A 114,856-nucleotide genomic window follows, 5' to 3' on the forward strand; every position below is an offset into this window, starting at 1 on the left:
CAACCGTCGATCTTCCACTGGCCGTTGAGCGGGGCCTCCAGCCGCATGGCCGGGTCCGGCAGGTCCACGCCGACGACCACGAGCACACCGCGCGGCAGCACGATCACCGCGTCCAGCTCGCGCGGGCTGTCCGGCGGTCGCACGCCGAGCAGCGCGACACCGCCGAGCACGGCGTCGCCGTTGCCCCACGTGCTCAACGCGGCGCGCACGTCGGCGCCCACCGCGGAAGGCTCGGTCCCGAGTCGGATCAGCCGCACGGGATCACCACGAGATCGCGCCGTTCGGCGGTCCACGCGTCGGCGTGCCACACGGTCTGACGTTCGGCGTTCCACACGGTCGGACACGGTAGCGCCGTAGGGTGACGGCCGGTCGGGCGCATCGCTGGAGATGACGTTGCGTGACAGTCATCACCTGGACAGCGCGTTTGGCGCGGTAGTTGCGCAACCCCGACGTGGAGGTCGGTGGAAGTTGGTGGCGGTCGTCGCGGCGAAGTGGCGGCGATGAGGTGGTGACGACCCGCCAAGATCACGTGAACGTGGTCGGGTGATCCCGGAAAGTCACCCCTCGCGGCGTGGTCTCCGCGGGTGAGGTCGCCGATTTGGGGTCGAAAGTCCTGTATCTGACCCGCCCGGGTGAGGAACGCGATGGTTCTTATGGCGGACTGCTGCCGTAGCGGGCAGAATGACCAAGTCGGGAATTCGCAAGATCGTCCGCATCCTCGAGAGGTCGTAGGGGAAGACGTCCCTCGTCGAGTAGCGGAGGTCAGCTGTGAGCACCCGTGGCAGCAGCAGTGGCGTGGTCTACGTCCACTCGTCGCCGTCTGCGGTCTGTCCGCACGTCGAGTGGGCGATCTCGGGCACCCTCGGTGAGCGAGCGGACCTCAAGTGGGCGGCGCAACCCGCGGCGCCTGGTCAGTTGCGCGCCGAATGCAACTGGACCGGCGACGCCGGCACCGGTGCCCGACTCGTGTCCGCGCTCAGGGCGTGGCCGATGCTCAGGTTCGAGGTGACGGAAGACCCGAGTCCGGGAGTGGACGGCGTGAGGTACTGCTTCGCGCCCGTGCTGGGGTTGTGGCACGCGCGCACGAGCGCGAACGGCGACATAGTTGTTTCAGAGGACCAACTCCGGGCACTGGCCGCGCGCAGCAGAGGCGGCGAGTCGTTCGCGCACGGGGTGGACGAGATCCTGGGCGCGGCTTGGGACGACGCCCTGGAACCGTTCCGGCGGGCGGGCGACGGTGCGCCGGTGACGTGGTTGCACCGGGTGGGATGAGCGCGTGCGGTTGTTCGGCTAGGTGGTCGGGTCGGGGGCGGTGTCTTCGCTCAAGTCCGGCTCGATTTGACATGGGGCCCGTACGGGCACTCCAGGCAGGCCAAAGCCGGCAGGCCCGGCGGGGAAGAGCGTCCCGCCAGGCCTGCCGGCTTCGACCAGCCTAAAGCACCCGAACCCATGTCAAATCGGGCCTTTGTGGGTGGTTGCGGGGCTGTGGTGGGTGGGTCGTGTCAGGTGCCCACACCGCCGCCAACGGTCGGGATCATTCCTCCGATCCGTCACCGCGTAGGCGTTCGGCTTCGCCAGGTCGGGGTGAGATCGCGCGGCGGGCTCGGGGGGTCTGCTAGGGCGCGATCGGGGTGGGTTGCCAGGCGGCCATGAGGTCCCGGTAGAGGGGTGAGTCGGCCAGGAGGTCCTGGTGGCTGCCGAGCAGTGGCGGGCCGCCGTCCATGAGGAGGACCAGGTCGGCTCGCAGCGCCGAGGAGAGCCGGTGGGCGATCACGATCAGGGTGCCGCCCCTGGCGGCGAATGCCTGCTCCACCACGGCTTCGGCGGAGGGGTCGAGGGCTGAGGCGGCCTCGTCCAGGATCACCACGTCGGCCGGTGAGGCGTGGACGCGGGCGGCGGCCAGGAGTTGGGCCTCGCCGGCGGAGAGACCGCCCCCCGCGTGGCCCACGGAGCCGGCCAGGCCGCCCAGCCTGGTGATCACGTCGGTCGCGCCGACGGCCTCGGCGGCGGACAGCAGCGCGGCGTCCGGGGCGGCCGGGGCGAACAAGGCCAGGTTCTCGCGGACGGTGCCGGTGAACAGGTAGGTCTCCTGGGGGACCAGGGCGATCCGCTCGTGGCGCACCCCCGGCGCGACGGAGCGCACCGGGACACCGCCGAAGCGCACGACACCGGCCTGCGGTTCCACCATGCCCGTGATCAGACCGGCCAACGTGGACTTGCCGATGCCGCTCGGGCCGATCACCGCCAGGTGGGCGCCCTCGGGCAGGACGAGGTCCAAGGAGCGCACGACGGGTTCGGCCGTGGCGCTCCAGCCGAACGTCACGCCGCTCAGCTCGATCTCGCGGCCCTCGGGCACGGCGTCGCCGCCGGGCACGTCGACCGGTGGCGCGGCCTCCGCCAGCCGGCGCAGGGCCACGACCAGCCGCAGCACGATGGTGCTCGTCGTGTCCGCCAGCCGGCGCAGGGCGGGCTGCACGCTGGTGCTCAGGTAGACCACGGCACCCAGGACCTCGCCGACCGACAACGTGCCGGCCCGAACCATCCCCGGCGCCACGAGCAGCAGCAGCACGAGTGGCGCGAAGCCGCCCAGCGCGATGACCACGCCGCGCAACGCCGTGGCGCACGCCATCCGCACGGTCGCCGACGCTTGCCGGTTCACCTGCTCCATCACGTCGTGCAGTGCCTGCTCCGAACCGCCGACGGCCACCACGTCCCGCATGCCGAGCAACACCGTGCCGGCCACCGCCGCCGACTCCTCGTCGGCCAGCACCAGCCGCCGCTGGCCGCGCGCCAACGACGGCAGCAGCAGACCGAACAGCACGAGTGCCGCCACCACCGGCAGGATCACCAGCCACGCCAACGACGACACCGTGACCGCCAGCCCGACCAGCGCCGCCGCCGTCGTCACGAGCAGTGCCCGCGCCTGCACCAGCACACCGGCGGTGGCGTCGCGCACCACCTCGACGTGCCGGGTGATCCGGGCGACCGCGCTCGCGTCCGGCTGCCGGGTCTGCGAACCACCGTGCAGCACACCGCGCACGACCTGGCGCACCAGGGCGTCCCGCAACGGCTCGACCACCGCACCGAGCCGCATGAACACCTGCCGCAGCCCGAACCCGCCGAGCACCGCGACCGCGGCGAACAGCAGCAGCCACCCGACGCCGACCCAGGGCCTGCCGGCCCCGAAACCCCGGTCCACCGCCAACCCGACCAACCGGCCGGACAGCAGCGCGGGCACCCCTTCCAACACCGACCAGCCGAGCAGCACGACGATGCCGCGCCGTTGTTCGCGCAACGCCCGCAGGTACGTCATCAGCCGAACACCGCCCGGTACTCGTCGTCGTCCCACAGCTCGGAGTGCGGCCCCACCGCGCGCACCCGGCCCCCGTCCAACCACACCACGACGTCCGCCCTCCGCGCGGTGGCCGCGCGATGCGTCACCACGACCCGCGTCCGACCGGGCAACGCCGACTCGACCGCACGTTCGACGGTGGACTCCGTCACCATGTCGAGGCTCGCCGTGGCGTCGTCCAGCACCAGCACCGCCGGGTCGCGCACGAACGCGCGCGCCAATCCGAGCCGCTGCGCCTCACCACCGGACATCGGCGCCGCCGACATCGGGGTGTCGTAGCCCTCGGGCAGCCGCACCACCACGTCGTGCACCTGCGCGGCACGGCAGGCGGCCTCCACCTCGTCGTGATCACGGGACGTGCCGTAGCGCACCGCGTCGCCGACAGTCGTGCCGACGAGGGAGGGTCGCTCGAACGCGTAGCCGACGGACCCGCCGCGCCGCACCCGTCCGGTGGACGGCCGGGTCAGCCCGCCGATCACCGACGCGAGCGCGGACTTGCCCGACCCGGACCGGCCGACCACGGCCACGAACGTCCCGGCGGCCACGGTCAGCTCGACGTCGTGCAGCGCGCCGGGCACGTTCACGCCGGTCAGCACCAGTTCACCGGTCGCCGCGCCGCCCGGAGCGTCTTCGGCGGGCACGGGTGTCGACAGCACTTCGTCCAGCCGTTGCGCAGACGCCCGTGCGCGCTGGATGGCGGTCAACAGGGTGGCCTGGCCGACCACGGTCATCCCGAGCGCCACGTACCCGAGGGTGGCCAGCACGTCACCGACGCTCAACCGGCCCGCGACCACGCCGAAACCGGCGGCGGTCAGGACGGCGAGCTCCACGGCGGGCAGCAGGAGACCGGCCCGCCAGATCATCCGCGCCTGCGTGCTCCACATGCCGACACCGGCGGCGGCCAGGCGGGGGAGCGGGCGCAGGACGCGTTCGGCTTCTTGGTCGGCACGTCCGGAGGCGGCGATGGTGCGCAGGCCGCCGACGGCGTCCACCAGTCGTGCGGACAACTCGCCGGACACCTCCTGGTAAGTGGCCACGTCCGCGGCCGTCAGCCGCAGGTGCGAGCGGACCAGCAAGGCCGCCAGGGGGACGCTCAGCAGGAACACGACCGCGAGCCGCCAGTCCAGCAGCGCCAACGCGGTGATCGCGCCGGCGGCGGTGACCACCGAGATGCCCAGGTTCACCGCCAGCACCGAGACACCGCCCGCGATCGCGCTGTCACCGGTCAGCCGGCTCACCGCGTCACCGGGCTCGAACCGCGTCGGGTGGCCCAACGCCACCAGGTGGGCGGTCAACCGGCGCCGCAGCCACGTCGCGCCGCTCGCGGTGATCGCCGCGGCCAGCACCACGCCGATCGCGTCGCCGAGGACTTCCACGCCCGCGAGCCCCACCAGCCACAACACCGTGCCGCGGTCCAGCCGCCCGGCCAGCGCCATGTCCACGGCCGAGGCCAGCGCGGTGGGCAGGAGGAGTCCGGCGGTCGTGGCCGGCAGCGCGTTCAGCGCCAGCAGCAGCCAGCGGGGATCTCGCCGCACGACAGAAGAGAGCACCATGCTTTGGGACTCCTATGACGGTTGCCGCGGTCGGGCGCATCATGTGTCGGGGGTCCGACGGCATGCCGTCGGACCCCCGATGACCGGGTGAGCGGCGCACTTCGACTGCGCCGCTCACCCGGGGTGCAGCTGAGCTGCGAGTCGGACTAGCAGATCACGAGGCTCACGGTGGAGTGGGCGCCGCAGCCCAGCAGGGACAGGCCCGAGGCGGACGTGCTGCCGCCGCCGCCGCTGCTGCTGCCACCCGACGCCATCGCGTTGGAAGCGGCCTCGGGGGTCTCCATGTCCTGCAGGTCGAGGATGAAGTCCATGGTGGTGACTCCTTATTCGGGGGATTGGATTCGGGGTACTGCTACCGACCCGCGAGGGTCGGGGCTTTGAGGAACGGCAGCATCGGGGTGCCGTTCGCGAGGGTGCCGAGCGCCAGGAGCACGCCCGCCCCGCCGGTGTTCAGGTCCATCGACAACCGCCGCAGCTGGATGCCGGGGAACGCCAGTCCGCCCTGGTAGGGGATGGCGTGCCAGGCGAGCGAGGCCAGGTGCCGGTCGATCGCGTGCCCGGGTCCACCGGTGTGCACGAGCGTGGCCAGCAGACCGGCCCGGCCCAGCATCAGCGCGGGCTGGATGACGAACTCGCCGGTCGTGGCGCTGAGCAGCTCCGGCAGCTTGTCCAGCACCGGCAGGTCCGGTTCCACCAGGCGGAACTCGTTGAGCACCAGGGCGATTCCCGCGCTGCCGGTGCCGACGTAGGGCAGGGTGCGGGCGCTGCCGTCCCGGACCTGCGTCGAACCGTCCAGCGCGATCATCGTCTCGGCCAGGTCGCGCTCCAGCGCCTTGACGCCCACGTCCAGCCAGCGCCGGTCGCCGGTGCGCTCGAACAGGCGCAGGAACAGCAGCGCGGGACCGGACCAGCCGTGCTCCAGGCCCGCGCGGGCTTTGTCGCCGGGCGGCTCGACGTTCGCCAGCGCGGTGTCCAGGCGCTCGGCGAGCTCCAGCGCCTGCTCGGCGTAGGTCTCGTCGTCGCGCGTGCCGGCGAAGTGCAGCAGGTTGAGCGCGATGCCCGCGAGGCCGGAGCCGAGGCCGTGGTCCTCGGTGTCGGGCACCATCGCGGCGTAGGAGCGGACCAGCTCGCCCGCGAGGTCGTGGTGGCCGAACTCCTCCAGCACGTACGCGATGCCGTGGGCGCCGCTGAAGAAGCCGGGCTCCTTCGGCGGGTCGCGGCGCACGGCCTCCAGCAGCCACCGCTCGTGGTCGGGGAACCGGCCCTGACCCGTGACGTCCAGCGCGTGCAGCACACCCGCCGCGCCGTAGCCGAAGGTGGCGCCGCCGGTCTCGAACTGCTCCACGTCACCGGGGAACAGCCGGTCGTCGCGCTGCGGGGTGGCGCTGGCCAGGATCGCGGCCGCGACCATCTTGAGCACCGCCGGCAGCTCCGGCTCCGGCGCGTCCAGCGCGGTCGTGGGCGACTCGGTCGGCGGGTCGACGCGGCGCTCCAGGCCGGCGAGGATCTTCGCGCAGTACTCCTCGGACAGGCCGAACCGGCGCCGGATGAAGTCGACGTGGGACTGCAGCTTCACCGGCGCGAGTTCGAGCATGGTGATGAGCGGCAGGAAGACGTACAGGCGCAGCGCGGCGAGGGCGTGCTCGTCGATCTCGAAGCCGCTGCGGTCCGGCGGCGCCTGGAAGCCCGGCGAGCCGAGCGTGGGCTTCTTGTCCTCCTCGACCCGGAACGCCAGCTCGAAGTCGATCAGCGAGATCGAGTCGTCGTCGTCCACCAGGATGTTGAGCGGGTGGAGGTCGCAGAACACCAGGCCGCGGGCGTGCACGTCGCCGATGATCCGCTCGACCGCGGCGATGACCTTCAGCGCGCGCTCGGTGTAGGCGGCGACCGCCTCGTCGGAGATCTCGTGGTGGGTGAGCGGGTAGTGCTGCCCGAGCCACTGGCCGAGCGGGCGGCCCGGTACCTCGGACATGGCCATGAACTCGTGCTCCCACGCGCTGAAGCGCTCGAACACCTCGGGCACGCCCGGGACGCCCGCGACCTTCTCCAGCATCTCGTGCTCGCGGTGCAACCGGGCGACCGCGTCGACGTTCAGCCGGTCCAGGCCCGAGTGCGGTCTGGCCTCCTTGAGCACCACCCGCTGGTCGTCGGACTTGCGGATCGCCTCGTACACGCCGCCGCCGTTGGAGAAGTGCAGTGAGCGGAGCACCCGGTACGGGAACTCGTCCGCGCTGCCCGCCCGGCGCACGGCCAGGTGCTCCTCCAGGCACGCCGGGATCTTCACCCACTCGGGCGTCCAGAAAGTCGGCTTGCGCTGGTCGGGCACGAGTGCGCCGTCCGGGCCCTCGATGGCCAGCACGCGCTTGCCGTCCTTCTCCAGCCACTGCTCGACGAACCCGCCGTAGCGGACGAACAACGGGCCGGCGCCGTAGCGGAGGTCGCTCAGGATGTAGGCGCCCGACTGGCCCTTGAGGATTTCGGACAACTCGCGGAGCGTCGACTCCAGCTCGGAATCGTCGGCCGGGTAGATCGTGATGAGCTTGCCGCTGCCCTCGCGAGGCGCGTACTTCGAGTTGCGGGCCAGCACGATGGACCGGGTGCGCAGGTACTTGAACGGGATCCGGCGGGCGACCAGGTACTCGTAGGACTTCAGCAGTACCTCGCCGGCGTTCAGCACGGTCGCCGACACGTGGATCTTCCAGCCCTGCTTCGGCAGGGGAACGCCCTGCGGGTAGGTGTGCCGCCAGATGTTGCGGTCACCCTGGGCCCATCCTTCCGGCAACGCGGGGAGAACTTGCGAGAAATCGTCTTCGGAGGTTTCCGTGCTGCTTTGCACGTCATAGAACAGACGATCCGCGAAGCAGTAGGCCTCATAGCGGAGGTCCACGGGATTTCGCCTCCTTGCGATTTGTTCGACCGGGTTATTCCCGCACGTCCACGGTGGAGAAGCCAATCCACCATTTCGGGGGGTGTTGACGTCCATTCGTGCGAGCGAGGATCCCTCGGATTTGCACTGCTGGTACGTATAGGGGCCTGCAGAGTCACCCGATCGCGATGTTTGGCCGCACCGTAGAGGGGACAGCGACTACCGGAGGAGCCTAAACGAAACGCGATCGTTCTTCGCGTTCGACCGTGCTCACCTGCGGGTTCGCAGGTTTCCCGCTGAATTGCGGGTTCGGTCACGGACGGTGTCGAAAAGCCTGGTGAGCGGCGGTCCCGACGTTTCGGGACCGCTTCGGGCCCGGTATTGCGGAAAAGGATGCCGGCCATCCTTGATGGCCATTGTGGGTAGTCGGATCGGCCTGCGGAAACCGCATGGTGCGGGTCAACCGCTGGGCCGTCCGGGTGATTATCGGTCCGTATGGGCGCTGTGGCACGCTCCTGGGGTGTCCGCACGCCTGCTGCTGCCCGCCGTGCTCCTGGTCGCCGCCGCGACGGCCGGGGTCGGCGTGCTGGCGCGTGAGGCCTACCAACGACCCGTCGTGCCGCCGGGCGGCCAGGTCGCGGCGCCCGGTTCCGGGCAGTCCGGTTCGGTGCCGCGCAGCGCCCAGCCGGGCAGCGGCGCGGTGCAGCTGAGCGTCGACGCGGCGCAGCACCCGGACGGCCAACGCGTGCGCGAGGTGCTCCAGCAGTTCTTCGACGCGATCAACGACCACGACTACGAGCAGTGGGCCAAGACCGTGACCGCGCACCGGGTCGGCCAGACGCCGAGGTCGCGGTGGCTGTCGGACTACGAGAGCTCGCGGGACGGGTCGATCCTGGTGCACCGGATCGAGTCGGTGTCGGAGAGCAGGCTGCGGGTGCTGATGACGTTCACCAGCACCCAGGACGTCGTCAAGGCGCCGGCGGAGCTGCAGGCCGACTGCATCCACTGGCGCGTGGTCTATCCGTTGCAGGTGGACCGCGGCACGCTCCGCGTCGACCTGGGCACCGAGGGCTCGACCTCCCAGTTCACCGCCTGCTGACGCACCCGACGGCCCACTTCACCCGGCCCCGGACGCGGCGGTGGGGTCGCCCCCCGACTCCAGCGACCCCACCGGGGAACCCGCCTACAGCGGGATGTTGCCGTGCGCGCCCCGGCCCGCCGGCGCCGCCGCGAGGGCCTGCGCCAGCTTCCGCCGCGTCCGGGTCGGCTCGATGACCTCGTCCACCACGCCGATCGCGACCGCCCGCTCCACGCCGCCCGCGATCCGCTCGTGCTCCTCGACGAGCTGGGCGTGCAACGCCTCGCGCTCCTCGTCCGGCACGGCGGCCAGCTTCTTGCGGTGCAGGATGCCGACCGCGGCCTTGGCGCCCATCACGGCCACCTCGGCGATCGGCCACGCGAACACCGCCGTCGCGCCCAACGACCGCGAGTTCATCGCGATGTACGCGCCGCCGTACGACTTGCGCGTCACCAACGTCACCCGCGGCACGACCGCCTCGCCGAACGCGTGCAGCAGCTTCGCGCCGCGCCGCACCACGCCGTCCCACTCCTGGCCGACGCCCGGCAGGTACCCCGGCACGTCCACCAGCACCAGCAGCGGCACGCCGAACGCGTCGCACATCCGCACGAACCGCGCCGCCTTCTCCGCCGACAGCGAGTCGAGGCACCCGCCCTTGCGGATCGGGTTGTTCGCGATCACGCCGACCGTGCGCCCGCCGAGCCGGCCGAGGCCGACCACGACGTTCGGCGCCCACTTGGCCTGAAGCTCCTCGAACGAGTCGTCGTCCAGGATCGCCCGCACCAGCGGCTTGACGTCGTAGGCCCGCTGCGGCTGCTCCGGCAGCAACGCCCGCAGGTCGTCGCCGTCGGGCACCGAGTGCAGGTCGAACACACCGGGCTGGGCGAACAGCCCGGTGATCCGCCGCGCCCGCTCGTAGGCGTCCGGCTCGTCGTCCGCGACCACGTGCACGACACCGGACTTGCGCCCGTGCGCCTCCGCGCCGCCGAGCCCGTCCATGTCGATCTGCTCGCCGGTCACCGACCGGACCACGTCCGGCCCGGTCACGAAGACCTTGCCGGCCGGAGCCATGATCACCACGTCGGTCAGCGCCGGGCCGTACGCGCCGCCGCCGGCCGCCGGGCCGACCACCACGGAGATCTGCGGCACCCGGCCGGACGCCCGGATCATCGCGGCGAACATCTGGCCCATGCCGTCCAGCGACTCCACGCCCTCCGGCAGCCGCGCGCCGCCGGAGTGCCAGACGCCGATCACCGGTGTGCGCTCGCGCACCGCGACGTCGATCGCCTCGACGATGTGCCGGCACCCCTCCGAGCCCAGCGCGCCGCCCATCCGCGTGGCGTCGCTGCAGTACGCGACGACCTTCGCGCCGTTGATCCGGCCGCGCACGGCGAACATGCCGCTCCCGTCGCGGGGTCGCAGCGGCGCGACGGACCCCGGGTCGAGCAGCTGCGCGAGCCGGACCTCCGGGTCGCGCGGGTCGGGTTCGCCGTCCGCGGCCGGGTTCACCGGTCGGGACGCAAGGACGGTCATCGGGGTGCTCCTCGTGGGACGGTCCGGTCCGGGATGATCAGGCTCCGGTGAAGACGAGCGAGACGTTGTGCCCGCCGAACCCGAACGAGTTGTTCACCGCGGCGGTCAGCTCGATCTTGCGCGGCTCACCGGTCACGACCTCCAGCTGCACCCTCGGGTCCTGGTCGTCCAGGTTCAGCGTCGGCGGCACGATGCCGTCGCGGACCGACAGCAGCGTGGTGATCGCCTCCACCGCGCCCGAGGCGCCGAGCAGGTGGCCGTGGTTGCCCTTGGGCGCGGTCAGCACCGGGTGGTCGCCGATCGCCCGGCGCACGGCCTGCGGCTCGATCACGTCGCCCACCGGGGTGGACGTCGCGTGGCAGTTGACGTGGCCGACGTCGGCCGGGTCCACGTCCGCGCTGCGCAGCGCCTTGGTGATGGCCCGGGACTGGCCGAGGCCCTCCGGGTCCGCCGCGGTGATGTGGTAGCCGTCGGACGTGGTGCCGATGCCCGCGAGCTTGCCGTAGATCCGCGCGCCGCGGGCGCGGGCGAAGTCCTCGCGCTCCAGCACCAGGATCCCGGCGCCCTCGCCGAGCACGAACCCGTCCCGGTTGACGTCGAACGGGCGCGACGCGCGTTCCGGGTCGTCGTTGCGGGTGCTCATGGTCCGGGCCTGGATGAAGCCCGCCATGGTGATGGTGGTGATGCACGCTTCCGCGCCACCGGCCACGACCACGTCCGCCTCGCCGGTCTTGATCATCCGCCAGGCCCAGGCCAGCGCCTCGGCGCCGGACGCGCAGGCCGACACCGGCGCGTGCACGCCCGCGCGTGCCTTCAGGTCCAGGCCGACGTGCGCGGCCGGGCCGTTGGGCATGAGCATCGGCACGGTCAGCGGCGAGACCTTGCGCAGGCCGGACGCCTCGATCAGGTCGTCCTGGTCCAGCAGCGTCATGGCGCCGCCGATGCCGGTGCCGATCACGACACCCAGCCGCTCCAGGTCCACGTCGTCCTCGCCGAGCCCCGAGTCCGCCCAGGCCTGGCGGGCGGCGACCACCGCGACCTGCTCGCAGCGGTCCAACCGGCGCGCCTCGACGCGCGGCAGCACCTCGGTCGGCTCGACCGCGAGCCGCGCGGCGATCCGCACGGGCAGCTCGAACCGCTCCGCGAAGCCGCCGACCAGCGGCGTCACGCCGCTGCGGCCGGCCAGGAGCGCATCCCAGGTGGAGGCGACATCGCCACCGAGCGGGGTGGTGGCACCCAGCCCGGTGACGACGACGTCGTTGTTACTGGTCATGCGTTGCTGGCGATGTAGTTGACCGCATCGCCCACGGTCTTGAGGTTGGCCAGCTCGTCGTCCGGGATCTTCACGCCGAACTTGTCCTCGGCCTGCACGGCGATCTCCACCATGGACAGCGAGTCGATGTCCAGGTCGTCCACAAAGGACTTGTCAGCCGTCACGTCGGCCGCCTCGACACCGGCGACCTCCTCGACGATCTCGGCGAGCCCCTTCTGGATGTCCTCGTTGCTCACTGAAAATCCCTTCCCTCTTGCTTCGCCGGCCGGGTGGTCCCGCCGGAGTCTGGAATTGCGGTCACGGCAGCCGGACGACCTGTCCCGCGTAGGACAGGCCCGCCCCGAAGCCGACGAGCAGCGCCACGTCGCCGCTGCGCACCTCTCCCGCCGCGCGCATGTGGTCCAGCGCGAGGGGGATCGAAGCGGACGAGGTGTTGCCGGAGTCCACGATGTCACGGGCGATCACGAGGTCTTCACGCGCACCCTTGGCGCGCAACCGCTTCGCGATGGCCTCGATGATGCGCAGGTTCGCCTGGTGCGGCACGAAGACGTCCACATCGGACACCTCGATGCCGGCCAGCTCGATCGCCTTGAGCGCGATCGGCGCGATCTGCGTGGTCGCCCAGCGGAAGACCGACTGGCCCTCCTGGAAGATGGACGACGCCCGGTCCTTGATGTGGATCATGTCCACGAGGTCGCCCGCGCTGCCCCACGACACCGGGCCGATGCCGGGCTCGTCGGACTGCCCCACGACCGCCGCGCCCGCGCCGTCGGCGAAGATGATCGCGGTGGACCGGTCGTCGGGGTCGACCCAGTCGGTCAGCTTCTCCGCGCCGATGACCAGCACGTTCTTCGCCGTGCCCGCCCGGACCAGGTCCGAGGCGGTGCCCAGGGCGTAGCAGAAGCCGGCGCACGCGGCGTTCATGTCGAACGCGGCCGCGCCCGTGATCCCGATCCGGTGGGCGACCTGCGCCGCCGCGTTGGGGATCTGGGACGGCATGGTGCAGGTGGCCACGATGACCGCGCCGATGTCCGACGGGGTCAGCCCGGCGTCGGCCACGGCCTTGAGGCCCGCTTCGATCGCCATGTCCACCAGCAGCTCGTCCGGCTTGGCCACGCGGCGGTTGGCGATGCCCACCCGGTCGCGGATCCACTCGTCCGAGGTGTCCATGCGCAGGCTCAGGTCGTGGTTGCTGACGATCGTCTCGGGCTGGTAGCTGCCCATGCCCAGGATGCGGGTGCCGGCCGGGCCGGCCGGCGTCGAGAAGGTGGTCACTCGGCCACCTCCGACGGTGTCGCGGTGATCATCTCGACGACCTGGTCGAGCTGGTCGGGGGTCTTGAGGCCCAAGGTGGGTGTGCCCTTCAGTTCGCGCTTGGCCAAGCCGGTCAGCGCGCCCGCCGGCGGCAGTTCGACCACCGCGGTCACGCCGTGCCCGGCCAGGGTTGCCTGGCAGGCGTCCCACCGCACCGGGCGGGTCACCTGGGAGATCAGTCGGCTCAGCACCTCGTCGCCGTCGGACACCAGCGCGCCGTCGGCGTTGGACAGCAGCGGCAGCGCGGCGTCCTTCACCACGATCCCGGCGGCACGGGCGCGCAACGCGTCCTCGGCGGGGGCCATGAACCGGGTGTGGAACGCGCCCGCGACCTTCAGCGTGCGGATCTTCGCCCGGGTGGGCGGCTGCTCGACCAGGGCGGCCAGGGCGTCCACCGGGCCCGCGGCCACGATCTGGCCCGCGCCGTTGCGGTTCGCGCCGACCAGGCCGAGCTCGTCGAGCCGGGCCAGCACCTCGTCCTCCTCGCCGCCGAGCACCGCGGCCATGCCGGTCGGCGCCAAGGCGCACGCGGCGGCCATCTCGGCGCCGCGCACGGCGGCGAGCGACACGGCGTCGTCCGCGCTCAGCACACCGGCGATCGCGGCGGCGGCCAGTTCGCCGACCGAGTGGCCGCCGACGACCGTGTCCGCGGGCAGCTCCACCCGGCGGCGCAGCTCCTCGTAGGCCAGCAGGGCAAGCGCGACCACCAGCGGCTGGGTGACGGCGGTGTCCTTGATCTCGTCCGCGTCCGCCGTGGTGCCCAGCCGGGCCAGGTCGAGACCGGTCGCCTCGGACCACGCGGCCACGCGCTCGGCGGCCCCCTCGACCTCGAGCCAGGGGGTGAGCATGCCGGGTGTCTGGGACCCCTGTCCGGGGGCGAGGAGCGCGATCACCCGCTCACTGAACACGGTCGCGGCCGTTCGCGGTGATGTCGCCACTGACGAAACCGGGGACGCTGGCTTGTAGGGTTCCTACAAATGTGACTCGTAGATGAACGTAGAACGACGGCGCGTGTTGTCGATGCCGACCCAATCGGACATGCGTTGTCCGTCACACTCGGTCGAGGGTCGTCCACTCAGGTCACCACAGACCGCGGGCGCGGGCCAGCCTCCCCACGGAGAGCGCCACCCGCAGTACCAGAGCGTCACGGGGGTCGTTGGCGTTGCGCCCGGTCAACTCCGTGGCGCGCTTGAGCCGGTAGCGGACCGTGTTCGGGTGCACGAACAGCTTGCGCGCGCACGCCTCCAGCACCCCGCCGACTTCCAGGAACGCGTCCACGGTTTCCAGCAGCGAGCCGCTCGCCTCCTCCAGTGGCCGGGCCACCCGGTCCACCAGCTGCCACTCGGCCTCCGGGTCGCCCGCCAGCGCCCGTTCCGGCAGCAGGTCGAGCGACCGCACGGGCCGCGGCGCGGCGGGCCACCCCACGACCGCCCGCAGCCCGGACAGCGCGTCGCTGGCGCTGCGGTGGGCTTCGGCCAGGCTCGTCACGGTCGGACCGGCGACCACCGGGCCGGGCCCGAACGCGTCGGACAGCCGGACCAGCGACTCGCTGCGGTCGGTCTCCCCGCCGAGCACCACCACCAGCCGCGAGCCCTGCACGCTCAGCAGCACCGGCCGGCCGACCCGGGCGGCCCGGCTGCGCACCTCGAAGACCACCGCCGGCGGGTCGTCCGACGGCGGGTTGCCCACCAGCACGGTCGCCTCCGCGGCGGGGTCCCAGCCCAGCGCGGTGGCCCGCGACAGCAACGACTCCTCCGCATCACCACGCACGATGCCGTCCACGACCAGCGCCTCCAGCCGGGCGTCCCACGCGCCGCGCGCCTCGGCCGCCGCCGCGTACGACGTGGCGGCGGAGAACGCGATCTCCCGCCCGTACCGCAGCACGCCCTCGGTCAGCAACGCCCGCTCGGCCTCGTTCTCGGCCAGCTTGGGCAGCAGCTGCTCGAACAGCTCCAGCGCGATCCGCACCAGCTCCACGGTCTGCCGCAGGCTCACCCACCGCGAGATGTCCTTGGGCGCGGAGCGGAACGCCTCGGCGGTCAGCCGGATCGCCTGCTGCGGGTCGTGCAGCCAGGACACGAACCCGGACACCCCGTTCTGGATCAGCAGCAGCACCCCGGCCCGCTGGTCGGCGGGCATCCGCCGGAACCACGGCAGGCGCTCCTCCATCTCGGCCACGCTCGCCGCGGCCAGGTCGCCCGACGCCCGACGCAGCGTTCGCAAGGTGGCCCGCGACAACGCGGTTGAGCTGGTCATACCCCCACGATCGCACGGGCCCTCAGGCGCGCCACCAACGAGTGACACGCACTGACGCTCCGCGCCGATCCGCTTACCGTCGGTGGCATTCTGACCGGCTCGCCTGGGAGGGTCTCGTGCGCAGGTTCATGTCAGTCGGCCTGGTGGTCACCGCGGTGCTGGCGACGGCGGTCGCCCCGTCGTTCGGAACGGCGCGCAGCGATCCGCTGGCCGAGTTCCACACGCAGCAGCTCACCTGGTCGCCGTGCAAGCAGCTGCTGGAGTGCGCCGAACTGGTGCTCCCGCTGGACTACCGCAGGCCCGGCGCCGACCGGATATCCCTGGTCATCAGCCGGAAGAAGGCCACGGACACCGCTCGGCGGCGCGGCGTCCTCGTGCTCAACCCGGGCGGTCCGGGCGGCTCGGGCCTCGGCATGCCGTCGTTCCTGGCCGGCAGCGAGCTGGCGAAGGTGTACGACCTGATCGGGTTCGACCCGCGCGGCGTCGGCGGGTCGACCGCGCTGAACTGCCGCACGGTCCCCGAACTGGCCACCCTGGACACCCGACCGGCTGATTCCGAGTTCCCGAAGTGGGCCGCGGAGGCGCAGGCCGCCGAGGACGCCTGCCACCGCTCCGCCGGCGGCATCCGGCCGTTCGTCAACACCGCCAACACCGCGCGCGACCTCGACGTGGTGCGGGCCGCGCTGCACGAGGAGAAGATCAACTACCTGGGCTACTCCTACGGCACCTACCTGGGCGCGGTGTACGGCAGCCTGTTCCCGGCCCACCTCGACCGCAGCGTGCTCGACTCGGCCGTGCACCCGGAGTGGATCTGGCGCGAGCAGTTCCGGGCGCAGGCGGTGGCCTACCGGCGCAACGTCGAGGCGTGGTCCACCTGGGTCGCCGAGCACCACGACCGGTTCGCGCTCGGCACGACCGCCGAGGCGGTGGTCGGCACGATCGAGACGGTCGCGACGACCCTCGGCCAGGCGCCGGTCGGCGAGCAGGACCGGACCCGCTTCGACGCGGCCGTCGGCGTGGGCGCCCGGTACCGTCCACTGTGGTCGGAGCTCGCGGTGCTGGTGGCCGGGCTGAAGACGGGCTCGTCGTCCGAGTCCGGCGCGCTGATGGCCGGCGAGGCGCGGGAAGAGCTGGTCTCCGGCGTGTTCCACACGGTGACGTGCGAGGTCGACTGGCCGACCGACCTGGAGACGTACTACGAGGACATGAGGATCTTCCGCGACCGCTACCCGTACGGCTTCGGCGTCATGCGCGCGGCGCCGACGACGTGCGCGTTCCGCAGCTTCACGCCGCCGGAGCCCGCCGTCACGCTCAAGCGGGAGGGGTACCCCGTCGGGGTGGTCGTGCAGGCGGAGGGCGACACCCAGACCCAGTACGAGAGCGGGCCGGCCATGGCGGAACGGCTCGGGCACAACCTGGTCACCGTGCGGGACGAGGGCAAGCACGGCATCTACGGCAGCGGCAACGCGTGCGTGGACCGGGCCGTCAACCGGTACTTCGTCGACGGCGTGCTGCCGCCCAGCAGCTCCACCTGCCCCGGCGACCCGAGGCCGGACGTGAACCAGGTGACCTCGGCGCAGCACGTGCAGGCCTACCTCGCGGGCCGGGGCCTGTCCGCCCGGTTCTGACTTCCGGGGCACCACGCGAAAACGCCCGGCGCGGATTCCTCCGCGCCGGGCGTTTCCCTCTCCCCGGTCCCCACCGGTGATTCCACTCTGGACTGCCGACGCGAGAACCGCCACGTCAGTCACCCTTTCGTGCCACGACTTCAGGTTGCCGGGTGATGCGGGCTGAGAAACGATCCCGACCACAAGCGAACTGCGAAGGAGGGTCGTCGTGGGTACCCAGATCACCGAAGGACTCGGACAGGCGTGGGCGATGGTGGCCACGTTCGTGCCGAAACTCCTCGGCTTCCTCGTCGTGCTGCTCATCGGTTGGCTGATCGCGAAGGCGTTGGCCAAGGCGGTCGGTTTCCTGCTCAAGCGGGTCGGTTTCGACCGGCTCGTCGAGCGCTCCGGCCTGGGCGGCGCGATGTCGAAGTCCCCGATCGACGCCTCCAACCTGATCGTCAAGCTGGTGTACTACTTCGTGCTGCTGATCGCCCTGCAGCTCGCGTTCGGCGTGTTCGGCACCGGGAACGCGGTGAGCACCCTGCTCAACGACGTCATCGCGTACCTGCCGCGCATCGTGGTCGCCATCGTGCTGGTGCTCGTCGCCGCCGCGATCGGCAAGGCGCTCAAGGGCCTGGTGACCGGCGCGCTGGGCAACCGCCCGTACACGCGGGTCCTGGGCAACATCACCTACGGCTTCATCGTCGCGCTCGGCGTCATCGCCGCGCTCAACCAGCTCGGCATCGCCGTCGCGGTCACCCTGCCGGTCCTCATCACCGTGCTGGCCACGGTCGCCGGCGTGATCGTGATCGGCGTCGGCGGCGGTCTGGTCCGCCCGATGCAGCAGCGCTGGGAGGGCTGGCTCAACCGCATCCAGGAGGAGTCGGCGCACATCGCGCCCGCGCCGCGCCAGTCCCAGGACCCGATGACGAGCCGGGCGCAGGAGCCGGTGACGGCCGCCGCCCGGTCGGCCCGGCAGGCGCAGGCGGACCCGCCGACCCCGCCGGCGGGCTTCCAGCTGCCGCCGCACACCGAAGGGCGCTGACCCGCCGCGACGCCCTCGCGCACCGCCGACAGACCCCCACCCGGCACCTCGGGCGGGGGTCTGTCGGCGTTCACGGCCGGTCCGGCGCCTCAGTCCAGCTCGTCCAGCACGTCCGCCCAGCTCACGTACGCGAAACCGGTCGTCGGCAGGCCGCCCTCGGCCGGGGTGCGCTCGCCGTCGTGCAGGACGAGCAGGCCTTCCGGGTAGGCCGGGCCCAGGTCGGCGGTCACCAGGTGCGCGCCGTCGGAGTGCTCGACCGAGTCGTTGCCCCGGCCCGCGCCGACCACGAACCCTCCGACGTAGGCGTTGCGGCCGGTCCGCTCGTAGGCCACGAACCGCGAGTCGCCCTGGCTGGAGGCGATCAGGTAGTCGTCCCCGACGGTCAGCCCCTCGGCGTCGGCGGTGAGGCGCCTGCCGCCGAAGCCGGGGTCCGCGCCCGACACCGAGCACTCCTCGGTCTCCGGGTCGTAGCTCTGCGGGACCCCGAACGAGCGAACCCGGTCGATCAGCGCGGGCTCGCCGAACCCGGTGGCCCGCAGCGGCACGCGCCAGATGCCGACGTCCTCCTGCGCCGCGTACAGCACGCCGTGCTCGGAGTCGACCACCATGCCCTCCAGCTGGGGCCCTTCACCCGGCTCGCCGCACGGCGTCCAGGTCGTGCCGTCGGGCAGCGGGAACGACGACGGCAGGTCGAGCGCGGACACCACCGCCGTGCCGACCGAGCCGGCCGGGCCCGCCGTCACGCGCAGCAGCGCGACCCTGGTCTCGTTGCGCCGGTTCGTCACGACCACCGGCGTGCGGCCGACGAACCCGGCCGCCAGGCCGTAGGCGGTGTGCTGGTCGTCCACTTCCTCCTCCGACGACGAGAACACCGGCCGGGCGCCCGGGTCGGTCACGTCCCGCACGACGTCCGACCCCGCCGCCGCGCCGCGGCCGTCGATCTCGTAGACCCGGATCCGGTCCCGGCCGCGGTCGCTGACGAACGCCAGGTCCCGCGTCCGCCCGCCGACCCGGACCGCGCCGAGCACGTCGACGTTGTTGAACCGGCCCGGCTTGGCCTCCGGCGTCGGCGCCGCCGGCGCGGGGTAGGTGCCCAGGGTGCGGCCGGCCAGGTCGAACGCGGCCAGGCCGCCTTCCTTCAAGGTGCCCAGCACGACGCTCTGCCGCTTCGCGCGCGGGTGCACCCAGATCGCGGGGTCGTCGGCGTCGGCGTTCGCGGGCCGCCCGGACGCGTCGTCGACGAACGCGCGGGTCTGGGCGACCGGCACGACCACGTCCGGCCCGGGTGAGGAGGCGATGAGCAGCGGCACCACCGCGGCCATGAGCAGGATTCGCATTCGCCGGAAGCTACTGGTCACCGGTGTACCGGGGCTGAAGTCGAGGTGACGACCTCGGGTGGGCGCGTTCTCGGATCTTGCGCACTGTGCCGTCGATCACCCCAGGAACAGTTCCGCGCGCGATGATGTTCCGACGCAATGAGAGACATGCGCTCCGGGGCTCGGTGGAAATCCGAACCGGCGGTGACAGCCCGCGACCCGCCCACCAGGGCGGTTGATCCGGTGGAATTCCGGGGCCGACGGTGAAAGTCCGGATGGGAGGCGCGCGTGCCGTGGTTCTGCCATGCCCCGGGAACGCCTGTCGGGATGGAGGACGCGGTGCACGTCTTGATGGAGCAGGGCTTCACGGTGTTGGGGCAGAAGGTGTCCTGGGCCGAGTTCATCGGGCAGGTCTTCGCGCTGGTGGTGGTGTACCTCGCGCAGAAGCGCTCGCTCTGGACGTGGCCCGTGCAGCTGGTCTCGGTCTCGCTGCTGTTCGTGGTGTACGTGTCCGCGCACCTCGGCGGCACGGCCGCGCGCCAGGTGGTGATCGCGCTGATCACCCTCTACGGCTGGTGGGCGTGGACGCGCCGGCGTGACCCGGTGTTCGGCGTGGTGGTCCGCAAGGGCACGGTGAAGGAACGCCTGGCCGTGGCGGTCGCGTTCGTGCTCGGCACGGTCGGGTTCGCGCTGCTGCTGGACGCGCTGGACGCCTCGTGGGCGCCGTGGCCGGACGCCGCGATCTTCGTCGGCACCGTGCTCGCGTTCACCCTCCAGGGCTTCGGCCTGGTCGAGTTCTGGCTGGTGTGGCTGGTGGTGGACGCGATCGGCGTGCCGCTGCAGATCCAGTCCGGGCTGTACTTCAGCGCCGCGGTCTACACGGTCTTCGCCGTCCTGGTGATCCGCGGCTGGATCGACTGGAACCGCGCCGCGAAGCAGACCACCGCCCGCGTCGAGGCCGCCAAGCCCTAGCGGCCCTGCTCGGCCCGGGTCAGGTCCTCCGCGAGCTGGTCCATGGACTCGTCGACCGAGTCCGGTTCCTCCAGCACGTGGTGCAGGCTCTCCTGCATCGCGCTGGTCAGCGCGTCGTAGTGCGGGGACGGCCGCCGGGCCCGGGCGCCGAGCACGCTCTCGTGCAGCTCGGGCGGCACCAGGCCCGGTTCGTCGTAGAGGAACTCGATGGTGGGCGCGAACCCGGCGCGCTCGGCCAGCCGCCGCTGGTTCTCCACGCCGGTGGCGAACTGGATGAACCGTCGGGCGGTGGCCTGGTGGGCCGAGCACCGGGACACCGCCAGGTTCCAGCCGCCCAGCGCGCTGGGGCCCGGCAGCGGGACCGCGGCCCAGTTGCCCGCCACCTTCGACCTCTCCGGGTCGGCGAGCCGCGGGCCCGCGAACGGCCAGTTGCGCATGAACAGCGCCCGGCCGTCCATGAACTCCGTGAGGGACGTGTTCTCGTTGTACTCGAGGGCCTCACGCGGGATCCAGCCCTGCGCGACGCCGTCAACCAGGGCGCGCACGCCCTCCTTCGCCTGGGGCGAGTCCGGGTGTCGCAGGTCGCCCTCGTGCGCCCAGATGGCCTCGGCGGCGTTGACGGTCAGGCCCTCGTAGCGCCCGAGCTGGGCCACGTAGCCCTTAAGGTCGTAGCGCTCGGCGATGGTGCTCGCCTGCCACCTCAGCTCGGCCCACGTGGTCGGTGGCTCCACCTGCGCGTCGTCGAGCACGTCCTCGCGGTAGAAGAGCAGCCCGGCGTCGCTGCGCCACGGCACCGCCCACAGGTGCTCCCCGTCCGGGGTCTTCGCCGTCTCCACCGCCTGCGGCAGCATCCGGTCCGCCCCGAACTCGTCGGGGTCCAGCTCCACCAGGTGGCCCGCCGCGGCGAACGGGGCCGTCCACACCACGTCCACGGCCATCACGTCGTAGCAGTCGGGACCGCCGCGCACGTCCTCCAGGTCCTGGGCGCGGGCGGTCAACTGCGCGCGGTGGCCGTCGGTGGTGTCCGGCATCTCCACGAACACCACCTTCTCGCGCCGGTCGGCCTGCGCGTTCCAGCGCTCCACCAGCTCGCGCACCTGCCCGTTCGCCGTGGTGTCGGGGCCGTCCACGAACGTGATCGGTCCGGTGCCGTCCGCCGCGTCGTCCTCCACCAGGGGCGTGCACGCCGTCAACAGCACGAGAAGTGGCACAAGGACGCGGATCATGTCAGTCTCCCCACGCGGCGCGCGCTATGTCGCCCAAGGCGCCTTCCTGGCGCTCAGACGGCCCAGAGCCGTTCTTGTCGACGATCTCGTGGCAGGACCCGCCGTGATCGTCAGCGGCGGCGTAGAGGGCCGTTGAGGGCGTGCACGCCCCCTCCTCGAACCCGACGGCCACCACCTCGACCGCGCCACCGAGGGTCGTCCCGACCTCCGGGGCCGGGGACCGCGTCGCCAGCACCACGACGTCCACCTTCCGCTTGACGGCTTCCTCGGCCAGGTGCTCCGACAGCGGCAGGGCGATCACCACGTCCGCCGGACCGCCCAGCAGCCGCACCTGGTCGAGGAACCGGGTCGCGTCGGGGGAGCCGTCACCGGCCACGCCGATCACCCGCGGCCGGCTCGCGGCCTTCCACGCGGCGCGGATCGCCTTCGCGTCCGGCTCGATCGGCAGCGACTGCGGCCGGTCGGCCCGCACCCCCGGCCCCGGGTCGGAGCCGACGTTCCAGTCCACGTCCCGGAACCCCGCCCGCCGGAACGCGTCCTGGGCGGGCGGCGCGAGCAGGTGCTCGTGGAACCGGTCCACGATGTGCCGCCGCCGCTCGTTGGGCGGCCGGGTCGGTCGCTCGACCTCCACGAACGGGTGGTCCAGCACCGGCACGCGGTCCCGCGGGTAGACCACCCGGCACCCCGTCGTGCCGGCCACCGCCTTCTCCGACCCGACCAGCAGCACGTCGCCGACGCACGCGGGCCCGGCGGTCGCGGCGCGGGTGATCTCGTGGAGCTGCCGCGGCACCTCCCGCGTCCGCAGGTACAGCCCGCCCAGCTTGGCGTGCGCCAGCGCGGCGGCGGCGACCACGCCGACACCCGACGAGGTGTCCACGGCGACCGTCCGCACCGCGTGCTCCCACCGGAACCCGCCGTCCAGCGCCACGGCCAGCTCCTCCGCCGCGCCCACGACCACCGGCGACACCGCCACGCTCCCGCGTGGGCTCAGCACGGTGTCCGTGCGCGTCCGCAGCGTCGCCTGGGTGGGCCGGACCTCCGCGGTGCTGTCGGGCAGCCACACGTGCGGTTCGGGGCCCACCGCGGTGAGGTCGGCCGTCGACCAACCCCGGCCCAGCGCCGCCGCGGCCTCCTCGTCGGAAGGGCCGCTGAACACGAGCGCGTCCACCTCCCGGCAGCCCAGGTCGTTGCGCCGCCGCGCCTCCTCCTCGAACTCCAGCGCGATCGAGCGGACGACCCCCTCCAGCTCGGTCGACGTCAGCACGTTGAGCTGGACCGGTGGCGGGCAGGGCGGCACGGCGGGCGGTGAGGCGCCGGCCGCGTTCGTCACGGCGACGAACAGCAGCACCGGCACCAGCGAGGCCGGCAGCCGGCGACGCCGGGCGGGCGGCGGTCCGGGCGTGGGCACCACCGGCTCCGCGGCGACCGGCTCCGCCACGGGGGCTTCCTCGACCGGACCGCTGTGCGGCACGTGCAGCCAGGCGTGGCCGCGGACCTCCTTGACCTCGACGCCGACCCGGCGGAACGACTCCGGGTCCATCGCCGGGTTCGGCCCGACCACGTCGTCGTAGAACCGGTCGGAGACGATCAGCGCGAACAGCGCCGCCGAGCGTTCCACCGCCTCCCGCAGCGGTCGGGAGTCGAGCAGCCGGAACGCCAGCGTCACCTCGCCGCCGAGCACGCCGTGCTCGTCGTGCCGCACCTCGCCCGCCGTGATCGCCATCCGAAGCCTGATCCGGGCGTCCTCGGTGCGGGTCGCGTTGTAGCGGCGCAGCTCGCCGAGCAGCGCGTGCGGCAGCCCGCCGACCACCCGGCTCTTGGGCACGTCGGGCGGCACGAGCACGAGCACACCGTCGCCGCGGTCCTCGTGGTCGATCGCCGACCAGTCCAGCCCGCTGCCCTCGAACGCCGCCTCCAGCGCCGCGTAGAGGCCGCGTCGGATCTCCGCCTGCGGGGCGGGCGAGCGCCGGCTGAAGGCGACCACGTCCACGACCACGACCGTGCGGTGCACCGCGTGCAGTGGTTGCGTCCCCATCCGACCCCTTGTTGGAACGCCGGGTTGTGGGGCAAGTCTATGGTGCGGATCACAATCCGCAGCGGCAGAACGAAGATTTGCGCTGGTCGGCCGCATTACTGCGGAAACGGCTCGGGGGCGGACGCAGGTTCGCGTCCGCCCCCGAGCCGGTCAGCCGATCACGCCAGGCCGGCGTCCGAGGTGGACGGGCCCGCCGCGCTCACGTCGTCGATCTTGTACTTCCGGGCCGCCTGCACGACCAGCGACTGCTGGATCTCGCCGCGCTTGGCCAGCGCCGCCAGCGTGGCCACCACGACCGACTCGGCGTCGACCAGGAAGTGCCGCCGCGCCGCGGGCCGGGTGTCGGAGAAGCCGAACCCGTCGGTGCCCAGGGTCGTCATGTCCGTCGGCACGTACGGCCGGATCAGGTCCGGCACCGCGCGCATCCAGTCGGACACCGCGACCACCGGGCCGGCCGCGTCCGCCAACGCCTGCGTGACGTACGGCACACGCGGCTCCTGGTCGGGGTGCAGCAGGTTGTGCCGGTCCACCTCGACCGCCTCGCGCCGCAGCTCCGAGTACGACGTCGCCGACCACACGTCGGCCTGCACGCCCCACTCCTCGGCCAGCATCCGCTGCGCCTTGACCGCCCACGGCATGGCCACGCCGGAGGCCAGCAGCTGCGCCCGCGGACCGCTCTGCGCCGCCGCCGCCTGGTAGCGGTACAGGCCCTTGAGCAGGCCGTCCACGTCCAGGCCCTCGGGCTCGGCCGGCTGCTGGTACGGCTCGTTGTAGACGGTCATGTAGTAGAAGACGTTCTCGGCGTTCTCGCCGTACATCCGCCGCAGACCGTCCTTGACGATGTGCGCCACCTCGAACGACCACGCCGGGTCGTACGCCACCACGGCCGGGTTGGTGTGCGCCAGCAGCAACGAGTGCCCGTCGGCGTGCTGCAGGCCCTCACCGGTCAGCGTGGTGCGGCCGGCCGTCGCGCCCAGCACGAAACCGCGCGCCATCTGGTCCGCCGCCGCCCACAGGCCGTCGCCGGTGCGCTGGAACCCGAACATCGAGTAGAAGATGTAGATCGGGATCATCGGCTCGCCGTGCGTGGCGTACGACGTGCCCGCCGCGGTGAACGACGAGGTCGAACCGGCCTCGTTGATGCCCTCGTGCAGGATCTGGCCCTGCTCGCTCTCCTTGTACGCCAGCATCAGCTGGGCGTCCACGGAGGTGTACATCTGCCCGTTCGGGTTGTAGATCTTCTGCGCCGGGAACATCGAGTCCATGCCGAACGTGCGCGCCTCGTCCGGGATGATCGGCACGATCCGGCCGCCGATCTCCGGGTCCTTGGCCAGGTCGCGGACCAGCCGGACGAACGCCATCGTGGTGGCGACCTCCTGCTTGCCCGAGCCCCGCTTGATCACGTCGTAGACCTTGTCGCCGGGCAGCACCAGCGCCTTGGACTTGGTCCGCCGCTCCGGCACGAACCCGCCGAGCTGCTTGCGCCGCTCCAGCAGGTACTGGATCTCCGGGGAGTCCTTGCCGGGGTGGTAGTACGGCGGCAGGTACGGGTCCAGGTCCTTGTCCTCGATCGGGATGCGCAGGCTGTCCCGGAAGAGCTTCAGGTCCTCGTGGGTCATCTTCTTCATCTGGTGCGTGGCGTTGCGCGCCGCGAAGTGCGGGCCCAGGCCGTAGCCCTTGATGGTCTTGGCGAGGATGACCGTCGGCTGGCCGTGGTGCTCCACCGCCGCCTTGTACGCCGCGTACACCTTGCGGTAGTCGTGCCCGCCGCGCTTGAGGTTCCACACCTCGTCGTCGGACATGGGCGTGACCAGGTCCTTCGTCCGCGGGTCACGGCCGAAGAAGTGCTCGCGGACGTAGGCGCCGTCGTTGGCCTTGTACGTCTGGTAGTCGCCGTCCGGCGTGGTGTTCATCAGGTTCACCAGCGCGCCGTCGCGGTCGGCGTGCAGCAGGGCGTCCCACTCGCGGCCCCAGATGACCTTGATGACGTTCCAGCCCGCGCCGCGGAAGAACGCCTCCAGCTCCTGGATGATCTTGCCGTTGCCGCGGACCGGGCCGTCGAGGCGCTGCAGGTTGCAGTTCACCACGAAGGTCAGGTTGTCCAGCTGCTCGTTCGCCGCGACCTGGAGCAGGCCGCGCGACTCCGGCTCGTCCATCTCGCCGTCGCCGAGGAACGCCCAGACGTGCTGGTCCGACGTGTCCTTGATACCGCGGTCGCGCAGGTAGCGGTTGAACCGCGCCTGGTAGATCGCGTTCATCGGGCCGAGGCCCATGGACACGGTCGGGAACTCCCAGAAGTCCGGCATCAGCCGCGGGTGCGGGTACGACGGCAGGCCGCCGCCCGGTCCCGCGTGCGAGAACTCCTGGCGGAAGCCGTCGAGCTGCTCGGCGGACAACCTGCCCTCGAGGAACGCGCGGGCGTACACGCCGGGAGAGGCGTGGCCCTGCATGAAGACGTGGTCACCGCCGCCGGGGTGGTCCTTGCCCCGGAAGAAGTGGTTGAAGCCGACCTCGTAGAGGCTCGCCGACGACGCGTAGGTCGAGATGTGACCGCCGACACCGACGCCGGGTCGCTGCGCGCGGTGCACGGTCATCGCCGCGTTCCACCGGATCCAGGCCCGGTAGCGGCGCTCCACCTCCTCGTCGCCGGGGAACCACGGCTCGCGCTCGGTGGGGATGGTGTTGACGTAATCAGTGCTGGTCAGCGAAGGGACGCCGACGTGGCTCTCCCTGGCCCGCTCGAGCAGCCGCAGCATCAGGTAGCGGGCGCGCTGCTGCCCGCCGCCCTTGAGCGCGGCGTCGAACGACTCCAGCCACTCCGCGGTCTCCTCCGGGTCGATGTCGGGGAGGTGGGCGGCCAGACCGTCACGGATGACGCGTACCCGCTCGGGGGGGTTCTGCGGGGCCAAGGGATCTCCTCGTTCCGGGGTCTTCTCAGCTCCATCGTCGCCCGACAGTCACGGTCCCGTCACCTCTACCGGTGAGTAACTCTGGATCGTTTCTCTCGCGCGCGCGAATAGGAGGTGTGTAGAGCGTGCCTCATGAGGTCTGAGCGCCTCACTCGGGGGTACCCGATGCGGCGTGTCTTGGCCCTTACGGTTGCGCGTGGCGGGGCTGACAGTGTTCGCTAGCCGCGACTGGTAGTGACATCGCGGCAGTCGTACCCGGCTGCCGCTCTTGTGTACTTGGAGGAGTGGAAGCCGTGGTCGCCGCGGAAGACGCCGGCAAGATCGGTGTCGCCGACAGGCTCGGGATCGAACCGGGCAGCGTGGTCCAGGAGATCGGCTGGGACGAGGACGTCGACGACGACCTCCGTGCCGCGATCGAGGAGCGGGTGGGCGGTGATCTGCTCGATGAGGACTCCGACGAGGTCATGGACGTGGTCCTGCTCTGGTGGCGCGAGGAGGACGGCGACCTCGCCGACGCCTTGATCAACGCCACCACGGCCCTGGCCGACGACGGCGTGATCTGGGTGTTGACGCCCAAGACAGGTCGGGCCGGTCACGTCGAGCCGAGTGACATCGCCGAGGCCGTGTCCACCGCGGGACTCGCCCAGACCTCCAACATCACGGTGAGCGGTGACTGGTCCGCGACCAGGCTCGTCTCGCCGAAGTCGGCCAAGACGAAGCGCTAACCGCGGAGAAGGCACGCCGACCGCCATGCCCTAGGCTCGACGGCGGGCTCCCCGATCGGGTGGAGCCCGTTCTTCGGGTTGCACGGTTTCCTGTGGAGGGTCGCATGGTCGAGGTAGGCGCGCAGGCCCCTGACTTCACGCTCGACGACTACAACAAGCAGCCCGTGACGCTGTCCTCGTTCCGCGGGGAGCGCAACGTGCTGCTGGTGTTCTACCCGTTCGCGTTCAGCGGCATCTGCACCGGCGAGCTGTGCCAGGTGCGCGACGAACTGGCCGCCTACGAGGACGAGAACGTGCAGGTCATCGGCGTGTCCGTGGACACACCGTTCAGCCTGAAGGCGTGGGCCGCCCAGGAGGGCTACCAGTTCCCGCTGCTGTCGGACTTCTGGCCGCACGGGCAGGTGGCGCAGGCCTACGGCGTGTTCAACGAGCAGGCGGGTCTCGCGAACCGGGGCACGTTCCTCATCGACCTCGCCGGCGTGGTCCGCTACGCCGAGGTGAACGGCCCCGGCGAACCACGCGACCAGGAGGCGTGGAAGAAGGCCGTGGCCGCCCTGTCCTGATATCTTCCGGCGCCGGCCGCGGGCCGGTCGGCGCTTCGGGGGCGCGTAGCTCAGCGGAAGAGCACTCGGTTTACACCCGAGCGGTCGCAGGTTCGAATCCTGCCGCGCCCACCACGTAGGCCTCATTCACACCACGCACCGAAAGAAAATCACGGTGCGTTGTTACTGTATTACTCTCTGTTGTCGGGGCGTCGTCCCCGGACGACGCCCCGACAACGCTGGAGGGAGTATCTCGCCGGACGAGCCAAGAGCCTTCTCGTCGGCCGTGATCGTCTCATCGAGAGCCTCGGCACCTTCCTACGGCCGCCTCTCGCCCGAGGTCCAGACGTGCAGCCTGCTCGACCGCGCTCCGGTCCTCACGACGTGCTTACCAAGCTGCCGGTCCCGACGTGAATGTTCTGAACGAACCCCCACTCATGTCGGTGCTCGACCAGACGCGGCTGTTGGTTGACCAAACGCTCTCCACCAGGCTGGCCTCCGCCACACCTTGTCCTCCACCGAGGAACGGGGCACCGAGCACGTTACGAGCTACACCCTACGGCGCCGGTGGCAGTGCTTCAGAGTGTTGTGCCCAACCTCATCGAGGTGCAGACGTTGGCGGCCAAGCGGCAACCGGCAGGTGTCCAGGCCCGGCCCGAGGCGACTGCAGTCCTCGTGCTCCTTAGCGCCGACGCTTTGATGAAGCTCGGGGAGATCAGCCGGGCGCGGTACTAGTACGGCACGGGCAGACTGGCCGCCGACGACACGGCGAACCGCAACTGCAAGCTCAGGTGCACGACCAGCAAGCGATGCTTCCCTACTACTACTACTACTACTACTACTATTCGCCCATCGGAAGGCCGAGGTCCGCACCTGGTGCACCGACCATAGGGTCAAGCTGGTGTTCACCCCGACCAATGCGTCCAGGCTGAGCTGGATCGAGTGCAAGTTCACCGCGTTGCGTTACTTCAACCTTCGAGGGCAACGACTACCGCACCCACTCCGCCCAGGAACAGGCTATCGCCCGCTACATCTGCTAGGCCAAAATCACGCCAGACCCAAACAGCGCTTCGCCGTCGACTCCATCATCCGCAGACCCGATCGCCTAGACAATGTTGCGGGATGCTGTACTAGCTGTGGCGACCGGGGTCGCCAGAAAAATACGTTGGAGTCAGAAGGGCACCTGGCCACCGCTGCACGAAAACGTGGGCGGATGTTGTCCAGGCCATGACCGGACTCGCCCGCCACATCGCCCAGCCAGTGCCCGGCACTGCCGAATCCGGCTCTATGTGATCAAGGGCCGGCGCAAGCACTCGCCAGCGGCGCATGTTCTCTCCACGGTCCGGGCGGCGTCGCGCTCGAGCTTTCAGAAGGCGGTCGAGTCGGTCAGCCTCAGTCAATCGATGTGTAAGCGCGTTCTATCGATAGCACGCGCAGCCTTGCGCGTGGTTTCTGCTCCAGTACTGCATACGCCCTTCCGTCGTACTGCAAACTGCAGGCGTGGTTGAGATCCATGTCTCGCACTCGGTAAGTCGCCCAGCTGAAGGGCGGGCCCACCACATCGAGTCCACGTAGCGCCATCCCCCTCGCGTGGTTTCAACCAAGTAGGCGATGCTGGCCCCGGATTGACTGTTCTCTGACAGTAGGCGCCCAGGTCGATGCCGCCGAGGCCGGCGGGGCCATGACGGCCAATCCGGACGTGACTACGACCGTGACGGCCGTTGCGCCCAATCAATCCCGTACACCCATGTCAGCCTCTCCTGTCGCTCAACGTCCCGTCCCTTCGCGCACCGAGAGCAAGTCTGCCCCTCGCTGGGCACGAACTGGACGAAGAACACCGGATTTGTCCTACAACTGGTCGACACGGTGCCCAAACTGGGCTTTGACGGCCCACCTCGTCTGATCCACGGCGACCCTCACACCGGAACACGCTGTGGGAAGAGAAGGAAACAGGCGGTGTCGTGCGACTGGGACAGCCCCGCGATCGGACCGGTGAAGTGGGATCTGGTAACCATCGAAGTGCACTGCCGACCTTTTGGTTTCCCCGAGCAAGAGTACCAGGAATTCTGCGTCCGCTATGGACGAGATACCCGCGAGCGGGATGGCTTCGCCGTCATACGTGACCTATGCGAGTTGCGGATGGTGACGACGAACGCTCGGAAGTCGGCGGGCTGGGGCGCCACAGGCTGCGAGGCTACTGATTGCTGCGCTGGAGGCCCGGGAAGACGTGCGGTGGTCGATCTTGTAGATGCTTTGACGACTTGAGACTAGAAAACAAGCCTAAATGGCAAGTGGATGGTTGCTTCGCCAGTGGGCCGGGCTGCCAAGTCCCATCACATCATGACTGTGCGTTATGTGAACGCAGCAACTCAGTGCGCATTATTGCGGAATAGCGATCCAAATTCGTAGTTCCGGCTTCCAGTAGCCCTTGACGCCCAGAAGTCCACACGTGTGGCGCAATAGCGACCAATTGGACCTGATGTCGCTAGGTCAATCAAACTAATTCCAGCATGCTTCTGGATCGCTGATGGAGAAATATTCTCCTTGAGGTGTACGAGCACTACGCCATATAGGTAGAAAACAAGTATTTGCATATGTGAACTAAGTGCAACAACCGGTTGAGATGGCCGCATGGTGACAAGAGACTGACCCCCCGTAACAACTGCATCGTCCAACGGAGTGGGGATCACACGGTGGAGCACGGCCGCGTACTGACCTGGTTGCTGACGGTAGTTATGATCTTTGCCGCCGTCACTGCATCGGTCGATGATCTAAATGTTTCGCCGTGGGCGCGGTGGACGCTGGGTATACTTAGCTTTGCCTGCTTCATAGCTTACATCTGGTGGCGGCACCGGCTCGACTCGGATATCACAGATCTCGGACCTCCGATACCCGAGCTCGTTTCGCTTGAGGAGGTGCAGTTGAGCGCTTCATATGTGATGAGCCATCACGATGCTGACGCTATCCAGTACCTCACGGATGCGCTAACGAACCTTCCTGCCTACTTGACCCGAGTAAACGAACAGATGGAATTGTCCGGTCGCTCAATTCTTTCTCGAACATCGCTCGTATTTAGTGGTTTTGCTCGCGTGCCTGAAGGGGTCGACTCGTCGGTTGCCACTCCACCTGTAGTGGGTAGTCGAGGGCAGCGAGTATTGATTCCGCTGATATCCGCGCGCAAAGGGCGTCTGTTTCACAAGTCAACGGCGTGGGATGCAAGTGGTGCGACGCTCTCCCCACTCTCGCAACGGGAAACCCGTGGGTTGATCTTCGTTGTTGTGCGTTCGATGTTGGAACGAGCGATCAAGGAGGGCGGCCCAAGTCTTACTGAACTTGAGGAAATCAAGCTCATTCGCATTATGCGGCAAACGGTGTTTCGAGTTGGTAAGCTTGATGGAAGTAGTAATAAGCAGGCGCGGCATTCATCGATCGAAGAGTTGCGACGATTTGGTGATCGTTTTGATCCCAAGTGGCGTGCCAAGGCCGCTGAGCTCTGCGACTCTCTTGTGTCGAACTACGTCATCGTCGTGGATATCGAGCGGCCGACAGTAGATAGCGTGACATTGGGTTACGATCACATACTTCCATCGGTTCAGGACAACCTCCGACAAAGCGAAATAACGCGCGCGAAGCACGGCCTTAGCGCGCACGTGATGGATATCACCATGACGTGGCCGCTTCAAGCTGAGAGTTTTCACTTCCAATTCACGGCACCCGCCGGCACCTACATCTTCAGCCACCATCTCGAAGAAGTTCGCACCAACACCATCGTCGAACAGTCGCAGATGTTACGACAAGGCGTGCAACAGTACGCGCGCATCGCCCGAAATCGCAGTGAAAACATTGCTCACCTCTACATTCGCCGTCAACGGCCCGATCCGCCGCCTAACCACTCAGACGATTCAAGCCATGACCGCAAACCCGTACGGCGGGATCTCGAAGATATCAAATCTGTTGTGAAGCTTCGCGAGATACCACCTGGATCTCTTGGAAACGCCACGACCATCGCACTCGTCACGGCCATTATATTAGTATATTTTACCCTTTTCAGGGTCGGCTTGGACCCTAGTCTGGACAAGGAGGGTGCCAATACGAACCAGGACGTTCCAGCTCTCATCCTCACATTTCCCGCGTTTCTCGCAGCTGTACTCGGTCGAGGTATGAATCAGGAGACGCTCGGCAAGTCGACAGTGAGTGCCTTCTATGGGCTTTGGCTGTCGGTATTCCTAGGCCTCATGGGCGTACTGCTCTACCTTTATGGTGCCAATCGGAAGATGCCGCTGGATGTTGAGCTGACAGTTTTTGGAATAAAGCAGCATTACAGCTTGCCCTGGTTGGCTATAAGCTTTTTGGCGGTAGGCAACTACCTAATTTTACGCAAATATAAGAGCGAGCGCCGCCGCCATTATCTAGATTCGCTTCGCAGACTTGTAAGCTAATTGACCATGTGTAAAAACGGGGAGGAATGCACATGTCATCCGAAGCGGTGAACCCTAATTATTTACACGGAGGAGATATTGCTATCGAACGTAGTAGAAGAAGTGGGAAGCAGGATTTTAGCGCAAACGACGAACCGGACCCTAAGCGTAATCACGGCCGGTTAGTAGTCGTGCGGCCCGAGACGCCCAACTCGGAGCTCGCTAAGCGCAACGTTATCCACACCGATGAAGAGCGAGACAGTCTGGCGGAAGCCGTCGAAGCTGCAGTCAAAAGAGAGCGGGCATTAACACCGGAACAGAAGATGGCCAGAATTGCAGCGCTCAAAGCTCTCGACGCTGCTACTCCACCGTACGACTTCGAGAAATGATTGTTATAGTTGACTGCAGGGTTCGCCTCGCAATCTGCAACCCCTACATGTTAAGTGACGCAAGGTGAGCCACGTATCTTTATGTTGCAGGTAACCCGCGAGCGCGATGGATTACCGAGTTCTGCGCCCGGCTGGGGATCGAGTGCACGGTCCTGTATGGCTTGTCGTGTTCGGTCTGGGCACGACCGGGTTCGACCTGTCGTTCAACCATCTCGAGACCGTCACCGCGGACGTCTACCGCGAACGGGCACGGTGACTCTACGGCGACCGGCAGGTCTCCGGGGTCGGCTGGGATTTCGGGGCGCAGTCCATGGCGCCCGACAAGTACCGCGAGCTGTTTTGGCTGGAAGCACGTGCGCACGGCTTGCCGGACAGCCCGGAGTTCTCCTTCGCTCACGAACCGGCCGACCTCGCCGTGCTGGCGCGTGAGTCAGCCGCGATCGGCGACGCGTTCGACGTGTCCTGAGAGCGCCGCCAACGCCGCACGGACCACGTGGTCGACGTGGGCGGTCGCGTCCAACTCGACGTAGGGCCACCGCTCGGCGAAGGCCGTCGCGATGTCGGCGGAACGCCAGGCGTGCGTGGTCAACCGCTTCTAAGCCTCACGCGCGGTGTCATCGGCGCGCTCGTTGCGGCGGCGGATCCGGTCGATCAACACCGCGACCCGCACGTGCAGACCCAAGCCGATGACGTCCGCGCCCGGCATCCCGTCGGCGTCGAGCAAGGCGGGGATGACCAGGCACTGCTCCAGCGTTCGGGAAACCCGTCGAAGACGGGGCCTGCGCGCCACCCCAGCCCACTTCGCGCCGCACGATCCGGCAGTACAGCGCCACCGGCATCGTCTCATCACGGGATAGCCGGTCTGCGACGGCACGCCCGATCTCGGTGTCCTCCTCTGCGGTGCGCCGCAGCACGTCGCCCCTCAGGAACTCCACGCACCGCGGGTGTTCGGCGAGACGCCGAACCACCGTGCTCTTGCCCGCTCCGGGCGCTCCGACGACGAACACGACAAGCGGCACGGGGCCGGCTGATCGCACGATCCCATCGAACCACCGGCAGCCGACGAGGTCCGTCGCCTGGTCAGGTGGCTGCGATCAACGTCAGAGTCGAACCACACCTACGACATGGCTTTCGCCGTCGGTGCGCAGGCGGGGGAGCTCCAGATCACCTTGCAGCCCGATTTCGGCTCCGACAAGGCCGTGTTCGTGGGGATCGCCTGACCCACGTCGTGCCAGCGGCCTTCGTGGAGGCGGTAGGTGCGGTCCGCGATGGTGGTTTCGAAGGTGACCCAGTGGTCCATCGGGATGGGTGGGGTGAGCAGTTCTTCCAGTTCCCGGTCGGCGCAGGGGATCAAGCGGGACTGTCTGAGCTCGTCGGTCCTGGCGAATTCCGGGATCTTGGCGAAACGGGTGGTGACGGTGGCGGTGTCCAGCGTCCGGTCGAGGGGGATCGGGCCGTAGCCGCCCACGTCGTTGGTGCGGAACGCGACCGTGTCCGCGGCTCGTCGCGCCGCGGCGGCGGGCCAGTGGAGGCCCAAACGGCCGAATCGGGTGCTGCCGCCCAACGCGGCGGCCAGTCGGCGTTCCAAAGCGGTTACCAGGGTGTGGTCGTCGACGCTGTGCACGGTGGTCGGGGCTCCTTCAGCGGGCGGCGGAATGACTGGCGGAGTTCGATGCGGTGCATTCACCGTGACGCCTGATCGGGCGAAATGGGCGGCTCGGTCGGCGAGCGGTGAGCGGATTGAGCCGAGCGGCGACAGGTCCCGAGTGGCCGGAGATGTACGCTGAGGTGCGGAGTTGGGCGTATTGAGTGGCGTCACCAGAGCGCAAGTCACTCGATCGAGTGATTATCGTTTACTGCCCGGTTCACGGCCTGAAGAGTTCCTGAAACTATCCCGCGCGGTGAATGGTTCGACTGATCGGCCCGGCCACGCGGGGACCGTTCGGCGCACCGGGACACCCGCTCGTCCTGACGGGCTGGACAGCCCGTCGGAGTGAATGCGAGCCGCTCTCGAGTTGCTGTCAACCGGCGGTCACCGCAATGGTGCGGTGACCGCCGGTTGGCCTCGTGGATACCGTCTTCGGTCACGATCAGTCGTGATCGTCTTGCCGCGGTCCGCGACCACGACGGATTGCGGCGGTGACGGTCAAGGTCGCCACGGCGGCCTGCAGCACTGCTGTGATGAGCTCCAGCCACAACTTCACGGTGTCTCCTCACCTGCTCGCGGTTACGTGAGGACGACGGTTCCGGCATGACGTCGGTGTAGGCCCCGATTGCGGACGACACCGGAGAACGGCTCGGGCTTCGGACGGTTCGGCCTGGTAGGACCAGGTGTGAGGATGGCTGGCACCGGATGGTGCCGGAGGGGGAGAACACCGGATGGCCGCAGTTCCCATCACTGGGGTCGGCGAGTTCTGCGCCGGACTGAGGCAGTTGTGGATCGAGTCGGGCGAGCCGCCGCTCAAGAGCCTCGAGGCATCTTGCGGAGTCTCCGACAGCCAGCTCTCGGCGATCTTGAACGGCAAGGTGAAGAGACCGCCGGCGTGGTCGATCGTCTCCGCTTTGGTGAACGCATGCGCCGACTACGCGAAGCGCCACCGGCGGTTTCCGTCACTGACGACGGACCAGGCCTTCTGGCGCGAACGTCACGCCACTCTGGAGCGGCCCGTGACCGGCCGTGCCGTCGCGCGGCCGAATCCGCCACGCGATGCGTGGGCGGCGCTCGCCGAGGGGCACGTGGTGTGGGATCGCGTCAACGACCCGGACCGCGTTCGATCACAGGTCGTGGCGGTCGCCGAGCACCTGTCCGGGCACTACGCCGCAGCCACCCGGGTCTGTGCCGGTGACCCGTGGCTCGATCCCGCGTTCGTGGAGCGCATGACCTCCCGCGTGTCCGGACTGATCACCGTCGGTCTCTCCGGCGACGAGTTGAGGTTCTCCGCGGTGGAAGCGGCGCTGCTCGTGCTGACCCCGATGCTGCACGAGGTCCAGTCCGCGCGGTCCGCGGCGGAGATGATCCACGTATCGCCGACCAGCCTCGGCGTCGAGCCGGAACCGGATGCGGACCGTGCGCAGTTCGAGAGGTACTTGTCCGGCCAGCAACAGCGGAGGTTGGTGGCGAGGACGGAGCACCGCGACGTCCTCGACCGCACCGGTGTCTCCGAGCAGATCGGCTGGTGGCTGTTCCACCGCTGGATCGACAGCAGGTCCGGTCGTCCGGAAGGGGCGTCGACGAAGGTCGTGCTGCAGGACATGCCGGTCCAGGACCGGGCGCTGTCCAAGGTGCTCGTCACGACCCTCGACCGGCTGGTGCGCCTGTTCCGGCTGTCGCCCGACGACCTGCGCAACCCCGATCGTCTCGGCTTGGTGGCCTCGGCCTCTCACCTGGGGGTGAGCGTCGCCCAGCAGGTCGTGCGCGAGAGGCTGGTCGGCCTGCTTCTCGTGGTGGCGCACGCGCTGGCCATCGAGACGACGACGTTGCCGGCGACCCTGGCCGAACACCTCGGCATCCCGGAGCCGGTGGATCTGGAGCGGTTGCGCGCGACGCTCGACGAGGCCGAGTGGACGCCGGTGACGATCGGCCTCGGCTTGGTCGCGGAATGCCACCACGAGGCCGTGCTGGAGGCTCTCCGCGAACACGTCGCCCGCACCGATGTCGTGCTTGGCGCGGTGCACGCCACCGCCGACAACGACGTCACTCTCCAGCCGCTGCTCCGGCTGCCCGCCCGCGCCTCCGCAGACCGGGTGGAACCCGCTCTGCGGCCGGACGGCAAGCCGGTCTTCGCCGTTCCCGTGGCTCGCTTCCGCTTGGACGAGACGAGGGTGCGCGAGCTGTTGATGGGCGAACAGCTCTACGGCGACCGGTCGATCGCCATCCGGGAGCTGTACCAGAACGCCCTCGACGCCTGCCGATACCGCCAGGCACGCCACGAGTTCCGCGCGGAGGCCGGATGGCGGTCGGACTGGTCCGGGTCCATCGAGTTCGACCAAGGTGTCGACGAGAACGGTCGGCACTACCTGCGCTGTGCCGACAACGGCATCGGGATGGGTGAGCCCGAACTCCGGGAAGTCTTCTCGCAAGCCGGAATACGCTTCGCCGACCGTCCCGAGTTCATCGAGGAGCAAGCGGAGTGGGCTGAACGCGGTGTGCGCCTGTTCCCCAACAGTCGTTTCGGCATCGGCGTGATGAGTTACTTCATGCTCGCCGACGAGATCGAAGTGACGACATGTCGCATGAGCCGGCACGGCGACAGTCCTGGCGCCTTGCTGAAAGTAGCCATCGCCGGGCCCGGCCACCTGTTCCGCATCAAGCACTTGGCGGACAGGGGCGATCGGCCGGGAACCGAGGTGAAGCTCTACCTCCGTGAGGGCGAAGACGCCCCTTCGTGCGTCGAAGTGCTCCAGCGACTGTTGGCGATCACCGACTTCACCACCCGTGCGGAACACGATGGCCTGGTCGCGGAGTGGGAACCGCAGCGCTTCCACGCCCGGTCCCGGCGACCGGGCGAGACGGACGGCATCGAGGTGTCGGGTCGGCTGGTGCCGGCACGGCCCGCGGACAACGGCCAGGTCATCTGGTGCGAGCGAGGTGGCGCTCTCCTCGCCGACGGGCTGTACGTCCGGCCTGCCGATCGCCAGGGGGTTCTCACGACTCTTGACGACTCGCCGGACATCCGCGGTGCGGTCGTCAACCTGACCAAGCAGTGGACACCCCGGTTGACCGTCGATCGCCAGTGGGTCTTGGACGACGTATCTGGTCACGTGGAGGAGTTGCTGCGCGGTGCGGTTCCCGACCTGCTGGAAGACCAGGCGCCGTTGTTGAGCTTCGACTGGCTGTACGGCGTGGCCGGCACCAGCACGCGTGTCGCTGACGTGATCACCGCAGTAGCCGCCGACCGCACTCATCGAATGGACTTCAACGGTAAGTCCGTTGACCTTGCGGTGACTGGCTGCTTCCCAACAGATTCCACTCTGACTGACAGTGATTGGGAAAGTGGACAATCCGGGTTCTGGGATCGTTTCGTGCCGAGAAATATGCCCGACCACCTGGTGCTGTGGCGACTGATCGCACACCGTCGTGACGTGGTGTCGGACGTTGCGGAGTTGTCGGCTTTGGAACTGCTGCCGGCGATGCCTTCCGACGCAGTTCTGATTGGCGCTGGCAGCATCGGCATCACCGGTATTGGAGGTAATCGTCGAGTGCCGCCGGGTTATGTTGTCGCAAAGGCTTCCAGTCTTGGGTTGACGCCCCGCGCGGCCAGTTCACGTATGGCCGTCCTCGGATACGAGGTAGATCCCGATCGGTTTCCGAACCGTCCCGCGTCACCTATCGACGCATTGCTGCTCAGCGGTGGTCTGAACGGCAAGCCACCGTGGTTGAGCGATTCGAATCCCGTTCCACTTGGTCACCTCATTGCGGCTCAGCTTCGCACGAAGGTACCGACTTCGGAAGTCCTCCGGCGGCTCGCCGCGTACTCGTTCGAGACCAACCAGCTGTCCGGTGCTGTGCAGCGGTTCAGTGAAACTGATCTCATCCTGGTCAGCATCAAGTTGAACGCGCAAAGCCCTTGGCTCCAGCCTGACCAGCCGGTGCGCAAGCGACACCTCTACCTGGCTGCCCACAAACTTGGTTGGACGTTGCCCGCAGTTGCATCGCGACTGGAGCGTCTGGGGTTCGACGTGCCGACTGTCGACGGCCTCGTAGACTGGTCGGCTCAGCTACCGCAAGCCGCAGCTGAGCTGCTGATTGCCGCGGCAGACCCCATCGGTGACAGTGTGCCGGCAAGCGTCATCCTTCTGTTGGCCGTGTCCTGGGAACTTGCTCCGAGTCAAGTCATGGACAAGCTCGTGGATCTCGGGCAGGCGCCCGAAGTCGGAGTGGAACTGCCGGACCGGCTCGACGACTTCGACACGAACTTGGTGACTGCGGTCGTGGGATCACCCGTTTCCGCTTATTACACGCGAACCGTGTCGATCGAGACCGTGGTGACCCTTGCGTCGAAGGTCGGCTCGACACCGGCTGTGGTGACGGCCCGCCTCCGCGAATTGGGCTTCGAGGTACCGCCGCGTCAGGCGGTCGAGCAGGAATTCGACGAAATCGACCTGCACCTGCTGGGTGGTGGGACGAGTGGACGGGCAATCAGCTGGCACGACTTGAGTCCTCATCTCTACCTGCGTCAACTCGTTGACCGGTCGAGGGGGGCGGCCGTGCCGCTGTCGGAGGCGATGGGCCGCCTCAAACGCATGGGTCTCGCCGAACCGGAGTTGAGCTGGTTGCCCCAGGATGCAACAGAACTCGATTTCGTGCTGTTCAGGCATGATATGGGCCGCATTGCGCAACTGGTCCAGCAGGGTGGAGTGCCGATCGGGCACCTTCTCTTGGCGATTCGTGACTCGCCTCACCCTCTTCAAGGCGCGGTGGAGAGGATGGAGGAACTGGGCATTCCGGTGCTGTCGGATCGGCACCAAGTGCCCGACGTCGGACGGGACCTGGGCTTGTTGAGAAGATCTGACTGGGGTGTGTGGCTGGACTGCGGCGAGCGGGTGCCGATCCGGCAGTTGATCGGTAAGGCGTTGCAGCATTCGCTGTCGGTCACCGAGGTGGCGAGGCGGTTGGAGTCGCTCGGGTTGACGGTCGCAGATCCGGCGGTCGAGGTGCAGGCACTCCTCGCACGGGTGCCGACCGCGCGCCCGTAGGCTGGATGGCCCATTAGGGGCTGCTAACCCGATCCCCCTATGTGACATCCCCCTACCTCGCGGCGTGGCGAAGACGTAACTTCCTCACATGTCGCCCAGGGTCGTCACCGCGGTGGTCGGTGTTGCGTTCTTCCTGGCCGGGTTGCTGATCATGCTCCTGCCGCTGTCCACCGACACGCCGGAAGGCGTCTCGGTCGCCTGCGGGAACAGCGTGGGCATGGGGTTCGACGCCGTGGCGGTCGAAGCGGAAGGCGCGGCGTTCGTCGAGATCTGCGGCCGGTTGCGGATGGAGCGGTTGGCCTGGGCGGCGCCGGTCGTGGTGCTGGGCGCGTTGTTGGTGGTCGGGGGCGTCGTGGTGCGGCGCAGGTCGTCCACCTAGCTACCTGCGAGTAGCTTCTAGCGCATGACGTGGATGGTTTACGGCGCTTACGGGTTCACCGGCACGCTCGTCGCCGAGCTGGCCGTGCGACGGGGCTTGCGGCCGGTGCTGGCGGGGCGGGACGCGGCGAAGCTCCGCCCCCTCGCCGAACGGCTGGGCCTGGAGCACCGGGTCTTCGGGCTCGACCAGGCGGCAGGGGCGCTGCAGGACGTGGACGCGGTGGCGCACTGCGCCGGGCCGTTCTCGGCGACCTCGGGGCCGATGGTGGACGCCTGCCTGGAGTCGAGGACGCACTACCTCGACATCACCGGCGAGATCGACGTGTTCGAGGCCGTCAGCCGGCGTGACGAGGAAGCGAAGCGGGCCGGTGTGGTGCTGCTGCCCGGCGCCGGGTTCGACGTCGTGCCGACCGACTGCATCGCCGCCATGCTGCACGACGCCCTGCCCACGGCCACGCACCTCGACCTCGCGTTCGTGGTCCAGGGCGGCGCCAGCACGGGCACGGCGATGACCGCCGTCGAAGGCTCGGGCGGTGGGGGACGGGCGCGGGTGGGCGGTGAGATCCGCGGCGTGCCGCTCGGCCACCGCCGCCGCACGGCGCAGTTCCGCGACCGGCCGAGGGAGGTCGGCGCCATCCCGTGGGGTGACGTCAGCACGGCCTACCGGTCCACCGGCATCCCGAACATCACCACGTTCACCACGATCCCCGGCGTGCTGGGCAAGCTCCAGCCGCTCACCGCGCCGCTGCTGCGCACCGACCTGGCGCAACGCCTCGGCCGGGCGCTGGCCAAGCGCATCGGCGGCCCGAGCGGCCCGACGAGGGCCAGGACCCGCTGCGAGGTGTTCGGCGAGGTCTGGGACGGCGACGGGCGCCGGGTGCGGGCCGCGCTCACCGGGCCGAACGCCTACGACCTCACCGCGGACTCGGTGGTCGAGGCGGTCCGGCGCCTGGCCGGGACGGCTCCCGGTGCGCACACGCCGTCCAGCGCGTTCGGTTCCGACTACGTCCGAGCGCTGGACGGCGTGGTGGTCAGCGAGCCGACAACAGTGAGGTGATCTCCTGCGCCGCGCCGCCTGCCTCGAGCAGGTGGCGCAGGTTCTCCGGCAGCACGTCGCCGCGCTTCTGCACGGCCTGCGCGTACAGCCGGCCGGCGCGGTAGGACGAGCGGACCAGGGGACCGGCCATGACGCCGGAGAACCCGATGCCCTCGGCGGTCTCCTTGTGCGTCACGAACTCCTCCGGCTTCACCCACCGCTCCACCGGGTGGTGCCGGGGCGAGGGCCGCAGGTACTGCGTGATGGTGATGATCTCGCAGCCCGCGTCGTGCAGGTCGCTCAACGCCTCGGTGACCTCGTCCGGCGTCTCGCCCATGCCCAGGATCAGGTTGGACTTGGTCACCAGGCCCGCTTCCCGGGCCGCGGTGATGACCTCCAGCGACCGCTCGTAGCGGAACGCCGGCCGGATGCGCTTGAAGATGCGCGGCACGGTCTCCAGGTTGTGCGCCAGCACCTCGGGCCGCGACGAGAACACCTCGGCCAGCTGCTCCGGCACCGCGTTGAAGTCCGGGATCAGCAGCTCCACGCCGGTGCCGGGGTTCATCGCGTGGATCTGGCGGACGGTCTCGGCGTACAGCCACGCGCCGCCGTCCTCCAGGTCGTCGCGCGCCACGCCGGTCACGGTCGAGTAGCGCAGACCCATGGCCTGCACCGACTCCGCCACCCGCCGCGGTTCATCGCGGTCGAGGTCGGCGGGCTTGCCGGTGTCGATCTGGCAGAAGTCGCAGCGACGGGTGCACTGCTCGCCACCGATCAGGAAGGTGGCCTCCCGGTCTTCCCAGCACTCGTAGATGTTGGGACAACCGGCCTCTTCGCACACCGTGTGCAGGCCCTCGCGTTTGACCAAGCCCTTGAGCTCCCGGTACTCGGGGCCCATCTTCGCCTTGGTCTTGATCCACGAGGGCTTCTTCTCGATGGGCGTTTGGCTGTTGCGGACTTCCAGCCGCAGCAGCTTCCGACCTTCAGGTACGACGGTCACGGCTTCAACCCTACGTCACGAGGGGTCGGGCGCGACGCCCGTGAGCTTGGCCGTCAGGTCCCACAACCGGCTGGCCGCGAGGTCGTCGCGGGCGGCCGTCGTCGACCCCGCCGGCGCCGGGTGGCCGCGCATGCCCCGGAACCCGTCCGGCCCGTAGTAGCCGCCCCGCTCGACGTTCGGCGACGTCGCCGCGTAGAGCTGCGGCAACGCCCCCACCTCGACCGGTTGCGAGAAGAAGTCGCTGATCTTGGCGCCGATGCCCACCAGCGGGTTTCCCTGGGCGCGGGCCATGGTGGAGCTCAGCTCGGTGGCCGTGACGCCGGGGTGCGCCGCGACGGACGTCACGTCCAGGTTCGCCGCCCGGGTGCGCCGGTCCAGCTCCCGCATGAACAGCAGGTTCGCCAGCTTCGACTGGCCGTAGGCGCGCCACGCCGCGTATCGGCGCACCTCGTAGTTCGGGTCGGCCAGGTCGAGCCTGCCCGTCTGGTGGGCCAGGCTGGACACGGTGACCACGCGCGCGCCCGGCCGCGTGCGCAACGCGGGCATCAGCAGCCACGTCAGCGCGGCGTGGCCGAGGTGGTTGGTGCCGAACTGGCGCTCGAAGCCGTCGGCCGTGCGCCCCAGCGGCACGGCCATCACGCCCGCGTTGTTCACCAGCACGTCGAGCGCGTCACCGGTGCGGTCGCGCACCAGTGCCGCGGCCGTGCGGACCGAGGACAGGTCGGCCAGGTCCAACGGCACCAGCTCGGCCTTGCCACCGGTGGCGAGCACGCGTCGCAGGGCCCGCTCCCCGCGTTCGGGGGACCGGCAGGCCAGCAGGACGTGCGCCCCCTTGCCCGCCAGCACCTCGGCGGTGCGCAGGCCGAGGCCCGAGTTCGCCCCGGTGACCAGCGCGGTGCGCCCGCTCTGGTCCGGGATGTCCGCGGTGTCCCATTTCCGGGCGTTCCACTTCGGCATGGGTCAATACCTACCAGGGGGTCAGGCGCTCTTGGCGAGCCCGCGGTGCCCGCCCGCCACGACGGCCGGCCGGCTGCGCAGCAGGCGCGCGAACGCCGCGCCGACGCGGGCGATCTCCGCGCGGGGCTCGGACAGCTCCGCCAGGCCCGCCGTGAGGGCCAGCATGCGCTGCTCGCGCTCGACCGCCTCGGTGGACGTCAGGTGCGCGTCCAGCACCGCGCGCAACACCGGCTGCTCGGCGGCCAGTGCGCGCCACGTGCGGGCGACGGTTTCTACGCGGTCGTCGTCGCTGTCCTCCAGCGCCGCGCCGAGCCGCCCGGTGAGCTGCTGCATCCAGCGGTAGTGCAACGCCAGGAGCAGCTCGTCCTCGGTGGCGAACAGGTCGTGGTCGACCGCCAGGGGCGCCGCGGGGTCCCCCGCCGCGGCGCGGAGCACGGCGTCCAGAGCGTCGCGCCGTCGGTAGAAGTCGGACCAACTCATGATCACGCCCTCCTCTCGTGGTGACCGGCGTCATACCTCAGGTCTGTGGCATACCGTCGGTATGGCCGATGAGGCGAACATACCACGAGTACGTACCGGCGGTATGTCGTACCGTTGTGAACGTGGTGACAGTGCGGTCTAGGCGGTTGGACTACTCGGAGTCGACGAGGCAGGCCCTCGTGGACAGTGCCGTCGAGCTGTTCACCAAACGGGGGTACGCGGGCACTTCGCTCGACGAGGTGGCGAAACGGGCACGCCTCACCAAGGGCGCGCTCTACCACCACTTCAGCGGCAAGCAGGCGTTGTTCGAGGCCGCCTTCGACTCGGTGGAGACCAAGTTCATCGAGAAGCTCGGCGAGATCGTCAGCGCGCCCGGCGACCCGTGGGAGACCGCCATCGCGGGCCTGCGCGCGTACGTGCGGGTCTGCCTGGAGCCCGCCTACCAGCGGATCGTGATCCACGAGGCGCCGGTGGTGATGGGCTGGGAGCGCTGGCGCGAGGCCGAGGAGCACTTCAGCTACGGCTTGCTGCGCTCCACGATCGAGGTCTTGGTCACGTCCGGCGAGCTGGTGCAGCTGCCGGTGGAGACGATGAGCCGCCTGCTGTTCGGGGCGCTCTCGGCGGGCGCCAGCACCATCGCCGGCGCCTCGGACCCGCGCAAGGCCAGCGCCGAGGTGGAGCGCACCATCGTCCGCGTCGTCGAAGGCCTGCGGGTCACGCCCGTCCCGGCCGGCGTCGACGCCCCGCCGGTCGAGGAGAAGCGCTCGCGGTCACGCCGCCGGTGAAGACGCTCGGATCGCGGCCCTCCGGCACGGCCGACTAGCGTCGTCGCGGTGGACCTCCGCATCTTCACCGAGCCCCAGCAAGGGGCCTCCTACGACCAGTTGCTGGCGGTGGCGCGCACCGCCGAGGCGGCCGGCTACAGCGCGTTCTTCCGCTCCGACCACTACCTCAAGATGGGTGACGGCGACGGCCTGCCCGGCCCCACCGACGCCTGGATCACGCTCGCCGGCCTCGCCCGCGACACCAGCACGATCCGACTCGGCACGCTGATGACCGCGGCCACCTTCCGCCACCCCGGCCCGCTGGCCATCTCCGTGGCGCAGGTGGACCAGATGTCCGGCGGCCGGGTCGAGTTCGGCTTCGGCGCGGGGTGGTTCGAGGCCGAGCACACCGCCTACGGCCTGCCGTTCCCGTCCACGGTCGAGCGCTTCGAGCGGTACGAGGAGCAGCTGGAGGTCATCACCGGCCTCTGGCGCACACCGGTCGGCCAGACCTACGACTTCGCCGGCAAGCACTACACCCTGGCGGACTCGCCGGCGCTGCCCAAGCCCGTGGACCGGATCCCGGTGCTGGTCGGCGGCACGGGCCGCAAGCGCACCCCGGCGCTCGCGGCGCGGTTCGCCGACGAGTTCAACCTGCCGTTCCAGCCGGTGGACAACGCCGTCGAGGTGCTGGCCCGGGTGGACGCGGCGTGCGCGGACATCGGCCGCGACCCGAAGGAGATCACCCGCTCCGCGGCCCTGGTGGTGTGCGTGGGCCGGGACGACGCCGAGGTCGCCCGCCGGGCCGCCGCGATCGGCCGCGAGGTGGCCGAACTGCGCGAGAACGGCCTGGCCGGCACGCCGGACGAGGTGGTCGACAAGCTCGGCGCGTGGCGCGGGCGCACCGGCATCAGCCGGGCCTACCTCCAGGTCCTCGACCTGGCCGACCTCGACCACGTCGAGCTGATCGCGGAGGCCGTCGCGCCTCAGCTGCGCAGCTGACCCGCCACGTCCGAGGCGGCGGTGAGCAGGACGAGCACGGGCACGGTCGCGGCGGACCGCAGCCGGTAGGTCCCGCGCTTGTCCTGCTCCACCAGGCCGGACCCGGTCAACGCCTTCAGGTGGTGGTAGAGCTGGCCGGTCGACCCGAGCCGGGCGGCCTCCTGCAACGCCGTCGCGGGCTGGGCGCCCCGGGCGAGCAGCGTGCGCACGATCTCCACCCGAACCGGGTGCGCCAACGCGGACAGCACTTCGATCCGCGGCCGGTCGGGCAACGACAGCGCGCGCTCCGGCGTCACGTCGATCTGCCACGAGACCTGGCCGTCGCCCAGCGCGACCTGCCCGCCGTAGCCGAACGCGCCGCCGTCGGTCCCGTCCGACGGACGCGCCTCCCGCTCGTCGCCCTCCAGCGCGGCCACGCGCTGCTCCAGCTCGGCAAGTCGCTGCACCAGGTCCATCGCGGTGATCCTACGAGAGGCTCACGTGGAATTCCCGCAGGACAGCGGGCTCCAGCAGGGCCGTCCGGACCAGCCCCGCGAGCTCGCCGGCCCGCGCGGACCACGCCTCGTCGACCTCCCTGGTCAGCACCGCCGCGCTGCCCATCCGGCCGTCGTCCCACCGCACGCCGACGCCGACCGTGACGATCCCCGGCAGCGACCCGACCATCACGCCGCGGGCCGCCTCCCGGCAGCTCCGGTGCACGTCCGCGGCCGTGCCCGCCCACGTCTCCCGGGCCCACGGGCGTCGCCCCTCGTACGTCCGGGGCACGTCGGACAGCTTCCCGAGCACTTCGAGCCGCAGCCGCGGATCGCCCAGGTACCGCTCGACCTCCACCGGCCGCCCGAGCACGAACCGCACCACCTCGGCCGCGAACGCCGGCACCGCCACGCCCAGCCGACCGCGCAGCCAGTCCCCGGCCGCGTAGTCGCCGTGCCGGACGACCACCGACACCAGGTCGCCCACGGTCACGAACCGCTGCGGGTCGTCCGCCGTGACGCCGTTCGTGCACCGGAGGCCCAACTCCCGCAACGCCGCCCGGTGCGCGCCACCGTCGAGACCCACGTAGTACTGCTCCCAGTCCGCGACGCGCACCCGCTCGTCCGGGTCGACGGAGCCCTTCGCGTACTCGGCGAGGTGCGCGACCATCCGCACCGCCGCCAACGGCTGCGGCTCGTGCGGCCGGTGCGAGACCCGACCGCCACGCCCGTCGTCCAGCACCAGCGCCACGTGCCGCCGGTTGGCGCGCAACCAGCCCAGCCAGTCGTCCGGCGCCGCCGCCGCGCCGGCCGTGGGCAGCACCGTGGCGGCGCCGGCCACCCCGCATGCCCGGAACAGAGTGCGTCGAGTCAGGGGCACGACGAATCTCCCTCCAATAATCCGTAATTACGGAATACTAAGGAGGGATGCTCGCCTTGTCAGCCCGTCTGGACGGCGAACGTCACCCCGGCCGCCACCGGCTGCTCCCGCGCCAGCGTGCGCTCGGTCAACGGCAGGTCGCCGTTCAGCGCGTCGATCACGGCCTGGCGCGCCAGCGGCAGCACCTCGGCCACGGTCACCTCGCGCCCCAGCTCCCGCGACAGCGACGCCACGCCCGCGTCCCGGATGCCACACGGGATGATGTCGCCGAACGCGGCCAGGTCGGCGTCGCAGTTGATCTCGAATCCGTGCATGGTGACGCCCCGCTGCACCCGGATGCCGATCGCCGCGACCTTGCGCTCCCCGCCCCGCTCGTCGGCCGGGATCCACACGCCGCTGCGGCCTTCGACCCGGCCCGTGCGCACGCCCAGCTGATCGCACACGTGGATCAACGCCTGTTCCAACCGCCGCACGTACTGCACCACGTCCAACGGTTCGGCCAACCCCACGATCGGGTAGCCGACCAGCTGCCCCGGACCGTGCCAGGTGATCTTGCCGCCCCGGTCCACGTCGATGACCGGGACGTCGCCGCCCTTCGGTCGCTCCTCGGGTTCGGTGCGCCGGCCGCACGTGTAGACGGGCGGGTGCTCCAGCAGCAACACCGTGTCGCCGATCGCGCCGTCCGCGCGGGCCTCGGCGAGCTCCCGTTGCAGCTCCCACGCGGCCAGGTAGTCGATGGTGCCCAGCTCGCGCACCTCGATCGGGTCCGTCGAGGTGCGGCAGGAAAGGTCAGGACTGCTCACGTCTCGACACTACGCCCACGGGCACCAACCCCAGGGCACGGGAGACGACCAGCCCGACCCCGACCACCGCCAGCACCGCGCCCACCGTGTCGGTGAACCAGTGCATCTCCAGCACCACCCGGCTGGCCGCCGTCACGAGCACCGCCGCGCACCCCGCCACCACCGCCAGCCTCAGGTGCCGGCGGGCCAGCCACGCGCACAGCACCACGGCCGTGAACGCGACCGCCGTGACCGCCGTGACGTGCCCGCTCGGGTAGGCCCACTTCGGGAACTCGATCGGCCGGACCCGCTGGTACCAGTACCGGGCGAACACCGTCGACCAGCACACCGCCAACAGGACGGCGCACCGCGCCAGCAGCAGGTCTTTCGCCAGGAACGCGCGCAACGCCAGCGAGACCAGCGCGATCGTCGCCAACCCGGGGCTGAGCACGAAGCTCACCACCGTCGACGCGTGCACGAACCCGGCGCCCAACTCCACCGCGTCCTGCCGCAGCCCTTCGTCGAGCGCCGGCGGCGCGTGCCGGACGGTGAGGCCCAGCACCACCGAGGCGAGTGCCAGCACGAGGCCGATCAGCGTGCCGATCACCTCTCGACGGCCGCCGCCACGGCCGCACCGAGCGCGGGGTGCAGGAACTGGAAGCCGCGCTGCTCCAACACCCTGGGCACGGCCCGCTGACCGGCCAGCAGCCCTTCCTCGGCCACCTCGCCCAGCACCGCCTTCAACGCGAACGCCGGCGCCACCCACGGTGTCGGCCGGTGCAGCGCATGACCCACCGTCCGGGTGAACTCGGCATTGGTCACCGGACTGGGCGCGGTGACGTTCACCGGCCCCGACACGTCGTTCTCCACCAGGAACCGGATGGCCGCGACGGCGTCGTCCAACGAGATCCACGGCATGTACTGCCGCCCGTCACCGAGCCGCCCACCCAGGAAGACCGTGAACAACGGCTTGATCTTCCCGAACAACCCGCCGGCGGGACTGATGACCAACCCCGTGCGCATCCTCACCACCCGCGCGTGATCATCCGCGGCCTCGGTCGCCGCCTCCCACTGGCGGCACAACTCCGCCAGGAACCCAGTGCCCGAGGGACTGGTCTCGTCCACGACCTCGTCACCGGTGTCGCCGTAGTACCCGATCGCACTGGCGTTGACCAGCACCGGAACCCCGTGCCCCGCCACCGCTGCCGCCAACACCTCGGTCGGCACCGTGCGGCTGTCCAGCAACACCTGCTTGCGCGCGTCACTCCACCGCTTGTCCGCGACCCCCGCCCCGCAGAGGTTGACCACCGCGTCCACACCGTCCAGCGCACCCACGTCGATCCGCCCGGCCGGCGGGTCCCAACCACGCTCATCGGGCGCCGAGGGCCGCCGCCGAACCAACCGCAGGACCTCGTGCCCGGCACCGCGCAACGCGGCAACCACACTGGTGCCGATCAAGCCCGACGATCCCGCGACCACAACACGCATGCCTTGATCGTCTCGCAGCACGCGCCCAGTTGCACAGCGGCGAACGTGTCACCCACACCACCCAGGTGATCACCCTTCGCACCGAGGGCCCACCACACCCTCCTTCCCCATGGAAGGGCTTCGTGTCATCCCGCCGACCTGGCTCCGCCCTACCGCGCGTGTCAAGGGGGCTTGTCCAGCACTACCCGCGGCATTCACCGATGCCGCCCCCTTGATACGTGTGGTAGCCCGTAGGGAGGTCGGTGGGATGACACGAACCCCGACCCACAACGGACCCGGCGCATCACCACCCAGTCCCTGTCATCCTGCTGATCTGCCCGTCCGGCGAGGACTCTTCCAGTTTTTGGTTCTTGATCTTCGACTTCAGCTCTTCGAGCTGCTCCACACCGAAGGCCGCCCTCGGCGAACCGGGAGCGGCCTTCAGCGAACTTCTCGAACAAACCCCGACGGGGAACTCAGAGACCGAGGTCCGCCTCGAACGAGCCCTCTTCGAGCCGGTTCTTCACGGTCGTGAGGAACCGACCGGCGTCGGCGCCGTCGACCAGCCGGTGGTCGTAGGTCAGCGCCAGGTACGCCATGGACCGGATGGCGATGGTGTCGTCGCCGTTCTCGTCCGTGATCACCACCGGGCGCTTCTTGACCACGCCCACACCCAGGATGCCGACCTGCGGCTGCTGGATGATCGGCGTGTCGAACAGCGCGCCGTTGCTGCCCAGGTTGGTCAGCGAGAACGTGCCGCCGGTCAGCTCGTCGGGCGTGAGCTTGTTGCCCCGGGCCCGCGCCGCCAGGTCGCCGATCTTGTGCGACAGGCCGGCCAGGTTCAGGTCGCCCGCGTTCGCGATGACCGCGTTCAGCAGGCCACGCTCGGTGTCGATCGCGATGCCCAGGTGCTCGGCGCCGTGGTAGACGATCTCCTTCTTCTCTTCGTCGATCGACGCGTTCAGCACCGGGTGCTGCTTGAGCGCCTCGACCGCCGCCTTGGCGAAGAAGGGCAGGAACGTCAGCTTCGTGCCCTCGCGCTGCTCGAACGCGGCCTTGGCCTTGTTGCGCAGCCGGGCGATCTTGGTGACGTCCACCTCGAACACCTGGGTGAGCTGCGCCGAGACCTGCAGCGACTCACGCGTGCGCTGGGCGACGATCTGCCGCAGCCGGGGCAGCTTCTGCACCGTGCCGCGCTTGCCGCTGGTGTCCGCCGGGGCGGACGCGACCCGCTGGGCGGGCGCGGAGGTCGACGCCGCAGCCGGCTTCGGCTCTTCCTTCGGGGCCTTCTTGGCCTCGACCGCCGCCAGCACGTCCTGCTTGCGGATCCGGCCGCCGACGCCGGTGCCCTTGAGCGTGGCGAGGTCGATGCCGTTCTCCGACGCGAGCTTGCGCACCAGCGGCGTCACGTAGGGCGCGCCGTTGGCCGAGGAGTCCTCAGCCTCCTGCTTCGGCGCGGGCGCTTCCTGCTTGGGCGCTTCCTGCTTGGGTGCCGGCGCCTCCTGCTTGGGCGCTTCCTGCTTCGGAGCCGGCGCCTCCTGCTTCGGCGCCTCCTGCTGCGGGGCTTCCTGCTGCGGAGCGGGCGCGGGCTTGGGCGCTTCCTTCGCGGCGGGCGCGGGGGAGCCCGAGCCGACCACCGCGAGCTGACCGCCGACCTCGACGGTCTCGTCCTCGCCGGCGGTGATCTCCAGCAGGGTGCCCGCCACCGGCGACGGGATCTCGGTGTCGACCTTGTCGGTCGACACCTCCAGCAGCGGCTCGTCGACCTCGACCGAGTCGCCGACGGCCTTGAGCCAGCGGGTCACGGTGCCTTCGGTGACGCTCTCGCCCAACGCGGGCATGGTCACCGGGGTGCCCTCGGCCTGGGACGAGGCCTGCGGCTCGGGCTGCGCTTCGGCCTGCGGCTCGGCCTGCGCTTCAGGCTGGGCCTGCGGCTCCGGCTCGGACTGCGGTTCGGGCTGCGCCTCCTCGGCCGGCGCGACCGCTTCACCAGCGGACGAGTCGGAGGACGAGGACGAGGCACCGGAGTCGGCACCGTCACCGATGACGGCGAGCTCGGCGCCGACCTCGACGGTCTCGTCCTCCTGGGCGACGATCTTCTGGAGCACACCCGCCGCGGGGGACGGGATCTCGGTGTCGACCTTGTCGGTCGACACCTCCAGCAAGGGCTCGTCGACCTCGACGCGGTCACCCTCCTGCTTCAACCAGCGGGTGACCGTGCCCTCGGTGACGCTCTCGCCGAGTGCGGGCATTTGGACGGAGAAGGCCATCGTTCGCTGACTCCTCGTGCGTGGGTCGGGGATCGGCTGACTGGGGTGCGACGGTCAGCCGTGCACGTGCAGCGGCTTGCCGGCCAAGGCGAGGAAAGCCTCGCCGAGGGCTTCTGTCTGGGTCGGGTGGGCGTGGATCAGCGGAGCCACGTCCTCGGGGTAGGCCTCCCAGCTGTAGATGAGCTGGGCCTCACCGATCAGCTCGCCGACCCGCTCGCCGACCATGGTGACACCGACCACCGGGCCGTCGGGCGCCTTGACGAGCTTGACACCGCCGGCGGTCTTCAGGATCTGGCTCTTGCCGTTGCCCGCGAGGTCGTAGACGAACGTCTCGACCGAACCGTACTTCTCCTTGGCCGCCGCCTCGGAGAGGCCGACCGACGCGACCTCGGGCTTGCAGTAGGTGACGCGCGGGATGCCCGCCTCGTCGATGACCTTCGGGTTCTGCCCGGCGATGTCCTCGGCGACGAAGATGCCCTGCTGGAAGCCGCGGTGCGCGAGCTGCAGGCCGGGCACGATGTCGCCGACGGCGTACACGCCCGGGACGCTCGTGCGCAGCCGCTCGTCGGTGGTGACGAAACCGCGCTCCATCCGCACGCCGGCTTCCTCGTAGCCGTGGCCGGCGGTGTTGGGGCCGCGGCCGACGGCCACCAGCAGCAGGTCGGCGTCGAGCACGTCGCCGGACTCGAGCGTGACCGCCACGCCCGACTCGTTCTGCGTCGCGCCGGTGAACTTCACGCCGGTCTTGAACTTGATGCCGCGACGGCGGAAGGCGCGCTCGAGCTGCTTGGACGCGTACTCGTCCTCGGCCGGGACCAGGCGGGGCAGCGCCTCGACGATGGTCACGTCCGCGCCGAAGGAGGCCCACACGCTGGCGAACTCGACGCCGATCACGCCGCCGCCGAGCACGACGACCTTCTCCGGGATGAAGTCCAGGTTGAGCGCCTGGTCGCTCGTGACGACCCGGCCGCCGATCTCCAGACCGGGCAGGCTGCGGGCGTACGAACCGGTCGCCAGCACGACGTTCTTGCCGGTGTAGCGCTGACCGTCCACCTCGACGGTGTTCGGGCCGACGAACCTGCCCGCGCCCTCGACCAGGGTCACCTTGTTGGCCTTGACCAGGCCCTGGAGTCCCTTGTAGAGCCGGCTGACGACGCCGTCCTTGTAGGAGTTGACGCCCGCGATGTCGATGCCCTCCAGGGAGGACTTCACGCCGAACTGGTCACCCTCGCGCGCGTTGTCCGCGACCTCCGCCGCGTGCAGCAGCGCCTTGGTCGGGATGCAGCCGCGGTGCAGGCACGTGCCCCCCAGCTTGTCCTTCTCGACCAGGATGACGGACAGGCCGAGCTCGGCCGCGCGGAACGCGCAGGCGTAGCCGCCCGAGCCGCCACCGAGGATCACAAGGTCGGCGGAGGTGTCGGTCACGGGTTCTCCCTGGAGAGCTTGATGCCTTACTCCGCGCGGGTGCGCGCGTGTAGTTGCCATCTTGTCACTACCGCGCGAACGCCCGCGACGCGGTGTCGGTCTTCGGGCGATTTGCCCCCACCTTCACACCCGCGCCGGCACCATGGTCGACAGAAGTCCTTGCAGGAGGTGGCCCGGTGGGGCTGTTCGACCGTTTTCGCAGGAAGCAGCGCCCCGGCGTGCTGCGATCGGCCACGTCCACGGACACCGGCCACTTGGAGCAGTGGGCCGCCGCGCGCCGCGGCGTGGAGGCGTACGTCGAGCCCAAGACGACCGTGACGGAAACCACGATCGTGCTCGTCGCGCACGACGGAGAGTGGACGCGTCGCCGGATCGACGGCACCGAGGGCGCCAAGCGGTTGGCCAAGAAGCTGGAGATCCCGATCTACGACGCGGGCATCGTCGGCTACCCGAAGCGGATGCGGGAGTACTCGCGACGCAAGAACCAGGGCTGACCGCCACCCGCTCTCAACCGCACCTGTTCACATCCGACATCTCGGTCCTGCCGATCGGTCCGGGCCGCCGCACCCTGCCGCGCCGCACCCCGCCGCGCCGCACCCCGCCGCGCGGGCGCTAAGCCCTCCCCACCCCGTCCCACAGCGTCCTGACCAGCGCCTCCGCGTCCACCGGCCGGTCAGAGAAGAACCCCAGGAACGCCTGGTAGTGGCAGGCGCCCAGAAGCAGGTCGGCCGCCGCGCCCGGGTCGACCCCGGCGGGCAGCCGCCCCAGCGCCCGCTCCGCCGCCAAGTACCGCGCGAGCGTCTCGGACACCGTCGCCGGGCCCGCCCCGTGCGCCTTCAGGGCTTCGCGGTGCGCGGCGAGCAACGCGGGTTCGGAGAAGATCGACGCGGCGATCGGGAACGTCTCGACGTAGAACGCGACCGCGGCCCGCGCGATGCCGGCCAACGTCTCCCGCACGTCGCCGCGCCCGGCTTCCAGCCCTGCCAGCAGCCCGGCCAGGTCGCTGGGCGCGCGTTCCCTCAGCACGGCGAGGAACAGCTCGGTCTTGTCCGCGAAGTGCTTGTAGAGCGCCGCTTCCGAGAAGCCCGCCGCCTTGGCGATCTCCTTGGTGGTCGTCCGCGCGAGCCCTTTGGTGCGCATGACGTGGGCCGCCGCGTCGAGCATGCGGTCGCGTGTGCTCATGGGGCTACCCTAATGGTTAGTGAGCACTCACCAACCGATAGGGGTGGAGCATGAAGATCACCGTTCTGGGTGCCAGTGGCGGCACCGGCACCAAGGTCGTGGAGCTGGCGAGGGAAGCGGGGCACGAGGTCACCGCCATCGTGCGCACGCGCAACGGCCGCGACACCGTGGCCGACGTGATGGACCCCGACTCGATCGGGCCGCACCTGGCCGGCGCGGACGCCGTCGTCTCGGCGATCGGCACGCGCGCGGCGCGCAAGCCGACGTCCGTGCAGACCGACAGCACCAAGTCGGTGATCACGGCGATGAGGGCGCACGACGTGCGCCGGCTGGTCGTGGTGAGCAACAGCGGCATGGTGACCGACGGTGACGGCCCGTTCAGCCGTTACCTGGTCAAGCCGATCCTGCGCCAGGTGCTCAAGCACCCGTGGGGCGACATGGCGCGGATGGAGGAGGTCGTGCGCGCGAGCGGTCTGGAGTGGACGATCGTCCGCCCGCCGCAGCTGACCGACGGGCCGCGCACGGACGCGTTCCGGACCGCGGTGGACACGAACGTGCGCGGGGGCATGCGGGTGTCCCGGGCCGACCTGGCGTCGCTGGTGGTGCGGTGCCTGGTCGACCCGGGATCCGTGGGCAGGACGATCAGCGTGGCCGACTGAAGGTCGGCCCGGCCGGAGGTCGGTGCCGCTACCCGTTCGCCGCGATGTCCGCCAGCACCGCCGCCATGGTGCGCACCGGGACGCCGGTGCCACCCTTGGTGGTGTACCCGTACGGGCCGCCGGTGTGGAACGACGGGCCGGCCACGTCGATGTGCGCCCAGGTCACGCCCTCGGCCACGAACTCGCGCAGGAACAGGCCCGCGGCGAGCATCCCGCCGAACCGGTGCCCGGCCACGTTCGCGAGGTCGGCCACCTTCGAGTCGAGGTCGCCGCGCAGCTCGTCCGGCAGCGGCATGGCCCACGCCTGCTCGCCGACCGCGCGCCCGATCGCCGCCACCCGGTCGCGGAACTCCTCGGTGCCCATGACGCCGGCGGTCCGCTTGCCGAGCGCCACGACCTGCGCGCCGGTCAGCGTGGACGTCTCGATCAGGTAGTCCGGCGCGTCCTCGCAGGCGCGCACGATCGCGTCGGACAGGATCAGCCTGCCCTCGGCGTCGGTGTTGAGCACCTCGACGGTCTTGCCGCCGTACATGGTGAGCACGTCGCCGGGCCGGTAGGCGGTGCCCGACGGCATGTTCTCCGCCATCGGGGCCCAGGCGGTGACCTCCAGCGGGTACTTCAGCTTCGCGGCCAGCACGACGGTGGCGATCACGGCCGCCGCGCCGCCCATGTCCGAGGTCATCTCGTCCATGCCCGCGGCGGGCTTGATCGAGATGCCGCCGGTGTCGAAGGTGATGCCCTTGCCGACCAGCGCGACCTTCTTGCCCGCCTTCGGGCCGCGGTAGGTGATGCGGACCAGGCGCGGCGGACGGCTGGAGCCGCCGCCGACGCCGAGGATGCCGCCGAAGCCCTGCTTGCGCAGCGCCTTCTCGTCCAGGATCTCCACCTCGAGGCCCTCGGCCTTGGCCAGGGCGGCGGCCCGGTCGGCGAACGACGCCGGGAACAGGTCGTTCGGCGGGGTGTTGACGAGGTCGCGGGTCGCGGTGACGGCCTCGGCGATCGCGGTGGACGCCTTGAGCGTCGCGCGGTGCGCCCGGATGTTGCCCTCGGCGGGCGCGACGAGGTCGACGCGCGCGACCGGGCCGTCGCCCTTGTTCGACTTGTAGGCGGTGAACGAGTACGAGCCCAGCACGGTGCCCTCGACGGCGGGGCCGAGGTGCAGGGCCGACAGCGTGGTGACGGCGCGCTTGCGGCCGGACAGCGCGCGGGCGGCGGCGCCGGACGCGCGGCGCACCTGGTCCTCGGTGACCGAGCCGTCGTCGGCGGGCTTGCCCAGGCCGACGGCGAGCACGACGCGGGCGGCGAGCTTGCCGAGCGCCGGCACGGTCACGACCTCTTCGGCCTTGCCGCTCGCGCCGACGGCGTCGAGCACGTCCAGCAATGCGCCGTCGAACGCGGCGTTCACCGCCTCCGACCCGGCCGCGAGGGCGAGACCGTCCGGTCCCTGGACTGTGCCCACCACAACGGCGTCGGCGGTGGTGCTGCTCGGGTCACTGTCGGTGATGGCCAGCTTCGGCGCGGTCACTGCGGCTCCTTGACGGGGTCCTCCCGGCACTTTCTGGTCGTGCGGCGGGATGGGGGTGGATGGTGACGAATGCTAAAGGTCTCGTTCACACTCATGACCGCCGCACCTTCGATTGCAATGAGTAACAATTAACACGAACGGGGGTCAGCCGGGCGGGCGTTAGCGGTCACTCGGTTGATCTGGGACTGTGTACCGGTGACAATCACGCCCCGTGCCGGGGCCGTGGCGCTCGCTCTCGGCGCGACGCTGGGGGCCGGTGTCTTCACCGGATTCGCCCCCGCCGCGGCCGTCGCGGGCCCCTGGTTCCTCCCCGGCCTGGTTTTAGCCGCCGTCGCCGCGCTGTGCTGCGCCTTCTCGACCGCCGACCAGCACCGGGCCTACCCGGACGCGCCCGGCGGGTACGCCTACATCCGCAACCAGCTCGGGCCTTGGCCCGCGCGCATCGGCGCCGGCGCGCACCTCGTCGGCAGAGCGGGGATGGCGGCGGCGTTGGCCGGGATGTTCGGGGCGTACGTGGTCCCCGAGCATCGGCTGACGGCGGCCGTGGGGCTGATCGCGGTGACCGCGGGGTTGGGTGCGGCCGGGGTCCGGTGGAGCACCAGGCTGAGCGTGGCGGCGGTGGCGGTCGTGCTCGGCGTGCTGACCCTCGTGGTGCTGGTGTGCTTCTCGGTCGCGCCGCCGGAGAACCCCGTGACGCCGCCGGTCGGCGTCGAGGGGGCGGTAGGTGCCGGGGGAGCGCCCGGGTTCGACGGTGTGATGGGCGCGGCGCTGCTGCTGTTCGCGGTGTTCGTCGGGTTCGAGCGGGTGACCGCCCCCCGACGTGGTGACCAGGAGTTCTCCGCCCGGGTGCTGCACGTCGCGGTGCCGGTGGCGATCGGGGTGGCGCTGCTGGTGGCCGGCGCGGTCGGCGCGGCGGTGCTGCGGCAGCTCGGACCGGCGCGGCTGGCGTTGTCGCCGGCGCCGCTGCGGGACGCGCTGATCGTGGCCGACGGGCGGTGGCTGCTGCCCGTGCTCTCGGTCGGCGCGGCGGTGGCGGCCTTGTCGTCGCTGTTCTTCGTGCTCGCGTCGGCGCGGCGGACGCTGGTCGGGATGACCGAGACGGGCGATCTGCCGGCGATCCGGGCGGCCTGGCCGCTGGACGTGGTGAGCGCGGCGCCGGCGATCGGCGCGGTCGTGGCGTTGCCACCGGCCACGGCGCTGGCGGTGGGCGCGTGCGGCACGGCGTTCTACTACGGCTTCACGAACGCCTCGGCCCGGGTGTTGCTGCAAGAGGACCGGACGTGGCCGATGCGCACCGCGTGCCTGGGGTTGGGGCTGTCGGTGCTGCTGGCGATGAGCGCGCCCGCCGACGCGTTGGTGATCACCGGGGTGGCGCTCGCGCTCGGTACCGGGTTGCTCGCGCTGGGTCGTGCCCGGCAAGCGGTGGTGGTGAAGGCGGGCAGGCGGTAGTCCGGGGTCGGCAGGCCGGGTCGGACAGCGCCCGGTCGGGTGCATTTGGATGGTCGGATGTCCGAGCGTCGGGACAGCGATTTTCTGACGTAGAAGTGGCGGCTATCGTGCTGTCATGACGACCGCGTTGCCTTTCACCCGGACCCCCAACCCGCAGCCGGCGACCCCGGAGCGCGTTGCGGAGGTACTCGCCGAGCCGGGCTTCGGGCAGCACTTCACCGACCACATGGTGACGATCCGCTGGAACCAGGAGCAGGGCTGGCACGACGCCGTCGTCGAGCCCTACCACTCGCTGGAGCTGGACCCGGCGGCCATGGTGCTGCACTACGGCCAGGCGATCTTCGAAGGGCTCAAGGCCTACCGCCAGCCCGACGGATCGATCGCGTCCTTCCGCCCCTCGGCCAACGCCGAGCGCTTCCGCGCGTCCGCGCGCCGGTTGGCGATGCCCGAGCTGCCCGACGAGCTGTTCCTGGAGTCGATCCGGGAACTGCTGGCCGTGGACGACCGGTGGGTGCCCGCCATCCCCGAGGAGTCGCTGTACCTGCGGCCGTTCATGTTCTCGACGGAGAAGGGCCTCGGCGTGCGGCCGGCGAAGGAGTACGTGTACGTGCTCATCGCGTCGCCCGCCGGGTCGTACTTCGCGGGCGGGTTGAAGCCCGTGACGGTGTGGTTGTCGACGGAGTACGTGCGCGCGGCGCCCGGCGGGACCGGTGCGGCCAAGTTCGCGGGCAACTACGCGGCGTCGTTGGTGGCGCAGGCGCAGGCCGCCGAGCAGGGGTGCGACCAGGTCGTGTGGCTCGACGCGGTGGAGCGGCGGTGGGTCGAGGAGATGGGCGGGATGAACCTGTTCTTCGTCCTCGGCACCGGCGAGGACGCGCGGGTCGTGACGCCGGAGCTGTCCGGCGCGCTGCTGCCGGGGATCACGCGTGACTCGTTGCTGCGGTTGGCGGCTGACTTCGGTCACGCGGTGGAGGAGCGCCGGATCTCCACCGAGGAGTGGGAGAAGAAGGCCGAGTCCGGCGAGCTGACCGAGGTGTTCGCCTGCGGCACGGCCGCGGTGATCACGCCGGTGGGTCACGTGAAGCACGCGGCTGGTGAGTTCGCCGTCTCCGGTGGGGTGACGGGGGATGTGACGATGAAGCTGCGCAACCACCTGACCGGCATCCAGCAGGGCTTGGTGGCGGATCCGCACGGGTGGATGGTCAAGATCAACTAGTGTTCCCGCTTGACTTCCGGCTCGATCGAGTTCGATCGGTTCGCTCAAGCCCGGCTCGATTTGACATGGGGCCCTTACGGGCACTCCAGGCAGGCCAAAGCCGGCAGGCCCAGCGGGGTAAAGCGTCCCGCCGGGCCTGCCGGCTTAGTCCAGCCTAAAGCACCCGAACCCATGTCAAATCGGGCCTCCGCGGGTATTCAGAGCGAGTTGATGACGAGGACGGTCAAGGTGGCCGTTTCGCAGGCCGCGCCCAGGACGTCGCCGGTGATCCCGCCGAATCGCTTTCGGGTGTGGTGGATCAGGACGAGGGTCAGGGTGGCGGCGAGGGCGATGGAGAGCGGGCCTTGCCAGGGGTGGACGAAGTAGGCCGCGACGGTCAGGGCGGTCCACCACGTGATGGCCACCCACGGTGGTTGGGTGCCGGCGACCAGTGCGCCGAGGCCTTGCGGGCGGGCGGCGGGGACGCCGCGCAGGCAGCAGAGGATGAACGCGGCGCGGCCGGTGGTCAGGGCCAGGAGGACGACTCCCCGGTCGACGCTGGGGAAGGCGGCGGCTTCCGCTCCCAGCACCACGATCAGCGCCACCACCGCGAACGGGCCGGCGCCGCCGTCCTTCATGACGGCCAGGGCGCGTTCGGGTGGGCCGTAGCAGCCCAGGCCGTCGGCGGTGTCGGCGAGGCCGTCCAGGTGCATGCCGCGGGTGGCCAGGGCCAGGAAGCCGACGACCAGGAAACCCGCGACGAGGCCCGGTAGCGGCAGGAGGAGCAGGGCTGCCGCTGCCGCGCCCAGCAGGAGGCCGACCAGGGGTGCGAAGGCGATGGCGCGCCGTGCTGCCCGCGCGTCGACCTCGTTGGAGCCGACGCGGACGGGCAGGACGGTCAGCCAGGACAACGCCAGGCGCATCAGGCGGGTCCGGAGACGCCCGCGCTGTCGAACGTCGCCATCTCGGCCAGGATCCGGGTCGCCATCACGACCAGGGGGAGGGCCGCCACGGCGCCGGAGCCCTCGCCCAGGCGCATGTCGAACTCCAGCAGCGGGTCGAGGCTGAGGTGGCCGAGGGCCAGGGCGTGCGCGGGTTCGACGGAGCGGTGGCCGGCGACCCACCAGTCACGGGCGCCGGGCGCGAGTTCTTCGGCGACCACGGCCGCCGCGCCGGACACCACGCCGTCGAGGATGACGGGGGTCTTGCGGACGGCGGCTTGGGCGAGGAAGCCGACCATGGCGGCGATGTCCGCGCCGGAGGAGGCGGCGAGCAGGGCCACCGGGTCGTTGATCACGGGGCGGGCGCGGCGCAGGGCGTCGCGGATCGCGGCGGTCTTGCGCATCCAGCCCTGGTCGTCGATGCCGGTTCCCCGACCCACCACGGCCACCGGCTCGGAGCCGGTGAGCGCGGCGATGAGGACCGCGGCGGGGGTGGTGTTGCCGATGCCCATGTCGCCGGCGATGAGCAGGTCCGCGCCGCCGTCGACCTCGTCGTCCACGAGCTTGCGGCCGGTCTCGACGGCCTGCTCGGTCTCGTCGAGGGTCAGGGCGTCCTCGCGGTCGATGGAGCCGGAGCCGCGGCGGACCTTCACGTCGCCCACCGGGGTCTCCGAGTCGACGGCCAGGTCGACCACGCGGACGGTCGCGCCCGCGACGTTGGCCAGGACGTTCACCGCCGCGCCGCCGGCCAGGAAGTTCGCCACCATCTGGCTGGTCACCTCGGGCGGGTAGGCCGAGACGCCGTGCTTGGCGATCCCGTGGTCGCCCGCGAAGACGACCACCCGGGGGCGGGTGAAGGGCTTGGGCGGGCATTCGCCCTGGCAGGCGGCCACCCAGGCGCCGAGCTCCTCCAGCCTGCCCAGTGAGCCGACGGGCTTGGTGAGCACGGCGTGCCTGGCCGACGCCTTGGCGCGCACGTCCGCGCTGGGCGGCTCGACGGACGGGAACTCGATGGTCACCGACTACCTCCGGGTTCGCGCAGTCGCAGTGGGATTCCGGCGACGACCAGCAGGACTTCGTCGCACACCTCGGCCAGCCGCGCGTTGAGCGAGCCGAGGTGATCGCGGAAGAGCCTGCCAGAGTGCGTGCTGGGCACGACGCCTAGGCCGACCTCCGCCGAGACGAGGACCAGCCGGGCGCGGGTGGTGGCGACCGCCCGGATCAGTGCCGCGCACTCCTGCTCGACCTGGCCCATGCCGTGGCCCTCCCACGCGCCCGCGTCGTCCAGCACGCCGTTGAGCCAGGTGGCGATGTCGTCCACCAGGATCGGCGGGTCGGCTTCGCTGGTGGCGGTGAGCAGCGCGATCAGGTCGCTCGGCGCGGGCGCCTCGACCGTGGTCCAGGTGGTGGGGCGGCGGGCGACGTGCCGGGCGATGCGCAGCTCCCAGTCGGCGTCGTCGGGGTAGCGGCGCGCGGTCGCGACGTAGGTCACCACGTCTTCCGCGAGCAGGCCCTCGGCGTGCGCGGACTTGCCCGAACGCGCGCCGCCCAGCACCAGTGTCCGACGCGTCACACCGCACTCCAACCGTTCCAGGAGGACATAGCCTGACCGGGAACGTTACCCGCACGGCACAGCGCGAGGAGGTCCGTCATGGAGTACCGGTGGCGGTACCAGGACGAGCAGGGGCACGAGGTCGACGGGCCGCGGCTCGCGTTCCCCGACCAGACCGCCGCCGAGGACTGGTTCTCCTCCTCCTGGGTCGAGCTGCGGGAGTCGGGCGTCGCCCAAGTGACGTTGCTGCGCAGCGAGTCCGAGGTCTACGGCCCGATGTCCCTGTCCCCGGCCGAGTGACGCACCGCCGGTGACGTGATCAGGGGCCGGCGGTGGCCGCGGCCCGGACGGCCGGGTGCGGGTCCCGCCGGGCCGCGGCCAGGCGGTCGGGCAGGTCGGGCGGGGCGATGCGGCGCAGGGCGGTGGCCGCGTTGGCGCGCACCCGCGGCCGGGGGTCGTCCAGGGCGTCCGTCAGCGGCGTGAGCGCTTCCGCGACCGCCATCCGTCCCAGTGCGGCGGCGGCGCGGGCGCGGACCAGTTCGTCCTCGTCCCGCAAGGCCCTGATCAGCACGCGGGCGTCACGTGCGTCGGCGCGTTGCCCGACCACCCAGACGGCGGCGCGACGGACCAGCCGATCCTGGTGCCACGTGGGCAGCAGCGGCCGTGCGCCGATGCGTGCGAGGGCTCGTCCGGCGAGCTTGCGGGCGGGCCGGTCGGTTGTGCTCACCAGGACGTCCACCAGGGTCGGTGCGACCCGGGGATCGGCGAGCCGCACGAGTCCGGTGAGCGCGACGCGGACGTGCCGGCCGTCGCACGCCGCCGCCAGACGCCCGACGGCGCGCTGATCACCGTGCGCGGCCAGCACCCGGATGGCGCCTCCCCGGACGGACGGGTCGCCGTCGTCGGAGGCGGTCAGGGCGGCGGGGACGACCAGCGGACCACCGATCCGGGCCAGGGCGAGCAGCGCGGCCTCGCGCACCTCCGCGTCGTGGTGGTCGAGCATCGACCTGACCGCCGGCGCCGCCTCCTCCGCCCCGATCCTGCCCAACGCCCGCAGCACGGTCACCGCCAGCGTGACGTCGGTCGTGCGCAGCGCGTCGACGAGCGGACCGGTGGCGTCGGCGACGCGGAGGTGACCGAGCGCGAACGCGACCGCGATCAAGCCGGTCGTGCGGGACCGCAGGTGCTCGACCAGCGCGGGGCCGAAGCCGGGGTCGCCCGAGCGGATGAGCACGTGGACGATGTCGTGCACGCCGCCGTGGTCCGCGTGCGCCAACGCGCCCGCCAGGACGGAGAGCCTCCGCGGGTGCCCCGACTCGGCGATGCGCCGCGCGGCGCACCGGCGGGCCCAGCTCCACGGCTCGCCGGGCCGGTTCACCAGCGCCACCAGCCGGTCGAAGACCTCCGTCACGGTCCGGGCGGTCAGACCGTCCACGGCGGGCACGACCAGGCGCGGGTCGGGGGCGGCCAACGCCTCCAGCATGATCGCCTGGTGCGCGGGATCACGGCCCTCGGCGAGGGCGCTGACCGCGATGGCGCGCACCGAGCCGTTCGGGTGCGCCGTCAGGGCCACCAACCAGCGGCTCCCGGCCGGGTCGGACCGCAGCGCCCGGTCGTGGGCGTGCTCGTAGAGGTCCCGGTACGCCTCGGCGCCGGCCGGTTCCCCCGCCGACTCGAGTCCGACCAGCCGCTCCACGAGGAGGTCACCGGGTCGCCGGTCGTCCGGTGCGCGCACGCCACCAGTGAACGGGCCGGCCGGTGAGCCGGCGGTGAGCTACCGGCTTCACCGCGAAGCCCCGCCCGGGACGTCCCGGGCGGGGCTTCGCGAGGCGCCGCGCGTCAGGGGGTGACGGTGAACCGCGGGTCGGTCTCCACGACGCCTTCGAGCACGTCGTCGATCTTCTTCAGCAGCTCGTCCTCCAGCTTCACGCCGGCGGCCTTGACGTTCTCGTGCACCTGCTCCGGGCGGGACGCGCCGATGATCGCGCTGGCCACGTTCGGGTTCTGCAGGGTCCACGCGACCGCGAGCTGGGCCAGCGACAGGCCGGCCTCGTCGGCCAGCGGCTTGAGCTGCTGGACCTTCGTCAGCACCTCGTCGCGCAGGAAGCGCTGGATGAACTTCGAGCCGGTCTCGTCGGTCGCCCGCGAGCCCTCGGGCACCGGCTGACCCGGCAGGTACTTGCCGGTCAGCACGCCCTGGGCGATGGGCGACCACACGATCTGGCTGACGCCCTCGCGCTCGGAGGTCGGCACGACCTGCGACTCGATGACGCGCCACAGCATCGAGTACTGGGGCTGGTTGGAGATGAACGGCACGTTCAGCTCACGCGCGAGGGCCGCGCCGCGGGCGATCTGGTCGGCGTTCCACTCGGACACGCCGATGTAGAGGGCCTTGCCGGAGCGGACGACGTCGGCGAAGGCCAGCATCGTCTCCTCCAGCGGCACGGACTTGTCGTACCGGTGCGCCTGGTAGAGGTCGACGTAGTCGGTCTGGAGCCGCTCCAGCGAGCCGTTGATCGACTCCATGATGTGCTTGCGGCCGAGGCCCTTGTCGTTCGGGCCGCCGGGGCCGGTCGGCCAGAAGACCTTGGTGAAGATCTCCAGCGACTCGCGGCGCTGGCCGGTCAGCGCGCGGCCGAGCACCGACTCCGCCTTCGTGTTGGCGTAGACGTCGGCGGTGTCGAACGTGGTGATGCCCGCGTCGAGCGCGGCCCGGACGCACGCGGTCGCCTGGTCCTCCTCGACCTGGGAACCGTGGGTGAGCCAGTTGCCGTACGAGATCTCGCTGATGTTCAGGCCACTGCGGCCGAGGCGTCGGAACTCCATGGCCGGGAGTCTAGTGAGGACTCGTTCGGCATGCTAATGAACTCCCGTTCGCGCGGAGCCGTCCGCAGCGTGCGCGGTCATGCCCGCTTCGTTGTGGCTCACCCGGCCCGGGGACGGGTTGACCGATGAGAACACCTGGGACCGCTCCACCGCGACGACGGCGTCCGGGCGATCGCGCGGGTGATCCGCGATGACCTGCCCGCGGTCGTGGACGCGGAGTGGCCGCCGCCCGACCGGACGGGCGACCACCTCCACGACCTGGTCGCGCGGACCACCCGGTGGGCGGAGGCCAGGGGCCTGCTGAGTCAGACCTTGTCGCCGGGGCTGACCCGGGGCTTGGGCACCCGCAGGCGGCGCAGCTGGCTGGCCCGGATGAACGAGTACCAGCCGATGGACAGGCCGCGGGTGGTGTCGCTGGGGAACTTCAGCCGCACCCGGCGGTTCACCATCCGGCCGAGCACGAAGCCCTCGACGATCATCGCCAGCAGCATGAACGTGGTGAGCAGCGTCGCGTACTGCTGGATCGAGGGCATCGGCACCAGCAGCGCGACGAACACCAGGATGGCCAGCGGCATGAACAGGCCCATGAGGTTGCGCCGCGAGTCGACCACGTCGCGGATGTAGGCCTTCACCGGGCCGCGGTCGCGGGGCAGGAGGTACTTGTCCTCGCCCGCCATCATCCGCTGCCGGCGCTCGACCGCCGCCGCGCGGCGCTCCTCCTTCGACACCTTGTTCCCGCGCGACCGCTTCAACGCCTCCCGCTGCGTTCGCGGCGGCGGCGGCACGGGGCCGCGTCGTTTGCCCTCGGCCTCGCGTCGCTTCGGCGTGGGCCGCCCCTTGCCTGGCGTGCGCGACGGATCGGCCGGGTTCACCTCCGCGGGAGCGTCCTCGGTGGTGGTCTCGGCGGTTTCGTCGGCGTTGCGGCGCAGGAACCTCACCGCACCAGAGTAGGAGATGCCCCGATAAGTACTGTTCGCGAGGTGCGAGTTGTTATTGCGCCGGACTGCTTCGGCGGAACGTTGACCGCGCGGGAAGTCGCCGAGGCCGTGGCCGAGGGCTGGCGCCGCACCGCTCCCGACGACGAGCTCCACCTGCGCCCGCTGGCCGACGGCGGGCCGGGTTTCGTGGACGTCCTGCACGCCGCCCTGGGCGGCGCCCTCCACACGACGACCGTCAGCGGGCCCCTGGGCGTGCCCGTCGAGGCGGTGTGGCTGGAGCACGACGGCACCGCCTACATCGAGTCCGCCCAGGCCTGTGGCCTGCACCTGGTCCCCGTCGACGAGCGGGCGCGGGCCGCCGAGACCGCCACCACCCGGGGCGTCGGCGAGCTGGTCAACGCGGCCGGTGACGCCGCGGTGCACACGATCGTGGTCGGCCTCGGCGGGTCGGGGACGACGGACGGCGGCGCGGGGCTGCGCGAGGCGGTCCGCCCCGTCACCGCCCGGCTGGTCGCCGCCGCGGACGTGGAGAACCCGCTGCTGGGCCCGCACGGCGCCGCGCGCACGTTCGGCCCGCAGAAGGGCGCGTCACCCGAGGCGGTGGCCCGGCTGGAGGCGCGGCTGGCCGCGATGGACGAGCTGGCCGACGTCCGCGACCGGCCCGGCGCGGGCGCGGCGGGTGGTCTCGGGGCCGCGTTGATGGCGCTCGGGGCCGAGGTGGCGTCCGGCGCGGGAATGGTGCGCGAGCTCACCCGGTTGGATGAAGCCCTGGACCACGCCGACCTGGCCGTGACCGGTGAGGGGAGCTTCGACTGGCAGTCGCTGCGCGGGAAGCTGGTGACCGCCGTGGCGAGCGGCTCGGCGGAGCGCGGCGTGCCGTGCCTGGTGCTCGCGGGCCAGGTCACGGTGGGCAGGCGCGAGGCGGCGGCGGCGGGCGTGCAGGAGTCGTACGCGGTGGCCGAGCACGCCGGCTCGGTGGAGCGCAGCCTGGCGGACCCGTACGGCACCCTGGCCGACCTCGCCGCCGGCGTGGCGAGGCACTGGTCACACTCCGGGCGGTGACGTCTGTGCGACCATGGGGGTAGGAACAAAGCGGGTACTTCCCGTGTTTGCCGGAATAGATGCCCGCAAAGGACCTCTGAGGGAGAGCCATGACGACCGCTCAGGACGCAGTCACCACTACTCCTGACGCCCCGCCCACCCACGGCGTGACGCTGACCGACGCGGCTGCCGTGAAGGCCAAGGCGTTGCTGGACCAGGAGGGGCGCGACGACATGCACCTGCGCATCGCCGTCCAGCCCGGTGGTTGCGCGGGGCTGCGTTACCAGCTGTTCTTCGACGAGCGCACGCTCGACGGCGACGCGGTGCGCGACTTCGACGGCATGAAGGTGGCCGTCGACCGCATGAGCGCGCCGTACGTCGAGGGCGCCGTGATCGACTTCGTGGACACCATCGAGAAGCAGGGTTTCACCATCGACAACCCGAACGCCGGCGGCTCGTGCGCCTGCGGCGACTCGTTCCACTGATCGACCCGCTGGACCGCAGTTCGCGAAAGAGGCCCCCGCCGCCGCGGCGGGGGCCTCTTCCGTTGCGCCCGGTGGGACGCTGGTGCCATGACGCACGCGGAGGTGCCGCACCTGGTCGGCCTGACCGTCCCCCGAGCCCGCGAGGCTGGCCACGCCGCGGGCGTGGTGGTGACCTCCCGTGACCCGGACGGCCCGCCGCTGGGCGCGCTGACCTGGCCGGGCACCTGGATCGTCACCGGTCAGGACCCGGCCGCCGGCCGGCGGGTGCGCCGCGGCGCCCCGGTCGTGATCGACTTCGAGGAGTCTCAGACGTAGACGTCCAGGTCGACGACCTGGGCGTAGTGGGCGTCGTCCACCTGCCACGGCGCCGCGGCCCCCGGTTCGGGGTGCGCGTCGCCCTCCGCGCCACGCAGCTCCCGCGGCAGGTCGGTGCAGTCGTCGATCAGCTCGGCCAGCGTGTCCGCCTCGGTGGTCTTCACACCCGCGACCGTATGCGTGCCAAGGTCTTGACAAAAGCCCTACCGGGCGGTAGTACCGCCCGGTAGGGCCATCTCACACGTGCGCGACCAGCGGTGTGGGTGCGGTCGACCTCGCCGGACCCGTCGTGAGCCTGCCGACCACCAGGGCCACCCCCACGCCCAGGATGGTCGACACACCGCCGACGGTCCCCACCCACCGCAGGCCCAGCCCGCTCGTCAGCACCACGCCGCCGAGCATCGGGCCGAGCGCCGCGGCCACGTTGAACGCGGAGATGTTCACCGAGGCGACCAGCCCGGCCGCCGAACCCGCCTGCCCCATCAGGTAGGTGTGGATCAGCGGACCCGCCGTGAACGCGCTCGCGCCCAGCGCGAACACGCTCACCACGGCCGCCACCTTGCTCTCCAGCATCAGCCCCTGGGCCAGCAGCATCACACCGAGCACACCCAGCGGGACCGGCAGCACGCGGGCGATCCGGTCCGGCGCCACGCGGCCCGCCACGGTGCTGCCGACGAGCGTCCCCAGGCCGTACACGAGCAGCACGCCGGTCACCCAGCCCGGCTCGAAACCGCTCACCTCGCGCAACGCCGGCGCGACGTACGTGAACGCCGTGATCAGCCCGGTGAACGACAGGACCGTCGTGGCCAGACCCAGCAGCACGGTCCGCCTGCCGAACGCGAACAGGCTGGCCCGCACACCGGGGTCGGGCTCGTGCGCGACCTTCGGCGTGCCGAGCACGACCCCGAGCAGACCGATCGCCGTCAACGCGCTGACCAGCACGAACGATGCCCGCCAGCCGTAGTTCTGGCCGATCAGCGTGCCGAGCGGGATGCCGAGGATGGTGGACAGCGCGACACCGTTGACGACCTTGGCGATGGCCGCGGTCTGCTTCTCCGGCGGCACGGCGGCGACGGCGATCTGGGACGCCACCGCGAAGAACAGGCCCTGGGCGAGCGCGGCCACCATGCGCGCCGCCATCAGCAGGGCGTAGTCGTCGGCCAGGGCGCTGCCGAGGGAGGCCACCAGGGCCAGCGCCATGACGGAGATCAGGAGCTTGCGGCGCGCGATGCGCCCGGTGAGCACGGTGAGCACCGGACCGCCGAGGGCGACCGACACGGCGTAGGCGGTCACCAGCAGGCCCGCCGTCGGCACGTCGACGCCGAGGTCGGCGGCCAGTTCGGGCAGCACGCCGACGATGATGAACTCGGATGTGCCCACCGCGAAGGCGCTGAGCATCAGGATGAAGGCGATCACGACGACGACGCTAAAGTGTGACACTGACGTCAGGGTCAAGGTTGCGTGATCGAACGCTCTTTCCGGCAGGGGTGGGAATAAGTGCTGATCGGCGAGCTCGCGGAGAAGACCGGCGCCACCGTGCGGATGCTGCGCTACTACGACCAGCAGGGCCTGCTCACGCCCCAGCGCACCGAGTCCCGCTACCGCGTCTACGACGAGTCCGATGTGGAGCGCGTCCGCAGCGTCCGCTGCCTCATCGGCTCCGGCCTGAACGTGCGCCTGGCGCGGCTGGTGCTCGCGCACGCGTTCGACCAGGACGTCGAGCTGCCCGAGGACGAGGCCGGCTGCGTGCCGCTGCTGCGCATGCTGAACGACGAGCTGGCGTCCATCGAGGCCCGCATCGAGCAGCTGACCCAGAGCAAGCGCCACCTGGGCGAGCTCGTGGCCGACGTGACCCGGATCATGCGGAACAAGGCCGACGGGACGTGCGTGGCCGAACCGGTGGCCTGAGGCGGCACGCGAAAGCCCCCGGCACGTGCGCGCCGGGGGCCTCCGCGGTGGGAACTAGAGCTTGACGGGGTAGTGCGGCTCCGGGACGACCGGGCGGATCCGGCCCTCCACGAAGATCCCGTGCCAGATCATGAACACCAGCAGCGCCCAGATCCGCCTGCTGTTGTCCGCGACACCCGACCGGTGCTCCTCGATGACCCGCAGCACCGCGCCCTTGTCGATGTACTGGTCGGTCTGCGACTGGCGCACGGTCTCCACCGCCCAGTCGTGCATCTCGTCCTTCAGCCAGTGCCGGATCGGCACCGGGAAGCCCAGCTTGCGCCGGTTGAGCACGTGCGCGGGCACGATGTCGCGGATCGCCCGGCGCAGCGCGTGCTTGGTCGTCTCCTTGGTGAGCTTCAGCTCCGACGGCACCTGCGACGCGATCCGGAACACCTCGGGGTCCAGGAACGGCACCCGCAGCTCGAGCGAGTTCGCCATCGTCATCTTGTCGGCCTTGACCAGGATGTCGCCGCGCAACCACGTGAACAGGTCCACGTGCTGCATCCGCGTCACCGGGTCCCAGCCCTCGGACTCCCGGTACACGTGCCCGGTCACGTCCTTGTGCGACACGTTCGGGTCGTACGTGCGCAGCACCTGGCGCAGCTGGTCGTCCATGAAGATCCGGGCGTTGCCGTAGTAGCGCTCCTCCAGCGTGAGCGCCCCGCGCCGCAGCAGGTCCTTGCCGCGCACGCCCTGCGGAATCTTCGTGGACACCTTGCCCATGGCCTTGCGCAACGCGCCCGGCACCTTCTCGAACGGCGCCAGCGACAGCGGCTCGCGGTAGATCGTGTAGCCGCCGAACAGCTCGTCCGCGCCCTCGCCCGACAGCACCACCTTCACGTGCTCACGCGCCTCGCGGGCGATGAACCACAGCGGGACCAGCGCCGGGTCGGCCACCGGGTCGTCCAGGTACCACGTGATCAGCGGCAGGGCGTCCATCATCTCCTGCGCCGTCACCGCCCGGACCACGTGCTTCACCCCGATCGCGGCGGCCGACTCGGCGGCCACGTCGATCTCGGAGTAGCCCTGCCGCTCGAACCCCGTGGTGAACGTGATCAGGTCCGGGTTGTGCTCCTTGGCCAGCGCCGCGACCACGGTCGAGTCGATGCCGCCGGACAGGAACGAGCCGACCGTCACGTCCGCCCGCATGTGCTTGGCCACCGAGTCGCGCAACGCCTCGGTGATCTCGTCGTACAGGCGGTTCTCGTCCGCCTCGCCGCGCACGGTCCGCGGCCGGAACGTGGCCGGGAAGTACCGCTCGACCACCGGCCTGCCACCCGGCTTGAGGGTGAACGAGGTGCCGGACTCGATCCGGTGAACCTCGCTCTGCAGCGACTCCGGCTCCGGCACGTACTGCAGGATCAGGTAGTGCTGCAGAGCCTTCTCGTCCACCTTCGGCGTGATGCCGATCGTCGGCGCCAGCTCCAGCACCGACTTCTTCTCGCTGGAGAACGCCACGCCGCCCGGACCGGCCGCGTAGTACAGCGGCTTGATGCCGAACGGGTCGCGCGCGCCGAACACCACCCGGCGCGCCTTGTCCCAGATCAGGAACGCGAACATGCCGCGCAGCCTGGCCACGGCGCCCGGGCCCCAGTAGTGGTAGGCGGCCACGATCGTCTCGGTGTCGCCGTCGGTGGCGAACACGGCGCCGAACTGCTTGGTCAGCTCCGCGCGCAGCTCCACGTAGTTGTAGATCTCGCCGTTGAACAGGATCGCGTAGCGACCCTGCTGGTCGTGCGGACCCCAGTGCAGGGGTTGGTGCGAGTGCTCGATGTCGATGATGGACAGGCGGTTGAAGCCGAAGACGACCTCACCGCCCTGCCAGGTGCCGCTCTCGTCGGGGCCGCGGTGCCGCTGGCAGCGCAGTGCCCCAGCCACCGCCGAGCGCGCCCGCTGGGCCTCGTTCTCGCCAGGGCAAACCAGTCCTACCAGGCCGCACACGCCGTAAACACCCTTCATGTCGTGTGGAGAAGACTCCAGTATGCCGGGGTGCCGGTGTGTGACCGAAACTGCACTCCAAGGGGGCAGCCCCCGACGGGTGACGCGCCATGCGCTGAGCTACGCTCCCGCATGATCCGGCACGGGGCGCAACCACACCCCTGCCTGCGAGCTTTGTGACGTTGAGGGCGACTGAGGAGGCGGCGAGCAGTGGGCCTGAAGGAGGGCACCAGGGCAGCCCGGCTGGCGAAGGTCGGCGGGCTGGTCGGCCTGGTCGGCGTCGGGGCCACGGGTTGCTCCACGGAAGAGGTGCTGCGCTTCGGTTGGCCGGTGGCCGTGACGCCGCAGGCCGAGGCGATGCGCGAGTTGTGGACCTGGTCGGTCGTCGCGGCTCTCGCGGTCGGCGTGATCGTGTGGGGCCTGATCCTCTGGTCCGTCGCGTTCCACCGCAAGAAGAGCGAGGAGCTGCCCCGCCAGGTCGCCTACAACCTGCCGCTGGAGCTCGTGCTGCTGGTCGTCCCGACGATCATCGTGGCGGTGTTGTTCTACTTCACCGCCGTGACGCAGAACTACGTCACGGACAAGTCGAAGACGCCCGACGTCACGGTCGACGTGATCGCGTTCCAGTGGAACTGGGAGTTCCAGTACCCCCAGTACAAGACCGAGTCCGCGGACCTGCCGGTGAGCACCGTCGGCACGTCCGGCGAGGTCCCGCTGCTGGTGGTGCCGCAGGGCAAGTCGATCCGCTTCAACCTGCGCTCGACCGACGTCATCCACTCGTTCTACGTGCCGGAGTTCCACTTCAAGCGGGACGTCTTCCCCGAGCCGGAGAAGAACAACCAGGACAACGCGTTCCAGATCGACCAGATCGACCGGACCGGGTCGTTCGTGGGCCGCTGCGCCGAGCTGTGCGGCGTCTACCACGCCGTGATGAACTTCGAGGTCAGGGCGCTGGAGTCGGCCGACTTCGACCGGTACATCGAGCTGCGGCAGGAGACGAACCCGGACACCGGGCAGCCGTACACCGCCGCCGAGGCGCTGACCGAGCTGAACTGCGGTGAGCTGTGCACGCCGCACGCCGTGACGACCAAGCCCTTCGACACCGACCGGACTGTCCGCGAGGCGTCCGACGGTGGGAAGTAGGAGGACGCTGCGATGAAGGTCGAAGCCCGCATTTTTGACTTGGTGATGGCGTTCTCGTTCCTGATGGCCGTCGTGTACGGCTACTGGACGTGGGCGGACACCGACGCCGTCGAACCGACCGGCACGGTGGCGCTCGCGCTGACCGGCGGGTTGGCGCTGATCGTCGGCACGTACTTCCGGTTCGTCGCCCGCCGCATCGAGGTGCGGCCCGAGGACAACGCGGATGCCGAGGTCAGCGACGGCGCCGGTGAGCTGGGCTTCTTCAGCCCCGGCAGCTACTGGCCGATCGGCCTCGCGGCGGCCGCCGCGACGGCGGGCGTGGCCCTCGCGTTCTGGCACGTCTGGCTGCTGGTGATCGCCGTGGTGCTGCTGCTGGTCGCGGTGGGCGGTCTGGTGTTCGAGTACCACACCGGTCCGAGCCACGACTGAGTCCGACGACGTCGAAGGGGGCCACCTCGCGAGGTGGCCCCCTTCGACGTTTCCAGGCCGTCAGGCGGCGGCGTTCGAGCTCTGGTAGCTGTCCACGTACTCCTGCCCGGACAGCTCCAGGATGCGGTAGACGATCTCGTCGGTGACCGAGCGCAGCACCGGCAGCGACTCGTGCATGCCCGCGTAGCGGTCGAAGCGCAGCGGCTCGCCGAACCGGACGGTGATCGGCCGGACCCGGGGCAGCCTGCGGTCGACCGGCTGCACCTCGTCGGTGCCGATGAGCCCGACCGGGACGACCGGCGCGCCGGACTCCAGCGCCATCCGGGCCACGCCGGTGCGGCCCCGGTGCAGGCGGCCGTCCAGCGAGCGCGTGCCCTCGGGGTAGATGGCGAACGCGCCGCCGTGCTCCAGGATGTCCTTCGCGGTGTCCAGCGACGCCCTGGCGGCCCGGCCGAGGCCCCGGCGCACGGGCACGTGGCCCAGGGAGCCGAAGAAGTAGCGGGACAGCGCGCCCTTGGCGCCCTTGCCCTCGAAGTACTCGGCCTTGGCGAGGAACGAGACCCGGCGCGGCACCACCATCGGGATGACGATGCTGTCGATGAACGACAGGTGGTTCGGCGCGAGGATCACCGGACCGTCGGCGGGCACGTTCTCCAGCCCTTCGACCGTCGGCCGGTAGACCAGCCGCGCCGCGGGCGCCACCACTCGTTTCATCACCGTGTAGAGCATGTGGACAGCATGACTGGCCCCGGTTGCGCGGCGGTGAAAAGGTGGCCGCAATCTCCGGGGCGGCTCACCCCGCCGGTTCCGCGGTCGCCGTCCGGTGCTCGGCGCACAGGCAGCCGACGCCCTTCCCGATCCACTCGCGACCGGCCCACTCCGGGCGCCGTCGCACCATCAGCGCCTCGACCTCCGCGGCGATCGCCTCCTCGCCCATCGCCGAGTCGCGGCGCGCCCACGTCTCGTCGCGCAGCAGCTCGAGGTAGTCGCGGACCTCGGTGAGCAGTCGTGCGTCGCCGATCTCACCGTGACCTGGCACGACGGTGCGCGCGCCGGCGGCGGCGAGGCGCTGCACCACCGCCAGCCAGCGGGTGCCCGAGACGTCGGCGTCGTGCGGCGGGAACCAGGGGAAGATCGCGAACTGGCCCGCCTCGACCAGGTCGCCGGTGAACAGCACGTCCGCGTCCGGCACCCGGACGACCTGGTCGCCCCGGCTGTGCGCGCGGCCCGTGGCGCGCAGCTCCACCACCCGGCCGCCGAGGTCCAGGGTGTGCTCGCGGTCGTAGACGACGTCGGGGCGCACGAGCTCGACGCCGACGAGCCGCCGGGCGACCGACTCGCCCAGACCCCGGAACATCTCCAGGTAGCCGGGGCCCTTGCGCTCCAGGTCGTCGGCCTGGTCGCGGTTGAGCAGGAAGGTCGCCTCGCCCGCGAAGACCTGCGCGCCGAACGCGTGCTCCGGGTGGAAGTGGGTCGTGGTCAGGTACAGCCTGCGGCCCCTGGCTCGCTCGACCGCGAACCGCAACACGGCCTCGGCGTTGCGGACGCCCAGCCCGGTCTCCACCACGAGCACGGAGTGCGAGCCGCCGATGACGCCGATGTTGGGCACGAGCGGCACGCCGCCGTCCGGCACGACCACCAGGTCGCGGGCGAGCTCACGGGCGTCGGCGACCCGCACGGCGGGATCGGGCAATGAGGTGGGTTCGGTCATGCCACCAGTCCACTCCGGACCGGCCGGAGGCGTCCAAGACCGACGCCGCGCCGCCGATACCTCGCGGGTATCGTCGCCGGTGATGGACCTCCGCGAGCTGCGCTACTTCGTCGCCGTCGCCGAAGAACTCCACTTCGGACGGGCCGCCGCCCGGCTGCACATGACCCAGCCGCCGCTCAGCCGCGCGATCAAGCAGCTCGAAACCGACCTCGGCCACGTGCTGCTGCACCGCTCGCCCGCCGGGGTGGCGCTCACCCCGGCCGGCGCGTCGCTCTACGACGAGGCGCGCACGTTGCTGGCGCGGGCCGACCAGGTCCGCGCCAGGGTGGCCGCCGCGGCGGGCACGGCGTCCATCACCATCGGCACCCTCGCCGACAGCGCCGAGCGGGCGGGCGCCCGACTGGCCGCCGCCTACCGCGCGCACCACCCCGGCGTGCACGTCCGGATCCGCGAGGCCGACTTCGCCGACCCGACCACGGGGCTGCGCGCGGGCCTGGTCGACGTGGCCCTCACCAGGGCGCCGTTCGACGACACGGGCATCGTCACGCACGTGCTGCGCCGCGATCCCGTCGGTGTGGTCCTGCGCGTGGACGACCCGCTGGCGGGCCGCGAGGGCGTGCACTCGGACGAGGTGGCCGACCGGCGGTGGTTCCGCCTGCCGGAGGGGACCGACCCGGTCTGGGCGGCGTACTGGAGCGGCGGGAAGCACCGCGAGGGACCGGTGGTGCGCACCGCGCACGAGTGCCTGCAAGCCGTGCTGTGGAACGGCTCGGTGGGGTTGGCGCCGCTGGGCCACGCGCTGCCCGACGGGCTCACGGCGGTGCCGCTGGTCGACCTGCCGCCCAGCCCCCTGGTGGTGGCCTGGGTCGGCGCCGAACCGGGCCCGCTGATCCGCTCGTTCGCCCGGCTCGCCGCGTCCGTCCACGGCTCCCGGGCGTCGCGGGTGGACCTCTGACGTCGGCAGGCCCCAGCCGTCCGGCCGGCGGTCGACGTCGGCCGCCCGCCTGAGGTCACCTGCCCGAGGTCACCCGCCTGAGGTCACCCGTCCGCGAGGGCCGTCTTCAGCTCCGTCGACCGCGCCGCCCAGCGCCGCAGCAGGTCCGCCGCCGCGCCGGAGTCGATCGCCGCCGCCGCCCGGCTCATCGTGCCCGCGATGTCCGCGTGCAGGTCGCCGGAGAGCCCGCCGTGGGCGGCCAGCGCGCCCGCCGCGTTGAGCAGCACCGCGTCCCGCACCGCGCCCGGCTTGCCCGCCAGCAGGTCGCGCACGACCTCGGCGTTCACCGAGGCGTCGCCGCCCTTGAGCTCGTCGGCCGGCGCCGGCGCGATGCCCAGCGCGGCCGGGTCGATCCGGTCGGTCCGCACCTCGCCGCCGTCGGCCACCCACACCGACGTCGTGGTGGTCGTGGTGATCTCGTCCATCCCGTCGTCGCCGCGCACGACCAGCGTGGTGTTGCCCCGACGGGCGAAGACGCCCGCGATGAGCGGCGCGAACGCCACCCGCGCGCACCCGACCAGGCCGACCCTCGGCTGCGCGGGGTTCGTCAGCGGGCCGAGGAGGTTGAACGACGTCGGGATGCCGATCTCGCGGCGCGGCGCGCCCGCGTGCCGGAAACCGGGGTGGAACACCGGCGCGAAGCAGAACCCGATGCCCAGCTCCTGCACCGTCTGCTGCACGCCCAGCGGGGGCAGGTCGATGGCCACGCCGAGCGCCTCGAGCACGTCCGCCGTGCCGCACTTCGACGACGCCGCGCGGTTGCCGTGCTTGACCACCGGCACGCCGGCGGCGGACGTGACGATCGCCGCCATGGTCGAGATGTTGACCGACCCGGAGTTGTCGCCGCCCGTGCCCACGATGTCGGCCGCGCGCACGTCCACGGTGAACCGGCGGGCGTGCCGGAGCATCATCGTGGCGATGCCGTCGACCTCTTCCGGCGTCTCGCCCTTGGCCCGCAGCGCCACCGCGAACGCGGCGATCTGCGCGGGCGTCGCGGCGCCGGACATCACTTGGTCCATGGCCCACGCCGTGTCGTCCTGGGACAGGTCGACCCGGTCGACGAGCTGGTTCAGCAGTAACGGCCAGGTGCGCTCCACGGCGACCTCAGCCCCGGACGACCGGCAGCGCCGTCGAGCGCAGCACCTCGGCCACGGTCTCGGCGGCGGCCAGCGGGTCGAGCGGGTGCACCAGCACCGCGTCCGCCTGCGACCACGTCGCCAGCCACCGGTCGTCCCTGCGGCGCACCGCCACCACGATCGGGGGACAGTCGGTGATCTCGTTCTTCAGCTGCCGGGACAGGCCCATGCCGCCCGTCGGCTGCGCCTCGCCGTCCAGGATCGCCAGGTCGACGCCGCCGTTGTCCATCTCGTACAGGACGTCGGCGATCTTGCCCGCCTCGACGTACTCGACGCGGCCCAGGTCGGGCGCGGGTCGGCGGCCCACCGCAGTGATGATCGTCTCACGCACCTCGGGGCGGTGGCTGAACACCAGGATCCTGGTCGTCTGCGTGCTCATCGGCGCGATCCTCCGGCGGGTCGGGGTGCCAGGTGGGTCACGATGCTATCCGGCTAACGGTGCGTGACTTGCAGTGCGTCCCACCCGATCCAGTCGCCGCCGAGCCGCTGGGCCAGGCTCGCCATCCGGGCGCGCTCCTGGGCGCAGCGCAAGGCGTCCAACCGCTGCACCCGCAGCGCGTGCCAGCGATCTTCGTGGCGCAGCGCCCACCCGTCCGGGGCGAGCAGCTCGCGCGCGCGTTCTACCTGGTCAGGAGGCAGTTCGAGGTGGTGGCGCAGCACCGCGGGCTCGTCCGCCCGCCACCGCGGCGACCTGGCCAGCGCGGCCGAGTCGGCCTCCGCCACGTCGAACGCCTCCACGACCACCTCCAGACCGGGTGAATCGATCTCCAGTGCGGGTACACCCCGTCGCGCCCGTCGATCACGCAACCGGCTCAACAACCCCATGACCGTCCTCACCGTGTGTGTGACCCAGATGACCTGCGCACGTGCCCCGGACCCGATGGGCGGGACGAAAACCTGCAAGCAATAATGCGTCGTGTGACAACGGCAGCGCCCTCAATCGGCCAGCGCGTGCACTCGCTGAACCGCCCGAACATGGTCAGCGTCGGCACGATCGTCTGGCTGTCCAGTGAGCTCATGTTCTTCGCCGGGCTCTTCGCCATGTTCTTCACGGTGAAGGCCCAGAACGAAGGGCACTGGCCACCAGCACCGACCCACCTGAACGTGCCCTACGCACTGTTCTTCACGATCATCCTGGTGGCGTCCTCGTTCACGTGCCAGTGGGGCGTGTTCGCCGCCGAGCGGGGTGACGTGTTCGGTCTGCGCCGCTGGTACATCGTGACGCTGATCATGGGCGCGATCTTCGTCGCCGGTCAGGCCGGTGAGTACGTCACCCTCGTCAGCGAGGGCACGACGATCCCGGCCTCGGCCTACGGCACCGTCTTCTACCTGACGACCGGCTTCCACGGCCTGCACGTGATCGGTGGCCTGATCGCGTTCGGCTACCTGCTGGTCCGCACGAAGCTGAGCAAGTTCACGCCCGCGCAGGCGACCTCCGCGATCGTCGTGTCGTACTACTGGCACTTCGTCGACGTCGTCTGGATCGGCTTGTTCGCCATCATCTACATCGTGCCCTGACCAGCTCGTACCCCGAACTCACACCAGCAAGGGTTGCCGCACACATGACCACCAACACCACACGGGCCCGGAAGCGCGGCACGAAGCTGCGCCGGCGGATCTCGGGCCTGCTCGCGCTGGGCTTCGCGCTGCTGGCCGCGGGCTTCCTGTTCAGCGCCCTCGCGCCGCAGCCGCAGACCGCGCAGGCGCAGGACGACCCGGCGCAGGTGCGACTGGGCGAGCAGCTCTACAACAACACCTGCATCACCTGCCACGGCAAGAACCTCGACGGCGTCGAGGACCGCGGACCCAGCCTGATCGGCGTCGGCGAGGCGGCCGTGTTCTTCCAGGTGTCCACCGGCCGCATGCCGATGGCCCGCCAGGAGGCGCAGGCGCAGCGCAAGCCGTCCAAGTTCACGCCGGAGGAGGTGGACGCGATCGGCGCGTTCATCCAGTCCCGCGGCGGCGGCCCGCAGACCCCCGCGGAGCGCGGCGAGGCGCTGCGCGGCGAGGACCCGGCCCGCGGCGGCGAGCTGTTCCGGCTCAACTGCTCGGCGTGCCACAACTTCACCGGTCGCGGCGGGGCGCTGTCGTCCGGCAAGTTCGCGCCCGAGCTCGACGGCGTGTCCGAAGAGCAGCTGTACACCGCGATGCTCACGGGCCCGCAGAACATGCCCAAGTTCTCCGACCGGCAGCTCACGTCGGAGGAGAAGCGGGACATCATCGCTTACATCAAGTCGGTGACCGACGGGAACAACAACCCCGGCGGCGCCCCCCTCGGCGGCCTGGGGCCGGTATCGGAGGGTCTGATCGCGTTCATCGTGGGTATCGCCGCACTGATCGGCGTGACCCTCTGGATCGGAGCCAAGGCATGAGCGGCGTGAAGCCGAACGAGCTGCCCGACGAGGCGGAACTCGCCGGGATGAGCCGGGACGAGCTGGTCAAGCTCGGCGCAGGGATGGACGGCGTCGAGATCGTCCACTACGAGGACCGCTGGCCGGTCAAGGGCACGCGCGCGGAGAAGCGGGCCGAGCGGCTGGTGGCCCTGTGGTTCACCATCGCCGCGCTCGCCGGCATCGCGTTCCTCGTGGCGTTCATCTGGTGGCCGTGGAAGTACGAGGCTCCGAACACTGAGCACCACATCCTGTACAGCCTGTACACGCCGGTCATCGGCTTCACGCTGGGCCTGTCGATCCTCGGCCTCGGCGTCGGCGCGCTGCTGTACACGAAGAAGTTCATCCCCGAGGAGCTGTCCGTCCAGCAGCGGCACGACGGCGGGTCGTCCGAGGTGGACAAGGCCACGTTCGTGGCGCAGCTGGCGGACGCCGGCGAGCGCTCCACGATCGGCCGCCGGTCGCTCATCAAGCGCACCGCGGGCCTCGGCGCCGGCGTGTTCGGCCTCGGCGTGCTGGCCGTGCCGCTCGGCGGTCTGATCAAGAACCCGTGGGCGGACAGCGACTCCAAGGACTCGCTCTGGCACACCGCGTGGAAGTCCGAGAACGGCGAGAAGGTCTACCTGCGCCGGCACACGGGCGACTTCCACGAGGTCGCGCTGGTCCGCCCGGAGGACTTGGACGCCGGTGGTTTCGAAACGGTGTTCCCGTTCCGCGAGTCGGAGCGCGACGACGAAGAAGCCCTGGTCCACGGCCTGAAGCGGGCCGACAGCCCGGTCATGCTCATCCGCCTGCGCCCCGGCCAGCCGGTGGTCAAGCGGGCCGGCCAGGAGGACTTCAACTACGGCGACTTCTACGCGTACTCGAAGATCTGCACCCACCTCGGGTGCCCCACTTCGCTGTACGAGCAGCAGACCGGCCTGCTCCTGTGCCCCTGCCACCAGTCGCAGTTCGACGTCTTCCACTACGCCAAGCCCCGGTTCGGCCCGGCGACCCGTGCCCTGCCGCAGCTTCCGATCACGGTTGACGAGGACGGATACTTGATTGCCCGCGGCGACTTCATCGAGGCCGTGGGTCCGGCGTTCTGGGAGCGTAAGTCATGAGTGGCATCACCACGCCGACAAAACGGCAGGGCGCGGGCGCCCGCGTGGCGGGTGGCGCCGCCAAGTGGGCCGATGACCGGTTCCACATGGCTTCCGGCATGCGGAAGCAGCTGAACAAGGTCTTCCCGACGCACTGGTCGTTCCTGCTCGGCGAGATCGCGCTGTACAGCTTCATCGTCCTGCTGCTGTCGGGCACCTACCTGGCGCTGTTCTTCGACCCCTCCATGGAGGAGGTCGTCTACAACGGCAGCTTCGTGAACCTCCAGGGCATCGAGATGTCCCGGGCGTTCGAGTCGACCCTGCACATCTCCTTCGAGGTGCGCGGCGGCCTGTTCGTGCGCCAGGTCCACCACTGGGCCGCGCTGCTGTTCATGGGCGCGATCGTCGTGCACATGTTCCGGATCTTCTTCACCGGCGCGTTCCGGCGCCCGCGTGAGATCAACTGGGTCATCGGCATCGTGCTGTTCATGCTGGGCGCGATCGAGGGCTTCCTCGGCTACTCGCTGCCCGACGACCTGCTCTCCGGCACCGGCCTGCGGGTGATGGCGGCGCTGCTGATCTCGTTCCCGGTGGTCGGCACGTGGATCAACTGGCTGGCCTTCGGCGGCGAGTTCCCCGGCACGGAGATCATCCCGCGGCTCTACACGCTGCACATCCTGGTCATCCCGGGCATCATCCTGGCGCTGATCGCGGTGCACCTCGGCGTCGTCTGGTACCAGAAGCACACGCAGTTCCCGGGCGTGGGCCGCAAGGAGACCAACGTCGTCGGCGTGCGCATCATGCCGGTGTTCGCGGCCAAGGGCGGCGGGTTCTTCGCCGTGGTCGTGGCCGTCACGGCGATCATGGGCGGCATCTTCCAGATCAACCCGATCTGGAACTTCGGCCCGTACAACGCGGCGCAGGTGTCGGCGGGCGTGCAGCCCGACTGGTACATGGGCTGGACCGACGGCCTGATCCGCCTGTGGCCCGCGTGGGAGCTGTACCTGGGCAACTACACGGTGCCCGCGCCGTTCCTGCCGTTCCTCCTGGGCCTGCCGCTGCTGACCGGCCTCGCGGCGGTGTACCCGTGGATCGAGCGCAAGATGACCAAGGACTACGCGCACCACAACCTGCTCCAGCGCCCCCGCGACGTGCCGGTCCGGACGTCGCTGGGCGCCATGGCGATCGCGTACTTCATGGTGCTGCTGCTCTCGGGCGGCAACGACATCATCGCGATGAAGTTCGACATCTCGCTGAACGCGATGACGTGGATGGGCCGCATCGGCATGCTCCTCGTCCCGCCGCTGGCGTACTTCATCACCTACCGCATCTGCATCGGCTTGCAGCGCGCGGACCGCGAGGTGCTGGAGCACGGTGTCGAGACGGGCATCATCAAGCGCCTGCCGCACGGCGAGTTCATCGAGGTCCACCAGCCGCTGGGCCCGGTGGACGACCACGGCCACCCGCTGCCGCTGGCCTACCAGGGCGCGTCGGTGCCGAAGAAGATGAACAAGCTGGGTTCGGCCGGGCACCCGGTGCCGGGCAGCTTCTTCACCCCGGACCCGCCGGAGGAGAGCGCCGCCGTGGCCCGTGCGCGGGCCGAGCGCGGCGTCTCGGCGGACGCCCTGACCGCCGAGAACAAGGCGGCGGGCGAACTGGCCGGGAAGCCGTCCCAGCCGGAGGACTGACCGTTCACGCGACGAGGCCCCCGCACCGTGCCCGGTGCGGGGCCTCGTCGTTCCGCTCAGCGGGCCGGGTCGTCCTGGTCGAGGAGGGTCCACCCCACCGCGCGCGCGACGGTGCCCAGCAGGCGGCGCCCGGCCCGGGTGGTGGCCTCGTCGGGCCACTGCGCCGTGCGGCCGGAGTGCGGGCACCACAGCGTGACGTCGAGGCTGACCACGAGGTCGTCGGGGGCCGCGGCGAACCGGCCGGAGGCGTCGACCTCGGCGTTGACCATCATCGCGCCGGTGTCGTCCCCGGTGAGCCACGTGGCGGCGCGGTCGTGCCTCAGCCCGAGCGCGGACAGCCGCTCACCGAGTTCCGCGAGCGGCAACGCCCGCCCCTCGGGGGCCCGGATCGCGAAGTACTCGCACACGAGCGCGAGAGTAGTGCCGGACGACCGTCGCGGACGTCCTCCCGCCACGGACGACCTGATCCTCTTCCGCGCGACGTCCACCGGGGGCGCGGACGCCTCGGCGGGGCCGCGCGCCGCTCACCGGACGGTCGCGTTCGTCGGCAGGTCGGGTCGGGCGGATATCGTCCCGCCGTGCCCGGACCCCGACCGCTGCTCTTCCTCGACGTGGACGGCCCGCTGATCCCGTTCGGCGCCGGCCCCTACCCGACCTTCGGGAGCCCGTCCGCCGCCAACCCGCTGGTGGCCAGGATCAACCCGGCGCACGGGCGCCGGCCGGCCGCGCTGCCGTGCGACGTGGTGTGGGCGACGACGTGGATGGCGGACGCGAACGACGTCGTCGCGCCACGGCTCGGTCTGCCGGAGCTGCCCGTGGTGGTGTGGCCCGAGCCGGCCGAGGCCCATGAGCGCGACGACCGCGCCCGGCCGCACTGGAAGACCAGTGCCCTGGTCGACTGGGCGGCGGGGCGTTCGTTCGCCTGGGTGGACGACGAACTCACCGACACCGACCGCGCGTGGGTGGCGGCGAACCACCGAGGTCACGCCCTGCTGCACCGGGCCGATCCCCGGACGGGGCTGACGGAGGCCGATTTCGTCGCGTTGGAGGAGTGGTTGTGGCGCGTGCGGGCGGTGGCGCCGGGGCGGAGGGCGACGTCCTGAGGGCGCGCCCGCGCCGGCCGGCGGGGTCCGCCGGGTCTTCCTGTCGCGCCGCCGGTCCGGTCAGGCGTCTTCGAGCCCGATGGCGAACGCCGCGTCCGTGTCGCGCTTCGAGTACGACCGGAACGAGATGTGGGTGTCCGTGTTCAGCACGCCGGGCACCTTGGAGATGTGGCCGGGCACCAGGTCGGCCAGGTCCTCGTGCCGGGCGACCTTGACCAGGGCGATCAGGTCGACGTCGCCGGCGCACGAGTAGACCTCGGTGACGCCCTCGATGTCGGCGATCGCCTGCGCCGCGTCCGGGATGGTCTCGGCGGCGGCTTGGATCAGCACGATCGCGGTGATCACAGCGGTCCTCCACAAGTCGTCGGGGTGTCGACCGACCACATGCTAGTGGCCCGCCATCCGGTACTGGTCGCGACCGGCCTCGGCGCGGGCCACCCAGTCCCGCCACGCGCCGGCGGCGGAGGCCGGCGACGTCCACGGGCGGTCGCAGTGGACGAGCCGCGTCCCCGGCCGGTCGATCCACCGCAGCACCACGCCGACCTCCTCGGCGGGCGCGCCGAACAGCGGGCCCTCGCCCGGGATCACCGTCTCCGCCGACGCCACCAGCGCGTCGACCACCGGCATCGGCCGCGTGCCCCGACGCGCCACCCCGGCCGACGCCAACCGCCCGTGCCGCACCACGGCGAACTCCCACCCGCCGGACCCGTCGGGGCGCGCGGCCACCAGCTCGGGCAGCGCGGCCAGTCCGGCGAGCCGCTGTGCCCGGTCCAGCGAGCGCACCAACGACGACATGCGGTCGCGGCGGGTGGCGGCGTCCTCGAACCGGTGCGCGAGGGCGAGCGCGTCGATCTGCGCGGTCAGCTCCCGCAGCGGCGCGACGTCCGCCCCGGCCACCAGCCGGCGGAACGCCGAAGCGGCGGGGGAGTACTCGTCCACCGACTGCCGTCCCGCGCACGGCGCCTTGCACCGGCCCAGCTCGAACAGGGCGCACGGCGTGGCGGACGCGTTGCGCGCGGGGATCCGGATCGAGCACGCCCGCAGCGGCACGGCCTCCAACATCGCCTCCAGCGCCGTCTCGGCCAGCAGCCGGGACCGGAACGGGCCGAGCGCCCCTTCGCGCGGCGTGCGGACCACGGAGAGGCGGGGGAACGCCTCGTCCGTCAGCACGAGCCACCACGCCTGCCCCTGGTTCTTGGAACGCCGGTTGTAGGCGGGCTTGTGCGCGGTGAGCAGCCGCAGCTCCCGCACCTCCGCCTCCAACGAGTGCGAGCACTCCACCGCGTCGACCCGCACGGCCAGCGCGACCATCTCCCGCAGCCGCTTGCGCCCCTCGCTCGCGGTGAAGTACTGCCGGACCCGCCGCCGCAGGTCGGACGCCGTGCCGACGTAGAGCACCTCCTCCGACGGCCCGCGGAACAGGTAGACGCCCGGGGTGGACGGCAGGTGCGAGGCGAGCGTCCGCTTGCGACGTTGCGCCGGCGTCACCTCGGGCAGGTAGGCGACCAGTTCCTCCAGCGAGTGCACCCCGACCGAACCGACCCGCTCCAGCAGGTGGTGCAGCACCTCGACGGTCGCGCGGGCGTCGATCAGCGCCCGGTGGTTCGGCTGCACGGACACCCCGAACAGGTGAGCCAACGCCGACAGCCGGCAGCTCGGCGCCTCGTCCCGGCTGAGCACCCGGCGGGCCAGCTTCACCGTGCACACGACGGTCGGCTTGGGCCACGTGTACCCGAGCCGGGCGCAGGCGGCCTTGACGAACCCCACGTCGAAGCCGGAGTTGTGCGCGACCAGCACCGCGCCGGCGGCGAACTCGAGGAACGCGGGCAGCACCGTGGACAGCCGCGGCGCGCCGGTCACCATCATCTGGGTGATCCCGGTCAGGGCCACGACCTGCGGCGGGATGCCCCGCTCGGGGTCGACGAGGGTGCCGAACTCGCCGATCACCCGCCCGCCGCGCACCTTCACCGCGCCGATCTCGGTGATCGCGTCACCGTCCGCCCGGCCACCGGTGGTCTCCAGGTCGAAGACGACGAACGTGGTCTCGCGCAGCGGTGTGCCCAGTTCGTCGAACGTGAGCTGAGTAGTCATCGCGGCGCACCGTAGCGACCACCACCGACAGTCCGGCGCGGAGCACCGGTGATCGGGCGGTGGTCGGGCGGCGACCGCCCCGGGCGACCGAGCGGTGATCGAGCACAGCGGTGCGACCCGGCACAGCTAGCCTGTACGGGTGCAAGACCCGATCGAGCCACCGGCAGGCGCCGACGACCTGGAACCAGACCAGGCCGTCGAGTCCACTGTGGACTGGTCCGCCCTGCCGGAGCCCCTGCGCGCGCGGCTCGCGGAGCTGAGCGCGGACGCGTTGGCGGACCTGGCGAAGGTCGACATCCCGCAGTCGTTGCGCGCCGTCGCCCGGTTCGCCCCCACCAAGCGGGCCAGGCTCGGCGCGCCGGTGCTCATCGGCGGTCTGAAGGCGTCGGCGAACTTCCGGGCGGCGGTCGTGGAGTGGCTGCGGCGCAACCGGCCGGCCGCGCTGGAGGTGACGTCGCCCGACCCGGTGACGGCGGGCGCGGCGGCGATCCTGCAGGGCGAGGAGGTCGCGTCCCACTTCGTCGAGCTGGTCGGCAGGCGGGCGGCGGACGCGGCGCTGCGCTCCGAGCGCGACCTGGCCGTGCAGCGGGCCGAGCGGCTCGAGGTGGAGCTGGAGCGGCTCAAGGCGGAACGGGCCGAGGCAGGCGGCGCCGTGGACCAGATCCGCGAGGCGTCCGAAGCCGAGCTGGAACGGTTGCGCAAACGGTTGCGCGAGCAGGGCGTGCGGCTGCGCGAGGCGAAGGACCGGGCCGAGTCGTCGTCGGCGGAGGCGGACCGGGTGCGCGCGGAGGCCGAGGCCGCGTTGCGCCGGCTGACCGCCGAACGGGACCGCGAGCGCGAACGGGCCGAGCACGAGCGCGCCAAGGCGCAGCGGGCCGAGTCGGACGCGGAGGTGGCGCGCCAGTCGGCCAAGGAGGCGCGGCAGGCCGACGAGGTGCGGTTGGCCCTGCTGGTCGAGACGTTGGACGGCGCGGTGAACGGCCTGCGGCGGGAGCTGGCGCTGGGCGGCGCGGGCCCGCGGCCGGCGGACCTGGTGCGCGGCGCCAGCGCGGCGCAGGGCGCGGTCGGCCGGGTGGAGGACCCGGCGGCGCTGGACCGGTTGCTGGCGCTGCCCGCCGTGCACTTGATCGTGGACGGCTACAACGTGACCAAGACGGGGTACCCGGAGCTGTCGCTGTCGGACCAGCGGGACCGGTTGGTGCACCAGTTGGCCGTGCTGGCGGCGCGCACCGGCGCGGAGGTGACGTTGGTGTTCGACGGCGCCGGTGTGGTGGCCGTGCCGACGTCCGCGCCGCGCGGGGTGCGGGTGCTGTTCAGCGATCCGGGTGTGCTGGCCGACGACGTGATCCGGGCGTTGGTGACCGCCGAGCCCGAGGGGCGTCCGGTGGTCGTGGTGACGTCCGACCGGGCGGTGGCCGATTCCGTCCGACGGCGGGGCGCGCACCCCGTGCCGTCGGCGGTGCTGCTGGCCCGCTTGGGCCGGGTGTGACACAGATCGTGTTTTTAACACCACCGGTGGTCACACCACCAGGTCACAGCTAGGCCGTATGAGAAGAAAGGTGAACTGCGCGTGATTTCCTTGCCCCGCTAGTGGACGCCGGACCTCACTTTTCGTAACCTAGCCGAGATCTCGCGGCGAGCAGTGGTCCATCCTGGGCCGCGACGCGGGTTCACCGCCGAATCGGCCTGTCGGGGTGCCGAGCCGGAAATCCCTCAGCAGAGGTGTGTCGGGTCGCGTCACGCGCCCGACCGGCAGGCGGGATCAGACGAAGGAGACACACGCGACTGTGGCGTCGCAACGACTCAAGCGCGGCCTGCGCGGGGCGATGGCGGCCACGGCGGTGGCCGCTGCCGCGGTGGGCGTCCTGCCCGTACCCGCCGGAGCCCAGCCGAACACCCCCGCGAACGCCTCCGAGGCGCTGAAGAAGTACAACGAGCTGGCCGAGCAGGCCACCAAGCTCAACGAAGAGCTCCTGCGCGCCGAAGAGCAGCGCAACGCCAACCAGACCGAGCTGGACAAGGCCAACGCCGACCTGGCGCAGGCGACCCAGGCGGGCGAGCAGGCGCGGACCGACGAGGAGACCTTCCGGGTCCAGGTCGACAAGCTGACCGAGGCGTCGTTCGAGGGCGCGCGGTTCAACCAGCTGTCGGCGCTGCTGGTGTCCGACTCCCAGCAGGACTTCCTGAACCGCATGTCCGCGCTCGGCGTGCTCGCGTCGGACAGCAACGAATCCCTCGAACGGCTCTCCGGCGCGGTCGACGCCGCGGAGGACGCGCGCCAGAAGGCGGCGGACGCCCAGGCCCGCGCGCAGGCCGCGACCGACGAGGCGATCAAGATCGCCGACGACGTCAAGAAGCGCAACGACGAGCTGCAGGGCCAGATCACCGAGGTCAAGGACCAGCTGGCGCGGTTGTCCGCGTCGGAGCGCACCACGCTGTCCAGCGTCGGCGAGCGGGTCAGCACCAACGTGCCCGCGGGCGCGGCGGGTGTCGCGCTGCAGTTCGCGCTGGACCAGCAGGGCGACATGTACCTGTACGGCGCGACCGGCCCGGACCGCTGGGACTGCTCCGGTCTGACGTCGAAGGCGTACGCCTACGCCGGCGTGTCCATCCCGCGCACCTCCGGCGGCCAGGCCGGCGCCGGGCGGCCGGTCAGCCGCGGCGAGGTCCAGGCGGGCGACCTGATCATCTACAACGGCGGCAACCACGTGGGCATGGCGGTGGACAACGGGCGGGTCGTGCACGCCTCCACCGACGGCGTCCCGGTCAAGGTCGTGCCGCTGGAGAACCCCGGCAGCATCTACGCGATGCGGCGCATCGCGGGCTGACAGTCGTGTCCGGCAGGGCCATCCTCGACGGGGGTGGCCCTGCCGTCGACATTGGAGGCTCGTGAGCCGTTTCCGGGGTGTGCTGGCCGCGTTGGTGGCCGTGACGTTCCTCGCCGGACTGGTCACGGCCGTGGTGCCGGCGACCCCGTCCACGCCCGCGGCGTCGGCCGCGCCCTCCCGCGCGGACGCCGTGCGGGCGCTGCTGGAACGGCGGGCTCGGGCGGTGCTGGACCGGGACGAGCCGGCGTTCACCGCGGACCTCGACCCCCTCGCCGACGCCGGGTTCCGGCAACGGCAGCGCGACCTGTTCCGCAACCTCGCCTCGGTGCCCGTGGCCGAGTGGGAGTACCTGGCCCCGGGCCGGTCCGAGACCGACCTCGCCGAGCTCGACCTGCCCGCCGCCGACGAGGCGTGGGCCCCGGACGTGCGGCTGTCGTACCGGCTGCGCGGCGTGGACGTCGAGCCCAGCAGCCAGGACATGGCCTACCTGTTCACTCGGCGCGACGGCCGCTGGTACCTCAACTCCGACACCGCGCTGGAACCGCTGGGCAAGCGCACCTGGCGCGGGCCGTGGGACTTCGCGCCCAGCCACGTGCTCGCCGGCGCCGGCGGGTTCGTGCTGAGCCACCCCGGCGGCGAGGTGCTGGCCGCCCGGGTGCTGGCCGAACTGGACGGCGCCGTCACGGCGGTGACCGAAGTCTGGGGCCAGGCGTGGGCGCGCCAGGTGGCCGTGCTGATCCCGGCGAGCCCCGCCGAGATGGTCGCGCTGGTCGGCCCGGGGTTCGCCACCGGCGCCATCGCGGGCGTCGCGGTGGCCGACCGGGTCGACCAGGCCACGCACACCGCCCGCGGCCAACGGGTGGTGCTGAACCCGGACAGCGCGGGCGCGTTGTCGCCGTTGGCGTTGCGGGTGCTGCTGCGGCACGAGATCACGCACGTGGCGGCACGCGGCGAGACCGTGGACGGCGCGCCGATGTGGGTCCTGGAGGGGTTCGCCGACTACGTGGGCTACCGGCGCAGCGACGTGCCGCCGCCCAAGGCCGCGCCGCTGCTGGCCGCGCGGGTGCGGCAGTCGTTGCCCGACACCCTGCCGTCGGACGCCGACTTCCGCGGCGCCGGGATGGAGCTGGCCTACCAGGAGGCGTGGTCGCTGAACCTGTACCTGGCGTCGTCGCTCGGCGAGCCGGGGCTGGTGGCCCTGTACCGGCGGCTGGCGCGGGTGCGGGCGTCCGAAGTGGACGGCGTGCTGCTGGAGACCACCGGCGGGGACGGCGCGGTGCTGGTGCGCGGGTGGCGGGAGTTCCTGCGGCGGTCGTTCCCGTAACGTGGTCGCGTGCGTCGGACCCTGTTGGTGACCAATGACTTCCCGCCACGGCCCGGCGGAATCCAGGCCTACCTGCACGCGCTCGCCGTGCGGCTGCCCGAGCTGGTGGTGTACGCGCCGTCGTGGGAGTCGCCGGCCGGCTCGCACCCGGAGTTCGACGCGGCGCAGCCCTTCGAGGTGGTGCGGCACCCCGGGACGTTGATGCTGCCCACGCCGGACGTCGTGCGGCGGGCGTCGGACATCCTGCGCGGAGCGCGCTGCGACGTCGTGTGGTTCGGCGCAGCGGCGCCGTTGGCGTTGATGACGTCACGGCTGCGTGCCGCCGGCGCGTCGAGGGTGCTGGCGTCGACGCACGGGCACGAAGTCGGGTGGTCGATGCTGCCCGGCGCGCGGCAGGCGTTGCGGCGGATCGGGTCGGACTCGGACGTGGTCACGTTCGTGAGCCGGTACACGCGGTCGCGGTTCGCGGCGGCGTTCGGGCCGATGGCGGCGTTGGAGCACCTGCCGTCGGGGGTGGACACGTCGGTGTTCGCGCCTTCGGCGGCGGCGCGGTCGGAGATGCGCGCCCGCTACGGGCTGGGTGACCGGCCGGTGGTGGTGTGCGTGTCGCGGCTCGTGCCGCGCAAGGGGCAGGACGTGCTGGTGCGGGCGTTGCCGGAGATCCGGCGGCAGGTGCCGGGCGCGGCGTTGCTGCTGGTGGGCGGCGGGCCGTACCGGGGGACGTTGGAGCGGCTGGCGGCGTCGGTCGGCGTGTCGGAGCACGTGGTGCTGACCGGGTCGGTGCCGTGGGAGGAGCTGCCCGCGCACTACAACGCCGGTGACGTGTTCGCGATGCCGTGCCGGACGCGCGGGCGCGGGCTGGACGTCGAAGGCCTGGGCATCGTGTACCTGGAGGCGTCGGCGACCGGCCTGCCGGTCGTGGCGGGCCGTTCCGGCGGCGCGCCCGAAACGGTGCGCGACGGCGTCACCGGGCGCGTGGTCGACGGCCGCGAGGTGTCCGAGGTGGCCGACTCCGTCGCCGCCCTGCTGGCCGACCCCGACACCGCCGCCAAGATGGGCGCCGCGGGCCGCGAGTGGGTCACCGCGAACTGGCGCTGGGACGCCCTGGCCGACCGCCTGACCGCCCTGATCGACGCCTGAGCGTTCAACTCGGGTGTCCTGAACGTAGGACACACCTGTTCCGGACGTAGGTCACGCGCGGCCTGAACGTAGGACTCTCGCGCGAGTCCTACGTCCGGAACGCGCGTGTCCTACGTTCCGGCACCCCGAGTTGAACGTTCAGGTGGGCCCGGTGGGGGTGTGGTCGACGGTGGCCAGCTCGGCGCGGGCGTGGCGTTCGGTGACGCGCAGGCCCAGGTCGGACGTCAACGTGACGGCCTGGGTGGCCAGGGTCCGCGCCTCGGCGGTCTGGCCCAGGAGCCGGCGCACGCCCGCCAGGCCGACCAGCGCGCGGGCCTCGCCCGGCAGGTAGCCGATCCGCCGCGCCTTGGTCAGGGCCTGCTGGAACTGCTCGTCGGCCGTGCGCAGGGAACCGAGGCCGCGGTTCGCCGACGCCATCACCACCAGCACGTTCGTGGTGATCCGCTGGTCGCCGTCCTCCCGCAGCTCGGCCAACGCCCGGTCGGCCAGCTCCAGCGCCGCGGCGTGCTCGCCCAGGTCCAGCCGCACGGACGCGGTGCTCTCCAGCACCCGCGCGGCGGCTTCGCGGAACCCCGCCTCGGTCGACAGCCGCAACGCCTCGGACAGGTGGGTGAGCGCGCGCTGCGGCTCGCCCATGAGCTGCGACGCCACGCCCAGGAGCGTCAAGGCGGTGATCTCGCTGCCGCGCGACCCGTGCTCCACGCTGATCGCCAGCGCCTCGCCCAGCAGGTCCACCGCCTCGGCCAGCTCACCGGTCTCGATGGCGAGCATGCCCAGCCCGGTCAGCACGCCCGTCTCACCCGACCTCGACCCGCCGGACTCGCGCTTGAGTGCCAGGCACATCTCCAGGTCGTTGCGCGCCGACGCCAGGTCGCCCGACTCCAGCCGCACCACGCCGAGGTTCCCGCGCACCTCCGCCTCCGACGCCAGGTCGCCGGACATCCGGTGCAGGTCGACGGCACGCGTGTAGTGCGCGATGGACGTCTCGAAGTCGCCGAGCCGCCAGTGCAGCGTGCCCAGGTTCTGGTGCATCGCCGCCTCACCGGCCACGTCGCGCTGCTCGTGCGCGGCGTCCAGCCCGTACTGCGCGGTCGACAGCCACTCGGTGACGTGCTTGCCGATCCACAGGTAGCCGCGCAGCCCGTCGGCCAGCCGCCACGACATCGCGGCCGGTCCCCGTTCCGCCGCCGAGCGGATCGCCGCGGTCAGGTTCGCCCGCTCCGCGTCCAGCCACGCCCGCGCCTGCGCCGCTGTCTCGATCCGCGGCAGCCGCACCGCCCGCCCGGCCGGCGCGGGCAGCCGCATCAGGTCCGGGTACAGCAGCTCGGCGCAGTGGTCGACGGCCCGCACGTAGAACTCCAGCAGCCGCACGCGCGCCGCGGCCACGTCCTCGTTCCCGGCCTCCGCCATCTCGGCCGCGAACCGCGCCAGCTCGTCGTGGAATGCGTGCCGCCCGCCGTCGGCGCTCACCAGCCGCGCCCTGCTCAGCTGCCCGAGCAGCGCGGCGGCCTCCGGCACGGTCAGGTCGGCCGCGTTCGCCGCCGCCTCGACCGTGAAGTCCGGCCCCGGCACTACGCTGAGCAGCGCGAACAGTCGTCGCGCGCCCGGTGACAGGGCGGCGTGCGCCAGGTCGAGCGGACGGCGGTCGCCCAGCTTCTCCAGGTACCGCGTCACCGAACCGCCCGCCACCGACGCCGCCGCGATGCGCAGCGTCAGCGGCAGGTGCCCGCACCGCCGCGCCAGCTCCTGCGCCGCCGGCCCGGTGCGGTGCAGCACGGCCAGCGATTCGTCCGGCTCGAACACGTCCAGCCCGACCCGCCGGGCGCCGTCGACGGCGATCAGTCCGCGCAGGTCGTCCCGGCTGGTCACCAGCACCGGGCAGCTCGCCGCGCCGGGCAGCAGCGGGCGCACCTGGTCCGGCGCGGCGGCGTTGTCCAGCACCAGCAGCATCCGCCGGCCCGTCAGCAACGACCGGAACAGGGTGCTCTGCTCGTCGGAGTCGACCGGGATCTGCTCCGGCGGCACGCCCAGCGCGCGCAGGAACCGGGTCAGCACCTCCACCACCGGAGTGGCCGGCCCGGAGGCGTACCCGCGCAGGTCCACGTACAGCCGACCGTCCGGGAACCGGTCCCGCAGCCGGTGCGCCACGTGCACCGCCAGCGCCGTCTTGCCCACCCCGGGCACGCCGGTCAGCGTCACGATCGGCACCGCGGTGCGCGGGCCGTCGGGCGCGATCAGCCGGGAGATCCGGTCGACCAGCTCGGCCCGGCCGACGAACCCCGGCACGTCCGGCGGCAGCTGGTCGGGCACGTCCGGGTCGGCGTGCTCGGCGGGCGCGGCCAGGCTCGGGTCGCCGACCAGGATCGCCTGGTGCAGCTCGCGCAGCGCCGGGCCGGGCTCGATGCCGAGCTGCTCCCCGAGCACCCGGTCGGCCGACCGGAACGCCTCCAGCGCCTCGGCCTGCCTGCTGCCCCGGTACAGCGCCACCATCAGCTGCACCCAGAACCGCTCGCGCAGCGGGTGGTCCGAGGTCAACGACCGCAGCACCGGCACCAGCCGCTCGTGGTTGCCCAGCGCCAGCTCGACGTCGTTGCGCTCCTCGTGCACCACCAGCAGCCGCTCCGCCAGCCGCGGCACCTCGTCGTCGCGCAACGCGTCCGACGGCACGTCCGACAGCGCCGGCCCGCGCCACAGGCCGAGCGCCTCGGCGTACAGCTCGGCGGCGTCGGCGAGGTGCCCGGACTGGGCGGCCTGCCGCGCCAGCCCCGCCGTGGTGGTGAACCGGTGCACGTCCACCTGCTCGGGTGGCACCACCAGCCGGTAGCCGTCCGATGTGGTCCGGATCAGCGACGGGTCGCCGAGCAGCTGCCGCAGCCGCATGACGTAGGTCTGCAACGTGCCGCGCGTGCGCGCGGGCGGTTCGCCACCCCACAGGAACGAGACCAGCTCGCCAATTGAGACAACTCGGCCGGCGCGCAGCGACAGGGCAGCCAGCAGCGCCCGGTGCTTACCTGCCCGAACAGGCACCGGTCGACCCTGTATGCGCACCTCAAGCGGGCCGAGAAGGCCGAACCACGGCCCAGCGCCCATCCGTCTGCGTCCCCTCGTTCCACCCTGCCGTGGCACAGCCTAGGGCGGGCGCTGACGGCACGAGTCATCGCCGCGTCAGCGATACGACAGCGCGCTGCGGCACTCTATGAAGCGTCCCGGTTGGGGGACCGGGACAACAGAACTTCTCGGGTCCGCGTCAGCGGATACGCGATCACTGGGGGTCGGGTGGCCCGCACTTCGGTGCGGGCCACTCGTCTGTGTCCGATCGCCGCTGCTCCGCGCAGGGCGGCGCGGGGGTCAGCCCGCGTAGATCGATTCGATGTCCTGCTTGTAGGTGGTGGCGACGACCGAGCGGCGGAGCTTGAGGCTCGGGGTCATCTCGCCGCCCGCCTCGGTGAAGTCGACCGGCAGGATGCGGAACTTCTTGATCGCCTCCGCCTTGGACACCGCCTGGTTGGCCTCGTTCACCGCGGTCTGGATCTCGGCGCGCAGGGTCTCGTCGTCGATCAGGTCGGCCACGGTCGCCGAACCCGCCTTGCCGTTCTGCTCCTTCCACGCCGGGAAGAACTCCGGGTCGATCGTGATCAGCGCGCCGATGAACGGCTGCGCGTCGCCGACCACCATGCACTGGCTGATCAGCGGGTGGGCGCGCAGGCGGTCCTCCAGCACGGCGGGCGAGACGTTCTTGCCGCCGGCGGTCACGATGATCTCCTTCTTGCGGCCGGTGATCCGCAGGAAGCCGTCCTCGTCGAGCTCGCCGATGTCGCCGCTGTGGAACCAGCCGTCGTCCAGCGCCTCGGACGTGGCCTGCTCGTTGTTCCAGTAGCCGCGGAACACGATGTCGCCCTTGATCAGGATCTCGCCGTCCTCGGCGATGCGCACCGAGGTGCCGATCACCGGCCGGCCCACCGTGCCGACCCGGAACGCCGCCGCCGTGTTCACGCACGCCGCCGCGCTGGTCTCGGTGAGGCCGTAGCCCTCCAGCACGGGCACGCCGATGCCGCGGAAGAAGTGCGCCAGCCGCTCGCCGAGCGGCGCGCCGCCGGACACCGCGTTGGTGCACCGGCCGCCCAGCGCAGCCTGGAGCTTGCTGTAGACGAGCTTGGCGAACAGCGCGTGCTTGAGCTTGAGCCCGAGGCTGACGTCGCCGGTGTCGAGGGCCTGGCTGTAGGCCACCGCGGTCGCCTCGGCCGCGTCGAAGATCTTGCCCTTGCCCGCCGCGTGCGCCTTCTGCTTCGCGCCGTTGTAGACCTTCTCGAACACGCGCGGCACGGCCACCACGAACGTGGGCCGGAACGACTGGAGGTCCTCCACCAGGTTCTTCACGTCGGCGGTGTGGCCCATGGTCACGCGCGTGTAGACGCCGCAGACCGACAGGGCGCGGGCCAGGATGTGCGCCAGCGGCAGGAACACCAGCAGCGAGTTGCCCGCCTGCATGAGCTGCGGGAACGCGGTGATCCCGCCCTTCACCTCGGACAGCAGGTTGCGGTGGGTCAGCTCGCAGCCCTTGGGCCGGCCGGTGGTGCCGGAGGTGTAGACGATGGTCGCGGTGTCGTCCGCGCCGACCACCTTGCGCCGGGCCCGCGCGTCGTCGTCGGACACCGAGGCGCCCAGCGCGGTCAGCTCGTCGATCGCGCCCGCCGCGTCGCCCGAGGGGCCGTCGAGCTGCCACACGTGCCGCACCTCGGGCAGGCCTGCCACCACCGAGTCCACTGTGGCGCGGTGCTCGGAGGTCTCCACGAACACGGCCTTCGCCGAGGAGTCGGACAGGATCCACTCGACCTGCTCGGCCGAGGAGGTCTCGTAGATCGGGACCACGACGCCGCCCGCGTGCCAGATGGCGAAGTCGAGGAGGGTCCACTCGTAGCGGGTCTTGGACATCAGGCCCACCCGCTCGCCTGGCTGCAAGCCCGCCGCGACCAGACCCTTGGCGACCGCGAGGACCTGGGCGGCGAAGTCGCGGGCGGTGACGTCCACCCACGTGCCGTCCACGCGGCGGCGGAAGCTGACGGCGTTGCCGAAGCGCTCCGCGTTCGCCCACACCATGTCGGTGAGGTTCTCCTCGGCAGCCACAGTGGCGGTGGCGGGGACGCTGAACTCGCGCACGTCGACCTCCGGACGATTGTTTGTTACCGGTGGGGAAACTTAGCCTGTGATTCCGGCGATACACCAGGCCGGCCCGCCTATCCGTGACCGTGTCGTGGCACTCTCCTCACCCGTGCCCAGTGTCGACGTCGTTGACGAGACGTTCCTCGCAGTGCCTCCGGCGGTGGTCGCCGCCGCTTTCGCGCCGCCCGCCGCGTGGGCGGGGTTCTGGCCGGACCTGACCCTCGACGTATACGCCGATCGGGGCACTGAGGGGTTGCGCTGGACGGTCGCCGGCGCGTTGGTCGGAACGATGGAGGTGTGGTTGGAGCCGGTCCTCGACGGCACCCTGCTGCATTACTTCCTGCGTGCCGACTTGCCGGGCGATGCGTCCGACCAGCGGATACGTCGCGAGGTGCGCCGCCGCCAGTTGGCCGCCAAGGAGGTGTCACTCGGCCTCAAAATGATCTTGGAGGCCGGTCGGGCGCCTGGTGTGCCGCCCTCGCTGCCGTAGATTCGGGTCTTGTGCGAGTTCACGTCGTCTCGGATGTCCACGGCAACGCGGAGGCACTCGCGCGCGCCGGCGACGGGGCCGACGCGCTGGTCGTGCTCGGCGACCTGGTCGACTTCGTCGACTACTACGACCACGGCAAGGGCATCCTCGGCCGGGTGTTCGGCGCGGAGAAGGTCGCGGTGTTCGCCCGGCTGCGCCGCGGCCGGTTCGGCGCCGAGACGGTCCGCTACATGCGGTCGCTGTGGGAGAGCCTGGACAACGCCGCGGACGTCGTCCAAGAGGCGATCATGGAGCAGTACACCGCGATGTTCGCGGCGATGAGCGTGCCCACCTACGCCACGCCGGGCAACGTCGACAGCCCCGAGCTGTGGCCGATGTTCGCCCGCGACGGCGTGCACGTCCTGGACGGGCAGGTGGCCGAGATCGGCGGGCTGCGGTTCGGCTTCGCGGGCGGCGCGGTGCTGCACCCCGGCTTCGTGCCGAACCGGCGCGGCCCGTGGCGGCCCTACCTGCGCACCGAGGAGGACTTCGGCGCGGCCCTCGCCGGGCTGGGCGAGGTCGACGTGCTGTGCACGCACGTGCCGCCCGCCGTGGCCGAGCTGACCTACGACGTGGTGGCCCGCCGGCCGGAGCTGGGCTCGACGTCGTTGCTGAAGGTGATCGAGCGCGACCGGCCCCGGTGGTCGGTGTTCGGTCACGTGCACCAGCCCCTGGCGCGCCGGGCGCGGGTCGGCTGGACCGAGTGCGTCAACGTCGGCCACTTCCAGCGCACCGGCACGCCCCACGTCCTGCGATGGTGAGCCGAACCACCGGGTAGCCTCCCCGGCATGGCCGACGAGTCCACCCAGTCCATCGTCATCGACGCGACGCCCGAGGAGATCGCGGCGGTCATCGCCGACTTCGACGCCTACCCCGAGTGGGCCAACGGGGTGAAGCGCACCGAGGTGCTGGAGACCGGGGCGGCCGGCCGCGCGGCGCAGGTCAAGTTCAACATCGACCAGGGCCCGATCAAGGACGAGTACGTGCTCGCCTACGACGAGTGGTCGCCCGGCCTGATCTCGTGGCACCTCGTCAAGGGCCAGATGCAGAAGTCGCAGGAGGGCAGCTACCGGCTGACCCCCCGCGGCGACTCGACCGAGGTCACCTACACGCTGTCGGTGCAGCTGGTCGTGCCCATGATCGGCCTGTTCCGGCGCAAGGCCGAGAAGATGATCATGGACACTGCGCTCAAGGAGCTCAAGCGCCGGGTGGAAAACCGGGTGGACAACGCTGGATGAGCGCCCGCCTGCTGCTCTTCACCGGTAAGGGCGGGGTCGGCAAGACGACCTTGGCCGCCGCCACCGCCACCGCGCTCGCCGCCGGTGGCCGCAAGGCGCTGGTCGTCTCCACCGACCCGGCCCACTCGCTGGGCGACGCGTTCGGCGTGCCGCTGTCCGGGCACGTCGGCGAGATCGACACCCCCTCCGCCGGAATCCTGCACGCGCTCCAGGTCGACCCCCGCGCGCTGGTCGACGACGCGTGGCGCGACCTGCGCGGACACCTGCGGACCGTGCTCGCCGGCGCGGGCGTGGACGAGCTGGACGCCGAAGAGCTGACCGTGCTGCCCGGCGTCGAGGAGCTGCTCGCCCTGTCGGAGGTGCGACGGCTGGCCGAGAGCGGACCGTGGGACGTGGTCGTCGTGGACTGCGGCCCGACCGCCGAGACGCTGCGCCTGCTGGCGCTGCCCGAGGCGTTCGCCTCCTACCTGGAACGGCTGTTCCCGACCCACCGGCGGGTGGTGCGCGGGCTGCTCGCCGGTGTCGCCGGCAGCGGCACCGCGGAGAAGTGGGACGCCACCGCCGACGCGCTCGGCAGGCTGGCCGAGAGCCTGGAGCAGCTGCGCGGCCTGCTGACCTCCCCGACGACCAGCGTGCGGCTGGTGCTGACCCCGGAACGGGTGGTCGCGGCGGAGACCAGGCGGACCGTGACGGCGCTCGCGCTGCAAGGCATCCGGGTCGACGGCGTGGTGGCCAACCGGGTCGTGCCGCACACCGGCGAGGACCGCGGCCCGGCCGCCGACTGGCTGCGCACCCGCCGGGCCGAGCAGGACGCGGTGCTCGCCGAACTGGCCGACCTCGGGTCGGTGCGCGAGGTGGCGCACCGGGCCGCCGAACCGGTCGGCACGGCCGCGTTGCTGGACGTCGCCGAAGGCCTCTACCGGGGACGTGACCCGCTGGACGGCGGCGACGCCGAACGGCAGCTGCTGACCGTGGAGCGGACCGGCGAGCAGCAGTACACGTTGCGCATCGCGCTGCCGGTCGGCGACTCGTCGCTCGACCTGGCGCGGGTGGGCGACGACCTGGCCGTGACGGTGGACGGCAGGCGGCGGCTGATCGCGCTGCCGTCGCTGCTCAAGCGCTGCCTGGTGACCGGCGCGGAGCTGGACGACACCGGGTTGGCGGTGCGGTTCGCACCCGACCCCGATCTGTGGATGCGGTGAGGCACGTGGACTCCAAGCTCGCCGAAGAGCTGCGCCTGCTGCTCGACGCCGCCGCCGAGCGGGCGCAGCCGTGGCTGCACCGGGTGGCCGCCGAGGGCGAGCACGACACCGGCACCTGCGGCTGGTGCCCGCTGTGCAACGCGGTGGCACTGGCCCGCGGCGACCGGTCGGAGCTGGCCGCCAAGGCCGCCGAGCACGTGGCCGGGCTGATCGCGGTGCTGCGCGCGGCACTGGCGGAACCCGCGCCGCCCGTGCCGCAGGACGAGCCCGCGCGGCCGGACAAGCCGCGCGTGCAGCACATCCCCGTGGTGCGGCGTGACCGGAGCGCGCAGTGCTGACTGTCGGCGTCGACGTCGGCGGGACGAGCGTGCGCGCGGGCGTCGTCGACGCCGACGGCGCGGTCCTCGACACGGCGCGCGCGGCCACACCGAGCGGCGAGGAAGCGTTGGAGGAGGCGATCGGCCAGGCCGTCGCCGAGCTGGCGTCCCGGCACCGCATCTCCGGTGTCGGCCTGGCCGTGGCCGGGTTCGTGGCCTCGGACCTGCGGACCGTGCGGTTCGCGCCGCACCTCGCGTGGCGGCAGGCTCCGGTGGCCGACCGGATCTCGCGGCGCGTGGGCATGCCGGTGGTGCTGGAGCACGACGCGAACGCCGCCGCGCTGGCCGAGCACCGGTTCGGCGCGGCCCGCGGCGCGAAGATCGCCGCGCTGGTCGCGATCGGCACCGGGATCGGCGGGGCGCTGCTCATCGACGGGCAGGTCTTCCGCGGCGCGCACGGCGTGGCACCCGAACTGGGCCACCTGCGGCTCGTGCCGGACGGCCGGCCCTGCCCGTGCGGCAAGCACGGCTGCTGGGAGCGGTACTGCAGCGGCACGGCGTTGAGCACCACGGCGGTCGAGCTGCTGGCCCGCCACCCCGGCCAGTCGACCGTGCTCGCGCGGGAGGCGGTGGACGACTCGCGGGCCGTCACCGGGCGTCGGGTGGCGGGCGCGGCGCGTGACGGCGACCCGTTGGCGCAACGCGCGATGGCGGACCTGGCGCGGTGGCTGGGAGACGGGTTGGCGCTGGTCGCCGACGTGTACGACCCCGAAGTCGTGGTGATCGGCGGCGGCGTGTCGGAGTCCGCGCCGCTGTTCCTCGACGACGCGCGCGAGCGCTACGCGGCCGTGGTGACCGGCGCCGGTCACCGGCCGTTGGCCCGCATCCGGACCGCGCAGCTCGGCGACGACGCCGGGATCGTCGGCGTGGCCACCCTCGCGCGCGACGTGGCGGCGAGCACCGCCCGCAACGGCAGGCACCGTTGACCCCCGAGTCCGCGTAGCATCGCGGGATGCGGACCGCCGTCACCCGGGGACCGCGCGACCACCACGTCCGCGAGTCCCACGCCCACCCCGTGGTGCGCCGATGAGATCCGGCGTGGCGAACGGGCACGTCGGGTACTTCCACGAAACCGCGTTCTACGGCAGCGACGACGACTACCGGTCGGTCGTCGTGCCGTTCGTGGACGAGGGCGTGGCAGCGGGCGAACCGGTCCTCGTGGCGTGCCGCCCGGCCAACGAGCGGCTGGTCCGGGACGCGGTGGCCGACCCGTCCCGCGTGGTGTTCCTGCCCGGCGGCGACCAGTACGCCCGGCCGACCGAGGCGATCGTGGAGTACCGGAAGCTGTTCGCCCGGTACGCGGGCGTGGCGCAGATCCGGGTGATCGGCGACGTGCCGCACCCCGGCGTCGGCGTCGCGTGGGACTGGTGGTCGCGGTACGAGGCGGCGGTGAACGAGGTGTTCGCCGAGTACCCGCTGTGGGGCCTGTGCCCGTACGACCTGCGGACCACGCCGGCGCGCGTGCTCGCGGACGTGGTGCGCACCCACCCGCGCGTGGCCGGGACGGACGGGTCGCACCTGCCGAACCCGCGGTACCGGTCGTCGTGGACGTTGCCGCCGGCCGGGCCCACGGCGTTCGAGGCGGGACGGCCGCTGGTCGAGCTGACCGACCCGACACCCGCGGCGGCCAGGCGCGCGGTGACCACGGCCTGCGTCGGCACCCGGCTGAGCCAGGACGAGCTGGACGACATCGTGTACGCGGCCAGCGAAGCCGTGACCAACGCGCAGTCGCACGGGCGGCCTCCCGTGCGGCTGAGGGCGTGGGCGGGGCCGACGTACGTGCTGGTGGCCGTGACGGATCGGGGCGACGGGCCTCGGTCGCCGCTGGCGGGCCTCGTGCCGACCGACCGCACCGCGACCGCCGGCGTGGGCCTGTGGCTGACCCACCGGACGTGCCGCGAGGTGACCATGAGCCGCGACGCCGAGGGCTACACCATCCGCCTCCTCTGCGGCTCCTGACCCCGCGCGTGTCCTACGTTCGCGTCACGCGTGTCCTACGCTCAGAACACCCATGTTGAACGCTCAGAACAAGATCAACTGTTCTGGGCGTTCAACATGGGGTACCGGAACGTAGGACACGCGCGTTCGGAACGTAGGACACGCGGGTTAGAGGACGGCGCCGTCGTCCCAGCCTGAGTCGGGCGGTGGGGTGTTGCGCATGCGCAGGATCAGCCAGCCGGCGCCCGAGCACATCACGATCAGCGCCAGCGGGGTGCCGATCACGCCCGTCAGGCCGAACAGACCCGGGAACAGCAGCAGGACGACACCCAGCACGATCAGCAGCAACGCCGCGATCGTGCCCGGCCGCAACGCGGGCAGCGGCGGCGGCTCCGGCGGCACGTAGTGGTCGTTCGGGTCGTCCGAGTCGGGGTATGCGTCGGGGTCGTCGTCGGCCGTGGCCACGGCGGGTTGGCACTCGGGCCGCCCCGAGCGCGCGGGCTCGGCCTCGTCGCCCTCGTCCGGTTCGACCTCGTCGGGGTGGGCCTGACGGCCCACGCCTTCGCGTTCCAGACCCGCCACGATCTCGGCGAAGGTCGCGTCGACGTCCTCCGGGCCGTCGGTCGAGTCGCGTCGGGAGTTCATCGGCGTGCTCCAGCCCTCCGGGTCGTGAAGGCCAATCCTCTGCCGGGTCCATCGTCGCACGAGCCCGTTGTGTCGTGGATTACGGCAGCCGGTGGCACTTGGACCGTACCGCCTCCGCGTGGGTGTTCGTTGTGTGTTTCGCCGTCGGCTCCGTAGGCTGGCGGAGGGGATCAAGCACGTCGAGGAGGCGCTCGCCGCGGTGCTGTACTGGTTGATGAAACACATCTTTCTCGGGCCGCTCCTGAAGCTGTTCTTCCGACCCCGGATCATCGAGGGCGCGGAGAACATCCCGGAGGACGGCGGCGCCATCCTGGCGAGCAACCACCTCGCGGTCTCCGACTCGTTCTTCCTGCCGCTGAAGCTGTCACGGCGGGTCACCTTCCCGGCCAAGATCGAGTACTTCACCGGCAAGGGGCTCAAGGGCCGGTTCCAGCGCTGGTTCTTCTACGGCGTCGGCCAGGTGCCGATCGACCGGTCCAGCGCGTCGGCCGCCCAGGGCGCGCTCGACACCGGTGTGCGGATCGTGCGCGAGGGCAAGCTGCTCGGCATCTACCCCGAGGGCACCCGGTCGCCCGACGGCCGGCTGTACAAGGGCAAGGTCGGCGTGGCGTGGATCGCGCTGGAGTCCGGCGCGCCGGTCATCCCGGTCGCGATGTTCGGCACCGACAAGGCCAACCCCATCGGCTCGAAGATGTGGCGGCCGTACCCGATCCGGATCAAGATCGGCAAGCCGCTGGACTTCTCCCGCTACGAGGGACTGTCCGGCGACCGGTTCGTGCTGCGGTCCATCACCGACGAGATCATGTACGCGCTGATGGAGCTGTCCGGTCAGGAGTACGTCGACGTCTACGCGGCCAAGGCCAAGGAGGGCCAGGGCGACGGGCGGGGCGACGGGAAGCCGGCGAAAGCGGTCGATCGGCTGCCCGAGGCGAAGGCGGGCTGAACCGCACCCCTAGGCTGGCGGGGTGCGGTTCTTCTACGACTGTGAGTTCATCGAGGACGGGGTCACCATCGACCTCGTCTCCATCGGAGTGGTCGACGAGGAAGGCCGCGAGTTCTACGCCGTGTCGACCGAGTTCGACCCGGCCAAGGCCGGACCGTGGGTGCGCGCCAACGTGCTCAACCAGCTGCCGTCGCCCGCCGACCGGGCGTGGCGCAGCCGGGAGCGGATCCGCGCGGACCTCCTCGACTTCCTCGGCGGGCCCAAGGCCAACCGGGACGACATCGAGCTGTGGGCCTGGTTCGCCGCCTACGACCACGTGGCGCTGGCCCAGCTCTGGGGTCCGATGCCGGCCCTGCCGCGCTGCCTGCCCCGCTTCACCCGCGACCTGCGGCAGCGCTGGGAGGACGTGGGCAAACCCCACCTGCCGCCCGCGCCCGCGGACGCGCACGACGCCCTCGCCGACGCCCGGCACAACCTCGCGCGCTGGAAGGTGATCGAGTCCGAACGACTGCGGAAGGGCTTCGCGGTCCGGTAGGTGGACCCTCGCTTGCTGCACCGATCCAGCACGTGTCAGGCTTGGGTGACCAACGCCACGAGAAGAGATTGGCTAAGCAAATGCGCATTGGTGTGCTCACCGGCGGTGGCGACTGCCCCGGCCTCAACGCGGTCATCCGCGGCGTGGTCCGCAAGGGCATCGAGGCCCACGGCTGGGACATCGTGGGATTCCGCAACGGTTGGCAGGGCCCGGTGGAGAACCTGACCAAGCCGATCGGGCTCGATGACGTCGAGGACATCCTCACCAGGGGCGGCACCATCCTCGGCTCGTCGCGCACCAACCCGTACAAGATCGACGGCGGGGTGGACCGGATCCGCGAGACCCTCGCCGCGAACCAGGTCGACGCGCTGATCGCCATCGGCGGCGAGGACACCCTCGGCGTCGCCAAGCGGCTCACCGACGACGGCATCGGCGTCGTGGGCGTGCCGAAGACCATCGACAACGACCTGGGCGCGACCGACTACACGTTCGGTTTCGACACCGCCGTGCACATCGCCACCGAGGCGATCGACCGGCTGCGCACGACGGCCGAGTCGCACCACCGGGCGCTCGTGGTCGAGGTCATGGGCCGCCACGCGGGCTGGATCGCGCTGCACTCCGGCCTGGCCGGCGGCGCGAACGTGATCCTGGTGCCCGAGCGCCAGTTCAGCGTCGACAAGGTGGTCGAGTGGGTGGAGCGGCGCTTCGAGCGCCAGTTCGCCCCGATCATCGTGGTCGCCGAGGGCGCGATGCCCGAGGGCGGCGCCGAGACGCTGCACTCCGGTGAGAAGGACGCGTTCGGCCACGTGCGGCTGGGCGGCATCGGCACCTGGCTGGCCGAGGAGATCGCGGAGCGGACCGGCAAGGAGTCCCGCGCGGTCGTGCTGGGCCACGTCCAGCGCGGCGGCATCCCGACCGCCTACGACCGCGTGCTCGCCACCCGGTTCGGCCTGCACGCGGTGGACGCGGTCGCCGACGGCGACTTCGGCGTCATGGTCGCGCTGCGCGGCACGGACATCGTCCGGGTCAAGCTGTCCGAGGCCACCGAGGAGCTGAAGACCGTTCCGCTGGAGCGCTACCAGGAGGCCGAGGTCTTCTTCGGCTGAGTCGCCCGCCGGCCGCCCCGGGCAGCGGTGGTCCGACGACGGCCCCGGGCACCGGCGATCCGACGACGAGCGCCCTCGGACTTCACGTCCGGGGGCGCTTCGCGGTGTCGCGGCTACTTCTCGGCGTAGTCGTGCAGGCCGGTGAAGTCGACCATCACGCACGGCTCGTCGCCCACGATCCAGGCGTCGTGCCCCGGCTCCACCACGATCGCCTCCCCGGCTCCCGCCTCGCCCTCGGAGCCGTCGTCCATGACGACGTGCATCCGGCCGGACAGGATGTAGCCGGTGTGGGAGGCCTGGCACGAGTCGGTGCCCGCGATCGGCTTCACGTCCTGCGACCACCGCCAGCCCGGCTGGAACTCCGCTCTGCCGACCGTCGTGCCGCCGACGGTGACCAGGTCGACGTGACCGTGCGGGAAGTCCCGCACCTCTTCCGGCTCGGCCAAGCTCTTCGACGCCACCGAAGACATCTCCGTCACCTTCCTCGTCGTCTCAGCCCTGCACCACGGGGTAGATCTCGTCCGCCACGAGGCCGTGCGCCTCGCGGTGGACCCGGTGCGCCGTCTCCGCGTCCGGCGCGTCGACCAGGCAGAAGACCTTCCCGTCCTTCTCGTCCACCCAGTAGTTGAGGTACTGGACGCCGTACCGGTCCTGGGTGCGGAGGTCGGCGGCGTGCGCCTCGGCCACGTCACCGGGACCGGCGCCTTCGGGCAGGTGGTTGTGCACGTCCATGAACAACATGGGGTCCTCCCGACTCGGAGTGGATCGGGACACGCTAGGCGGCGCGGCGTTCCCAAACCGTTCCCGCGGCGGTCCCGCCGGGCCGGACGTAGGGTGCCGCCATGCGGGCCACCTGCCAGGTGCGCGTGCTGGGCGGGTTCGCCGTCGCGGTCGACGGCAGACCGGTCCCCGGTGACGTGTGGCGCAACCGGCGCGCGGCCGACGTGGTGAAGCTGCTGGCCGTGGCGCCCGACCACCGGCTGCACCGCGAGCAGGTGATGGACCGGCTGTGGCCCGACCTGCCCGCCGACGCGGCGGGGGCGAACCTGCGCAAGGCGGTGTTCTACGCGCGGCGCGCGCTGGGACGTGCCGACGCCGTCCGGTGCGAGGGCCGGCTGCTGACGTTGTGGCCCGGCGGCGACCTGGACGTGGACCTGGACCGGTTCCAGCGGGCCGCCGACGCCGCGCTGGCCTCGGGTGACGCCGAGCGGTGCGCGCTGGCCGCCGCCGGGTACCGCGGCGGCCTGCTCGTCGACGACCGCTACGAGTGCTGGGTCGCGGAGCCGCACGACAAGGTCGAGGGCCGCTACGCCGCGCTGCTGAGGGCCGCCGGCGACTGGGAACGGCTGCTCGACCTGGACGAGACCGACGAGCAGGCGCACCGCGCGGTGATGCGCCGGCACCTGGCCGCCGGTCGCCGCGGGGAGGCGTTGCGCCAGTTCGACCGGCTGCGCCGCACGCTGCGGGAGCGGATCGGGGTCGGGCCGGACGCGGAGACCGTCGAGCTGTACGAGTCGGCGCTCAGCCTCGACGCGGCCGAGCCGCCGTCACCGGCGCAGCGCGCGGCGGTCGCGCTGGCCAACGGGCTGGTCGCGTTCGGGCGCCGCCACCTCGCCGAGGCCGAACGGCTGGCCAGGCAGGCGCGGGTGCTGGCGCTGGACGCCGACCTCGGGCACGAGCTGGGCGAGGCCTCGACCCTGCTCGCCCTCGTCGCGCACGCCCGCGGCACGTGGCACCGGCTGTTCCGGGAGGAGTTCGCCGACGCGGTGCGGCACCCGTCCCGGCCCGTGGTCTACGACGCGCACCTGTGTTTGCAGGAGTTCTACCTGTACGGGCCGGAGGGGCACGACGGCGCGGAGTCGTTCGGCCGCGACCTGCTCGACATCGCGTCACGGGCGGGTTCGGCGGCGGGCCGGGCGTTGGCCTACCTGCTGCTGGGCGAGTTCGCGCTGCTGTCCGGGCGCCTCGACGACGCCGTGACCACGCTGGGCGAGTCGCTGGTCGAGACCGAACGCGCCGGCTGCGGGTCCGCCCGGTCCCTGGCGCTGGAACGGCGGGCCGAGGCCGAGGCCCGGCGCGGCGACCGGGCGGCGGCCCGTGCCGACCTGGACGAGGCGCTGCCGCTGGCCCGCTCCTCACGCATACCGTCGCACCTGGTCATCCGGGTGCACGGGGTCCGCGTCCTGGCCGCGGGCACCCTCGGCGGCGCGCTCGGCGCGATCCGCGAGGCCGAGCGGTGGCTCACCGAGGCGCCGCACGTGTGCGACCCGTGCTCGATGGGCTTCCGGATCGCGGCGGCGACGGCGTGCGCGAACGCGGGCAGCCCGAGCCGCGCCCGGCCGCACCTGGCGGAGGCGGAGCGGATCAGCGGCCTCTGGCAGGGCGGCCCGTGGACGGCGGCGCTGTGGGAGGTGCGCGCCGAGGTCCGGCGCGCGCAGGGGCAGCGCACGCGGGCGACGGCGTTGTTCCTGGAGGCGGCCGAGCGGTTCGCGGCGATGCGCCGACCGCTGGAGGAGCGCCGGTGCCGGGCCGCCGCCGCGTCCCTCAGCGACCGGTGAACGCGCCGAGGTCCAGGTAGGCGGCGAACGTGCCCAGCCAGTGCTCGGCGTAGTAGCCGTGCCCGGACACCAGCCGCAGACCGGTCTCCCGGTGCGCCTCGGCCGCGGTGCGGGCCAGGTCGGCGTACCGGTGCCCCGGCGGCAGCGCGTCGGCGACGGCCCGCCACTGCCACGCCCGCGACAGCGCCAGCCCGACCAGGTGCGAGCCGTGCGGGTCGCCCGGGTCGTCCACCGGCACGGGTTCGCGCAGCACCTTCCAGCGCGAGTCGTCCAGGTGCGGGAGGAACGCCTCGAACCACGCGGTGAACCCGTCGGCCGGCAGCACCCGCCGCATCAGGTCCGCCTCGGTCAGCGCGGGCGAGAGGAAGTCCGCCGCGTCCGGTTCGAACCCGCCGTACCCGACGTCCTCCCGGTGCCACCGCAACGCCGCCTCCGCGCACGCCGAGGCCAGCTCCCCGTCGCCCACCGCGCGCGCCGCGTCCAGCACGAGCCCGGTCGCGAACGCCGTGTTGCCGTGCGTGCCGGTCCGCACGGGCAGCCGCGCGCCGGTCACCTTGGCGAGATACCGGTCACGCAGCACCGCGCTCAACGGCCGCAGCGCCGCCGCCAGCGGCGGGTCCCAGGCGCGGAGCTCGGCGTCGAGCACGAGCAGCCACGCCCACCCGTAGGGCCGCTCCCAGAACCCGCCGGAGGGCCCGTCGAAGAACGCCGCCTCGACCTCCGCGTTCCCGACCGTGATCAACGACTCCAGCACCCGGCGGGCCTGCGCCGCGCCCTCGACCCCGGGCCGCACCCGCAGCAGCCGGACCGCCAACCAGGTCTGATGCACGCACGAGTGCCAGTCGAACGACCCGGCGAAGATCGGGTGCAGCACGCGCTGCGGCACCAGGTCGGCGTCGCCGGCGACGACGTGCGACCAGTGCGCCGGGTAGTCCCGCTGGACGTTCTCCACCGCGGTCGACAGCAGCCTGGCCGCCGTGCTGTCATCCAATCGGGTGTCCGACATGGTCCACATAATGCACAGGTCGGACCCGCGTCCGTCTCTCGATGTGGACAGCTATCTTTAACGTGTGAACTGGACCGTGGACGTGCCCGTGGACACGCTTCCCGAGCTTCCGCCCCTCCCGCCCGAGCTGCGCGACCGGCTCGACGACGCGCTGAGCCGCCCCGCCGCCCAGCAGCCGGAGTGGCCGGACGCGGAGCAGGTGCGCCGGGTGCGCGCCGTGCTGGAGAGCGTGCCGCCGATCACCGTGCCGGCCGAGATCGACCGGCTGCGCGACAACCTGGCCGAGGTCGCCCGCGGCGAGGCGTTTCTGCTGCAGGGCGGCGACTGCGCGGAGACGTTCGCGGACAACACCGAGCCGCACATCCGCGCGAACGTCCGGACCCTGCTCCAGATGGCCGTCGTGCTCACCTACGGCGCGAGCCTGCCGGTGGTGAAGATCGGCCGCATCGCGGGCCAGTACGCCAAGCCGCGCTCGTCGGGCATCGACGCGCTCGGCCTGCCGTCCTACCGCGGCGACATCGTGAACTCGCTGGTCGCCACGCCCGAGGCGCGCGTGCCGGACCCGTCCCGGATGATCCGCGCCTACGCCAACGCGGGCGCGGCGATGAACCTGCTGCGCGCCATGACCACCGCGGGCATGGCCGACCTGCACCGGCTGCACGACTGGAACAAGGACTTCGTCCGCCAGTCGCCCGCCGGCGAGCGGTACGAGGCGCTGGCCGGCGAGATCGACCGCGGCCTGCGGTTCATGTCGGCGTGCGGCGTGAACGACACGTCGCTGCACACCACCGAGATCTTCGCCTCGCACGAGGCGCTGCTGCTGGACTACGAGCGGGCCCTGCTGCGCCTGGACACCAACGGCGAGCAGCCGAGGCTGTACGACCTGTCGTCGCACTTCCTGTGGATCGGCGAGCGGACCAGGCAGCTGGACGGCGCGCACATCGCGTTCGCCGAGCTGCTGTCCAACCCGATCGGGTTGAAGATCGGCCCGTCGACCACGCCGGAGATGGCCGTCGAGTACGTCGAGCGGCTCGACCCGCACAACCAGCCGGGCCGGCTGACCCTGATCAGCCGCATGGGCAACGGCAAGGTGCGCGACGTGCTGGGCCCGATCGTGGAGAAGGTCACCGCCTCCGGCCACCAGGTCATCTGGCAGTGCGACCCGATGCACGGCAACACGCACGAGGCGTCCACCGGCTACAAGACCCGGCACTTCGACCGGATCGTCGACGAGGTGCAGGGCTTCTTCGAGGTGCACCGGCGCCTGGGCACCCACCCCGGCGGCATCCACATCGAGCTGACCGGCGAGGACGTCACCGAGTGCCTCGGCGGCGCGCAGGAGATCTCCGACCTGGACCTCGCGGGCCGCTACGAGACGGCCTGCGACCCGCGGCTGAACACGCAGCAGTCGCTGGAGCTGGCGTTCCTGGTCGCGGAGATGCTGCGCAGCTGACCGGACGACGCCGACCGACGCGGAACGGCGGTGGCCCCCGACTCCCACGAGTCGGGGGCCACCGCCGTCCCGCCGCCCTACACCGCGATGATCGTGATCTTGGTGTCCTTGGGCACGCGCTCACCGGCCCGCACGGACTGGTTGACCACGCGGGCCCGGTCGCGGTTGTTGAACTGGACGTCGACCTTGAGGCCCGCGTCCTCCAGGATCTTCTTCGCTTCCTTGACCGACTTGCCCTCGACCTGCGGCACCGTCACCGAGTCCGCCGACACCACGACGGTCACCCGCCGGTTGTTGGGCGGCAGGTTCGTGCCCGCGGGCGGGTCGGTGCGGATCACCTTGCCGCCGTCGACCTTGTCGGAGAACTCGGTCGGGCCCTCGACCGGCTCGAACCCGGCCGCGCTCAGCTCGGCGAACGCCTCGTCCTTCGTCTTGCCCGTGACGCTGGGCACCGGCTTGGGCTCCGAGCCCTTGCTCAGCACGATCGTCACCGTCGAGCCGATCGGCACCGGGGTGCCCGGCGCGGGCTTCAGCGTCACCACCTTGCCCTTGGGCACGCGGTCGCTGAACGCGTCCTCGGCGGGGTTGAGCTGGGCCTTCAACCCGACCGACACGATCTCCTGCTCGGCCGCGGCGACCTCGACGCCCCCGCTGACCTGCGGCACCACCGGTTTGCCCGCGGACACCACGAGCCGCACCAGGTCACCGCGGTCGGCCTTGGTCCCGGAGGGCGGGTCGGTGCTGATCACCTGCCCGCTCGGCACGGTGTCGCTGTTCTCCCGGCGCACCGTCTTCTTCAACGACGCCTCGTCCAGCAGCGCGGTGGCGACGGTCTCGTCCTTGCCGACCAGGTCCGGCACGGTGGAGACGCTGCCGATGGCCAGCCACCAGATCGTCACGCCGATGAGGATCGCGGCCACCACGACGATGCTGAGCCACGTGATGAACTGCCGCTTGCTGCGCGCCCGCATCTCCTCGTACAGCTGCTCGGGCGTCTTCTTCTTCGGCGCCCTCTTGGGACGCGGACGGGCCGCCGGGGACGTCGGGGGAGTGGGTCCGACCGGCTTGGGCTCGGGCGGCGCGAGCAGCTCGGCCCGGGAGATGGCCCTGGTGCCCTGCGGGCCGCCCGCCGGCGGCACCAGCGGGTTCGGCCGGTGCACCGGCACGGTCGGCTCGGCGAACGGCGCGCCCGCGCCCACCCGCACCGGCTCCACCCGCAACGTCTGCTCGGCCGGGCTCAGCGGCGCCGGCACCTGCCGGGTGGCTTCCTCCGCGGGCGCCGCCGCGCTGGGCACCGGCACGTCGACCGCCGCGATGCCGAGCACGGCCCGCGCGGTCTCCACCTCGGACAGGAACGACTCGGCGTCCGCGGGCCGCAGGAACGGCTCCTTGCGGGTCGCCCGGCGCACCAGCTCCGCGACCTCGGCGGGCACGCCCGGCACCGGCGGCACGTCGTCGTTCACGTGGCGGTAGGCCACCGAGATGGCGTTGTCGCCCACGTACGGCGGCGCGCCGGTCAGCATCTCGTACAGCAGCACGCCCGCCGAGTACACGTCGCTGCGCGCGTCCGTGGTGCCCGTGGTGACCTGCTCGGGCGACAGGTAGGCGACCGTGCCCAGGATCATGGTGTCGCTGGTCACGCCCACTGTGGAGACCGCGCGGACCAGGCCGAAGTCGGCGACCTTCACCGTGCCGCCGGGGCCGATGAGCACGTTCTCCGGCTTCACGTCCCGGTGCACGAGGTCGGCGCGGTGGGCGGCGGCCAGCGGCGAGAGGACCTTCTCGATGACGGTGAGCGCCAGCGGCACGTCCAGCGTGCCGCGCGCGGTGAGCAGGTCGCGCAGCGTGCCGCCCTCGACCAGCTCCATGACGAGGTACACCCGGTCCTCGTCCACGCCCTGGTCGTGGACCTGCACCACGCCGGGGTGGTGCAGCTTGGCCGCGGCCCGCGCCTCGCGCTCGAACCGCGCCACGAACTGCGGGTCGGCGGAGAACCGGGGATCCATGACCTTGATGGCCACGGTCCGCTCCAAGCGGGTGTCCACACCTCGGTAGACGGTGGACATGCCGCCCCGCGCGACCAGGGCGCCTACCCGGTAGCGTTGTTCGAGCAGCCCGCCGATCACGTTCGTCGCCGACCTTTCCACAGCCGTGGATCGTACGGTGGGTGGTGCCGACCGAGTGCTGTGCGCTGGAGCATCCCACGCGCGCTTGTGGGATCCGCGTCAAAGTGGCGCGAAACAGGGGGTAGCGGCAAGCCGACCCCTGGGTGTACGGCCACCACCCGGTTGGCGCAGGGCGTCGTCCACGTCGTTGTGGCATCGTGACGCAGGTGAGTGCGATTCCTGCCGCTGCGGATGTGCTGGCTCCCGACCTGGAGGTCCTGCCCCTCCCCGAGGTCGCCGAGCGTCTTGGCCTGCCTATCACCCGAGTCCACCAGTTGCTGCGCGACGGGCAACTGCTGGCCGAGCGACGCGACGGCGTCCTCGTCGTCCCCGCGCAGTTCCTCGCCGCCGGAGGCGTGGTGAAGGGCCTGCCCGGCACCATCACGGTGCTGCGCGATTCCGGCTACTCGACCGAGGAGATCCTCCGGTGGCTGTTCACCGAGGACGAGACCCTGCCCGGCACGCCCGTCGAGGCGTTGCGCGGCGACCGCGGCCGTGAGGTGAAGCGGCGGGCACAGGCCTTGGCTTTCTGACGAGCACCGCACCACCCCAGACGACCGACCACGTCCGGGCGGCTGCCCAGCCGCCCGGACGTCGTGCCCTCCGGGCTAGCGCCCGACGACCCTCGCCGCCAGCGCCCGCGCGAAGCCGGGCAGCGCCACCGCCAGCCGCCGCGGGTTCGGCACCACCACCCGCCGGTCCAGCACCTGGTAGTCGGCCGCCGCGATCTCGTCCAGGATCCCCCGGTACAACGTGAGCGCGGTCCGCACGCACGGCCGCGACACGGGCCGCAGCAGCGGCACACCCGCCTCGGCCTCCCGGTACTCCGCCAGCGCGCACGCGACCAGGTGCGCCGTCACCCGCCGCACCCGCCGGTCGGGCTTCCCGGTCTGCCGGCACCACACCAGCAGCTCGCGGTCGACGCCGTAGGCCGCCAGCACGTCCCCCGGCAGGTACAGCCGGCCCCGGTCGAGGTCCTCGCCGACGTCGCGCAGGAAGTTCGTCAGCTGGAACGCCCGGCCCATCGCGGCGGCGCCCGGCTCCGCCTGCGCGCGGGGCGCCACCGTCCCGAACACCGGCAGCAGCTGAAGCCCGATCACCGCCGCCGAGCCGTGCATGTACCGCCGCAACGCCGGGAGGTCCGGGTACGACGTGACGGTCAGGTCCATCCGCATCGACGCCAGGAAGGCGGTGAACAGCTCCGGGTCGATCGAGTACCGGCGCACGGTGTCGACCAGCGCGACCAGCACCGGGTGGCCCGTCGGCCGGCCCGCCAGCTCGTCGCCCAGCTGCGCCGCCAGCAGCTCCAGGTCACCGGCCGGGTCGGGCGACTCGCCGCTGTCCACGATCTCGTCGGCCCAGCGCGCGAAGCCGTACAGGGCGTGCACCGCGGGCCGCTGCGCGGGCGTGAGCAGGCGGGTGGCGAGGAAGAACGTGCGGCCGTGGCGGGCGTTCAGCTCACGGCAGCGGGCGTACGCCGCGGCCAGCTCCGTCACGACCGGCCCCGGGTAGCCCGCGACCGCACCGGCTCGACAGGTGCGGCGCTCGATCGGGTGAAGGTGCTCGGGGTCATCGGGGCGACATCGTCGCACAGCGCCACCCCGGCGGGTCAGCGCCGGGTGCGCGCCCGCCGTGCCTCGACCGGCCGCCGCGACCTCGCGCCCGTCGCCCCCGTGATCCGCTGGGCGGCCAGCCTGCCCGAGATCAGCACCGGCGGCACGCCGACGCCCGGCGTGGTGCCGCAGCCCGCCAGCACCGCGTTGTCCAGCACGAGGTTGCGCGGCCGGAACGGCCCGGTCTGGGCGAGGGTGTGCGCGGCCGAGAACGGGGTGCCCGCGGCCAGGCCCATCGCGGCCCAGTCCGCGGGCGTGACCAGGTGCTCGACCTCGATCGCGGCACCGAACCCGGTGAGCCCGCGCGCCTCCAGCACACCCACCAGCTCGTCGCGGTAGGCCGGGCCGACGCGGTCCCAGTCGATCGGGCCGGTGCGCAGGTTCGGCGCGGGCGCCAGCACGAACATCCCCTGCCCGGGCGGGGCCGTGACCAGCAGCGACGGGTCGCTCATCACCGTGCCGCGGCGGGTCAGCTCGTCGAACGTCCGGTCCCACTCCCGGCCGAAGAACAGCGTGTGGTGCGCCAGCTCCGGCCACGTCCGGTCCACGCCCGCGTGCAGCACGACCGCCGACGGCGACCACGTGATCGGCACGGGCCGGCGCGGCTGGTGACCCAGCAGGCGGTACGACATCGGCAGGTCCGGGGTGAGCACCACCGCGTCGCACGGGATGCGCTCGCCGTGCGCGGTGCGCACCGCGGTGACCCGCCCGCCGATCCGCTCCAGCCACGCCACCGGCGTCTGGAACCGCAGGTCCGCGCCCGCGTCCCGGGCCGCCGCCGCCAACGCGTCCGGCAGCGCCCGCATCCCGCCCTCGGGGTAGTGCACGCCCGCGATGGTGTCCATGTACGCGATGACGGCGTACGCGGCGAGGGCCTTGCGCGGCGGCACGCCCGCGTACAGCGACTGGAACGAGAACACCCGCCGCAACCGCTCGTCGCGCACGAACCGCCCCACCGACGGGCCGAGCCGGCCGAACCCGCGCAGCGCGGCCAGCCTCGCCAGCTGGGGCCTGAGCAGCGACAACGGCGAGTCGAAGTTCGAGCCGATGAACTGCTCGCGCTCCACCCGGTACAGCTCGGTCAGCCAGCGGCGCAGCGCCCGGTACCCGGCGGCCTCGCGCGGACCGGCGAACCGGCGCACCTCGGCTTCCATCGCCTCGCCGTCGGAGTGCACGTCCAGCGTGCTGCCGTCGGCGAAGCGGGCCCGGTAGGCGGGGTGCAGCGGCCGCAGGTCCAGCCGGTCGGCCAGCGAGTCGCCGACCGCTTCCAGCGCCTCGTCCACCAGCTCCGGCATGGTCAGCACGGTCGGCCCGGTGTCGAAGCGGTAGCCGCCGAGGTCCAGCCGCCCGGCCCGGCCGCCGGGCACGGCGTCCCGCTCGACCACGGTGACCCGGCGGCCCGCGCCGAGCAGGTGCAGCGCGGCGGACAGCCCCGCCAGCCCCGCGCCGACCACGACGACGTGGTCCGTGCGGCCGGTGACCGCGCGCATCGTCAGGAGGTCCGCTTCGTGGCGCTGATCGCCAGCTCCGCCAGCCGCTCACCGGCCGGTTCGGCGATCGGGGACCGGTCGAGCGCCCGCAGCGCGGACCCGGTCAGCTCGGCGATCCGCTCCTCCACCGCGTCCACCGCGCCGACCTCGCGCAGCCGCGCGCGCACCTCGTCGACCGTGGCCACGTCCAGGTCGGGCTTGCCCAGCGCCTGGTGCAGCACGTCCGCGCCGAACTCCATGCCCAGCGCGACCAGCAGCGTCCGCTTGCCCTCGCGCAGGTCGTCACCCGCGGGTTTGCCGGTGACCGCCGGGTCGCCGAACACGCCGAGCAGGTCGTCGCGCAGCTGGAACGCCACGCCGATGTCCGTGCCGAACGAGCGCAGGCCGTCCACCAGCTCCGGTGACGCCCCGCCGATCGCCGCGCCCATGTGCAGCGGCCGTTCCACGGTGTACGCGGCGGTCTTGAGCCGGTCGATGCGCAGCGCCGCGTCCGCCGAGCTGTCGCCGCGCGCCTGCGTGAGCACGTCCAGGTACTGGCCGGCGAGCATCTCGGTGCGCATGTCCCGCCACGGCAGGCTCAGCCGCTGCAACGCGTCGGTGGGCAGGCCCGCGGCGAAGAGCATGTCGTCCGCCCAGGCCAGCGCCACGTCCCCGATCAGCACGGACGCGGCCAGCCCGAACCGCTCGGGTTCGCCCAGCCAGCCCTTGGCGCGGTGCTCGCGGGCGAACCGGACGTGCACGGTGGGCATGCCGCGGCGGGTCTCGGAGGCGTCCATCAGGTCGTCGTGCACCAGCGCGCACGCCTGGATCAGCTCCAGCGAGCTGACCGCCGTGAGCACGGCCCCGGCCAGCTCGCCCTCCGGGTCGCCGCCGGCGGCGCGCCACCCCCACCACGCGAACGTGGGCCGGATCCGCTTGCCGCCGCCGAGCACGAAGTCGGCCAGCGCGTCCACGGCGCCGGTGAAGTTCTCCTCCATGCGCTCGCCCAGTGCCCGGCGGTCGGCGAGGTACGCGGCCAACGCTTCGTCGACGTGCTTGGGCAGTTCGAGGTCCAACGGGTGGGGCGGCACGCCTCTATCGTCACCTCTGCGTCTTCGGCGCGCCCAACCGGGGGGCTGGTCCCATCCAGTGACAGCCTTCTTCCACGCCTCGGACGAACCTCTAGGCTGTCGGGCATGACGTCGGTGGTCGAACGCCTGCACGGGGGGTCCCCCGTGTTCTCCGTCGAGTTCTTCCCCCCGCGCGACGAGGCCGAGGAGATCATCCTCTGGCGCGCGATCCGCGAGCTGGAGGCCTTCGACCCGGCGTTCGTGTCCATCACCTACGGCGCGGGCGGGTCGGCGCGCGACCGGACCATCCGCACCACCGGTCGGGTGGCGCAGGAGACGACCCTGCTGCCGATGGCCCACCTCACCCTGGTCGACCACTCGGTGGCCGAGCTGCGCAACGTGATCGGCTGGTACGCGGCGGTGGGCGTGCGCAACATCCTGGCCGTGCGCGGCGACCCGCCGGGCGACCCGAACGGCGAGTGGCTCGCGCACCCGGAGGGCCTGACCTACGCCGAGGAACTCGTCCGGCTGTGCCGTGAGCTGGGCGACTTCTGCGTCGGCGTGGCCGCGTCGCCGTACGGCCACCCCCGGTCGACGGACCTGGACTCCGACACCGAGTACCTGGTGCGCAAGCTGCGCGCCGGCGCCGACTTCGCCATCGCGCAGCTGTTCTTCGAGCCGGAGGACTTCCTGCGCCTGCGCGACCGGGTCGCCGCACGCGGCTGCGACACCGTGCTGATCCCCGGCGTGATGCCGCTGACGACGCCGCGGA

At 71.5% G+C, this 114,856-nt stretch carries 106 protein-coding genes, 1 tRNA gene, 1 pseudogene and 1 riboswitch (2 of these 109 only partly in view); of the genes and pseudogenes, 51 read left to right on the forward strand and 57 right to left on the reverse strand.

Features of this window, described 5'->3' with window-relative positions; all coding sequences use genetic code 11:
- Positions 1–257 carry the 5' portion of a hypothetical protein gene (locus IOD16_RS04575; protein ID WP_201438994.1) on the reverse strand. The gene continues 991 nt to the left of window position 1, outside the view, so 257 of the gene's 1,248 nt are visible here — the first part of the coding sequence; its start codon is at positions 255–257; its stop codon lies off the left edge, out of view.
- A gap of 511 nt (positions 258–768) precedes the next feature.
- Here IOD16_RS04575 and IOD16_RS04580 point away from each other — a divergent pair.
- Positions 769–1,272: a DUF3145 domain-containing protein gene (locus tag IOD16_RS04580; RefSeq protein ID WP_123743506.1), complete on the forward strand. Its 504-nt coding sequence runs from the start codon at positions 769–771 to the stop codon at positions 1,270–1,272.
- 343 nt (positions 1,273–1,615) lie between these two features.
- Here IOD16_RS04580 and IOD16_RS04585 read toward each other — a convergent pair whose 3' ends face one another.
- From IOD16_RS04585 to lanKC, 4 genes are all read right to left on the reverse strand, one after another.
- Positions 1,616–3,313 (reverse strand): ABC transporter ATP-binding protein, encoded by a 1,698-nt coding sequence (locus IOD16_RS04585; RefSeq protein WP_201438995.1) that lies wholly within the window; start codon positions 3,311–3,313, stop codon positions 1,616–1,618.
- Complete coding sequence (locus tag IOD16_RS04590) at positions 3,313–4,905, reverse strand: ABC transporter ATP-binding protein (RefSeq protein WP_201438996.1); 1,593 nt, start codon at positions 4,903–4,905, stop codon at positions 3,313–3,315. Before IOD16_RS04590 ends, IOD16_RS04585 begins: the two co-directional genes overlap by 1 nt.
- Before the next feature lie 146 nt (positions 4,906–5,051).
- Positions 5,052–5,216: a SapB/AmfS family lanthipeptide gene (locus IOD16_RS04595; RefSeq protein WP_123743503.1), complete on the reverse strand. Its 165-nt coding sequence runs from the start codon at positions 5,214–5,216 to the stop codon at positions 5,052–5,054.
- 41 nt (positions 5,217–5,257) lie between these two features.
- The gene (gene lanKC, locus IOD16_RS04600; protein ID WP_201438998.1) at positions 5,258–7,792 is read right to left on the reverse strand and encodes a class III lanthionine synthetase LanKC; all 2,535 of its coding nucleotides are present in this window, start codon (positions 7,790–7,792) and stop codon (positions 5,258–5,260) included.
- Positions 7,793–8,291: 499 nt separating this feature from the next.
- Here lanKC and IOD16_RS04605 point away from each other — a divergent pair, with 499 nt between their 5' ends.
- The gene (locus IOD16_RS04605) at positions 8,292–8,870 is read left to right on the forward strand and encodes a hypothetical protein (protein ID WP_201438999.1); all 579 of its coding nucleotides are present in this window, start codon (positions 8,292–8,294) and stop codon (positions 8,868–8,870) included.
- An 84-nt stretch (positions 8,871–8,954) separates the two neighbouring features.
- Here the strand turns inward: IOD16_RS04605 and IOD16_RS04610 are convergent, their stop codons facing one another.
- From IOD16_RS04610 to IOD16_RS04635, 6 genes are all read right to left on the reverse strand, one after another.
- Positions 8,955–10,382, reverse strand: coding sequence for an acyl-CoA carboxylase subunit beta (locus IOD16_RS04610; RefSeq protein ID WP_123743500.1), 1,428 nt, complete (start codon positions 10,380–10,382; stop codon positions 8,955–8,957).
- A gap of 37 nt (positions 10,383–10,419) precedes the next feature.
- Entirely contained in the window at positions 10,420–11,655 is a 1,236-nt protein-coding gene (locus tag IOD16_RS04615; protein WP_123743499.1) for a beta-ketoacyl-[acyl-carrier-protein] synthase family protein, read from the reverse strand.
- Positions 11,652–11,891 (reverse strand): acyl carrier protein, encoded by a 240-nt coding sequence (locus IOD16_RS04620; RefSeq protein ID WP_053720023.1) that lies wholly within the window; start codon positions 11,889–11,891, stop codon positions 11,652–11,654. Before IOD16_RS04620 ends, IOD16_RS04615 begins: the two co-directional genes overlap by 4 nt.
- A gap of 61 nt (positions 11,892–11,952) precedes the next feature.
- Positions 11,953–12,930: a beta-ketoacyl-ACP synthase III gene (locus IOD16_RS04625; protein WP_201439000.1), complete on the reverse strand. Its 978-nt coding sequence runs from the start codon at positions 12,928–12,930 to the stop codon at positions 11,953–11,955.
- Positions 12,927–13,877 carry an ACP S-malonyltransferase gene (locus IOD16_RS04630; protein ID WP_328809416.1) on the reverse strand — a complete coding sequence of 317 codons (951 nt, stop codon included), beginning with the start codon at positions 13,875–13,877 and terminating at the stop codon, positions 12,927–12,929. Before IOD16_RS04630 ends, IOD16_RS04625 begins: the two co-directional genes overlap by 4 nt.
- Before the next feature lie 172 nt (positions 13,878–14,049).
- Positions 14,050–15,225, reverse strand: coding sequence for a PucR family transcriptional regulator (locus tag IOD16_RS04635; RefSeq protein WP_123743496.1), 1,176 nt, complete (start codon positions 15,223–15,225; stop codon positions 14,050–14,052).
- Between the two features lie 116 nt (positions 15,226–15,341).
- Here IOD16_RS04635 and IOD16_RS04640 point away from each other — a divergent pair, with 116 nt between their 5' ends.
- Positions 15,342–16,853: an alpha/beta hydrolase gene (locus IOD16_RS04640; RefSeq protein WP_236594756.1), complete on the forward strand. Its 1,512-nt coding sequence runs from the start codon at positions 15,342–15,344 to the stop codon at positions 16,851–16,853.
- Positions 16,854–17,061: 208 nt separating this feature from the next.
- On the forward strand, positions 17,062–17,880 hold the full coding sequence (locus IOD16_RS04645; RefSeq protein ID WP_201439003.1) for a mechanosensitive ion channel family protein: 819 nt from the start codon (positions 17,062–17,064) through the stop codon (positions 17,878–17,880).
- Between the two features lie 89 nt (positions 17,881–17,969).
- On the opposite strand, the gene IOD16_RS04650 is transcribed toward IOD16_RS04645, so the two are convergent.
- Complete coding sequence (locus IOD16_RS04650) at positions 17,970–19,217, reverse strand: phytase (RefSeq protein WP_236594757.1); 1,248 nt, start codon at positions 19,215–19,217, stop codon at positions 17,970–17,972.
- Positions 19,218–19,363: 146 nt separating this feature from the next.
- A riboswitch (FMN riboswitch) is annotated at positions 19,364–19,487 on the forward strand.
- Between the two features lie 48 nt (positions 19,488–19,535).
- Here IOD16_RS04650 and pnuC point away from each other — a divergent pair.
- Positions 19,536–20,168, forward strand: a complete 633-nt coding sequence (pnuC, locus tag IOD16_RS04655; protein WP_123748037.1) for a nicotinamide riboside transporter PnuC — start codon at positions 19,536–19,538, stop codon at positions 20,166–20,168.
- On the opposite strand, the gene IOD16_RS04660 is transcribed toward pnuC, so the two are convergent.
- The 3 genes from IOD16_RS04660 to aceE form a co-directional block, all read right to left on the reverse strand.
- Entirely contained in the window at positions 20,165–21,394 is a 1,230-nt protein-coding gene (locus IOD16_RS04660) for an extracellular solute-binding protein (RefSeq protein WP_201439005.1), read from the reverse strand. The two genes, pnuC and IOD16_RS04660, sit on opposite strands and share 4 nt — an antisense overlap.
- A 1-nt stretch (position 21,395) precedes the next feature.
- A complete protein-coding gene (locus IOD16_RS04665) occupies positions 21,396–23,429 on the reverse strand; it encodes a substrate-binding domain-containing protein (RefSeq protein WP_201439007.1) in 2,034 nt (677 codons plus the stop codon).
- Positions 23,430–23,587: 158 nt separating this feature from the next.
- Entirely contained in the window at positions 23,588–26,338 is a 2,751-nt protein-coding gene (gene aceE / locus IOD16_RS04670; protein ID WP_201439009.1) for a pyruvate dehydrogenase (acetyl-transferring), homodimeric type, read from the reverse strand.
- Positions 26,339–26,631: 293 nt separating this feature from the next.
- Between aceE and IOD16_RS04675 the strand changes: the two genes are divergently transcribed.
- From IOD16_RS04675 to IOD16_RS04700, 6 genes are all read left to right on the forward strand, one after another.
- Positions 26,632–27,063: a DUF3052 domain-containing protein gene (locus IOD16_RS04675; RefSeq protein WP_123748036.1), complete on the forward strand. Its 432-nt coding sequence runs from the start codon at positions 26,632–26,634 to the stop codon at positions 27,061–27,063.
- A 104-nt stretch (positions 27,064–27,167) separates the two neighbouring features.
- Positions 27,168–27,626, forward strand: coding sequence for a peroxiredoxin (locus tag IOD16_RS04680; RefSeq protein ID WP_201439010.1), 459 nt, complete (start codon positions 27,168–27,170; stop codon positions 27,624–27,626).
- A 39-nt stretch (positions 27,627–27,665) separates the two neighbouring features.
- Positions 27,666–27,740, forward strand: a tRNA-Val gene (locus tag IOD16_RS04685).
- Between the two features lie 2,558 nt (positions 27,741–30,298).
- Positions 30,299–32,044, forward strand: a complete 1,746-nt coding sequence (locus IOD16_RS04690; protein ID WP_201439011.1) for a hypothetical protein — start codon at positions 30,299–30,301, stop codon at positions 32,042–32,044.
- A 32-nt stretch (positions 32,045–32,076) separates the two neighbouring features.
- Entirely contained in the window at positions 32,077–32,412 is a 336-nt protein-coding gene (locus IOD16_RS04695) for a hypothetical protein (RefSeq protein WP_201439012.1), read from the forward strand.
- Positions 32,413–32,722: 310 nt separating this feature from the next.
- A complete protein-coding gene (locus IOD16_RS04700) occupies positions 32,723–32,878 on the forward strand; it encodes a hypothetical protein (RefSeq protein WP_201439013.1) in 156 nt (51 codons plus the stop codon).
- Between the two features lie 129 nt (positions 32,879–33,007).
- Here the strand turns inward: IOD16_RS04700 and IOD16_RS40845 are convergent, their stop codons facing one another.
- The 3 genes and pseudogenes from IOD16_RS40845 to IOD16_RS04710 all read right to left on the reverse strand — a co-directional run bounded on the left by IOD16_RS40845 (position 33,008) and on the right by IOD16_RS04710 (position 34,036).
- Positions 33,008–33,136 carry a hypothetical protein gene (locus IOD16_RS40845; protein ID WP_268957678.1) on the reverse strand — a complete coding sequence of 43 codons (129 nt, stop codon included), beginning with the start codon at positions 33,134–33,136 and terminating at the stop codon, positions 33,008–33,010.
- Between the two features lie 85 nt (positions 33,137–33,221).
- Positions 33,222–33,449 (reverse strand): annotated as a pseudogene (locus IOD16_RS41390) (nucleoside monophosphate kinase); the annotation flags it as partial.
- Positions 33,450–33,529: 80 nt separating this feature from the next.
- On the reverse strand, positions 33,530–34,036 hold the full coding sequence (locus IOD16_RS04710; RefSeq protein WP_201439015.1) for a TIGR04141 family sporadically distributed protein: 507 nt from the start codon (positions 34,034–34,036) through the stop codon (positions 33,530–33,532).
- Positions 34,037–34,791: 755 nt separating this feature from the next.
- Between IOD16_RS04710 and IOD16_RS04715 the strand changes: the two genes are divergently transcribed.
- The 3 genes from IOD16_RS04715 (at position 34,792) to IOD16_RS04725 (ending at position 40,543) form a co-directional block, all read left to right on the forward strand.
- Positions 34,792–39,108, forward strand: a complete 4,317-nt coding sequence (locus IOD16_RS04715; RefSeq protein ID WP_201439016.1) for a wHTH domain-containing protein — start codon at positions 34,792–34,794, stop codon at positions 39,106–39,108.
- 88 nt (positions 39,109–39,196) lie between these two features.
- Positions 39,197–39,487, forward strand: a complete 291-nt coding sequence (locus tag IOD16_RS04720) for a hypothetical protein (protein WP_201439017.1) — start codon at positions 39,197–39,199, stop codon at positions 39,485–39,487.
- 24 nt (positions 39,488–39,511) lie between these two features.
- On the forward strand, positions 39,512–40,543 hold the full coding sequence (locus IOD16_RS04725) for a saccharopine dehydrogenase family protein (protein ID WP_201439025.1): 1,032 nt from the start codon (positions 39,512–39,514) through the stop codon (positions 40,541–40,543).
- Here IOD16_RS04725 and lipA read toward each other — a convergent pair.
- Genes lipA through IOD16_RS04740 form a run of 3 tightly spaced genes read right to left on the reverse strand, consistent with a single transcriptional unit; the run spans position 40,518 to position 42,959 of the window.
- On the reverse strand, positions 40,518–41,522 hold the full coding sequence (lipA, locus tag IOD16_RS04730) for a lipoyl synthase (protein ID WP_201439030.1): 1,005 nt from the start codon (positions 41,520–41,522) through the stop codon (positions 40,518–40,520). The two genes, IOD16_RS04725 and lipA, sit on opposite strands and share 26 nt — an antisense overlap.
- A gap of 15 nt (positions 41,523–41,537) precedes the next feature.
- The gene (locus IOD16_RS04735; protein ID WP_201439032.1) at positions 41,538–42,479 is read right to left on the reverse strand and encodes an oxidoreductase; all 942 of its coding nucleotides are present in this window, start codon (positions 42,477–42,479) and stop codon (positions 41,538–41,540) included.
- Between the two features lie 21 nt (positions 42,480–42,500).
- Entirely contained in the window at positions 42,501–42,959 is a 459-nt protein-coding gene (locus IOD16_RS04740) for a hypothetical protein (protein ID WP_201439033.1), read from the reverse strand.
- A 131-nt stretch (positions 42,960–43,090) separates the two neighbouring features.
- On the opposite strand from IOD16_RS04740, the gene IOD16_RS04745 reads away from it, so the two are divergent.
- Both IOD16_RS04745 and IOD16_RS04750 read left to right on the forward strand, forming a co-directional pair.
- The gene (locus IOD16_RS04745) at positions 43,091–43,744 is read left to right on the forward strand and encodes a TetR/AcrR family transcriptional regulator (protein ID WP_236595115.1); all 654 of its coding nucleotides are present in this window, start codon (positions 43,091–43,093) and stop codon (positions 43,742–43,744) included.
- A 48-nt stretch (positions 43,745–43,792) separates the two neighbouring features.
- The gene (locus tag IOD16_RS04750; protein WP_201439034.1) at positions 43,793–44,725 is read left to right on the forward strand and encodes an LLM class F420-dependent oxidoreductase; all 933 of its coding nucleotides are present in this window, start codon (positions 43,793–43,795) and stop codon (positions 44,723–44,725) included.
- Here the strand turns inward: IOD16_RS04750 and IOD16_RS04755 are convergent.
- The 7 genes from IOD16_RS04755 to lpdA form a co-directional block, all read right to left on the reverse strand.
- Positions 44,710–45,180, reverse strand: a complete 471-nt coding sequence (locus IOD16_RS04755; protein WP_123743481.1) for an ArsR/SmtB family transcription factor — start codon at positions 45,178–45,180, stop codon at positions 44,710–44,712. The two genes, IOD16_RS04750 and IOD16_RS04755, sit on opposite strands and share 16 nt — an antisense overlap.
- A gap of 10 nt (positions 45,181–45,190) precedes the next feature.
- Entirely contained in the window at positions 45,191–46,078 is an 888-nt protein-coding gene (locus IOD16_RS04760) for a hypothetical protein (protein ID WP_201439035.1), read from the reverse strand.
- A 59-nt stretch (positions 46,079–46,137) separates the two neighbouring features.
- On the reverse strand, positions 46,138–46,881 hold the full coding sequence (gene lipB, locus IOD16_RS04765) for a lipoyl(octanoyl) transferase LipB (protein WP_201439036.1): 744 nt from the start codon (positions 46,879–46,881) through the stop codon (positions 46,138–46,140).
- A complete protein-coding gene (locus IOD16_RS04770) occupies positions 46,868–47,467 on the reverse strand; it encodes a phosphatase PAP2 family protein (RefSeq protein ID WP_123743478.1) in 600 nt (199 codons plus the stop codon). The genes lipB and IOD16_RS04770 overlap by 14 nt, the downstream gene beginning before the upstream one ends.
- Complete coding sequence (locus IOD16_RS04775; RefSeq protein WP_201439037.1) at positions 47,464–48,348, reverse strand: TIGR01777 family oxidoreductase; 885 nt, start codon at positions 48,346–48,348, stop codon at positions 47,464–47,466. The genes IOD16_RS04770 and IOD16_RS04775 overlap by 4 nt, the downstream gene beginning before the upstream one ends.
- 455 nt (positions 48,349–48,803) lie before the next feature.
- Entirely contained in the window at positions 48,804–50,597 is a 1,794-nt protein-coding gene (gene sucB / locus IOD16_RS04780) for a 2-oxoglutarate dehydrogenase, E2 component, dihydrolipoamide succinyltransferase (protein WP_201439038.1), read from the reverse strand.
- A gap of 54 nt (positions 50,598–50,651) precedes the next feature.
- Positions 50,652–52,022: a dihydrolipoyl dehydrogenase gene (gene lpdA / locus IOD16_RS04785; RefSeq protein ID WP_201439039.1), complete on the reverse strand. Its 1,371-nt coding sequence runs from the start codon at positions 52,020–52,022 to the stop codon at positions 50,652–50,654.
- 176 nt (positions 52,023–52,198) lie between these two features.
- Here lpdA and IOD16_RS04790 point away from each other — a divergent pair, with 176 nt between their 5' ends.
- Positions 52,199–52,516, forward strand: coding sequence for an oxidoreductase (locus IOD16_RS04790; protein WP_123743474.1), 318 nt, complete (start codon positions 52,199–52,201; stop codon positions 52,514–52,516).
- Between the two features lie 118 nt (positions 52,517–52,634).
- On the opposite strand, the gene IOD16_RS04795 is transcribed toward IOD16_RS04790, so the two are convergent.
- The gene (locus IOD16_RS04795; RefSeq protein ID WP_201439041.1) at positions 52,635–53,204 is read right to left on the reverse strand and encodes a TetR/AcrR family transcriptional regulator; all 570 of its coding nucleotides are present in this window, start codon (positions 53,202–53,204) and stop codon (positions 52,635–52,637) included.
- Between the two features lie 50 nt (positions 53,205–53,254).
- On the opposite strand from IOD16_RS04795, the gene IOD16_RS04800 reads away from it, so the two are divergent.
- Positions 53,255–53,863 carry an NAD(P)-dependent oxidoreductase gene (locus tag IOD16_RS04800; protein WP_201439042.1) on the forward strand — a complete coding sequence of 203 codons (609 nt, stop codon included), beginning with the start codon at positions 53,255–53,257 and terminating at the stop codon, positions 53,861–53,863.
- A gap of 28 nt (positions 53,864–53,891) precedes the next feature.
- On the opposite strand, the gene IOD16_RS04805 is transcribed toward IOD16_RS04800, so the two are convergent.
- Positions 53,892–55,388 carry a leucyl aminopeptidase gene (locus tag IOD16_RS04805; RefSeq protein ID WP_201439044.1) on the reverse strand — a complete coding sequence of 499 codons (1,497 nt, stop codon included), beginning with the start codon at positions 55,386–55,388 and terminating at the stop codon, positions 53,892–53,894.
- A gap of 195 nt (positions 55,389–55,583) precedes the next feature.
- On the opposite strand from IOD16_RS04805, the gene IOD16_RS04810 reads away from it, so the two are divergent.
- Positions 55,584–56,837 carry an amino acid permease gene (locus IOD16_RS04810; RefSeq protein WP_201439046.1) on the forward strand — a complete coding sequence of 418 codons (1,254 nt, stop codon included), beginning with the start codon at positions 55,584–55,586 and terminating at the stop codon, positions 56,835–56,837.
- A gap of 115 nt (positions 56,838–56,952) precedes the next feature.
- On the forward strand, positions 56,953–58,053 hold the full coding sequence (locus IOD16_RS04815; protein ID WP_123743468.1) for a branched-chain amino acid aminotransferase: 1,101 nt from the start codon (positions 56,953–56,955) through the stop codon (positions 58,051–58,053).
- Between the two features lie 197 nt (positions 58,054–58,250).
- Here the strand turns inward: IOD16_RS04815 and cobS are convergent, their stop codons facing one another.
- Genes cobS through cobU form a run of 3 tightly spaced genes read right to left on the reverse strand, consistent with a single transcriptional unit; the run spans position 58,251 to position 60,546 of the window.
- Positions 58,251–58,955: an adenosylcobinamide-GDP ribazoletransferase gene (gene cobS / locus IOD16_RS04820; protein WP_201439048.1), complete on the reverse strand. Its 705-nt coding sequence runs from the start codon at positions 58,953–58,955 to the stop codon at positions 58,251–58,253.
- Entirely contained in the window at positions 58,955–59,992 is a 1,038-nt protein-coding gene (cobT, locus tag IOD16_RS04825) for a nicotinate-nucleotide--dimethylbenzimidazole phosphoribosyltransferase (protein ID WP_201439049.1), read from the reverse strand. The genes cobS and cobT overlap by 1 nt, the downstream gene beginning before the upstream one ends.
- Entirely contained in the window at positions 59,989–60,546 is a 558-nt protein-coding gene (gene cobU, locus IOD16_RS04830) for a bifunctional adenosylcobinamide kinase/adenosylcobinamide-phosphate guanylyltransferase (RefSeq protein WP_201439055.1), read from the reverse strand. Before cobU ends, cobT begins: the two co-directional genes overlap by 4 nt.
- Positions 60,547–60,624: 78 nt before the next feature.
- Here cobU and IOD16_RS04835 point away from each other — a divergent pair, with 78 nt between their 5' ends.
- Positions 60,625–60,825 (forward strand): hypothetical protein, encoded by a 201-nt coding sequence (locus IOD16_RS04835; RefSeq protein ID WP_201439056.1) that lies wholly within the window; start codon positions 60,625–60,627, stop codon positions 60,823–60,825.
- 19 nt (positions 60,826–60,844) lie between these two features.
- On the opposite strand, the gene IOD16_RS04840 is transcribed toward IOD16_RS04835, so the two are convergent.
- The 3 genes from IOD16_RS04840 to IOD16_RS04850 all read right to left on the reverse strand — a co-directional run bounded on the left by IOD16_RS04840 (position 60,845) and on the right by IOD16_RS04850 (position 64,289).
- Entirely contained in the window at positions 60,845–62,260 is a 1,416-nt protein-coding gene (locus tag IOD16_RS04840; protein WP_201439058.1) for a HEAT repeat domain-containing protein, read from the reverse strand.
- Between the two features lie 104 nt (positions 62,261–62,364).
- On the reverse strand, positions 62,365–63,351 hold the full coding sequence (locus tag IOD16_RS04845; protein ID WP_123743462.1) for an aldo/keto reductase family protein: 987 nt from the start codon (positions 63,349–63,351) through the stop codon (positions 62,365–62,367).
- A gap of 305 nt (positions 63,352–63,656) precedes the next feature.
- Positions 63,657–64,289 carry a DUF3043 domain-containing protein gene (locus tag IOD16_RS04850; RefSeq protein ID WP_201439060.1) on the reverse strand — a complete coding sequence of 211 codons (633 nt, stop codon included), beginning with the start codon at positions 64,287–64,289 and terminating at the stop codon, positions 63,657–63,659.
- A gap of 42 nt (positions 64,290–64,331) precedes the next feature.
- Here IOD16_RS04850 and IOD16_RS04855 point away from each other — a divergent pair, with 42 nt between their 5' ends.
- From IOD16_RS04855 to IOD16_RS04865, 3 genes are all read left to right on the forward strand, one after another.
- Positions 64,332–65,351 carry a glycerate kinase family protein gene (locus IOD16_RS04855; RefSeq protein ID WP_201439061.1) on the forward strand — a complete coding sequence of 340 codons (1,020 nt, stop codon included), beginning with the start codon at positions 64,332–64,334 and terminating at the stop codon, positions 65,349–65,351.
- A gap of 89 nt (positions 65,352–65,440) precedes the next feature.
- Positions 65,441–65,815 carry a HesB/IscA family protein gene (locus IOD16_RS04860; protein WP_123743458.1) on the forward strand — a complete coding sequence of 125 codons (375 nt, stop codon included), beginning with the start codon at positions 65,441–65,443 and terminating at the stop codon, positions 65,813–65,815.
- 87 nt (positions 65,816–65,902) lie between these two features.
- Complete coding sequence (locus IOD16_RS04865) at positions 65,903–66,130, forward strand: PASTA domain-containing protein (RefSeq protein WP_201439063.1); 228 nt, start codon at positions 65,903–65,905, stop codon at positions 66,128–66,130.
- Here the strand turns inward: IOD16_RS04865 and IOD16_RS04870 are convergent.
- Together IOD16_RS04870 and IOD16_RS04875 are read right to left on the reverse strand one after the other, a co-directional pair.
- The gene (locus IOD16_RS04870; RefSeq protein WP_201439065.1) at positions 66,121–66,294 is read right to left on the reverse strand and encodes a hypothetical protein; all 174 of its coding nucleotides are present in this window, start codon (positions 66,292–66,294) and stop codon (positions 66,121–66,123) included. The genes IOD16_RS04865 and IOD16_RS04870 overlap by 10 nt on opposite strands.
- Before the next feature lie 73 nt (positions 66,295–66,367).
- Positions 66,368–67,546 (reverse strand): MFS transporter, encoded by a 1,179-nt coding sequence (locus IOD16_RS04875; protein WP_236594758.1) that lies wholly within the window; start codon positions 67,544–67,546, stop codon positions 66,368–66,370.
- Between the two features lie 81 nt (positions 67,547–67,627).
- On the opposite strand from IOD16_RS04875, the gene IOD16_RS04880 reads away from it, so the two are divergent.
- Positions 67,628–68,038, forward strand: a complete 411-nt coding sequence (locus tag IOD16_RS04880; protein WP_201439071.1) for a MerR family transcriptional regulator — start codon at positions 67,628–67,630, stop codon at positions 68,036–68,038.
- A 54-nt stretch (positions 68,039–68,092) separates the two neighbouring features.
- On the opposite strand, the gene asnB is transcribed toward IOD16_RS04880, so the two are convergent.
- Positions 68,093–70,021 carry an asparagine synthase (glutamine-hydrolyzing) gene (gene asnB, locus IOD16_RS04885; protein WP_123743455.1) on the reverse strand — a complete coding sequence of 643 codons (1,929 nt, stop codon included), beginning with the start codon at positions 70,019–70,021 and terminating at the stop codon, positions 68,093–68,095.
- A gap of 207 nt (positions 70,022–70,228) precedes the next feature.
- On the opposite strand from asnB, the gene ctaC reads away from it, so the two are divergent.
- Both ctaC and IOD16_RS04895 read left to right on the forward strand, forming a co-directional pair.
- Entirely contained in the window at positions 70,229–71,161 is a 933-nt protein-coding gene (ctaC, locus tag IOD16_RS04890) for an aa3-type cytochrome oxidase subunit II (protein WP_201439073.1), read from the forward strand.
- A 12-nt stretch (positions 71,162–71,173) separates the two neighbouring features.
- Positions 71,174–71,590, forward strand: coding sequence for a cytochrome c oxidase subunit 4 (locus IOD16_RS04895; protein ID WP_201439074.1), 417 nt, complete (start codon positions 71,174–71,176; stop codon positions 71,588–71,590).
- 60 nt (positions 71,591–71,650) lie between these two features.
- Here the strand turns inward: IOD16_RS04895 and IOD16_RS04900 are convergent, their stop codons facing one another.
- Complete coding sequence (locus IOD16_RS04900) at positions 71,651–72,319, reverse strand: lysophospholipid acyltransferase family protein (RefSeq protein WP_201439075.1); 669 nt, start codon at positions 72,317–72,319, stop codon at positions 71,651–71,653.
- A gap of 64 nt (positions 72,320–72,383) precedes the next feature.
- Complete coding sequence (locus IOD16_RS04905; protein WP_201439076.1) at positions 72,384–73,301, reverse strand: MBL fold metallo-hydrolase; 918 nt, start codon at positions 73,299–73,301, stop codon at positions 72,384–72,386.
- 82 nt (positions 73,302–73,383) lie between these two features.
- Here IOD16_RS04905 and IOD16_RS04910 point away from each other — a divergent pair, with 82 nt between their 5' ends.
- Entirely contained in the window at positions 73,384–74,256 is an 873-nt protein-coding gene (locus IOD16_RS04910; RefSeq protein ID WP_201439078.1) for a LysR family transcriptional regulator, read from the forward strand.
- Positions 74,257–74,339: 83 nt separating this feature from the next.
- On the opposite strand, the gene trpD is transcribed toward IOD16_RS04910, so the two are convergent.
- Genes trpD through IOD16_RS04925 form a run of 3 tightly spaced genes read right to left on the reverse strand, consistent with a single transcriptional unit; the run spans position 74,340 to position 76,256 of the window.
- Complete coding sequence (trpD, locus tag IOD16_RS04915; RefSeq protein WP_201439079.1) at positions 74,340–75,392, reverse strand: anthranilate phosphoribosyltransferase; 1,053 nt, start codon at positions 75,390–75,392, stop codon at positions 74,340–74,342.
- Positions 75,393–75,399: 7 nt separating this feature from the next.
- Complete coding sequence (locus IOD16_RS04920; protein WP_123743449.1) at positions 75,400–75,810, reverse strand: hypothetical protein; 411 nt, start codon at positions 75,808–75,810, stop codon at positions 75,400–75,402.
- Positions 75,811–75,863: 53 nt separating this feature from the next.
- Positions 75,864–76,256 (reverse strand): hypothetical protein, encoded by a 393-nt coding sequence (locus IOD16_RS04925; RefSeq protein ID WP_201439081.1) that lies wholly within the window; start codon positions 76,254–76,256, stop codon positions 75,864–75,866.
- An 84-nt stretch (positions 76,257–76,340) separates the two neighbouring features.
- Here IOD16_RS04925 and ctaE point away from each other — a divergent pair, with 84 nt between their 5' ends.
- The 4 genes from ctaE to qcrB are packed head-to-tail and all read left to right on the forward strand — an operon-like array spanning position 76,341 to position 80,591.
- A complete protein-coding gene (gene ctaE / locus IOD16_RS04930; RefSeq protein WP_082404045.1) occupies positions 76,341–76,949 on the forward strand; it encodes an aa3-type cytochrome oxidase subunit III in 609 nt (202 codons plus the stop codon).
- Between the two features lie 44 nt (positions 76,950–76,993).
- Entirely contained in the window at positions 76,994–77,803 is an 810-nt protein-coding gene (gene qcrC, locus IOD16_RS04935) for a cytochrome bc1 complex diheme cytochrome c subunit (RefSeq protein ID WP_201439083.1), read from the forward strand.
- A complete protein-coding gene (gene qcrA / locus IOD16_RS04940; protein ID WP_201439086.1) occupies positions 77,800–78,924 on the forward strand; it encodes a cytochrome bc1 complex Rieske iron-sulfur subunit in 1,125 nt (374 codons plus the stop codon). Before qcrC ends, qcrA begins: the two co-directional genes overlap by 4 nt.
- The gene (gene qcrB, locus IOD16_RS04945) at positions 78,921–80,591 is read left to right on the forward strand and encodes a cytochrome bc1 complex cytochrome b subunit (RefSeq protein WP_201439088.1); all 1,671 of its coding nucleotides are present in this window, start codon (positions 78,921–78,923) and stop codon (positions 80,589–80,591) included. The genes qcrA and qcrB overlap by 4 nt, the downstream gene beginning before the upstream one ends.
- 56 nt (positions 80,592–80,647) lie before the next feature.
- Here qcrB and IOD16_RS04950 read toward each other — a convergent pair whose 3' ends face one another.
- Positions 80,648–80,998 carry a hypothetical protein gene (locus IOD16_RS04950; protein ID WP_201439091.1) on the reverse strand — a complete coding sequence of 117 codons (351 nt, stop codon included), beginning with the start codon at positions 80,996–80,998 and terminating at the stop codon, positions 80,648–80,650.
- Positions 80,999–81,169: 171 nt separating this feature from the next.
- On the opposite strand from IOD16_RS04950, the gene IOD16_RS04955 reads away from it, so the two are divergent.
- Entirely contained in the window at positions 81,170–81,694 is a 525-nt protein-coding gene (locus tag IOD16_RS04955; RefSeq protein WP_201439092.1) for an HAD domain-containing protein, read from the forward strand.
- 60 nt (positions 81,695–81,754) lie between these two features.
- Here IOD16_RS04955 and IOD16_RS04960 read toward each other — a convergent pair whose 3' ends face one another.
- Both IOD16_RS04960 and IOD16_RS04965 read right to left on the reverse strand, forming a co-directional pair.
- Positions 81,755–82,039 (reverse strand): Lrp/AsnC family transcriptional regulator, encoded by a 285-nt coding sequence (locus tag IOD16_RS04960; RefSeq protein WP_053718754.1) that lies wholly within the window; start codon positions 82,037–82,039, stop codon positions 81,755–81,757.
- 42 nt (positions 82,040–82,081) lie between these two features.
- On the reverse strand, positions 82,082–83,785 hold the full coding sequence (locus tag IOD16_RS04965; RefSeq protein WP_201439094.1) for a DEDD exonuclease domain-containing protein: 1,704 nt from the start codon (positions 83,783–83,785) through the stop codon (positions 82,082–82,084).
- Positions 83,786–83,924: 139 nt separating this feature from the next.
- Between IOD16_RS04965 and IOD16_RS04970 the strand changes: the two genes are divergently transcribed.
- From IOD16_RS04970 to IOD16_RS04985, 4 genes are all read left to right on the forward strand, one after another.
- Positions 83,925–85,274, forward strand: coding sequence for an NYN domain-containing protein (locus IOD16_RS04970; protein ID WP_442978092.1), 1,350 nt, complete (start codon positions 83,925–83,927; stop codon positions 85,272–85,274).
- A 298-nt stretch (positions 85,275–85,572) separates the two neighbouring features.
- Positions 85,573–86,613 (forward strand): C40 family peptidase, encoded by a 1,041-nt coding sequence (locus IOD16_RS04975; protein WP_123743441.1) that lies wholly within the window; start codon positions 85,573–85,575, stop codon positions 86,611–86,613.
- A 61-nt stretch (positions 86,614–86,674) separates the two neighbouring features.
- Entirely contained in the window at positions 86,675–87,937 is a 1,263-nt protein-coding gene (locus IOD16_RS04980; protein ID WP_201439095.1) for a hypothetical protein, read from the forward strand.
- A 9-nt stretch (positions 87,938–87,946) separates the two neighbouring features.
- Entirely contained in the window at positions 87,947–89,077 is a 1,131-nt protein-coding gene (locus IOD16_RS04985) for a glycosyltransferase family 4 protein (protein WP_201439096.1), read from the forward strand.
- A 138-nt stretch (positions 89,078–89,215) separates the two neighbouring features.
- On the opposite strand, the gene IOD16_RS04990 is transcribed toward IOD16_RS04985, so the two are convergent.
- Together IOD16_RS04990 and IOD16_RS04995 are read right to left on the reverse strand one after the other, a co-directional pair.
- Positions 89,216–92,104, reverse strand: a complete 2,889-nt coding sequence (locus tag IOD16_RS04990) for an AfsR/SARP family transcriptional regulator (RefSeq protein ID WP_201439097.1) — start codon at positions 92,102–92,104, stop codon at positions 89,216–89,218.
- Positions 92,105–92,425: 321 nt separating this feature from the next.
- Complete coding sequence (locus IOD16_RS04995; RefSeq protein ID WP_201439098.1) at positions 92,426–94,234, reverse strand: AMP-dependent synthetase/ligase; 1,809 nt, start codon at positions 94,232–94,234, stop codon at positions 92,426–92,428.
- A gap of 112 nt (positions 94,235–94,346) precedes the next feature.
- Between IOD16_RS04995 and IOD16_RS05000 the strand changes: the two genes are divergently transcribed.
- The 7 genes from IOD16_RS05000 (at position 94,347) to IOD16_RS05030 (ending at position 99,542) form a co-directional block, all read left to right on the forward strand.
- The gene (locus IOD16_RS05000) at positions 94,347–94,727 is read left to right on the forward strand and encodes a polyketide cyclase / dehydrase and lipid transport (protein ID WP_123743436.1); all 381 of its coding nucleotides are present in this window, start codon (positions 94,347–94,349) and stop codon (positions 94,725–94,727) included.
- 11 nt (positions 94,728–94,738) lie between these two features.
- A complete protein-coding gene (locus IOD16_RS05005) occupies positions 94,739–95,527 on the forward strand; it encodes a metallophosphoesterase family protein (protein ID WP_123743435.1) in 789 nt (262 codons plus the stop codon).
- A gap of 27 nt (positions 95,528–95,554) precedes the next feature.
- Positions 95,555–96,004: an SRPBCC family protein gene (locus IOD16_RS05010; protein WP_123743434.1), complete on the forward strand. Its 450-nt coding sequence runs from the start codon at positions 95,555–95,557 to the stop codon at positions 96,002–96,004.
- Positions 96,001–97,206, forward strand: a complete 1,206-nt coding sequence (locus tag IOD16_RS05015) for an ArsA family ATPase (protein ID WP_201439099.1) — start codon at positions 96,001–96,003, stop codon at positions 97,204–97,206. Before IOD16_RS05010 ends, IOD16_RS05015 begins: the two co-directional genes overlap by 4 nt.
- 5 nt (positions 97,207–97,211) lie before the next feature.
- Positions 97,212–97,544 carry a hypothetical protein gene (locus tag IOD16_RS05020; protein WP_201439100.1) on the forward strand — a complete coding sequence of 111 codons (333 nt, stop codon included), beginning with the start codon at positions 97,212–97,214 and terminating at the stop codon, positions 97,542–97,544.
- Positions 97,538–98,509, forward strand: a complete 972-nt coding sequence (locus IOD16_RS05025; protein WP_201439101.1) for an ROK family protein — start codon at positions 97,538–97,540, stop codon at positions 98,507–98,509. The genes IOD16_RS05020 and IOD16_RS05025 overlap by 7 nt, the downstream gene beginning before the upstream one ends.
- A gap of 100 nt (positions 98,510–98,609) precedes the next feature.
- On the forward strand, positions 98,610–99,542 hold the full coding sequence (locus IOD16_RS05030; protein ID WP_201439102.1) for an anti-sigma factor RsbA family regulatory protein: 933 nt from the start codon (positions 98,610–98,612) through the stop codon (positions 99,540–99,542).
- Between the two features lie 147 nt (positions 99,543–99,689).
- Here IOD16_RS05030 and IOD16_RS05035 read toward each other — a convergent pair whose 3' ends face one another.
- On the reverse strand, positions 99,690–100,166 hold the full coding sequence (locus IOD16_RS05035) for a hypothetical protein (protein WP_201439103.1): 477 nt from the start codon (positions 100,164–100,166) through the stop codon (positions 99,690–99,692).
- Between the two features lie 199 nt (positions 100,167–100,365).
- Here IOD16_RS05035 and IOD16_RS05040 point away from each other — a divergent pair, with 199 nt between their 5' ends.
- The 3 genes from IOD16_RS05040 to IOD16_RS05050 all read left to right on the forward strand — a co-directional run bounded on the left by IOD16_RS05040 (position 100,366) and on the right by IOD16_RS05050 (position 102,750).
- Positions 100,366–101,109 carry a lysophospholipid acyltransferase family protein gene (locus tag IOD16_RS05040; RefSeq protein WP_201441206.1) on the forward strand — a complete coding sequence of 248 codons (744 nt, stop codon included), beginning with the start codon at positions 100,366–100,368 and terminating at the stop codon, positions 101,107–101,109.
- Between the two features lie 22 nt (positions 101,110–101,131).
- Entirely contained in the window at positions 101,132–101,644 is a 513-nt protein-coding gene (locus tag IOD16_RS05045) for a polyadenylate-specific 3'-exoribonuclease AS (protein ID WP_123743428.1), read from the forward strand.
- An 80-nt stretch (positions 101,645–101,724) separates the two neighbouring features.
- Positions 101,725–102,750 carry a 6-phosphofructokinase gene (locus IOD16_RS05050; protein ID WP_123743427.1) on the forward strand — a complete coding sequence of 342 codons (1,026 nt, stop codon included), beginning with the start codon at positions 101,725–101,727 and terminating at the stop codon, positions 102,748–102,750.
- Positions 102,751–102,863: 113 nt separating this feature from the next.
- Here IOD16_RS05050 and IOD16_RS05055 read toward each other — a convergent pair whose 3' ends face one another.
- On the reverse strand, positions 102,864–103,220 hold the full coding sequence (locus IOD16_RS05055) for a cupin domain-containing protein (RefSeq protein ID WP_201439104.1): 357 nt from the start codon (positions 103,218–103,220) through the stop codon (positions 102,864–102,866).
- A gap of 22 nt (positions 103,221–103,242) precedes the next feature.
- A complete protein-coding gene (locus tag IOD16_RS05060; protein ID WP_148088803.1) occupies positions 103,243–103,491 on the reverse strand; it encodes a DUF4242 domain-containing protein in 249 nt (82 codons plus the stop codon).
- A 101-nt stretch (positions 103,492–103,592) separates the two neighbouring features.
- On the opposite strand from IOD16_RS05060, the gene IOD16_RS05065 reads away from it, so the two are divergent.
- Positions 103,593–105,308, forward strand: a complete 1,716-nt coding sequence (locus IOD16_RS05065) for an AfsR/SARP family transcriptional regulator (protein ID WP_201439105.1) — start codon at positions 103,593–103,595, stop codon at positions 105,306–105,308.
- On the opposite strand, the gene IOD16_RS05070 is transcribed toward IOD16_RS05065, so the two are convergent.
- Positions 105,295–106,314: a DUF2891 domain-containing protein gene (locus IOD16_RS05070; RefSeq protein WP_201439106.1), complete on the reverse strand. Its 1,020-nt coding sequence runs from the start codon at positions 106,312–106,314 to the stop codon at positions 105,295–105,297. The two genes, IOD16_RS05065 and IOD16_RS05070, sit on opposite strands and share 14 nt — an antisense overlap.
- 64 nt (positions 106,315–106,378) lie before the next feature.
- On the opposite strand from IOD16_RS05070, the gene IOD16_RS05075 reads away from it, so the two are divergent.
- Positions 106,379–107,767: a class II 3-deoxy-7-phosphoheptulonate synthase gene (locus IOD16_RS05075; protein WP_123743425.1), complete on the forward strand. Its 1,389-nt coding sequence runs from the start codon at positions 106,379–106,381 to the stop codon at positions 107,765–107,767.
- A 77-nt stretch (positions 107,768–107,844) separates the two neighbouring features.
- Here the strand turns inward: IOD16_RS05075 and IOD16_RS05080 are convergent, their stop codons facing one another.
- On the reverse strand, positions 107,845–109,914 hold the full coding sequence (locus IOD16_RS05080) for a Stk1 family PASTA domain-containing Ser/Thr kinase (protein WP_201439107.1): 2,070 nt from the start codon (positions 109,912–109,914) through the stop codon (positions 107,845–107,847).
- A gap of 185 nt (positions 109,915–110,099) precedes the next feature.
- On the opposite strand from IOD16_RS05080, the gene IOD16_RS05085 reads away from it, so the two are divergent.
- Positions 110,100–110,465, forward strand: coding sequence for an Rv2175c family DNA-binding protein (locus tag IOD16_RS05085; protein WP_201441207.1), 366 nt, complete (start codon positions 110,100–110,102; stop codon positions 110,463–110,465).
- A 75-nt stretch (positions 110,466–110,540) separates the two neighbouring features.
- On the opposite strand, the gene IOD16_RS05090 is transcribed toward IOD16_RS05085, so the two are convergent.
- The 3 genes from IOD16_RS05090 to IOD16_RS05100 form a co-directional block, all read right to left on the reverse strand.
- The gene (locus IOD16_RS05090; protein WP_201439108.1) at positions 110,541–111,428 is read right to left on the reverse strand and encodes a phytoene/squalene synthase family protein; all 888 of its coding nucleotides are present in this window, start codon (positions 111,426–111,428) and stop codon (positions 110,541–110,543) included.
- 113 nt (positions 111,429–111,541) lie between these two features.
- Positions 111,542–113,035: a phytoene desaturase family protein gene (gene crtI, locus IOD16_RS05095; protein WP_201439109.1), complete on the reverse strand. Its 1,494-nt coding sequence runs from the start codon at positions 113,033–113,035 to the stop codon at positions 111,542–111,544.
- Between the two features lie 2 nt (positions 113,036–113,037).
- The gene (locus IOD16_RS05100) at positions 113,038–114,105 is read right to left on the reverse strand and encodes a polyprenyl synthetase family protein (protein WP_123743421.1); all 1,068 of its coding nucleotides are present in this window, start codon (positions 114,103–114,105) and stop codon (positions 113,038–113,040) included.
- A gap of 105 nt (positions 114,106–114,210) precedes the next feature.
- Between IOD16_RS05100 and IOD16_RS05105 the strand changes: the two genes are divergently transcribed.
- Positions 114,211–114,856: the 5' portion of a methylenetetrahydrofolate reductase gene (locus tag IOD16_RS05105; RefSeq protein WP_201439110.1), read on the forward strand. It continues 242 nt past the right edge of the window; only the first 646 of its 888 coding nucleotides appear in the window; the start codon lies at positions 114,211–114,213; its stop codon lies off the right edge, out of view.

This window comes from Saccharothrix sp. 6-C (genome assembly GCF_016695385.1).
Taxonomy (GTDB): Bacteria; Actinomycetota; Actinomycetes; order Mycobacteriales; family Pseudonocardiaceae; genus Actinosynnema; species Actinosynnema texasense.

Bases quoted from the DNA above. Each gene is read 5' to 3' on its own strand.
- IOD16_RS05030 (WP_201439102.1), top strand. From the start codon at position 98,610: ATGAGATCCGGCGTGGCGAACGGGCACGTCGGGTACTTCCACGAAACC.
- crtI (WP_201439109.1), bottom strand. From the start codon at position 113,035: ATGCGCGCGGTCACCGGCCGCACGGACCACGTCGTCGTGGTCGGCGCG.
- IOD16_RS04740 (WP_201439033.1), bottom strand. From the start codon at position 42,959: ATGAGTTGGTCCGACTTCTACCGACGGCGCGACGCTCTGGACGCCGTG.
- IOD16_RS04590 (WP_201438996.1), bottom strand. From the start codon at position 4,905: ATGGTGCTCTCTTCTGTCGTGCGGCGAGATCCCCGCTGGCTGCTGCTG.
- IOD16_RS04860 (WP_123743458.1), top strand. From the start codon at position 65,441: ATGACGACCGCTCAGGACGCAGTCACCACTACTCCTGACGCCCCGCCC.
- IOD16_RS04610 (WP_123743500.1), bottom strand. From the start codon at position 10,382: ATGACCGTCCTTGCGTCCCGACCGGTGAACCCGGCCGCGGACGGCGAA.
- qcrB (WP_201439088.1), top strand. From the start codon at position 78,921: ATGAGTGGCATCACCACGCCGACAAAACGGCAGGGCGCGGGCGCCCGC.
- IOD16_RS04925 (WP_201439081.1), bottom strand. From the start codon at position 76,256: ATGGGGTTGTTGAGCCGGTTGCGTGATCGACGGGCGCGACGGGGTGTA.
- IOD16_RS04695 (WP_201439012.1), top strand. From the start codon at position 32,077: ATGTCATCCGAAGCGGTGAACCCTAATTATTTACACGGAGGAGATATT.
- IOD16_RS05015 (WP_201439099.1), top strand. From the start codon at position 96,001: ATGAGCGCCCGCCTGCTGCTCTTCACCGGTAAGGGCGGGGTCGGCAAG.
- IOD16_RS04700 (WP_201439013.1), top strand. From the start codon at position 32,723: ATGGCGCCCGACAAGTACCGCGAGCTGTTTTGGCTGGAAGCACGTGCG.
- IOD16_RS04920 (WP_123743449.1), bottom strand. From the start codon at position 75,810: ATGAGCACGCAGACGACCAGGATCCTGGTGTTCAGCCACCGCCCCGAG.
- IOD16_RS04635 (WP_123743496.1), bottom strand. From the start codon at position 15,225: ATGACCAGCTCAACCGCGTTGTCGCGGGCCACCTTGCGAACGCTGCGT.
- IOD16_RS05010 (WP_123743434.1), top strand. From the start codon at position 95,555: ATGGCCGACGAGTCCACCCAGTCCATCGTCATCGACGCGACGCCCGAG.
- IOD16_RS05050 (WP_123743427.1), top strand. From the start codon at position 101,725: ATGCGCATTGGTGTGCTCACCGGCGGTGGCGACTGCCCCGGCCTCAAC.
- IOD16_RS04775 (WP_201439037.1), bottom strand. From the start codon at position 48,348: ATGCGTGTTGTGGTCGCGGGATCGTCGGGCTTGATCGGCACCAGTGTG.
- IOD16_RS04595 (WP_123743503.1), bottom strand. From the start codon at position 5,216: ATGGACTTCATCCTCGACCTGCAGGACATGGAGACCCCCGAGGCCGCT.
- qcrA (WP_201439086.1), top strand. From the start codon at position 77,800: ATGAGCGGCGTGAAGCCGAACGAGCTGCCCGACGAGGCGGAACTCGCC.
- IOD16_RS04845 (WP_123743462.1), bottom strand. From the start codon at position 63,351: ATGGAGTTCCGACGCCTCGGCCGCAGTGGCCTGAACATCAGCGAGATC.
- IOD16_RS04965 (WP_201439094.1), bottom strand. From the start codon at position 83,785: ATGACTACTCAGCTCACGTTCGACGAACTGGGCACACCGCTGCGCGAG.
- IOD16_RS04615 (WP_123743499.1), bottom strand. From the start codon at position 11,655: ATGACCAGTAACAACGACGTCGTCGTCACCGGGCTGGGTGCCACCACC.
- IOD16_RS05035 (WP_201439103.1), bottom strand. From the start codon at position 100,166: ATGAACTCCCGACGCGACTCGACCGACGGCCCGGAGGACGTCGACGCG.
- IOD16_RS04585 (WP_201438995.1), bottom strand. From the start codon at position 3,313: ATGACGTACCTGCGGGCGTTGCGCGAACAACGGCGCGGCATCGTCGTG.
- IOD16_RS04755 (WP_123743481.1), bottom strand. From the start codon at position 45,180: ATGGACCTGGTGCAGCGACTTGCCGAGCTGGAGCAGCGCGTGGCCGCG.
- IOD16_RS04895 (WP_201439074.1), top strand. From the start codon at position 71,174: ATGAAGGTCGAAGCCCGCATTTTTGACTTGGTGATGGCGTTCTCGTTC.
- IOD16_RS05055 (WP_201439104.1), bottom strand. From the start codon at position 103,220: ATGTCTTCGGTGGCGTCGAAGAGCTTGGCCGAGCCGGAAGAGGTGCGG.
- IOD16_RS04910 (WP_201439078.1), top strand. From the start codon at position 73,384: ATGGACCTCCGCGAGCTGCGCTACTTCGTCGCCGTCGCCGAAGAACTC.
- IOD16_RS04735 (WP_201439032.1), bottom strand. From the start codon at position 42,479: ATGCCGAAGTGGAACGCCCGGAAATGGGACACCGCGGACATCCCGGAC.
- IOD16_RS04795 (WP_201439041.1), bottom strand. From the start codon at position 53,204: ATGAGCACACGCGACCGCATGCTCGACGCGGCGGCCCACGTCATGCGC.
- IOD16_RS04650 (WP_236594757.1), bottom strand. From the start codon at position 19,217: ATGCGAATCCTGCTCATGGCCGCGGTGGTGCCGCTGCTCATCGCCTCC.
- qcrC (WP_201439083.1), top strand. From the start codon at position 76,994: ATGACCACCAACACCACACGGGCCCGGAAGCGCGGCACGAAGCTGCGC.
- IOD16_RS04900 (WP_201439075.1), bottom strand. From the start codon at position 72,319: ATGCTCTACACGGTGATGAAACGAGTGGTGGCGCCCGCGGCGCGGCTG.
- IOD16_RS04680 (WP_201439010.1), top strand. From the start codon at position 27,168: ATGGTCGAGGTAGGCGCGCAGGCCCCTGACTTCACGCTCGACGACTAC.
- IOD16_RS05070 (WP_201439106.1), bottom strand. From the start codon at position 106,314: ATGTCGGACACCCGATTGGATGACAGCACGGCGGCCAGGCTGCTGTCG.
- sucB (WP_201439038.1), bottom strand. From the start codon at position 50,597: ATGGCCTTCTCCGTCCAAATGCCCGCACTCGGCGAGAGCGTCACCGAG.
- IOD16_RS05065 (WP_201439105.1), top strand. From the start codon at position 103,593: ATGCGGGCCACCTGCCAGGTGCGCGTGCTGGGCGGGTTCGCCGTCGCG.
- IOD16_RS04725 (WP_201439025.1), top strand. From the start codon at position 39,512: ATGACGTGGATGGTTTACGGCGCTTACGGGTTCACCGGCACGCTCGTC.
- cobS (WP_201439048.1), bottom strand. From the start codon at position 58,955: ATGCGCCTGGCGTTGTCCTGGCTGACCGTCCTGCCCGTCCGCGTCGGC.
- IOD16_RS04800 (WP_201439042.1), top strand. From the start codon at position 53,255: ATGAAGATCACCGTTCTGGGTGCCAGTGGCGGCACCGGCACCAAGGTC.
- IOD16_RS04835 (WP_201439056.1), top strand. From the start codon at position 60,625: ATGGAGTACCGGTGGCGGTACCAGGACGAGCAGGGGCACGAGGTCGAC.
- IOD16_RS04665 (WP_201439007.1), bottom strand. From the start codon at position 23,429: ATGGGGACGCAACCACTGCACGCGGTGCACCGCACGGTCGTGGTCGTG.
- IOD16_RS04715 (WP_201439016.1), top strand. From the start codon at position 34,792: ATGGCCGCAGTTCCCATCACTGGGGTCGGCGAGTTCTGCGCCGGACTG.
- IOD16_RS04660 (WP_201439005.1), bottom strand. From the start codon at position 21,394: ATGATCCGCGTCCTTGTGCCACTTCTCGTGCTGTTGACGGCGTGCACG.
- IOD16_RS04815 (WP_123743468.1), top strand. From the start codon at position 56,953: ATGACGACCGCGTTGCCTTTCACCCGGACCCCCAACCCGCAGCCGGCG.
- IOD16_RS04905 (WP_201439076.1), bottom strand. From the start codon at position 73,301: ATGACCGAACCCACCTCATTGCCCGATCCCGCCGTGCGGGTCGCCGAC.
- ctaE (WP_082404045.1), top strand. From the start codon at position 76,341: ATGCGTCGTGTGACAACGGCAGCGCCCTCAATCGGCCAGCGCGTGCAC.
- IOD16_RS04720 (WP_201439017.1), top strand. From the start codon at position 39,197: ATGTCGCCCAGGGTCGTCACCGCGGTGGTCGGTGTTGCGTTCTTCCTG.
- IOD16_RS04865 (WP_201439063.1), top strand. From the start codon at position 65,903: ATGACGCACGCGGAGGTGCCGCACCTGGTCGGCCTGACCGTCCCCCGA.
- IOD16_RS05060 (WP_148088803.1), bottom strand. From the start codon at position 103,491: ATGTTGTTCATGGACGTGCACAACCACCTGCCCGAAGGCGCCGGTCCC.